This is a genomic window from Pseudomaricurvus alkylphenolicus, from assembly GCF_011683955.1.
In the GTDB taxonomy this organism is placed as follows: Bacteria; Pseudomonadota; Gammaproteobacteria; order Pseudomonadales; family Cellvibrionaceae; genus Pseudomaricurvus; species Pseudomaricurvus alkylphenolicus.
On sequence record NZ_JAAQPI010000015.1, the window covers coordinates 1 to 115343 of the forward strand.

Here is a 115343-nt window from a genome sequence, read left to right on the forward strand (position 1 = left end):
TTTAGTGGGAAGCTGGGTTTTTTGAAACGCCAAAATTACGCTGAAACCCGCGTGAAATGGGGCTTTGCGAGAAGTAGAGATTTAGCCGAAAAGGGTGATGGTACCGGAGGCCGGACTTGAACCGGCACGCTATCGCTAGCATCGGATTTTGAATCCGACGTGTCTACCAATTTCACCACTCCGGCACAGAGGGAATATTCCTTTTTGCGGTAGCCTCTCACTCCATCGAAAGGGTAAACCGTATACTTTCGTATACTTTGATTATCCGTAATCTTTAAAAAATTAAGTTACTGAAAACCAACAATTTTTTGCCTTCACTTCGGAAAAACACAGTTTGTTTTGAATCCGACGTGTCTACCAATTTCACCACTCCGGCACAGAGGGATAATCCTTTTTGCGGTAGCCTCTCACTCCATCGAAAGGGTAAATCAGCACGGGCCTGAGCCCGAAACAGGACGCGAATTATAACAGCGGCAGCCGACCCGTCAACCACCATTTTAGAAGAATCCTTTATAGATCCGTCACTTACCGATGCTTTTTTGATCAGCCTCTAGGAAGAGTCGATCCGAGTCCCCACACACCAGGCAGGATACTGAGCATTTTCCCGGCACTTGGAGGCATAAAGGCGGTCAAAAAATAAACAGCACCATTCCTGAGATAATCATTATGAAGCTCTCATCCCGCTGGTTTATTTACCCGGTCGTCCTGCTTGCCATTGTGTTTTTGGTTCAGCAAGGCAGCCTGTCCCAGCAACCGCTGAATGGCTTTGAACTCTCCCAGCCCCTGATTCCGGCCGACCAGATCTTCCATGGCGGCCCCCCGAAAGACGGTATACCCGCGCTGGACTCTCCAAGCTTTGATGCTGCGAATAAGGCCGCAGAGCTAAGGGACGCAGACAAAGTCCTGGGATTGGTCCATAACGGCCAGGCCCGGGCTTACCCTATTCGCATCCTTAACTACCACGAGCTGGTCAACGACCGGGTCGGTGATGAAGCGGTATTGATCAGCTACTGCCCCCTGTGTGGAACCGGTATGGCGTTTCGGCGTGAAATTGACTCTCGGGTATACAACTTCGGTGTCTCGGGATTGCTCTATAACAGCGATGTATTGATGTATGATCGGCAGACTCAATCCCTCTGGTCTCAGATTCTGGGTAAGGCGGTGAATGGCCCGCTCAAGGGTTCGGCTTTAGAGCAATTGCCACTGGAACACACGCGTTGGGGCGAGTGGCGACGTCGTTATCCGGATTCTTTGGTACTGTCTTTCCAGACCGGCCACAGCCGCGACTACAGTCGCACACCTTATGAGGGTTACAGCCAATCTTCCAGCCTCTATTTTCCAGTGGCCAATCGCGACGGGCGCTATCACCCAAAAGAAAAAGTGATCGGTGTGAGCTTTGGTGGAGAGCAGCGTGTTTATCCCTTCTCTGAACTGGAGAAGCATTTTGCCGGGGTTGCGCTGGGGAATCGCCAACAAGCCTTAAAGTCACAGGTCGGCGGGCAGGTGTTTGTGCTGCATTTTAACAAGAGCGCACAAAGCGCCCGCATTACCGACGGCGAGGGGCGGGCCCTGCCCTCCCTGACCGCGTACTGGTTCGCCTGGATAGCGTTTTACCCGGATTCGGAGGTATTCCAGGCGCAGGCCCGGTAAATCAGACCATCACATTTTCCGGGCCCCAAAAGGCTCTCATGGAAATGATCTTGTCCTCATCATTGAATTTAAAGACGTCAATGACCTGGATGGTGGAGGTAGTGCCGTCCATGGTTGTGGTAACTGCAAATGGGAAAGCCACTTCAGAGCCCGCACAGCGAGCGTCCCCCAAACGTTCCGCCTGCAGCTTCATACTGGTAGCGCCAGTGTAGAATTCACGTATCGCCGCTTTGCCAACTTTAATATCACTGCCCACTGGGTCTTCCAGCGTAGCGTCCTCGGCGTAGAGGTTCATCACGGCCTCCAGGTCTCCGGCATTTAGGGCGGCCAGATAGGCATCTACGGCGGCAACTTTAGCTTCTGTGGTCATGCTGTGTCCTTCTCAGTATCAACTTGGTACGGTCGGGGATTCACCGTTCCGGCCCAGCGCCCTCACCCGCCCGGTACTGCATTTGGGAGGAGAGGCAGGTACTACTGAAGGTCGCTGAACCAGACCGGCAAGTCTCGGGGAGACCCCGTTGGATACTGTAACCCTGGCAGCAGCTGTAACGGATGGTCCAAATGGGTTAGACCGAATGGAAGTCCAGACTCCACCTTACCGGATCGGCTTAAACATGACGTCGTAGTTCTCTTTGACCATCTTGACGCTGCCGATAATCATGGACACCGTCAAATCCTCAATCATTTGGCGATCGGCCTTTTTGCGGTCCAGGAAATGACCGGCGGCATCGGGCAGCCCGAATGAGATGTCAGTCGCCGCAATGGCGATATGCATGGGCAGGTCAAACACCTTGTGCACAATCTCCGCCAGGTAGTGCACGGCGGCCTCGCGTCCATAATGTGTTGGGCCGGCCCCCTCGGCAACGCTGGGCTCTGACAGCAGGCGGTAGATGATCAGGCCGCGCTCTTCGATGTGCAACAGGTAGACTCTCGTGACGGCCCGCACCAGCTGCTCGAAGGTATCCGCATTTTCCGCCGCCTCAGTCTGTTTAGCGCGCAGCTCTTTTAACTCCCGATGCAGCAGCTTTTTCAGCAGATCCGTAATGCTGGGAAAATAGGAATACACCAGCGATTTACTGATGCCCGCGGCCTTGCCGATTTTTTCCATACTCACTGCGGCCACCCCTTCCGAGGAGACGATTACCGCCGTGTGGTCGAGGATTTCCGATATACGCGCTTCCGGTGAGAGCCGCGTACGGGTTTTCTTTACGCTTTCCATAAGCTGTCGATCACTTAGTACCAATCATCAAATGCATGGTATCACACTGCTCTAGCAGTCGGTTCCGCACAGGAATCCAAGAATGCGACGGTTGACCACCTGTGGATGTGAGAGCGCCGGCCAGTGACCGGCCTGGGGGATGACTTCGATATTCAGGTCCGGCACATAATCGCCGAGACGCTCGATAAACTCAGGCACAAAGGTCTTGTCCTGCTGCCCCCAAATCAGCAGACTGGGGCTGGAAACCTTGGCGTACCGGGAAGGCCAAAAGTCATCCTCGGTCACCTCTTGCGGCGAGGGTGCATTGGCCCGATACCAGTTAATACCGCCTTTTAACGCACCCGGTTGAGCCAGGGCCTCTCGGAACAATTCTCCTTCCGCCTCGGTAAGATAACCTTGATCCACCAATTTTCCGTAGGCCAGTTTCCACATCAGATAGGCATCAGCCGCGGAGAGTACCTTTTCTCCCAGCGAGCTTTTTAGACGCTCCATGTAGGTGGAGGCACGCTGCTGGTGTGGATTGCTCTGAAGCAGATCAAGAAACAGGTTGTAGGGCGGCGCACTCAACACAACCAGTTTGCTGACTCTGGCCGGGTAGCGTTGCGCAAACGCCCAGGACAGCGCCCCGCCCCAATCGTGCCCAATCAAGATAAACGGATCATCGCCGGAGAAGTGCCGGGCCACGGTGTCCAGGTCGCTCGCCAACCTCGCAATATCATAGGCATTGGCATTATCGGGTCGGTCAGAGAGGTTGGTCCCAAGCCCGTCGAGCGCCACCACTTGATAATGCACCGACAACGCCCGAATTTGATGCTTCCACGCATACCAGAAAGAAGGAAAGCCGTGGTACATAATCACAAGCGGTCCCTTACCGGCGGAGACGTAATGGAGCCTGGCACTACCGACCTCGACAAAGCCCTCGGTCATTTTGGTTTTGCCGAAGTCGTTGTAGTGCCGCACGGCAGTGGATTCCATGGTCGCCGCCTGTACAGATACCTGCATTGAAACCGCCGAGATCCAACTGATCCACAGCCAACCAACTTTCCTGATAACGTTCATTTTCCGCCTTATAGTGGGTGAACCGTGTGACCGCCATCCATCACCAGGGCATGTCCGGTCATAAAGTCACTGTGGCGCGACGCCAGGAACACAGCCACGCCTTCCATATCCTCCGCCTGGGCACGACGCGGCAGGCAAGAACGGCGGCGTGCAGCATCTTTAAACGCCTGAGACGTTTCCAGCACGAATTCGGTTTCCACATAACCGGGCAACAGCGCGTTGGCCTGAATACCGTGACCACCCAGTTCTACCGCCAGTGAACGGGCCAAGCCGACCACGGCAGCCTTGGTTGTTGCATAGCCCGCAGAAAAGCCGGTACCCATCAGCGCCGCCGCCGAGGAGGTTACGATCAGTTTGCCAGGGGATTGGGTCTCCACCAAGCGGGCGATTACAGGTTTGAAGGTATTCACTACGGCATTGATGTTAAGGTCGATGGCACTCTGCCAGTCCTGTTCGGATGTCTGATGCAGATAACCCCGAAAGCCCGGCCCTCCGGCATTGGCGAAGCAGACGTCGACCTTGCCAAAGCGCTCGATCGTCGCTTCAAAGGCGGTATTGATCTGCGTCGAGTCTGTCACATCCACCTGAAAGGCCTCAACATCACCGCCGAGGTCTCGCAATTCGGAAATCGCACCCCCATTCTTTTCGGGATTGCGCCCCCAAACAGCGACGCTGGCGCCACTCTTCACCAAACCTCGGGCAAACGCCAGACCCAATCCGCCATTGCCTCCGGTAATCAATGCCACATGACCGGTTAAATCAAACATTCAAGGATCTCCTCATCTACGAAATTGAACTCATGTCCATTAAAGGCGTTAAAAATCGGCAGAATCCGCCAAAATATCTCGCTGTCGGGACAATTACCTCTATTCAAATTGGCTATAAGGAACGTTTCTCATAGTCTTAAACGAACCTTTATTGAATATTTTTACAATAGCGTAGCGGGCATTTTCGAGAGCGTCAACCAAACACGGCAAAAAACCGCAAGCTCTTTGTATTTACCCATTATTCACAGGCTTAATAACACATTATAAACGGCACAACAGTCGCCATGCCCCTCCCGGCCCATCAGTCACAGAAAGCTGGATGTTGGATTTTTGTATAGAAATAAGGAACTTCCGGCAGAACGGGCAGGCCACTATTAAAAATATTTACAATAAAGTGTTGACCACGCTCAATTAAGGATCTAACTTAATAAAAAACAACGCCCCCCCCTTGCCAGAGAACGAGGAGACACCAATGCCCTACTATAAAAATAACCTTGCACTCACCCTTTTGGCCGCCGCGTTACCCGCAACCGCGCAGGCCCAAAACAGCGCTTCTGACTTTATGCTCGAGGAAATTGTGGTTACCGCTGAAAAGCGTGAAGCCAGCCTGCAGGATACCGCCATTGCAGTGACCGCCATGGACGCGGGAATGCTGGAACGCTCCAATGTGGAAGACACCCTGGACCTGCAATTTGCCGTACCCAATCTGATGGTGGGCAGCAACCGCAATCTGACCCTCCGTGGTGTCGGCACCAGCGTGCTGGGAGGCGGGGCGGATCCCGCCGTAAGCACTTCCTTTAACAGTATGCCCATTGCCCCGAGCGGCGAGATTTACGATCTGGAACGGGTGGAAGTTCTGCGCGGCCCCCAGGGTACTCTGTTCGGGCGCAATACCACGGGTGGGGTAATTAACTATATTTCCGCCAAACCCAGTGAAGAATTCAGTCTCGACCTGACAGCTCAGGTGGCCAATTTTGGATCCGTTCGTACCAAAGGTGCATTGAATCTGCCGATTACCGATTCGATTTTCCAGCGTTTCGCCTTCAATACGGTAAACCGCGACGGTTACACCCATAACGAATTTACCGGCAATGATGTCGACGGCCGCGACGAATTTTCCATTCGCAGCACCACCCGTTTTGAATTTGGCGATGGTGCCGACGCCACTCTGACCCTGCAGTACTACAACGAAGAGAGCAGCCGTCTCGACACTATGAAGATCGCCTGTAAACCCGATAACACTTACGGGTGTGCGGCAGATACGACGGATGAAATTGGTTACCCGGCCGACTTTAGCGCCGGCGTCAGCAATGTGGTGCTTTTTCCACTGGGCATTCTTAAACCCAATCGCTATGGAGCTCATCCGAACCCGAATGATTACCGCAAGGTCAGCATGGATACCGACCCCACGCTGGACCGGGAGGAATCCTTTGCCGCGCTGGAAATCAACATCGACCTGACCGATGATCTGAGCCTGACCTCTGCCACCTCTTTTGTGAAGGTCAAGAACGATCAATTGAGGGACTTTGACCTGGCTGCGGCGCCAAACGCCTATAATGACACTTTCTTTTCTCCCGGTGGGCAGCTGACGTATCTGTACGATGGCGAGCTGCAAACACGCGATGATTACGCACCGACGCAACGCAATATTCGTAACAGCGATGATTTCTCTCAGGAGTTTCGTATCGCCTCCAGTTACGATGGCGACTTTAATTTTCTGGCGGGCATCGCCTACACCAAGAGCGATTACCACTTCTGGGGGGGCACCTGGTCTCCCGATTTAACCAACTCTGTTCTGGGGTTCGGCGGTTTTACCAATGAAGTGGATTTCAAAAGTGAGTCGCTGGCGGTTTTTGGGGAAACCTATTACAACATCACCGATTCCCTGACCTTGACCACCGGCCTGCGCCACACCAAGGACAAGAAACGTTCAGAGGCGGGCGTAAACTCCATTGGTGAAGTCACCAACTTCAATGAGGCCGACGCCACCTGGGAAGAAGTGACCGGAAAAATCAACCTCAATTGGCAGGCCGAATTGCCCTTTACCGACGAGACGATTCTCTACGGTACGCTCTCCCGTGGTTATAAAGGTGGAGGCCTGAACCCGGGCAACCCCTCTATTCCTGACTTTGATCCCGAATACGTTGACTCTATTGAGTTTGGCACCAAGAACCAGCTGCTGGACCACAGGGTGCAGATTAATGCCGCCGCGTTCTTCTACGACTACACCAACTTCCAGGTGGGCGGCCTGATCGAAGGTACCGGTGTTAACTTCAATATTGACGAGGTGGAAGTCAAAGGTCTGGAGCTGGAAACGGTATTCCTGATCACCGAAAACCTGATGCTGAATGCCAACGCCAGCTTCCTGGATACCGAGATTATCTCCTCTGAGGCGCTGCCCAACACCTCCCGCGGTTATGTGGTGGATCCGGCCACCGGCGCGCCGATTCGCGGTGAGTTCGGCGAGATCCAGTTTGCCCGTGAAGACGTTGCCGGCAACGATCTGCCCTACGCTCCGTCGTCTCAATTCAGTCTCGGCCTGCAATACACCCACCAGTTGGGCGACCAGATGGATGTCCGCTACCGCGTGGACTACTATTGGCAGAGTGACTACAAGAGCCGCGAGTTCGATAACTTCGAATATGAGTCCTGGGACCGTGTGGATCTCTATGTCTCCCTGCACGACCAGAGTGGCAAATGGGATGTGGAAGCCTTTGTTAAGAATGCCGCCGATGACGACAGCATTACCGGTGCCAACGCCGATAACTATTTGGTGGGACTACCCAGAACCCTCAAACTGCTCGACCCCCGCACCTATGGTGTCGAGTTCACTTACCACTGGGATTAAATTAACAACTCTGAATCCATTTTCGCTCTCTCTATCGATGTGTTGACCGGCTTAGGCCGGTCCTTTTTTGCACGGTACTTTATGACTATCTGGGCCCGCACTTCGCTTCTTGCTGCCATCGCACTTTTCGGCCAGTCCGTTTCCGGCTCGGCCGATACACAGGCCATTGCCAATGGGCAAGCACAGTTCAACATCTATTGCGCGGCATGTCATAGGGGAGCATCGCCGGAAGCCCCCAGAGTTGAGGCACTGAAATTGTACCCGCCGGGCCGAATTGTCGCAGCCCTGGAAGACGGCGTGATGAGCACCCAGGGGATTCCGCTAAGCCGCAAAGACAAGCTTGACGTTGCCCTGTTTCTGACGGGAAAAACGGTCAGCGAAAAAAAGACCGATCTCAGTCAATCCATGTGTTCGGCCAAGGGTGTTGCGACGCCGAAGCACCCAAGCGACATCCTGTGGAATGGCTGGGGCGGCGATTCAAGAAATCTTCGCCATGCCAGCGACCATCAAGGTATTGCCACAACCAATGTTGCCAATCTGAAGCTGAAATGGGCCTTTGGATTTCCCAATGCTACCCGCGCTCGGGCACAACCGGTTGTCACACCGGAGATGACGTATGTGGGCAGCCAGGATGGTACTGTTTACGCGCTGGATACTCAGACCGGCTGTATTCACTGGGCCTTCCGTGCTGAATCCGAGGTTCGTGGCGCCATTCAGATCACTCGCGATGAAACGGGCAAACCCGCCACATTGATTTTCGGTGACTTTAAGGCCAATGCCTACGCGGTGGATATCGCCAGCGGTTCGCTCCTGTGGAAAGTCAAAGCCCACGCTCACCCGATGGCCAGCATTACCGGTTCGCTGGCTGTCTATAACAACACAGCCTATGTACCTGTTTCCTCCTCGGAGGTAATTGCTGCGGCCAGACCTGATTACAGCTGCTGCTCGTTCCGGGGAGCACTGGTCGCTATCGATCGCAACACCGGCGCCATTATCTGGCAGACGAACACCACCGACAAACCCCGTCCCACCAAAAAGAGTTCGGCGGGTGTACAACTCTATGGACCTTCCGGTGCGCCCATTTGGTCCAGCCCCACAGTGGACGCAAAGCGTAACCTCATCTACGTGACTACCGGACAGAATTATTCCTCACCGGCCACCAACACCAGCGATGCCGTGATCGCCTTGGACGCCAATACCGGTGCCATTCGCTGGAGCACACAAGTTACCACCAACGACGCCTGGAACGGTGCCTGTGTGCGCAAAACCGCCAATTGCCCGGATGAGGACGGACCGGACTTTGATATTGGCACCTCCGCCATGCTGGTAACCTCGAACAAACATGAAGGACGCAGCAAAGACGTGATCGTGATCGGACAGAAATCCGGCATGGTCTACGCGCTGGATGCCGATGCCAATGGCCGCATTCTTTGGAAGCGGCGCGTCGGTCGCGGTGGCACCATGGGTGGTGTGCACTGGGGTCTGAGCAGCAACGGTAGCGATGTCTTTGTGGGGGTTTCGGATTTAAAAACCAACAATAGCTATACCGTTGGCCCTGCACGTCCCGGTATAAACAGCCTGAACCTGCTGACCGGTGCTTTCAATTGGCGACGTATGCTTCCTGATGTTTGCAAAAAAGACATTGCCTTTGTTTGCTATTCCGGTGTGTCCGCGGCCGTCAGCAGCAGTGCGGGCGTGGTCTACGCGGGCGGGCTGGACGGCATGCTGAGGGCTTTTGATGCCCACAGCGGAAATATTCTTTGGGAAAGTGACACCAACCGATACTTTGCCACCGCAAATGGCATCAGCGCCAAAGGTGGCGCCATAGAATCTGACGGCCCCGTTATCGCGGGTAACCAACTTTTCATCACCTCAGGATACGACAAGTGGGGAGAGATCCCCGGCAACGTTCTGTTGGTGTATTCTATTGACGGTCAATAAAACACACAGGAGACCCATGTTGAAAAACCTGTATAAAAAAATGATTGCTGCAGCGGCATTGGTTCTGGCAGCCAACAGTGCCACAGCCATTGAAGTCGATGAAAAGGCATCTATTAAGGATGCCACCACCAGTGTTCAGGGCATTCACCATATTGGCCTGTCGGTGCAACATCTGGATAAAACCCTGGCTTTCTATCTGGAGGCAACCGGATTTGAATTGCTCAAGCGCGAAAAGGTATCGGCAAACCGCAGCGCCGATACGTTGTTCGGGGGCAATAATCTGGCATACGAACGCGCAGTGATCAAAGCCCCCAATATGATGTTCGAACTGATCGAGTTTGAGCACAATCAGAATCTCCCGGCACGCAAGATGCCGGTCCAGGGACCGGGCATGACACACACTTGCTTTCAGTCACCCGCTGAGGACCCCGGTTTTGATAAATTTGTCAGTGCTGGTCTCGAAGTGCTTTCCAGAGGATCCTCTCCGGTAGATCTGGGCGGCTACGGCGTGACCTATGCCTATGGATACGACCCCGAAGGCAATATGATCGAAATGGAACAACTGAATGACCAGCTGCTGAAACAGTCAGGCTATGATATTTCCTGGCGCAATACCGGGCTCGATATGTGGATGTCTCAGGTTGCACTGGTGACCCACGACATTGAACGTCTGATGTCGTTTTACCAGATGGTTATGGGATTCCAACCCTATCGCAGGGGTGAATACAAAGACAAACCCAAATTCGACGAAGTGGCTGACGTCGATAACATGCATGTTAAAGCCGGTTGGTTTCGCATGGAGGCCGGCCCCAAGGTCATGGAGTTCTGGCAATACCTAAACCCCAAAACGCCGGAGTTTACCAGTGAGCGTACCGCCACTTCTTTGGGATATTCCTTCTCGCTGGAGGTCAGTGACATCCAACAGGAATACAAGCGACTTAAGGCCGAAGGGGTTGCGTTCTTCAGTCAGCCGGTACTGTTGGATGGCGTCTGGCAGGTCTATGCCAAAGATCCGGACAACAATATATTTGCCCTGCGTCAGCTGACCCAAAATGTCGCTGCACAACCCTAAGGAAACCCAATATGCACAATTTGTCCATTGTCATTTTGTCCCTGACGCTTTTAGGGGGCTGCACCCAGAACGAGCTGTCGGGACGACCGGACGATGCCGTGGTCAGGGGGGTTAATTTCGTCGGCAAATCAGTGAGCAATCTGGAGCAGTCAACTGACCTGTATCACAACTCCGTGGATCTGCAATGGGTCCAAGAGGCGGAATTTCGGCAGTCGGCAGTGATCGACGCGCTCAGCGGCCATGAAGGCACCCGCGCCTCCACCCGCCTGATGAAAAGCGTCAATGCACAATTGCAATTTATGCAGTTTGACAACCCTCCTGCGCAAGCGTTAAGTACCAAGCCGGTCGGCGTTAACGGACCAGGTATTGCTCACGTATGCTATCAGGTGGCGCAGGCAACCAAAGCTTATGATCGCTTTCTTGAGGGCGGTGCAACGCCCATCGGCGATCGGGATATGGTGCAGCTGAATAAACGCAATCCGGTGTACTATGCCTACGCGCACGATCACGATAATGCCGTTGTCGAGATTGAGCATGTGGACATTGACGCACTTAATCTGCCGACGCCACCCAAGAACCAATACCGTATTCGTCACGTTTCCCTGGCTACGCCGGATATCGACCGGGCTGTGGATTTTTATTCGGTACTTTTACAAGAGGAAGTACCCCGTCGCGCAGGCGAACTCTTGAAGCTGTCCGGAGACAAACTCGACAAGATTTCCGGTTTGCCGAGTTCGAAAATTGAAATGGCCTGGTTCCAGGTGCGCAATCTGGAACTGGAAATTATTCAATACCACAGTCACCCGGTGGAGACACCTGTGTCGCCGCGGCCGCTGGAAGCCCTGGGTTACAACATGATTGTCTTTGACGTCGCTGACCTGAGTGCGGCCCGTGAACGTTTACTAAAGGCCGGCGGAAAACTGGTACTGGAAACCCAACCTATGGACGGTGGTGAAATTCTGTTTGGTCGCGATCCGGACGGCAATTTGCTGGGCTTCCAGAAAATTTCGGATGACGCCCCCTTCTCCTCTCAGAACTTTCTTGACAACGGTACCTAAGACGTAATGGCCGCACCAATCGCCCACTGGATCTTTCTTTCACTGCTCGCTTTTATTGGACTTTACCTGACGCTGCTGGGCGGATATCTGGTCTATATCGGTGGCAGCTTCTACTATGTGACCGCCGGTATTGCCGTGCTGGCCACAGCGCGGATGGTCAAAGGTCGCGACCCGCGCGCGCTGCCGATGTATGGCTCGCTGCTGGGCGTTACCCTGGTATGGTCTCTATACGAAGCGGACGGCTATGTATTAACGCTACTGCCTCGGTTAGGTACTTGGATGGGATTGGGGCTGTGGTTTTTCACACCCTGGTATCGTCAATCCCTAAGAGTCGGTGCGCCCTCGCCTCGGTTGCGCGCTTTGCCCTGGATCGGCGCGCCATTATTGGCATGCGCTTTAGTCTTGCTTACAGCCGGCCACGCCTACGAGAAAAACAGTTCGGGCACTCAGCGCGCTTTACCGGAGCGCATGCCAATTACCGACTGGCGCCAGTACGGCAATACGGACGGCGGAACCCGTTTTGCTGAAATTGAACAGATTAACACCCAAACTGTAGGTCAGCTGAAGGAAGTCTGGCGCTACCGCACCGGTGTTTCCGACGATTTTAAAATGACGCCCCTGCAGGTAAACGGGCTGTTGTACCTGTGCGCTTCCGGCAATGTGATGATGGCCGTCGACAGCGAATCCGGCAAAGAGGTCTGGCGCCATGATCCGCAAGTAGTCCACCCCGCCAAACATCAATACGCCAAAACCTGCCGCGGTCTCAGCTACTATGAAGCCCCTGCAGGTTACAGTGGTCAATGCCCGAAACGCATCGTGACCGCAACGGTGGATGCACGGCTGATTGCCGTGGACGCGATGACTGGTGAACGTTGCACGCAGTTTGGCCTTGAGGGCTCGGTGGATCTGCGCAAGGGACTGAGCAAACATTATCCCGATCAATACTATGTAACCTCACCACCACTGGTAGCCGATGATGTTCTGGTGGTGGGCGGACTGGTTTTGGATTCCCAGGATCTGGGGTTGCCTTCCGGTGTGGTGCGCGCGTTCGACGCCTTGACCGGTACATTCGCCTGGGCCTGGGACTTGGGCAACCCTGGATACTATGGCGAACCGAAACCGGGCGAAACCTACACGCCGGGCACACCCAATGTCTGGTCGATCATGAGTTACGACGCCGAGTTGGATTTGATTTTCGCGCCCACCGGTAACGCATCACCGGATTACTACGGTGGTGAACGTCGGCCCTACGACGACGAGTGGTCCTCGGCGGTGGTAGCGCTGGACGCGGGAAGCGGTGAACCGCGCTGGAAATATCAAACCGTCCATCACGATATTTGGGACTATGATTTACCTGCACAACCGGTCCTGGTCGATGTAGATCGTGAAGGCGAGCGCATCCCCGCCGTTGCAGTGCCAACCAAGATGGGTGATATCTTTCTGCTCGACCGGCGCGACGGTACTCAAGTCTTCCCCATGCAAGAACGCGCCGCTCCCCAGGCACCGGAGTACGGCGAATACCTCTCGCCCACACAACCGGTGTCCGCATTGCCGAACTTTCACCCCTATCTGCACGAAAAAGACATGTGGGGATTAACACCGCTGGATCAGTTGGCCTGCCGCATTGAATACCGGTTGCTGCGCTATGAGGGTATGTACACACCACCCACCGCGGGCGGAACCCTGATAGCACCGGGCAATTTTGGTGGCTTTAACTGGGGCAGTGTGTCGGTGGATGCAGACAACGGACTGTTAGTCGCGGCCCCGATGTTGCTGGCCCATCGACTGATTCTGTTCACTCCCGAGCAGGTAGCCAAGGCCGGGCCTATAGCCGGCTATTTGTTGGGCAAAAACCATCCCGCGGTAAGAATGGATCCTGATGCGCCCATACCGGAGGCCCGCGAACCGAATGCCGATGATCCCTACGATCATGCGCGCATCCGTTACTATGGTATGCCGCAGCCGTTTATGGCCCGCTTGCCCACCGGAGTTCCCTGCTTTGAGCCACCCTGGTCCCGAATTGCGGTCATCGATCTGAACACCAGAGAATTGCTTTGGAGCCGCCCCTTGGGCAGCATGAAGGATTCCGGTCCTTTCGGGTTGAGATCCGGCTTGCCGTTTGATGTGGGAGTGGCTGTGCGTGCAGGTACCTTGACAACACGGGGTGGGTTGACGTTCGTCAGTTCGACCATGGACCGCACCGTGCGCGCTTTTGATCTGCGCACCGGGGAAATTAAATGGTCTCAGGAACTGCCGGGCAGCAGTCAATCCACACCCATGACCTATCTGTCGGAACAGTCCGGCAAGCAGTTTTTGATTGTGACCATACCCAATCCCAGCTGGCGTTATCCGCGCGATCCCAAAACAGGGACCTACACGGACTCAGCCAGTATTCGTGATGGCAAAGGCGGTTACGTGATTGCCTATGCCATTCCCGAGCGTTAAAGAAAGGGCGTTAAGCCCTGGAGGAGTCTCGGGCTACCTCGGACTCGTTGGATTTTCTTTTATCTGAAAGCAGGTAGTAAGCCGCCAGTCCCACCAGAATTCCCCAGAAGGCACTTCCAATACCCACCAGGGAAATTCCGGAGGCAGTGATTAAGAAAGTGAGTAATGAAGCCTCGCGGCTGTGCTCATCCGCGAGCGCACCCGCCAGACTATTGCCAATGGTACCCAGTAACGCCAAGCCCGCAATCGCCATCACCAATGCTTCCGGAAACGCCGCAAACAGACCCGCCACCGTCGCACCGAACACTCCGGCCAGTAGATAAAAACAACCGGCAGACACACTGGCCCAATAGCGTTTATCGGGATCAGGCCCTGCATCCTTGCCCATGCAAATGGCAGCGGTAATGGCCGCCAGGTTGTAGGCAAAACCTCCGAACGGAGCCAACAGCAAACCGGTAATACCTGTAGTACTGATCAAGGGTGAGGCCGGCACCTTGTAACCGTTGGCACGCAGCACGGCAATACCCGGAAGGTTTTGCGACGCCATGGTGACAATAAATAAGGGAATACCCACCCCGATCAGACTTTGCAGAGTAAACTCCGGAGTCACCCAAACCGGAGAGGACCATTGCACTTCGAAATTTTCGAATCGTAGCTGCCCCTGCAGACCCGCAACCACAAATCCCACCAACAGCGCCAAAGGAATCACGTAGCGGGGCAACAAACGCCTCGCCCCCAGGTAGGTCATTAACATCAGCAATACCAACGTTAAGTGGGTACCGGCAACGTTAAAAAGATTGAGCCCAAACTGAAACAGCACGCCCGCCAACATCGCCGCCGCCAGAGGCGCAGGTACATAGCGCATGATTTTATCGAAGCCGCCGCTGAACCCCACCAATGTAATCAGCAAAGAGCTGAACAGAAATACGCCCACCGCCTCGGCCAAGGTGATACCGGACAGCCCCGTCACCAACAGCGCCGCACCCGGTGTGGACCAGGCCGTCAGCACCGGCATGCGGTAATAGAGCGATAGACCTATGGTACTGAGCCCCATACCCATACCGATGGCCCACAGCCAGGAGCTGATCTCAGCCGCTGTCGCCCCGGCAGCCGTTGCCGCCTGAAACACAATCGCGGCGGAGCTGGTGTAGCCCACCAGTACCGCAATAAAACCCGCCGACACATGGGAAAGGCTGAGAGAGAATTTCATATCGATCTCCGATACCGGTCTCCTGAAAAGCTTTCGTGCGCTATAGCGCACACTATGGACAAGCCTAGCACTCGTGCGCTATAACGTACAAGCCCTTTTCGGACAGGAATCTGCAGCAGATGCAAGACCCCCAGCAATACCTCGCCCAGGTATTAAGGCAATTACGACAACAACAGGGCTGGAGCCTGGATCGGGCCGCCAGGGAAACCGGCGTCAGTAAAGCCATGCTGGGGCAGATCGAGCGGGGCGAGTCCAGCCCCACCATGGCCACCCTGTGGAAGATCGCCGGCGGTTTTCAGCGTTCGATTTCAGTGTTTATCGAACCCACCCCGGTAGAAAACCGAGGCACCATCCTGCGTTCCAGCGATGAGCTGCGTCAGCAACCTGCCGATGACGAAATGCTGGTGGCCACCCTCTTCCCTTTCGATAAACGCTTTGGCTTTGAGATGTTTGAGCTGACCCTGCCGCCGGGTTATGAGCGCCTGTCGGCCGCCCACGAACCCGGCACCACGGAACATCTGGTAGTACTGACCGGCGCGATGGAAGTGCTTGAAAACGGTGAGTGGTTAGCGCTGAAAAAAGGCGATGCATTGAGGTTCGCTGCCGATCGGGATCACGGTTATCGCAATCAGTCCGCCGAGGACGTGGTGTTTCACAATCTGATCAGTTACTCCGCCCGATAATGGGGCTTGCTGATGCGTCGGATATTGGACAAAAATACTGCAATCCGCACCCGTAGTGGACGAAATCACAGGCTATACTCGATTAACTGACAATTCGATGGCCCCGTCAATGACGGCAAAAGGTTCTTATGAAACCCCTTGCAAGTCCCCTGCTGGCGGCCGCGCTGATGATACCGCCAGCGGCTTCCCAGGAGAACAACAACCCGGATATATACCAATGGCCTCTTGAGGACCTATTGAAGGTCATCGTGATTTCCGCCTCCGGGGTTGAGGAATCCAAAGCCGATGCGCCTGCCTCCATCATCACTATTTCCGCCAATGAAATCAGAAGACGGGGTTATCACTCACTCAATGAGGTGTTTGCCGACTTGCCGGGATTTGACAGTTATGCATTAAATGGAAGCCGGTATCTGTTCGCCTATCAGCGAGGCTATCGAACGCCATTTATGTCTCGAACCCTATTGATGGTAAACGGCAGAATTCAGAATCACCTGTGGGACCATATCGCCTACGCAGAACGGCAATGGCCACTGACAAACATTGAACGGATAGAAGTCCTGTACGGGCCCAACAGTGTGATCTACGGGCCTAATGCGTTTCTGGGCAGTATTAACATTGTCACCCGGGATGGCTCCCAACTGGACGATGGTGTGCACGAGCAGGAAATGCGTGCATCCTATGGGAGTTGGGATACCCGCATTCTGGACATCAATGCACGGGGCCACTCGGGCCGCTGGTACTACTCGGTTGCCGGCAAGGTGTACAAGAGTGACGAACCCGGCTTGGATGACTTTGGCAGATCCTACGGTTGGATCAGTGATGACATCTACGGCAACCGTGATATATGGGGCGCTATCAATGATCTCTCCGAGCACGGAAATCAACTCAATCAGTACGCCAATCCGGCAGATAATCAGGGCCTGGTGTTCGAAGTCGGTTTCGACAATTTCAAATTCAGTCACATCAACTGGAAAATTGCTGAAGGTTATGGCCCTACCAATGCCGCCGATAAGGCCCAGGCCGCCAATCTCTGGAGAAAGTACGGTACCGAATATGTGATCGAACACCGGGGCTCGGCACCCACCTCGGAGAATGGCACTCTAGAGATCGACACCATAGCCTCGTACCGCACCTCCCGCCTCAATGGCAGATGGGCCGAGGCAGTGCCCACTGGCGATGACAATCGATTCTCGTATATTAGTTATTCCGACTGGGATACCAGAAATACCGCCAAGCTCTTCAAGCAGGATTATCGCTTTCGCCTGAACCAATACTGGCATTTCAATGGCGGCATCAAATATGAGCACAAAGACCTGACCAAAGCCTTTGACGTCTGTGGCTATTGGATCAACTCCTTCTGTTCTTCGGCGGAGGAAGCGCCCGGCCCTTTGGGTTTTGGCGCCGGCGTTTTCGATTCCCGCTCTGGAGACCTGGAGGTACAAGAGGGAACCTCCGGCCATATCCCAGGAGTCAACCGCAATACCACCATAGACAGGGGGGTATTTGTTCAAGCCATCTGGGATAAAGGCAACTGGCGACTCAGCGGTGGCGTTCGCTACGACAACAACAGTGATTTCGGTTCCACGGTTAACCCGAGAGCATCGGGTGTGTATCGGCTCGACGCCAAGAACCGGCTTAAATTCCTCTACGGAGAAGCCTTTCAGGAGCCGCCCAACCTTCAACTTTACGGAGGCTGGAACGGGCGCCGGGCCAACCCCGATCTGGAGCCGGAAACCTTAAAGAACTATGAGCTGGTGTATATCCGGGAAGAACGTCACTGGCTGCATGAGCTCTCTCTTTATTTCACCGAATTCCGCAACGTTGTCAAAGAGGAAGCGGAAAATGCCGGGGAGCGGGAAGTCATCGGGTTTGAATACCACGGCACCTTCTCAATGGAAAACGTACTCTTCGAGACCGCACCCATCGAGGGTTACATTTATTACACCTATACCGACAATACCAGCAGCATTCGCTATCAATACGATCGGGTTGACCCCGGCACTGGCGAAATCAGCAGCGGCTGGTTTGAGGGCGATACCGATATCGGTGATATCGCTCCCCATAAACTCAATCTCGGATTGAATATTCCATTACCTGGGGATTTGAACCTGAATGTGAGAGCACAGTGGCACAGTGAAACTGAACTTTACTCCAGAAACCGTCTGCGCTCGCAGGGGCAGGACCTGGACAGTTATACCATTGTCCATATGGCATTAAGGTACCAGTTGCCGCGAATGGCATTAACAGTGCGCGTGGATAACCTTCTTAACGAAGAGTACTTCCTCCCTGGAGAAAGAGCCGCCAATGCCGGTAATGATTATGAGGCTACGCGTTCTTCCGGATTCCAATCATCGTTAATTCCGACTCCGCAACGCAGTTACTCGCTGTCAGTGGATTTCCAGTTTTAGCAAGCGGCGCCAGCGGGTTGAGTGATTCCACTCAACCCCTCAATAGCTGCCTGGCTTTGATTGCCCGGTCATTTAGGAGTTCGGTATCGTCCAGCGCCAACAATTGCTGCTTCATCCCAGCCGCCCAGAACCGTCGGATATGGTCCGCCACTTTTTCGGCGATATCATCTTCCGTCCCAACGGCCGGCATATTGGCGGCAATCTGGTTCGCCATCTTGATCAAGTGCTGCAAACCTTCGTCAATGTCTGTTGCCATGGTGTTCTGCTCTCAACCTTAATCTTTTTAGTCTTTTAAACGTTGGGCATGGCTGTAAACCAAATGCCGCCCCGGCCGACCAAAACCCACCAGAGTGATGCCGGTCTGTTCGGCGACGTCCACCGCCAAACGGGTGGCCGCTGAAACTGCCACCAACATCGAAATGCCGGCCCTGGCCGTCTTGTTCACCATCTCATAGCTGGCGCGACTGGACACCAGGGCAAAACCCGGTGACAGATCACCCTGCGCAAGACGCGCTCCAATCAACTTGTCCAGGGCATTGTGCCGACCCACGTCTTCTCGCAACAACTGAATGTTACCATCCAGATTACACCAGGCCGCGCCATGCACCGCACCGGTCAACTCCTGCAGCGGCTGGCGAGACCCCAATTGATCCAACGCCCGTTGCACCGCCTCGTGGCTGACCTCAGCCTGAGCAGGCACCGTTAAATCCGCAGCCACACCCGACATTGCCATCTCCAGCGACTCGGCACCGCAAAGCCCGCAACCGGTGCGCCCGGTTAACTGCCGACGCCTTTGTTTCAGGCCCATCATGCATTCGCTGGCCAGCTCGATTTGCACTTCCATACCGAGCGGTTGGCGCACGATCTGGACATCATACATCTGATCAGGTCGATCAATGATGCCTTCGGTCAGACTGAAACCCAGAGCAAAGTCCTCCAGATCCGCGGGCGTTACCATCATCACGGCATGGGAGATACCGTTGTAAACCAGCGCCACCGCCACCTCTTCCGCGAGACAATCCGGCGAGGCAAACTCCTGACCGCCTCGCCAATGTCTAACCTCTCGTTCGGCTTTTACCGGCGCGTCGGAATCACTCATTACGAGTTCGCCTGCTCCACAAACGCCAACTGTTGCTCGGTAAACTGCTTGTGTTGCTGCTGCCACTGGGAATCCCCCTGCTCGGTATCGCGATTAACCTGCACCGCCGTCACCTTGTACTCCGGGCAGTTGGTGGCCCAGTCGGAATTGTCGGTGGTGATCACGTTGGCGCCGCTGGTGGGATGATGAAAGGTGGTGTAAACCACACCCGCCTGCATGCGTTCGCTGATTTTTGCCTTCAGTCGTGTGTCCCCTGCACGGCTGGCGATGGTGACCCAGTCGCCATCGCTGATACCGCGATCCTCTGCATCATGGGCGTGGATCTCCAGTACATCCTCCGCATGCCATTCCACATTGGCGGTTCGACGAGTCTGGGCACCGACATTGTACTGGCTGAGGATTCGACCCGTTGTTAACAACAGCGGGAAGCGACGCGTGACTTTTTCATCGGTGGCCACATACTCCGTCGGTGCGAAGAAGCCCTTACCGCGCACAAACTCTTCTGTGTGCATAATCGGAGTACCCAGTGGCGCCTCATCGTTGCAGGGCCACTGCAGCGAACCTTCGTGGTCCAGCCGCTCGAAACTGACACCGGCAAAGGTGGGCGTCAGGCGCGCGATCTCGTCCATGATCTCTGACGGATGGCTGTAGTCCATCTCATAACCCAAGGCCTTGGAGAGAGCAACGGTCACTTCCCAGTCGGCCTTGCCACCCAGTGGCGCCATTACTTTACGCACCGGCGAAATACGTCGTTCGGCATTGGTAAAGGTGCCGTCTTTCTCCAGGAAGGACGAACCGGGCAGAAACACATGAGCGAACTTGGCGGTTTCGTTCAGGAAGATGTCCTGAACAATCAGGCATTCCAGATTGCGAAGCGCGGCTTCCACGTGTTTGGTGTTGGGGTCGGATTGGGCGATATCCTCACCCTGGCAGTACAGGCCTTTGTAGGTGCCGGCAACCGATTCATCCAGCATATTGGTAATGCGGTACCCCGGTTCACTGTCGATGGTCACGCCCCAGGCTTGTTCAAACTGACTGCGCACGCTCACATCGGAAACATGACGATAACCCGGCAGTTCGTGCGGGAAGGAGCCCATATCACAGGACCCCTGTACATTGTTCTGCCCGCGCAGAGGATTAACCCCCACACCCTCACGACCGATATTGCCGGTTAACATCGCCAGGTTAGCAATACCCATCACCATGGTGGAACCCTGGCTATGTTCGGTCACACCCAGTCCGTAGTAGATGGCGCCGTTGCCGCCCGTGGCAAACAGGCGGGCTGCCTGACGCAGTTCGGCGGCCTCAATGCCGGTGATGTCGGCGGTGCTTTCCGGCGAGTGGCGCTCGTCGCTGATAAATTCACGCCATTGATCATAGGCCGGTTGCTCGCAGCGCTCGGCGATAAACCCTTTGTCTTCGAGCCCCTCACTCACAATGACATGTGCCATAGCATTAACAAAAGCAACGTTGGTGCCGGGACGCAATGGCAAGTGATGAGACGCCTCGATATGCGGGCTCTTCACCAGATCAATGCGGCGCGGGTCCACCACAATCAGTTGCGCGCCTTCACGCAAACGCTTGCGCAGACGGGAACCAAAGACGGGATGACCATCAGTGGGGTTGGCACCAATCACCATCACCACGTCGGACTTCTCCACCGAGTCAAAGGTCTGGGTACCAGCGGATTCGCCCAATGTGGTCTTTAACCCATAACCGGTGGGTGAATGGCAAACCCGTGCGCAGGTGTCCACGTTGTTATTGCCAAACGCGGCCCGCACCAGTTTTTGCACCAGATAGGTTTCTTCGTTGGTACAACGTGAAGAGGTAATACCACCGACACTGTTACGGCCGTGTTGATCCTGAATGGCTCGAATCTTTTGTGCGGCAAAGTTTAGCGCATCGTCCCAACTGACTTCACGCCAGGGTTGATCAATGCTGTCGCGGATCATCGGGGTGGTAATGCGATCTTTATGTGTGGCATATCCAAAAGCGAAACGGCCCTTTACACAGGAATGACCGCGGTTGGCGGGGCCACTTTTGTAGGGCGTCATATTGACCACGGTTTCGCCTTTCAGCTCTGCCTTAAACGCACACCCCACTCCGCAGTAGGCACAGGTGGTCACCACACTGCGGTCCGGTTGTCCCTGTTCAACAATACTGTTTTCCATCAACGTGGCTGTGGGGCAGGATTGCACGCAGGCACCGCAGGACACACAGTCGGAATCCATAAATGCCTGATCCTGACCGGCTGCCACCTTGGACTCAAAACCCCGCCCATCAATGGTCAGTGCAAAGGTCCCCTGAACTTCTTCACAGGCACGCACACAACGGGAGCAGACAATGCACTTGCTGGGATCAAAGGTAAAGTAAGGGTTTGAGGTATCCTTCTCGGCGTCGAGGTGATTGTCGCCTTCGAAGCCGTAGCGCACCTCGCGCAAACCGACGCTGCCCGCCATATCCTGCAATTCGCAGTTGCCATTGCTGGGGCAGGTCAGACAATCCAACGGGTGATCGGAAATGTACAGCTCCATCACATTACGACGCAGGTCACCCAGCTTATTGCTCTGGGTTCTCACCTCCATGCCCTCTTCCACCGGTGTGGTGCAAGAGGCGGGATAACCGCGACGGCCTTCGATTTCCACCAGACAGATACGACAGGAGCCAAAGGCCTCCAGATTGTCGCTGGCGCAAAGTTTGGGGATATTGATATCGGCCAGCGCCGCCGCGCGCATAACCGAAGTGCCCTCGGGAACCGTTACGGATTGGCCGTCGATGCTTAGGGTCACCGGCTTGGCATCAATGTATTCGGTGCTGTATTCGGCGACCGGGGAAGGGGTACCGTAATCACGATTGGGATCAATATCCTTGCTGGGATCAAAATACTGCAACATGTCAGCTGGCCTCCCCTGGGTTCGATTCAAAGTCTTCACTGAAATGGTTAAGCGCACTCAGTACCGGGAAGGGGGTCATCCCCCCCATGGCACAGAGTGAGCCATGCACCATGGTGTCGCAGAGATCTCGCAACAGTGCCTTGTTGTCTTCGGCGTTTTCGCCCTGGCGAATACGATCAATCACCTCCACGCCGCGAGTCGATCCGATGCGACAAGGCGTGCACTTACCACAGGATTCTTCCACACAGAACTCCATGGAGAAACGCGCCTGTTCGCTCATGTCCACCGAGTCATCAAACGCAACCACACCACCGTGGCCCAACACCGCATCAAGTTCGATAAACGCTTCGTAATCCAACGGCGTGTCCCATTGGGATTCCGGCAGGTAGGCGCCGAGCGGGCCACCCACCTGTACCGCTCGCATGGGTTTGCCGGTGCGGGTGCCGTCGCCAAAATTGAACAGCAGTTGTCGCAACGTGGTGCCAAAGGCCAGCTCCACCAGACCCGCCTGTTTGATATTGCCGGCGAGCTGGAACGGCAAGGTACCGCGGGATCGGCCCATGCCGTAGTCGCGGTAGAATTCCGGCCCTTTGGAGATGATGGTGGGAACCGTGGCCAGGGAAATCACATTGTTGACCACCGTGGGCTGACCAAACAAACCGACGATAGCGGGCAAAGGGGGCTTGGCCCGAACCATGCCGCGCTTGCCTTCTAAACTTTCCAGCAGGGAGGTTTCCTCGCCACAGATATAGGCTTTGGCGCCGAGTCGTACTTCCAAATAAAACGCCTTGCCGGAATCCTGGATATTGTCGCCCAGGTAATTGGCCTTCTCGGCGGCGGCAATGGCTGCATTGAGTATTTTGTGGGCCTGGGGGTATTCCTCACGCAGATAGATATAACCCTGTGTGGCGCCCACGGCCAGTCCCGCGATGGCCATCCCCTCCACCAGACTCAGCGGATCACCCTCCATTAACATGCGATCGGCGTAGGTACCCGAATCGCCTTCATCAGCATTACAGACAATATACTTTTGCGCCTTGTCGCCGGGGTCGGCATCCAGGACCGTCTGCCATTTGATACCGGTGGGAAAAGCCGCACCGCCTCGTCCGCGCAAACCGGATTCCTTGACCTCATCCACCAGCTGTTGTGCCGTTTTGCCCAGAGCCGATTGCAGGCCGACGAAACCGCCGTTGGCCTTGTAGTCCTCTACTGATACCGGATCGATGACACCAACCCTGGCAAAGGTTAAACGCTGCTGCTGTTTCAGATAGGGAATCTCTTCCGTCAGACCCAACTGCAAGGGATGTTCACCACCTTGCAGCAATCCGGCTTCGAGCAAGCCATCGAGATCTTCCACCTTAACCGGTCCGTACGCAATACGCCCCTGGGTAGTTTCCACTTCGACCATGGGTTCCAGCCAGAACAATCCGCGTGAACCATTGCGCACCAGTTCGATATCGTCGCCACAGCGGGTTTGCAATGCCAGCGCCAGTTCTTCGGCACCTCGAGCGCAAGCGCTGGTGTCCAAGGGGACAAACACTCGTACCGTCATCTCAGCGCACCTCCACAGCTTGGGTGGTCAGCTCATCCATCAGCTGATCCAGTTTATCGGAATCCATATCGCCATAGACCTTGTCCCCGATTCGAACCGATGGCGAACAGGCACAATTGCCCAGGCAGTAGACAGGCTCAAGAGAGATTTCACCATCTGGGCTGGTCTGGTGATACCCAACACCCAGGCGCTGTCGGGCATGGTTTTCAAGGCGTCGGCTACCCATGGCCTGACAGGATTCCGCGCGGCAGATTTCCAGCGTATGGCGGCCCGGTGGAGTATCGCGAAAATGGTGGTAGAAGCTCACCACACCATGGACCTCAGCGCGGGACAGGTTCAATGCCTCCGCAATCAACGGCAAGCTGTCCGGCGGCACATAGCCCAGATCGTTCTGAATGGCGTGCAGAACAGGCAACAAGGCACCGGGCTGGTGCCGCTCGCCCTCGATTAAGGTCTGCACCCGCTGGGGGTTCCAGTGCGACTGGCTCATGAAGGTTCTCTCTTTGCTTGGTAATCCCGCCTTTTGATCATCCAAATAGGCACTGGATTGCATATTTAAAAATTATAGGGCTTAATCACTGCTGTCCAAGTTATCAGAACCCCCCTGCGAGCAAAATATGAATTTTAGTGCATATAAAGTTCTGGAGAGCTGGCGTGGCTGATCGACGCATCCATATTTCGCCCAGTTGGTCGTTTCGCGACGACAGCGGCCAGCAGCTGGATCGGCAGCTATTTGTGCTCCTGGGAGCCATACATGAGCAGGGCAAGCTCACCGCCGCCGCCAAACAGGCGGGTATTTCCTATCGCCATGGCTGGAATCTGCTGAACAAATGGGCGGCCTTTTTTGGTACCGAGCTGGTCACTCTGGAAAAAGGCCGTGGCGCCCGCCTGACGCCCCTGGGCGAGAAGCTGTTGTGGGCAGAGCAGCGGGTGGTGGCGCGGCTGCAGCCGCAGATGGAAAATCTGGCCTCCGAGCTGAACGTTGAGATCCACCGGGCACTGGAAGACATTACGCCGCTGCTGCGCATGCACGCCAGCCATGGTTACGCGGTTGCGCTGCTGCCGCAGTTTACCGACAACTTTCAACTGGATCTGCAATACAAGAGTCCATTGGACGCCCTGGCTTCTTTGAACCGAGGTAGCTGCGACATTGCCGGCTTTCATCTACCGGTGGATGTGCCCATACGCTCGCAACGGCAAGTCTATGACCGTTTGCTGAAACCCCGGGCTCACCGGATTATTCGCTTTATCACCCGTCGCATGGGTTTGATGGTGGCACGGGGTAACCCCCGACGTGTTGGTGGCATTGCCGATCTGCGAAGAGACGACATACGCTTCGTCAATCGCCAAAAGGATTCCGGCACGAGATCGCTGCTTGACCAGCTACTGCACAATGCCCGCATTGCCCACAAAGAAGTGCAAGGTTTTGATGACGAAGAATTTACCCATTCCGCAGTGGCGGCCTATGTGGGCGCCGGCATGGCCGATGTGGGTTTCGGAGTGGAGGCGGCCGCGCGTCAGTTTGATCTGGACTTTGTGGCGGTGACCGAGGAACACTATCTGCTGCTATGCCATCAACGCAGCCTTAATCAGGCAGCCATGCAAGCCTTTATTGGCACCATTCAGAGCCCGGATTTTCTCCAGGCCGTTGATAACCTGCCCGGGTACAGTGCCGATCTTTGTGGAGAAATTCAGGCCGTGGAGGATGTGTTTCCGGGTATTTAGATATTTTAGTTAGAACGACCGTACCTATTTGTGAGTAGATGGGACGTTTTGGTTATATCAACTCTCATTTTAATGATGGAATTTCCCATCGCCGGCTGAATCTCTGGTCTAATCTCAAATTATACCTACGGAATCTCACAAGTGAGTAACACAGAGGGAAGCCAGCCGCATGCCGGATAAGATCATGGACGATCCCATTGTTGTCTTATTACTGGAATTTATCTTCGTCGAAGCGATCGTTCTGGTCGCGTTGATCGTGATCGTGTACCGGCTTCGCAACGCGCTTTCTCGCCTTAAACTCAAACATGAAACTCTGCGCGAACATCTGGCCGACAAGGAAGCGCCCGCAGATCAGCCTCCCCTGGAACCTCCCCCGCCAACCCGGCCCGCCACAGACGAAAAGGACAATCTGATTCAATTGCTGAGAGAGCGGGTGCGTGCGCTCAAAGCCTCGGAAAAGGATCAACACCAACTTGAAATGGAGCTGCAACGGGCGAATGATCGTATAGAAATTCTGGAAAATCGCCATCAACGAACTCTGGAGAGTCTGAATCGGATTCGGCAAATCAATCGCTCCTTAAACATGATTTCCTCCTCGAGCAGCTCACAGCCCTGGGTCAAGATCGAGGACATTCCTTCCGAAGAGCGCTTCAATTTCGCTATGGAGAACGTTGATAACGCGCGTAACTCACTCGACGCCATCGGCACATTGAATCAGCACAAGCAGGCGCTGTCGACCGAACTTCTGGAGACTGTGACGACGGAAAAGGCATCTCCTGAAATCAATCAATTTCTGAAGGACCGAATCCAAACACTGCAGACAAGTCTGGTCCAATCGGATTCAGAAATTCTGGCGCTGAATAAACAGATCCATTGCATGCAAAAGCAGCTGCGGGAACAGCACCAGCCCGGCCGCTCGGCGACCATTGAGATAGAAACCGCTCGCTCATCCGTCGAGTCTAACGTGGCCTTTGCCTCGGACAATGATGGCTACGATTTACAAGCAGGCCGGCGCATGACCCTGGACCAGATTCGATCGTTACAGAATAATAACAGCGAGCAACGCAATATCATTGTGGACCTGAAGCGGGAAATCCAAACGCTGCAGAAAGAGCTGCAGAGTCATTCCGATTTGACCCAGGAAGAGGTCAAAGCCAAGATTGACCGCATCGCAGATCTTGAAGCGATGATAAAAGAATGCGACCACTGCATCTCTATACTGGAGAGTGAAGTGGAAATGCTTTACAGCCAGGTGGCCAATATTGAGGACCAGGAACAGCTTGACAACGGTCAATCGAAGGACAATCAGGAAATCGAACGGTTGACCCAAGAATTGACGCAAATGACCGATATGATGAACAACACCATGACCTTGTATGGCGACCAGAGCATCGTGACCAAATTCGCCATGGAAAGTTCTGCCGTCTCAAGCATCAAGGAGTTGATGGTCCTGCTGGACAGCACTGTTCGCGTCATGGGCCCAACACCCGCAATCGATATTCGCACCAAAATTGTTAATGCCTCCATCACCCCGGAGTCCGAATTCCATGCCGCTGACATCAAACGGCTGAAGACTGCCAAAGCCTCCGACCAGGCGGAAAAACCTCTTCTATACAGTCCACGGATTGCCATCATGGCGACCAACCTGCCCAAGGACCCGGAAAGAAAAATACAAATGAGCGACAATTTGTCGTTGCTGAAAAACATCAGCGCAGCTGGTGTCGACCGGTTGGAGTCCAGTGAAATCAGTCGGCGTCAGCAAAAAACCCTGGAAAAACTGTTGACGGCAACCCAGCGGGAGATTCAGAACATAGAAGTGCAACAGAATTACCAGAGTCAGGAGTTGCATTCCGTTTTGAACAAGCTGATGAAGGAGGTTTACAATATCACCAACTCCATTGATCTGGCCCCTGCGCTGAAAAATATCCTGAAGAATGCGATCGAAGAAACCCAGGAACGCTCAGCGTTGTTACTGGCTTCTGGCAGCCTGGTCACCGACGGATTTAGCAGGTTGATCAATAACTTAAATGACAAGCTGGAAAAGGACGGATAACAGGACCTGCCATGACACATATTTTGACCGTTGATGATTCACAATCGATACAAACCATGATCAACTTTGTTTTGCTGAACCAGGGCTATGAGGTCAGCACCGCCAACTCTGGCGAGGAAGCGCTGCAATTAGCCAGGGATTCGAAGTTTGATATGGTCATTACGGATATCAATATGCCGGATATGGACGGTTATGAGCTTACCGAAAAACTCAGGGCCCTGGAGAATCTGCAACACGTGCCGGTGATCGCGTTGACCACCGAAAACGACAATACCAGCAAGCTCAAGGGCAAGCGCGCCGGCCTGACCGGTTGGTTGGTCAAGCCGTTGCAACCTGAAAAACTGTGCCAGATTGTGAAGCACTTTACCCGTTAGGCGGATTTTTTGGTCAACGCTGCAGCCAGCTCAAAATACTCGTCCGTGGATGCCTGCATGCACTCAATGTAGAACGACATATCTTCGAGAACCGCACGATCAGCTAATACACCCAGGCAAAGTTCACTGCCAACGCCGCTGATGCCATGGCTGACGGCGACACTGTCGACAACCGGTACTAACGGGAAGCTGGACTTCACCGGCGCTCCCGCAAAATAGTATTGGCTGGCTCCGGTGGGACCCGGCACATTGGTGATGATGGTATTAAACAAACGCAACTTGGTATTAATGCGCACACTGTTAAGCAGGCGGTTCGACAGCGAGCGTAAGTAAGCGGGCATCATCTCACCACCCGATTCGACCAGATCAGCCACAACGTCCCGCGCCAGCGGAATACCCTTGGCGGTACGCTGATTAATCTTACCCAGGCGTTCGACCGGGTCTGCAATATCCGTTCCGATGCCGATCAACATACCACTGACTTTATTGCCGGCGTCCTGCTCCTGGCCACTCTCGCGAACCGAAACCGGACACAAGGAAACCAGCGATGATTCCGGTAACTGGTCATGTCGCTCCAGGTAACGTCTCATACCCCCCGCAATAATGGCAATAATGATGTTATTGACGCTGGTATCCGGTAGAAGTTTGCGCGCCTTCTTCAGGTCTGACAGCTGCCAACGCAAAGCACCATAGGTTCGGTGCGGCGTAACATTAACGTTAAAACGACAGTCCGGCGCCCGGCTCTGGTCGGGCTTGGCATCCCCTCGCAAACGGCTGACCAGCTGTACGGTTTTGCGCCCCACGGTTGCCCCGTGTTTAATACTGCGAACCGCCTGACCAAACAGACGTGGGGTGGTACGTGCCCACATTTCCCGTTTGCTGGGCGCCCTTTCCAACAGTGGGACGTGACGCTGGCCACCGGCCTCATAGGTGGGCTGGTCTTCCATCAATGCCGTGGTGAGCACTACACCGGTTTTGCCGTCTGCATAGGCATGATGCATGCGCAGCAGAACCGCAAAGCTGTTCTCGGGGTAGCCTTCAACATTATTGAGGCCTTCGATAATGTAGATTTCCCAGGGAGCCCGATCCAGATCCAGAGTGCGCGACATGATTCGAGCGGTAAAGATGCACAGCTGACGCCAGTCCCCCGGCTGTGGCAGACCCACATGACGGACGTGGTACTCAAGGTCGAAGTTGTCATCATCCATCCAGTAGGGGTCATCGAGTCCCATTGGAGCCTTTTGCAGGCGGCGTCGGAACATGGGATTGGATAGCAGCTTGTCCTCAAGATACTCCAGTACCTGTTTGTGCCGAACCAGGCCGCCAGGGGCCGAGGATTGGTCGCAAATCCAAAGCCCGGCAATGGTCATCGGCTGGTAAGGAGTTTCGGCGTACCAGAAGCCGGCATCAAGTGCAGTCAGTTGTTTCATGGCGAATGTGCCCTTTCAGTTTGAGAAACCTGCCGTCACCGAGAACTGTAGGGCTACCGCCGCGCGAGCCGGTCCCTGGCCTGATTGGTGACAAATACTGCAAAGAGTATTGAATGGCGGCTATTTTAGGGATTAACCCTTACCAAACAATGACGGAAACGGGCAGCACAGTGGCGATTTAGTCCATTTTCAACAAATCGGTGTCGGTTTTGACCGAACACGCCAAGCTATAGTATCGTTATGGAACCAACTCAAGCCTCAACAAACAGGAGAGACCGTGCGCTGGGCGGATATAGGTGAAGACGTTTGTTCGGTGTCCCGGGCGCTTTCCGTTGTCGGCGACCGCTGGACGTTATTGATTATCCGCAGTGCTTTTTTGGGCGCCCGCCGCTTTTCAGAATTCCAGAAGGATATAGGCCTGACTCGACATCGCTTGTCGGACCGGTTGAACAAACTGGTGGAAGACCAGGTATTTGAGAAGGTGCAATATCAAAGCAATCCGGTGCGCTACGAATATCGGCTCACAGATCGCGGCAAAGAGTTGTATCCGGTGATTATGACTTTGGTCAAATGGGGTGATAAATGGATGGCGGGCGATGGCGGCAAGCCCATGGAATATGAGCACAAATCCTGCGGCAACAATATCATGCCAGTGCTCACCTGCCCGGAGTGTCATGAGGAAATTGATCCGCACGACATGAAAGCAATGCCCGGCCCGGCCCTGCAGGCGCTGATGAACGGCTGACTATAAAGTTCGGTTACTCTGGCAACCAACCGCCGGTCGCCTGCAAAGGTGCCGGATCGTTGCCATGACTGACCCAGAAGGCCACGGCTTTTTTGCCCGGCAGTGGCGAGGCGGGTAACGAACCCTTCCACATGGGTTTATCCGCAGTCTCGGTGTGGTGAACCAGCACGACAAAATCCTGGGGTAAACGCCGACCGCGGTTTTCACCCGAACCAATGTCGGTGACCTGATCAAACCCCAGCAGGGCGATATTAAATACCAAACCCCGGTTATCGGCATTGCGAATAAAACGCGCACTGTATTGGCCGTTTTCAACCTCTATTTTCAGCCGCCCCACATCGGACGTGGACGTACTCGCCGTGGAGAATCCGAAGGCAGCTTTGGGCACCTGATTACTCAAGTGGCCCGGCAGATCCGTCGGCAACTCCCGGCGATTGAACCAATCACGCCACTCGCTTCCGGCCAGCATAAACCCCGGTGTGTACACGGCCTTGCAGCGCTGGTGCAAATGGTAGCGACGCTGACGCTGAGAGTGTTTCATCGAAGCAAAAGGGTCACGCCAGCCCAGGTAATCCCAGTAGTCCACATGAAAAACCACCGGTACCAACTGACGCCACAGGCGCGGGTCCTGCTTGAGTGTGGACATCCACCGCTCTGCCGCCGGGCAGCTGCTGCAACCCTGGGAGCTGAACATTTCCAGCAGCGCCACCGGTCTGGGGCCGCTGTCGAACTGCAGCGCAGCAGAAGCCGCCCAAACCGGCTGCAACAGCAGGCTCAGGAGTAGGTAGCTAATGGCTGCGTGTAATTTAATGTGCATGTTTCTTAGTGCGTATGGGGCTTCTATAGTTCCCAAAAGTGATCCGGTGGACACTGGGCGCCGTAGGTTATCAGACCAGCCCAATCGAAAAGGCACCGGATAATGAGCAAAAGTACCTTGATCGCAACCAGCAGCATTCAGGAACCCGCCTTACCCGCTATCAAAGTAGGCCTCAGCGCGTGCCTGGCCGGTCACAGCGTAAGATACAACGGCGGTCACAGCCAGTCCAAACTCTGTGTCAAGCAGCTCTCCAACCACTTTCAATTTGATACCTTCTGCCCAGAGGTGGCCGCGGGCTTTGGTACCCCTCGCCCCAGCCTTCGCCTGAACGGCGACCCTGAGAACCCAACGCTCTCCTACACTAAAGACCCCAACTCAGATGTGACTGAGCAACTGAAGCAGGGATTCGCCGGAAAAATTCAAGATTGTGGCCATCTCGACGGATATATTTTGATGAAAAACTCTCCCAGTTGTGGCCTGGAAAGGATCAAGGTATACCGGGATAACGGTTACCCGATGGATACCCGTACCTCCGGTTTGTTTGCAAGCGCCCTGCGTAAACGCTGGCCCCTGCTACCCCTGGAGGAAGAAGGCCGTCTGCATGACCCGGTACTGCGAGAGAACTTTATTTTGCGGGTCTACGCACACCATCATTTTCGTACCGAGGTCTTGAGCAACCCGGGGTACCACCGGTTGTTGCAGTTTCACAGCACCTATAAATATGTGCTGATGGCTCATTGCCAGTCCACTTACCGTCGTTTGGGGCGTCGCCTTTCCGGGGCCAGTAAAGAACCCCTGGAGCTGCTGTTATCGGAGTATCAGGCTCAGCTGATGCAAGCGCTCGCCAAACCCGCCAAACGAGGCAGCCACTGCAATGTGTTGCTGCATTTGCTGGGCTATTTAAAGCAGAGTGTTCCCGCCCCGGCCCGACAACACATTGCAGAGATCATCCACCGCTACCGCGAGGGCAAACTGCCTTTGGTGACACCCATGACTCTGCTGCGGCACTATATCGACCGTGAAGGCAGCGAATATGTGCGCGCTCAACGCTATTGGCAGCCCTACCCCGAGGAGCTCGGCCTGACCAACAGCCTCTGATCTTTGAACGAGTCTACCCCTTGAAACACGCCGTGTGGCTGCGCAATGACCTGCGCCTGGACGACAACCCCGCTCTCTACCAAGCCTGTCGGCATAACTGTCCCGTGGTGGCTATATACACCATCACGCCCGAGCAGTGGCAGATTCACGGCGAAGCTCGTGCCAAGATCGGCTTCCGGCAGGACCTGCTTAACAATCTTGTCGAGCCGCTGGCGGCGTTGGGTATTCCTCTGGAAGTCATCTCCAGCCCCGGTTTTGGAACACTGCCCACCGATCTGGCCACCCTCTGCAGCCAGCTTAATGTGACGCAGCTGTGGTACAACCAGGAAGTTCCACTGGACGAGATCAACCGAGATTACGCGGTTTCGCAGACGCTGTGGCAGCAGGGCATAAAGTGCACGCCGACACTGAATGACTTTCTGGTACCGCCAGACCAGCTTCGAACCGGTCAGGGCGGATATTACAAAGTGTTTACCCCCTGGTATCGGGCCTGGCTCAAGCATTTGGGTCAACACTCCCCAATGCCGCTGCCGATCCCGGAACCCTTGGAAAGTGGGGTTGTCAATTTGCAATCGAATAACAGTATGGGAACGGTTGCGTGCGAATTTCCCGGCACAGAACCCTATCGAGATGATCTCTGGCCCGCCTCGGAGAACATCGCCCGGCAACGGTTGCGGGATTTTGTTGAGCAACGTGCGATCGACTACAGCGAGCGTCGGGATTACCCGGCCGTTAACGGCACCAGTACGCTGTCCCCGTATCTGGCCAGTGGTGTTCTGGGGGTCAGACGCTGTCTGCAGCTTATCCAACAGGAAGCGGCATTTAACGGCCAGACCTGGCAGGACAGTGTCTGGCTGCGAGAGCTTGCATGGCGGGAATTTTATCGCTACCTGATGCTGTATTTTCCCCAGCTGTCGCGCCTGCAGCCTTTTAGACCCGAAACACAGTTTATCCAGTGGGAGCATGATGCCGGTCAGATTCAAGCCTGGCAGCACGGCAACACCGGCTACCCCATCGTCGACGCCGCCATGCGCCAACTCAATCGCACCGGTTGGATGCACAATCGCCTGCGTATGATCAGCGCCAGCTTTTACACCAAACTGATGCTGCACCACTGGCACGGCGGTGAAGCCTATTTTATGTCCCGCCTGCTGGACGGTGACTTTGCCTCCAACAATGGCGGTTGGCAGTGGAGTGCCTCTACCGGATGCGATGCCAGCCCCTGGTTTCGGGTCTTTAACCCCACCAGACAATCCGAGAAGTTTGACCCTGACGGGACATTTATACGCCGGTTTATACCGGAATTGGCCAAACTGGATCGGCGCAGCATTCACAATCCCAGTAGCAGCCAGCGGCAGGTCTGCGGCTATCCGGAGCCTGTTATCGACTACAGAGAGGCCCGAGAGCGGGTTTTGAGGCGCTTCAAGGCACTCGCCGAACTGAACAAGGCCTGATCAGTTGACAGGGCAACCAAATGAAAGGATAATGTCGTTCGAATAAAATTACCCGGAATATCCTTATGTGCCCTGCGCCAAAATGCTGCCCTGTGGAACAGGAGCAGAAGATCCTGCAAGCCGCGGCCGAATGTGTAGAGCAGACCTCACTGCTGGACTTCACCATGTCAGCCATCGCCAAGAAGGCCGGTGTGTCGATGGGCTCCATCTACAAGCATGTTCATACCAAGGAAGATGTTCTCATCGCACTTGGAATGCACACATTTGAAAATCTGCAAAGCGTTTTCAGACGCATTCTTGCATTGGATGACCTCACTCCCGCCCAGCGGTTATTGGCGATCTCTCTGTTCGACTACAACAAGGTTGATCCCTATCCCTTCTCCCGTCACCTGGAAATGTTAATCAGTAGCGACGCCGTGCAGCGTCGCGGCTCAGCGCACTGGCTGGAAAAGTTGACGCAATCCAACGCTGGCTGCATGCAGATCTTTCGTGAGTTTTTGGAGAAAACCGTAGAGCAGGACAATTTGGGGACGGAAGGGGAGCCGCTGGAGTACCTGGAGCGGCTTAACCTTGCCATTTGGACCATGGGCGTTGGTCATATTCAGGTGGTGTTGCAACAGTATAGCCTGAAGAGCCGCTTGGCCGAGAACGCCGCAGACCACGGTCTACCGTTCCCGCTGCCGGTAAACGACCCCCACGTGGTTAATATGCAACAGCTGATCAACAGTTTTCTCTGGCGCGAACCTCTGCAGCCGGAACACATATTACAGGTCGCAGAGCGCCTGGAAGAACTCGGCCTGCGCTAGCAGATTGCCTGAAGTTATTTAAAGGAATTGATTATGAATACCCGTCGCTGGCTTATTACCCTGGTTGGCTGCGTCGCACTGCTGGCCGCATTAGGTGGCTACAAGGCCATGCAGATCCGCGCCGCCATTGCCTTTGCCGAATCGTTTCCGGAGCCCTCGGAAACCGTTGAAACCGCGATTACCGATCGCCACGAAGTGCAGGCCCAGGTGACCACCATTGGCTATGTGGTAGCGCCTCAAACCCAAACCCTGCGCAATGAACTCGAAGGCCGAGTCACACAGGTGAATTTCCGCTCCGGCGACCTGGTACAACAAAACCAGGTCCTGATTCAGCTGGACATCACCGAGGAGCAGGCGCGATTGAAAGCCGCCCAGGCCCGCGCCCGTTTGGCGCAGTTGGACCTGAAGCGGGTCGACAAACTGCGCAAGAATCGCAACGTCAGCGAAGAGCGTCTGGACCAGGCTCAGGCCGAATTTGATATTGCCCGAGCCGACATTCAAGCGCTGCTGGCGGTGATTGACAAGAAAACACTGCGCGCACCTTTCACCGCCCGCACCGGCATTCATCAGCTCGAACCCGGCGATTATCTGCAAGGCAATACCGCCATTACCACCCTGGTGGGCGTAACCCCGGAAAAGTGGGTGGACTTTACCCTGCCCCAAAAGCATGCCGGGCTGGCCATAGGTACCGAGGCCATCGTTATGCCGGCCAATGGCACTGCCCTGGTTGGGCGCATCATCGCTCGAGACTCGGCTGTCTCCGAACAGTCACGTAACCTGCGCTTCCGCTTGCGGTTGGAACAAGCTGAACACCTGGCTCCCAACAGCACAGTCAATGTCAGCGTACAGACTGGCGAACAGGAACAATGGGTGCGCGTGCCTGCAACGGCCGTCACTCATGATGCCCTCGGCAGTTACGTTTACCAACTTGAGGTTGAGGGCGACGCCTACCGTGCCCGTCGCCTGCCCGTTGTGACCAAAGCGGAAAACGACGAATGGGTGAGCATTCAGTCCGGTATCGACGCCGGTACTCTGATTGCAGCCAATGGTGCCTTTAAGCTGAGAGACGGCTTAAAGGTGTATACCCGCGAACGGCCCACGCTGGCCAACAGCCAGACACGTTGAGGTAAGCCATGAGCAGACAATATGGTGCCCCCACCATCATGGATGTGTTTGTCACCCGACCGGTGCTGGCCGTGGTGTTGTCACTGGGCATTATTCTGGTGGGTGTCAGAGCGGCGCTTAATCTCCCCGTACTGCAGTATCCCCGTGTGGAAAGCACCTCTCTGGTCATTACCACCAGCTATATTGGCGCCTCCGCCGAAACGGTGCAGGGTTTTATCACAGAACCCATTGAACGCGTTGCCGCGACTGTGCCCGGTGTGGATTTTGTGGACTCAAACACCCTCGCCGGATTGAGCACCGTCACCGTGTGGATGAAGCTCAACGAAGACAGTGCCGACGCATTGGCTGAGCTTTCTACCCGCTTGGACCAGATTCGGTTTGAGTTACCTGCTGGCGCCGAAGATCCTTTTGTCAGGGTGACTCGGGCGGATCGTCCCCACGCGATCTTTTATTTACCGGTGAACCTGGGCAACTTTTCCCGTGGCGAAGTCACCGACTACTTGACTCGCAACGTCAACCCCATTCTCTCTTCCATTCCCGGTGTTCAGCGCATTGGACTGGAGGGTGGCCGCAATCCGGCGATGCGGGTCTGGATCGACCCTCTGCAGATGGCGGCCTTTAATGTCAGCGCTGAGGATGTTCAGAACGCGCTGCGCGGCAACAATGTGATTGCCACCATCGGCAGCAGCGAAAATGCGCTGCAACGTGTTAACCTGTTAGCCAATACCACGCTGCAAACCCTCGACGACTTCAAGCAATTGGTGGTTCGCGAAAGTGACGACGCCCTGATTCGACTGGGCGATATCGCTCGCATCGAACTCGGCGAAGAAGAAGGCGAAGTCAACGCCCGTTCCATCCAGGAGGCCAGCGTCTATATATCCGTGTGGCCATTACCCGGCGCCAATGAAATCGAGATTGGCGACGAACTTTATAAACAATTGGATGCCATTAACCCCACCCTTCCCGATGGGTTAGAGATCAGCATAGGATACGATGGCACCCTCTACATGCGCGACGCTATCCAGGAGATTTTCACTACCCTGGTAGAGACGATCCTGTTGGTCGGCCTGGTGGTACTGACATTGATGGGCTCATTTCGAACTGCGGTTGTCCCCCTGGTAACGATTCCCATTTCTTTGTTGGGCGCCGCAGCCGCCATGACGCTGATGGGTTTCTCACTTAACCTGCTTACCATTCTGGCCATCGTGCTGTCTGTTGGCCTGGTCGTGGACGACGCCATTGTGGTGGTGGAAAATGTGTCTCGTTATATGCGCGAGGGCATGAGCCGCACCCAGGCGGCGCTGGCCAGTTCACGGCAGCTGCTGGCGCCGATTATCGGCATGACCATCACCCTGGCGGCTGTCTATGCTCCTATTGGTTTCCTCTCAGGTTTGACCGGGCTGCTGTTTAAAGAGTTTGCCTTTACGCTTTCCGTGGCCGTATTGATCTCGGGCCTGGTGGCATTGACCCTGTCACCCATCATGAGTGCCTATGCCAGCCCCGAGGGTGGTAAAGAAGGCACCACCACTCGCTGGGTCAACAAGAACTTTGACCGTTTGCACTTTGCCTATGGTCGGCTATTGGACAAAGTGTTCGCCTGGCGCAACCAGGTACTTTTTGCAGGCCTGTTTATCTCATTGCTGGCGGTGCCGTTTTTCCTGCTTTCGCAACAGGAGCTGGCACCTATCGAGGACGAGGGTTCTATCAATGTCATCGTCCAGGCGGCTCCGGATTCTTCATTGGAATACACCACTGATTATATGCACGACATTGTGGACTCCATGCTGCAGTTGCCCGGAGCCCATCATATGTGGCAAATCGTGCGTTCCAGCGGTGCCGTGGGCGGCGTCAGTTTCGAGGACTTTGATCAACGCGAGCGCAGTGTGCAGGAATTGCTGCCCGAGGCCTTCCAGATTCTTTCGGGAATGACGGGGTTAAAAGCATTGCCCGTGCTGGGCGCCCCCCTGCCCACCGCCGGAAATTTTGATGTGGAAATGGTGGTGCAGTCGCCCGATTCCGCCATCGACATGAACCAATATGCCCAGAAGCTGATGGCAGCCGGATACCAGAGCGGCCGCTTTATGTTTCTGGATACCGACTTAAAGGCCGACCTGCCTCAGATCCAGTTTATTCTGGACCGCGAGCGCATTGCCGACCTGGGCATGGATCTATCCGGTGTCAGTCGCCAGCTGAGTGTGCTGTTGTCCGGAAACTATGTGAATCGATTCGATTTCAAGGGTAAGGCATACCGGGTGATTCCCATGGTGGAGGGGTACTCCCGGCTCACTCCCGAAGCGCTGTTAGAGCTGCAGTTGCGCACTCCCAATGGCGATCTGGTACCTGTGTCTGCCATCGCACGGCTGGAGCAAATTGTTGCGCCGCGAGTGCTGGGTAAATTCCAGCAGAAAAACGCTTTCCGCATCTACGGTGGCCTGATCCCCGGAACGACAAAAGAACAAGGGCTTTCCACCCTGGAACAGGCGGCGACTGAATTGCTACCGGACGGTTACACCATCGACTATGCCGGTGAATCCCGTCAGCTGCGCAAGGAGGGCAATACCCTGGTGGGTGTGTTGGGCATTGCCCTGGTGTTTGTATACCTGGTACTGGCGGTGCAGTTCAATAGCTTCCGCGACCCTTTGGTGGTACTGGTGGGCTCTGTTCCCCTGGCGATGGCCGGTGCGCTGATGTTCCCCTTCCTGGGTTGGACAACCATTAATATCTATTCTCAAATTGGATTTATTACCCTTGTCGGATTAATTGCCAAAAACGGAATCCTGATCGTTGAATTTGCCAATCACTTGCAAGCCACCGGTCTCAGCAAGCTGGAGGCGATCAAAAATGCGGCCGAGACCCGGCTGCGACCGGTACTGATGACGACAGCCGCCACCGCTCTGGGTCACTTCCCTCTGGTGTTGGTGACCGGAGCCGGCGCCGAAGCACGCAACAGTATCGGTATCATACTGGTTGCGGGCATGGTTATCGGTACGGTGTTTACACTTATCGTGCTACCTTGTGTGTACATGGTACTGGCACAGACCCACACCGAGGATGAAGTGGACCCCGAGCATTGCGCCGATGAAGTTCTCGACGTTAACTATGTCAGCTGCCAATCGCAGCGAGAAACCACGTAAGAACAGATTGCGCCCGATAGCCATCCCGATGGCATCGGAGCGCCGGAGCAAAGCGTAAGCGGGCTTAATCGAAACTGATCTCCAATCCCTTTTCTTTGTAGGTCTTCAGATACACACCGTAGCTTCCTTCGGTAAGCACCTTGCGGATCAGAAACGATTTATCCAGCTTATCACGCTCTATATCAGCCAGATTCAGAATTTTTTCTTTCACGCGTTTTTTCACTGCATTCATCACCACCAGAACCTTGGGCAAGTGGCGGTAGCGGTGATTGGTATTCATCACAATAGCGACGCAACCGTTGGTCAATTCGACAATGCTTCCCGGGGGATAGAGTCCCACCATCTCCAGAAATCGTTCGGCGTAGTATTCGTCAAACTGAGTGCCGCGATTGTCGTAGATAATCTTCAGGGCTTCGGTGGTAGGGCGGGCATCATCGTAACAGCGCTTGGCTGTCATGGCGTCGTAGGCATCCACGATACAAATAATGCGGGAAAACTGGGATATGCCGGCTGACTTCAGCCCACGGGGATAACCGGCGCCATCGATACGCTCGTGATGGCTGTATGCAACATCCACAACCCCATGGTATGAGCCGGGCGCCGATATCAACAGGTTTCGCCCGTGAATCGTGTGCAATTTGATCAGCTTGAATTCTTTTTCGGTCAACCGCCCCGGCTTGTTGAGAACCTTGGGGTCTATCTTCATTTTCCCGACATCATGCAATAGGCCACAGAGCCCGAGTTTGTGCAAATCTTCCTCGATCACGCCCAAATGGCGCCCGAAGGAAATGGCCAGAATGCAAACATTGAGACAGTGCTCAGAGGTGTACTCGTCTTCATTACGCATTTTCGACATCCACATCAGGGCGTCGGGGTTGCGCAGAATCGAGTGCACACAGTCACTGACGGTTTCTTTGGCCTGCTCTGCATTGACGGAATTGCCCAGTCGCGCTTCGTCCAGCAAGCTCTTGGTGATTCTTCGGGCCTCGCGGAACACCCCCAGTGCCTGGCGGTGCTCATCACTGGCAGAGACTTTATTGATATAGCGCTGTTTCCTCTCCTGGGCCTCCAACACGGCCCTCTCCGTAGCAGGAACGTACGTCTCCTGCACCGCATCAATCCACACATGCTCACAATATTCGGCGACTGTGTCGACATCTTGCCGGCTTTCGATCACAAAGCCCTGCATCAGAAAAGGAGTACCCAACCAATCCCGGTCCAGTTTGGAGACATACATGCCGACCTGGAGTTCAGAAACGTGGATCTTTTTGGAACGCTGCCGCTTATCCATGCGTCCCGGACGGACATAGGTGGTTTTCACTAACGGTTAATCTCTGATATCGAACACCTGGCGACAGCTTACCTTAATCGATTTAGCTTTCCCAAGGCGTAAATTAGGCTCGGCCAGTCCAGTCGCTGCCTGATATTCCCGACTATACTCTATGGTGAACTCTAGCCGACTGAATACAGGCAGGAACCCAACGGAATGGCCCCCCCTTCAAAGCAAAGCATGAATGAACTGGATTCGCCAGTAGCCCCCCTGGCAACAACATCTACTAAAGGCTCCCCGTTATCCGCAGGCTCACGCCCGCCTGGGGGGATTCCACTCAAACTGGCCCTCTCCGTAACCTTACTGCTGGGCCTGCTCTTCACGCTGTTGCTGTTGGTATACAAACACCTGCAAACACAGGAACTGCACAGGACGCTGCTGGAAGAGCACCATGCCTTGGCACTCAACCTGGTCGACGCTAATCTGCAATATAAAAGCCGATCAGCGGACCTGGCACGCAATTGGCTTAATCGGATTGAAGTCATTGACAGTGCCGATCGGTCGACCTCTGGTCCCAATGAACTGAGGGTCTTGCAACAGGAGCTGATGAAGCTCTGGCGGGACCACCACAGCGCCGAGGGAGTGGGCGGCTTGCAGCTCATCAATGAACAGGGCCTCGCCCTGGTGGAATTGGGGCAGTTCCCTCCCCGGTACCCAGTGCCAGCCCTCAGTCAAACCGCCTCCGGAACAATTTCGCCGCTTAGCGAGATGCTGCACAGCCAGTTTTGTTATGAGACTCGTTGCACAACTGCCACGCTGCTGCCCATGCAGGAAAACCGTGACCTGCAGGGGGTGTTGGCTCTGTACCGGGATCTGTCTCCCCTGGCGCAACGGCTAAGGCGCAATACTGATTTACGTACCGGATTAGTCAGCGTCAGTGAGGACGCCTCCGAGCCCTGGCTCGCTCGGATAGTGGCCAGCAATATCGACCAGAACGATCTCAATAAACTGACTGCACTGATGCCCTATCAGAGCCTGCTGCACAAGGTGGTGGTGACAGGTTCAGGCGCTGATCTCAATGCCTGGACCCTGTTGCCACTCAACACCCAGTCGGGGTTGTATATGCTGGTACAGATACCTGATCCGGCAATGCCCGGGCCGCCTCTGAACCTGATCGCCATCAGCTGCCTGATGATCGTGATTATTGCAGCTTCCGTTGTTTTCATGAACGCTCGTGGCCTATCCTCCCGCATCAAACGCCATGGGGCATTACTGCCACTGCTGGGGCACAAACACTACCTTCAGGTCAGGCAGGAATTGCAGAATATGGGGCACTCCCTATGGCCGGATGAATCCGACTTACTGGGTGACGCGGTTGAGGATCTGTCGTTCCAGCTTGAATCCCGAGAGCAGGTCTCCGAGGTGTTGGACCAGGAAATGGAACGCTTGTCCCTGTTTGATGGCCTGACAGGACTGGCCAACCGGCACCTGCTGCAATATGAAACCCAGAATGACATCCGTGCCTTGCATGGCGACGACCACGACGACCGGATGGTTGCCATTGTGTTGATGGATCTGGATAAATTTAAACGCATTATCGACTCCCTCGGCCATCAGCAGGGGGATCTCATCCTTGAACAGATTGCCGAACGATTAATTAACTCACTGGGCAACGTCGGGTTGGTGGCCCGTCCCGGCGGTGATGAATTTGCCATTCTGGTGCGTTCGGCAAAACGCCAGCAGCAACTGCAGACACTGAGCCAGAAGGTACTGGAACTGGTGCGCCAGCCCCTGCGCCTGTCGGGCACTACGCTGGTGATCAGTGGCAGTATCGGCGTGTCGATTGCCGGCGAAAAAGACTCCGCTTCCGATCTGCTCAAACACGCTGAAATCGCCATGTACAAAGCCAAGGAGATGGGCGGCAACCAGTACTGTCTGTTCAACGCCGACATGGCCACCGAAGTGCAGGACAATCTGTCGCTGGAAAGTGAGATTCGACGGGGCTTCGGCAACAACGAATTTACGCTGTATCTGCAACCCAAAGTGAATATGGATGGCAAAATCCAGGGCTTCGAGTCCCTGGTGCGCTGGGATCACCCGGACCGTGGCGTACTGTCCCCGTTCACCTTTATCCCAGCCATGGAAAATATGGGGTTTATCAGCCAGTTGGACAATTGGATCCTGGAGACCAGCTGCCGACAACTCAAGGTTCTCGAAGCCCTGTACCCGGATATCTCTATTGCCGTCAATATTTCATCGGCGCACTTCACCCAACGCAGCTTTCTGGCCTTCCTTAAGTCGTGCCTGAAAAAGTACCCCATCAATCCCAACAACCTGGAGCTCGAAATTACCGAGACCATGTTGATGGAGAACATGAACGCCGGTCTGGCGGTGATTCAGGACATTAAAAAACTCGGCGTTCGTATCGCCATTGACGACTTTGGCACCGGCTATTCATCTCTGGGTTACCTGAAAAAACTACCGGTGGATACCCTCAAGATCGACCGCGAATTTATCAAGGACATCCCCGACAGCGAGCAGGACATGCAAATTTCGTCGGTGATCATCTTCCTGGCCAAACAGCTGCACTTCAAGGTGGTGGCCGAGGGGGTGGAGACCTCAGAGCAACTCGTGTTCCTGAAGGCCAGCCAGTGCGACCTGGCCCAGGGTTTTTACTTCAGTCGCCCCATCCCCGCTCACAAAGCGGTATTGATGCTCGAAAGCGAGCGCCTGGAGGGCCAGGCGTCGCAGGATGCCGGCTAGCTTCGGCTATGGATAGAGCTAGAGTACCGCCGCGATTGAATGTGCCAGATAGTCCAAATTGAGACGATTGATTCCGGCAATGTTGATGCGGCTTGACCCCACCATATACACGCTGAACTCCTTCTGCAGACGCTCCACCTGAGCCTCATCCAGCCCCAGAAAGCTGAACATACCGCGCTGGCGGGAAATAAAGCTGAAATCCCCCGACGCCTGCAGAGCTCCAGCCAGGTCATTGCGCAGCTGCTGAATGCGGTTGCGCATCTCGTCCACCTCGTTAATCCACATCTGGCGCAGACTGTCTGTGGTCAGAATCAACTCCACCAGGCCGGCGCCGTGGGCTGGCGGCATGGAGTAGATGCCACGGGCGGCGTTATGCAATTGGCTGATAGCGGTATCAGCGACACTGGGGGAGGCCGCCATTACCGACAATGCCCCTGTGCGCTCGCGGTACAGCCCGAAATTCTTGGAGCAAGAGCTCACCACCAGCATTTCAGGGACTTTGGCCGCCATAGCGCGCAGACCGGCGACATCTTCCATGATACCCGCCCCAAAGCCCTGGTAGGCGAGGTCCACGAAGGGGACAAACCCGCGCTCAACCGCGAGATTGGCTACCTGCCCCCACTGCTCATCGCTAAGATCCGCGCCAGTAGGGTTATGGCAACACCCGTGCAGGAGCACCAGATCTCCGGCGGACACCTGACTCAGGCATTCACGCATGGCCTCAAAATCAACCGTACTGGTGGCGGCGTCAAAATAGGGATACTCCTTGATCTCCACCCCGGCATTGCCCAACAGCGGAATATGGTTGGCCCAGGTGGGGGTACTCACCCAGATGGCCGCCCCCGGATTGCTCCGGACCACCAGCTCCGCCGCCAGTCGCAGGGCGCCGCAACCGCCAGGGGCCTGCAGGGTGCGAATGCGATCATCCTCAACACCGCCAAAAATCAGTGACTGCAGCGCCTGGTTAAAGCCGACATTGCCGCTCATACCCTGGTAGGCCTTGGTCATTTCCTGCTGGTGCAGTACCTCCAGGGCCTTGCGCACGCTCTGCAGCACCGGAGTATTGCCCTGTTCGTCCTTATAGACCCCCACGCCCAGATCGACCTTGCTGGGGTTGGGATCCTCTTGATAGGCCCGGGTAAGACCCAAAATCGGGTCTGTGGGCAGGGGCTGGAGCTGCTCAAACATGGTAAAACCTCTGTAAATACATCCTGGTGATATCAATTGTTCTTTAAATTGCGGGGAAGTATAAAGAAAATCAGCAACTTGATTGAAGCTCTGAGATTGAAACCTATAATGATTTTATAACCTGCTGGGATTCATTGCCTGCAAAACCTCAATGGGCCAGATCTTATAGGACAGTACCATCAAAACACACATCCCGTTGGGATAACGGGAACCAGCGACAACAACAAGAATCAAGAAGAGCCGAGCCTATGCCAGACGTCAACCAGCTAGATGACTTCGACATCAAAATACTAAAAGCCCTGCAGGAAAACGCCGACTATTCGATGAACGAGCTGGGGGATTTGGTGGGACTCTCCCACACCCCCTGCTGGCGGCGTATCAAACGGCTTGAGGCGGACGGTTTTATCCGCGGCAAGGTCACCCTGCTGGACCCTCAAAAGCTGACCCTCAGCGTCACCGTCCACGCCTATGTCACCATCAAGAGCCATGACGAAGACTCACTGAACGCCTTTGAATCCTCGGTGCAGGAAGTCAAGGAAATCGTGGAGTGCTACTCCACCACGGGGGACAAGGACTACCTGCTGCGGGTGGTAGTGGACAGCGTGGAACACTACGAGCAGTTGCTGAAGAAGACCTTGGTTCACTTGCCCAACGTGGTTTCCGTCAACTCCACCTTTGCTCTCAAACAGGTCAAATATACCACCTCGCTGCCGCTGGACAGCGTCCGCCGCTGACCACACCTTTTAACCGGCCCTCAGGGCCGCCAGAAGCTGCTCCAGAGACTCCTCCTGGGTAACCCCGTTGCAGTTCACCACAATATCCGCATAGCGCTGATAGAGCGCCCTGCGTTCCTCAAACAGTGACTCAAAGCTCTGATCGGGGCGCTTGGCGATACCCCGGGTTTCGTAATCGTGGATACGGCGGCGCAATTCATCCAGCTCCACATCCAGGTACACCACCGGCCCATACTGCTTCAGGTGCCGCATGCCGGCATCGCTGTACACCACACTGCCACCCGTCGCAATCACGTGGCGCCTAAAGTCGCACCCCAACAGCGTTTCTTCCTCCAGCCGGCGCAGAGCCTGGTAACCCTTCTCATCCAGAATCTCCTGCAGCGTCGCGCCCGCCCTGAGCTGAATCAGCAAGTCCGTATCGACAAAATCCCGGGCCAGCGCCTTGGCCAACATGACGCCTAATGTGCTTTTGCCGGCGCCCGGCATTCCTACAAGAATGACACTCTCTTTATTCATGATATTTCTACAACTTTGAAGGCTTAAACCGATGGCTCCAGCTATGATCCGGGCCCCTCTCCGGGGCAGTGGTGCGGCATTATAAATAAATTCCTTGCAACCTGAAAAACTGCTGCTAGGATCGGTGTTGGGAAGTTCTGGTTAAGCGCTCTGCGCAGACTTTTCATGCAACGGTCATATAACTCTTTTAGTCTCAATGGCATAGAAGAATCGCCTGTTGGTAAAGAAGACCTATTGGTTAAAAAAACAGTGGGTTTAAGAGAAAAGCAGCACAGTTTTATGATAGACCTGTACAACGGCCTCCTGGCAAAACCTCGCCTCGGCACGACCTCGCCTTGCTCTTCATACGCAGCACCACGATTTCTTAGCACCATCCCCGCAGCGGGGCCTTTTACTTTCAGTTTGAGAAAATAGTTATGTCTACAACACACACCGGACAAGTGAAGTGGTTTAACGAATCCAAGGGATTTGGCTTTATCGAGCAAGAATCTGGGCCAGACGTCTTCGTTCACTTTAGCGCGATTCAGGGCAGCGGCTTTAAAACTTTGACAGAAGGCCAGAAAGTCTCGTTCAACGTGACTGACGGCAAGAAAGGCCCTCAAGCTGAAAACGTAATTCCCGAGTAATCGGCGAAGCTCGGCAGGGTCATCCGTGCCCCTGCCGGTCAGCACACCCTTACACCGAATCTACGATTTGGATCCGCCCATTGCCGCCAGCATGGCTTCGACGGCTTTGAGGTGGTCGGGATTGTTGTGGCAGATACCCTGAAAAGCGGCACACACGTCCAAAAAGTCAGGTAACTGCTGGCGCTGCGCCATCTTCATCAGACGCTTGCTCAATCGCACAGCGTGGGGTGGCTTTGACGCGATTTCCCGAGCCAACTGCTGCGCTCTCGGCAGCAATTCTTCTGCCGGCAATACCTCCAGTACCACACCGTACTGCAACGCCTCCTCTGCCGAAATCACGCGACCGGTAAACGTCAACTCAGCTGCCCTCTGATAACCGATCAACCGCTGCATAAACCAGGCACCGCCATCGCCCGGGATAATCCCCAGATTCACAAACGTCTCACCAAACTTGGCGCGCTCCGATGCCAGCCGAATATCGCACATATTGGCGAGATCAAAACCCGCTCCAATCGCCGCCCCATTGACCGCAGCGATCACTGGCACCTCAATCTTCTCCATCGCCAGCGGCATACGCTGGATACCCTGGCGGTAGCGATCCGCCACCTCCTCCACGTCGCCGGCAAAATCGCCACCACGATTCGCCATATCCTTGACATTGCCACCGGCCGAAAAGCCTTTGCCCGCGCCGGTAATCACCAACACGGAAATCGACTTCTCGACATTCACCCACTCGGCAACCGCCAGCAAATCCTCCACCAGCGCGGTTCCCGTAATGGCGTTGCGAACATCATCGCGCTCAAACGTTAAAGTCGCCACCGCCCCTTCAACCTTCAAGCTGGCATCCGTCAATCGGGGTGCCGCTTGCTCAACAGACTCACTCATTGTCTTTACTCCTGAAATTCGTCCCGCACTCTACAGGCTTTTAGCTAATCGCCACCATCCTCACTCCGACGGCGCCGGAAACAAAAAAGCCACTCCGAAGAGTGGCTTTTTCAGCTCAAGTTAACTGAAACCCAAGCAGCAACTTACTCGCAACGCTCGAACAGCGCGGCGATGCCCTGACCGCCACCAATACACATGGTGACCACGGCGTACTTACCGCCGGTGCGCTGCAGCTCGTACAACGCCTTAACCGTAATCACAGAACCAGTGGCACCGATCGGGTGACCCAGAGAAATACCGGAACCATTCGGATTCACCTTCTCCATCGGCAGATCCAGATCCTTGGCTACTGCCAACGCCTGAGCGGCAAAGGCCTCATTCACTTCCCAGACATCGATATCAGAAACACTCAGACCCGCCTTCTCCAACAGAGTGCGAACCGCAGGAACAGGGCCAATACCCATATACTTGGGCTCAACACCTGCAAAAGAATAACCCTTCAGCTTCGCCAAAGGCTTCAGACCCTTAGCGGCAGCCGCCTCGGCATCCATCATCACCATCGCCGCAGCGGCATCATTCAGACCGGAAGCGTTACCCGCAGTCACACTACCATCCTTCTTGAACACAGGACGCAGCTTAGTCATATCCTCAGGCTTGGCATCAAAACGAACATGCTCATCCTTATCGAACACGACCGTGCCCTTACGAGTCTTAATCTCAACGGGCAAAATCTGATCACCAAAGTGATCGTTCTCGATCGCCACCTGAGCGCGGTTATGACTCTGAGCCGCCAGTGCATCCTGCTCCTCGCGGGAAATACCCCACTTCTCAGCAACATTCTCCGCCGTAATACCCATATGAGTATCACCCATCGGGCACGTCAGAGCGCCGGTCATCGCATCCACCATCTGGGCATCACCCATACGGGCACCCCAACGGGCATTCGGCAACCAATAAGGAACACGACTCATTGACTCGGCACCACCGGCCACAACCGCCTCGGCATCACCCAACAATACCAACTGAGCCGCGGAGATCACCGCCTGCAGACCGGAACCACACAAACGGTTCACTGTTACCGCCGGCGTACTCTCAGGCAAACCGCCCTTCAGAGCTGCCACACGGCTCATATACATATCCCGGCGGTCGGAATGGGTCACATTACCGATGCTGACGTGACCAATATCCTCCGGCTGCAAACCGGAACGCTTAACTGCCTCGGCCACCACCTGGCCAGCCAAATCCGTAGGGGGAACATCCTTCAGGCTGCCGCCAAAAGTACCAATTGCGGTACGAACACCGCTGAGAACCACAACTTCACGTTGACTCATATATCCACCTCTTTTCGATCTCTTGTCTGAACGTTTCTTGTGTTGGGCACCGTAGGGGCAGTCTCGGACCCTTTTTTATATGGCGGCTGAGTATACACCAAAGGTCAAACAGGTGTTTAAGTATTATGACGGAGAGAAGTCACACTTTAGGGGGAGGACAGGAAGATTAGGGCACCAGCCCAGACACACCGCGGTGTCAGCGGCGACCAGGGGTTCCGTTTTGAAGCATCAATAAACGCCAAAGTTAGACCCATAGGACCCGGTCAAGGGAAACCAAATGGGTCTATAGAAAATTAAGGCACCACCCCAGACACACCGCGGTGTCAGCGGCGACCGGGGGTTCCGTTTTCGAAGCATCAAAGAGGGCGCCGAAGGAGCAAAAAAGACAAGCGCTTTTTGCTTGGCTTTTTTGTGAGAGAGGGCAGCCGGGACGGCCGCCCGACAGCTTCGAAAACGGAACCCCCGGTCGACGCTTGAGGCACCAAACCTGCCGCCTCCTGTACCACTGAAATCAGGCAACAACCCCATCAGCCCGCAACCGCGACAGCTCCTCGGAGGAGAGACCGAGCACGCGCTCAAACACATCCGCATTATGACTACCCACATCCCCACCCGGCCAGCGGGTTTTCCCGGGAGTTCCCGTCAACTTAGGCAAAATTGCCGGAATATCAAGCGGCTTCCCATCTATTTCCACCCGCTCAAACATCCCCCTTGCCTGGAAATGCGGATCACTGAACATATCCTCAACACTATAAATCGGCCCGGCAGGCACCCGATGCTCCTCCATGATTGCCAACACCTCTGCCAAATCGTGCTGCATACACCACTGAGCCAGCACCTCATCAATCTCCTGCTCATGCGCCACCCGCCCGGCGTTATTCGCCAGACGCGGATCCGTGCTCAAATCCGCACGCCCCACCGCCACCATCAAACGCTGGAAAATCGAATCACCGTTACCGCCAATCACCGCATACTTACCCCCCTTACAGCGGTAAGTATTGGTTGGCACAATCCCCGTCACCGTCGTGCCGGACGCCTCGCGAACCACACCGGCCCCCGAAAACTCCGGCACCACCGCCTCCATCAAATTGAACATCGCCTCATACAGCGCCACATCCACCACCTGACCGCGTGTCTGCCCCTTCTCCCGGGCAAACAGCGCCATCACAATGCCCAACACCGCATGGATACCCGCAATCGTGTCTCCGATACTCAGATTGGGCCGCACCGGGGCCTCACCGGGAAAACCGTTCACATATCGAAAACCGCTCATCCCCTCACAGACTGACGCAAACCCCGGCTTCTTCGCATAAGGCCCATCCTGCCCGTAACCCGAAATACGGGCAAACACCAAATCAGGGTTAGTCGCCTTCAAAGCCTCCGGCCCCAACCCCCATTTTTCCATCACACCGGGACGAAAATTCTCCACCACCACATCAGCGCCATCAATCAACTGACGCACCAATGCCTGGCCCCGCTCCTGCTTCAGATCAATCGTCACCGATTTCTTATTGCGCCCAAGGCTCCGGTACCAAAGCGACGTGCCATTCTCCACCACCCGCCAGCCACGAATAGGGTCTCCCCCCTGGGGCGGCTCAACCTTGATCACCTCCGCGCCGAAGTACGCCAACATTGCACCGGCGAAAGGGCCGGCCAACAACTGGCCAACCTCAATAACCCGCACACCTTCCAGCGGCAAACTCATGATTCCTGCTCCTGCCCCTGAATATTCAGCACAATCTTGCCAATCAAATCATGACTCTCCATCAAACGGTGGGCAGACTCCGCATCCGCCATGGGGAACTCCGCCGCCATCTTGGGCCGAATGGTGCCGTCACTGATCAACGGCCAAACCTTCTCCTGCAGACTGCTGGCAATCGCCGCCTTCTGTTCCTTGCTTTGAGGGCGCAGAGTCGAGCCCGTCAACGTCAGCCTTTTGAGCATAATTGGCATAAAATTGAGCTTCGCCTCGGCTCCGCGCAAAAAAGCAATATTTACAATCCGCCCCTCAATGGCCGCCGCTTTAATATTGCGCTCAATATAATCACCGCCCACCATATCGAGGATGACATTGGCGCCCTGCCCATCGGTCAGCTCCGCCACCTTCTCAACGAAATCATCCTGCGAATAATTAATCGCCGCGCTGGCTCCCAGCGCCAGACAAGCCGCGCACTTGTCCTCAGAGCTGGCCGTCACAATCACCCGGGAGCCTAAAGCAGTGGCCAACTGAATCGCCGTGGTACCAATGCCACTGGCCCCACCATGAATCAGCAGAGTCTCTCCTGGCTTGAGCCCCGCTCTGTCGAACACATTGGTCCAAACCGTAAAAAACGTCTCCGGTAACGCCGCCGCCTGATCCAGACCGAGCCCCTCGGGTACCGGCAAACACTGACTGACCGGCGTGCAAACCTGTTGAGCATATCCGCCCCCATTAGTCAGCGCACACACCCGATCACCCACGGCAAAACCACTGACACCGGCACCCACGGCTCTGACCGTACCCGACACCTCAAGTCCCAGAATCGGAGAGGCGCCCGGAGGCGGAGGATAAAAGCCCTGCCGCTGAACCACATCCGGTCGATTCACGCCGGCAAAAGCCACGTCGATCAAGACCTCATCAGAAGCTGGCTGCGGAGCATCCATATTATCCAGCATCAATACCGAGGCATCCCCCGGCTCACGCATCGCGATGTAGCGCATATCCTGTTCCTTTTCGTTGTTGTCGTGGTGGGGAACTGTGGCCCGTGTCTTTGTGCCCCGAAGTTGTGGTGACCAGCGTCTCTAAGGAGCCAGACGCTCGATACGCCAATCGTCACCATCGCGGGTGTATTGAAAACGGTCATGAAGCCGGTTGGCGCCGCCCTGCCAGAACTCGACACTGCTGGGCACCACTCGAAAACCGCCCCAGAAATCCGGCAGCGGAATCTGGCCCTGCTTGAATTTCTCCTTCATCGCCTGGAATTGCTGCATTAGCAGCTGGCGCGAAGACACGGGCCGGCTTTGAGCAGATGCCCAAGCCGCCAGCTGACTTTCCGCCGGGCGGGAGCTGAAATACTTAAGAGACTCCGCCGCACTGACCTTCTCGGCTCGGCCACAGATTTTGACCTGACGCTCAATGGGGTGCCAGGGAAAGTGCAGACTCACCAGTGGATTACCTTCGATATCCCGGGCCTTTTTACTTTCGTAGTTGGTGTAGAAAACGAACCCGCGCTGGTCCACTTGCTTTAGAAGAACGATGCGCTGGCTGGGCTGGCCGCCGGCATCCACCGTGGCCACTGTCACCGCCGTGGGATCGGGGATCTCTGCTTCGATCGCTTGTTTCAACCAGGCTTCAAATTGATCAATGGGATTTTCCAGCAACTCTTCGCGCTTCAACCCACCAATCAGGTATTCTCGCCGGAAGGTGTCCAGTTTCATGTTCAACCCTTACGTCAGCATTGTAATAATCTGGCGGCCATTGTATCCCTTGTGCCCCTCTCCGCATAATAGCCTTTATATGAGCAAACAACAGGAATCCTAAATGCCCTCAAACACCGCTGACCGCCCCCTCGTATCCGGCGTTATTTTGGCCGGAGGACAGGCCACCCGTATGAACGGTGAAGCCAAAGGGGATCTGGAAATACAGGGTCAACGCCTGTTGGATCGGGTAGTTGATCGAGCCGGCAGGCAAGTGGATGGCCTGGTGTTAAGCTGCAATGACCCCCTTGCTTACCCTCAATGCGAACTGCCCCGACTACCGGACAGCCTGCCTGGCTACCTGGGCCCTCTGGCAGGAATACTGGCGGCCATGGAGTGGCTGCAACAATACCACCCTCGCTGCGAGTGGCTGGCAAGCTTTGCGGTGGACACTCCGTTTTTTCCGGAAGATTTGGTGATGCGCCTGATGGCAGGAGCGGTGGAGAGCGGAAAAGACAGAGAAATCATCTGCCCGTTGAGCGCTGACGGCTGGCGTCAACCCACCTTTTGCCTTTGGCACCGGCGACAGGCCGCTGAACTCAGGCACGCCCTGTTGGAAGAAAACTGCTATAAAGTCGGTGCCTGGCTGAAACGGCGCCAAACGGCGGAACATTCATTTGATCGAAAAACCGACAATCCTAACGCCTTCTTCAACATCAATCGCCCAGAAGACTTACAAATTGCACAAAATCTAGCCTTCCAGTTGTAATATCCGGCGGTTGGTTATAATTATTCGAATCAAAGCAGGAGTTTTTTTATTATTCCTTCTGCACAAATATCATCAAACTCTTGGCTTGCCAGCCGATAAAGATTCAGCATCAACGTAAACTTGTTATAAACTCAACCACAAGCTTTAAACGTTTAGAATAAACCCGAACCAAAGACGTGCCTACAGTGCCAGCGGATAGTAGTGTGAGTTTGGAAAATGGAGTGGATCGGCCAGAGACGGTCGAGGCATCGCCACAGGCGGCCCCCGCCTGCCCTGTGGGAGAGAATCGCTGCCAGGTCATTGACGAGGTCGTGGCGCTGCGCCGGGAAGTCGCCGACCTGACCGAACAGGTACACACCGATACTCTCACCGGCCTCAACAACTACCGTCATTTCTCCAAGGCTCTGGACTATGAAATGGAGCGCACCCAGCGCACCGGCCAGACTACCGCACTCATCATGGTTGACCTGGACTATTTTAAAAAGGTCAACGATACCTGGGGGCACGAAATCGGCAATCAGGCGTTAATTCAAACAGCCGGGCTCCTAAAGCAAGCCGTACGCAAATTGGATATCCCCTGCCGTTATGGCGGTGAGGAATTTGTGGTAATCCTTCCGTCTACCGATCTGCTCACCAGTTCGCAGGTCGCCGAACGCCTGCGCCACCTGATCGAAAGCACCCCGCTGGCGGTTAAAGAGGGAGTCTGGATCGACCTGACTGCGAGCATGGGGGTTGATGTCTACGCTGCGACCCACGACGAAAACCAGGAAGAATTTATCCAACGGGTAGACACCCTGCTTTACCAGGCCAAGAACAACGGCCGCAATCAGGTCTGTACCGGCGAACGCCGGGATATGCAACCCACCACTACCGTCAGCAATGACGAAAAAGACGCGCTGTTTGGGTTGTTTGGTGATTATGGGGATGACGAAGAAGCCTACAGCGAAGACTGAGGCAACGTCGTCATGCCATCACCATCCCCTAAAACCAGTATGGTATGTACCCTGTAGCAGCCCGCTGAGGGCGACTGGTCGCGCTCGGAGCGCGCTGCTACGGTGAGTGCCATTCCACTCAACATCAGCGCTCAAACACAGTCCGACCATCCACCACGGTTTTTAATACCCGGGTCTTGTGAATCGCCTGCACATCAATCTCAAACAGATTCTGATCCAGTACGATAAAATCCGCTAATTTACCAGCTTCCAATGAACCAATCAGATGCTCCCGCCCCTGGGCATAAGCGCCACCCATGGTAAGCGCGTGGATCGCCGTCTGCAGAGAAACCCGCTGCGCCGCGCCGGGCCCCGTTACCTCGCTGCCGCCCGGCAGCTGTCGCGAGATCATGGTCTCAATAGCGGGAAAGGGATTGGGCGAATCCACCACCGGCCAGTCGGACCCCACCGACACCTTCACCCCCATATCGGTAAAGGTTTTAAACGGAAATACCCACTCCAATCGGCGCTCACCGAGCTCGTGCCGCAACATGTCCCAACTGGGGGTCGGATACCAGAAGTAGGGAGAAAACTCCGCAATCACATCCAGCGTCTTAAACCGTTCGCGATCATCCGGATGTACAAACACGGTATGAGCCACACTGTGCCGCTGCTTGGAGCCACGGGCTCGCACTGCTTCCATGGCATCCAATACTGTGCGAATGGTCTGTGAACCCACGGCATGAGCCTTTACCGTTAACCCCCTGGCATCGTATTCGAGCAGCTTTTTGGCAAATTCCTCCGGATCATTGCGCCAAGGGCCACCGTGTTGGTCCGTCGTGCCTTCATAAGGCTCCACCATAATCAACGTTTGACCACCGGCGGAACCATCGAGCACAAACTTTACGCCATCGGCTCTGAGCCAGTTACCCACCCGATAATCTTCGTGATTATCGATGATGCTTTGAGCCCCCTTGCGCCATTGCTCATCCACCCATTCCAGCGGATCAGACACATACACTTTGATCCTGACGGGCAGCTCATTAGCCAAGGCCATTTCCCGATAGGCCTTAACCATATAGTCCCGACCCCAGGAATCACTGATGGAGGTAATTCCAAATTCACTCAGTCTTTTCAGAACCGGCTTCAATCCCGACTCAATCAACTCCCGCCCCCGCGGCTGCCCATCCAAGGCCCGCTCATAAGCCATATTCGCCGCCGTCTCGCGCAGTACGCCTGTTGGCTGACCGTCACTGTCTTTAACGATAACGCCGCCAGCGGGATTGGGCGTAGACGCCGTAATACCCAGCTGCGTTAAACCCGCTTTGTTTAGCAGTACCGCATGGCCTCCAACGTCCCACATCATCAGCGGGCGATCCGGCACCAACGCATCCAGCGTCGAGAAATGGGAGGGTGAATCGGTACCGTCGATATTGTTTCCATTATCATTCAACCAATTGATCATGCCACCCATCAACCAGTCTTCACCGGGGTGTGACTTGGCATAATCAACGATCCCCTGCTGCTGTTCCTGCCAGGACATCTCCGAAGGCTGCAGATTAATGTTCACCAGATTTTCACTGGCCATATCCGGATGAACGTGCTCCTCGACAAGCCCTGGTAAAACCAGTTTGTCCGTCAAGTCCTCGATTCGCGTTTGTTTGCCACGATAGGCTTTGACCATACTGGCATCGCCAACGGCGACAATTCGATTGCCCTTAATCGCCATGGCATTGGCCCAAGGCTGAGCCCTATTAACGGTGTAGATACGAGCGTTGGTGTAGATGACATCCGCCGATTTGTTTTCCACAGCGAGAGCAGCACTGCAGCTTACAGCGAAGGTGAGTGTAAGCAATATTCGTTTGAGCATTATACAGCCTCCAAATAATGTTCAACCTGTGCCATCACTGATTCAGTTAACATCGGCGTCAGTGCCTGAGCCGTTTCCGTCTCCCGCCGGGTGTGCGCCCAGCCAAGATAAACAAGTCCGCGCAATAACAAGAACAGCGGCAACTTCATCTCATGCTCAGCAGGCAATGGTCGAAAACTCCGGTAACCCGTCAAAAAGCTGTCCAAAACCGCTTCAAAGCTTTGCTCTCCCTGTAGAAAAAACAAAGACGTCGCAATATCAAAAAGATGCCAGCCAGAACCGGCATCATCGAAGTCAATCAGCTGTATACCATCTTGGGTGCGCAACAGATTCTCGGGTAAGAAATCACAATGGATCAAACCGTAACGATCCTCCTGCTGCCCAAACTCCAGTAATTCTGCACGGGCTTTTTCCCTCGCGCGATGCACCAGCGCCCGCTGATCCTCGCTTAACGCCTGCAACTCCCAATAACGCCCCCAGAGCGGATCGTCACCGACAATGCCATCAATATCCCAGGCGTGACGAACAAAACCCTCCGGCCGCAGCCAGCGTTGTGCATGATTATGGAGCTTCGCCATCAATTCACCGGCAACCCGATAATTGGCCACAACGGCTGCCGGGTCACCATTAGCCCCCTCCTCCACCGACCCCAACGGCTCCCCGTTAATCCACTCAAGCACATCCACCTGGCGGGGCTCAGGCACCGACGAGCCGCTCACCACCTTAAACATCTCACCGTCAACGGCAGGCACAACGGCCGGGGTTTGAATACCGTCACGATTCAACGCCTCCATCCACTGCAACTCCGAACGCAGCGCTTTGTCACTGTGGTAACCCGCGCGATGAACACGCAGCGCAAAACGCTGCGCTCCATCGGTCACGGCAAACACCGCATTCTCCCGATACTTAACCAGACGCACAACGGCGTCGGCACCAAAACCCCAAAGGTGAAGATTTTCTTCCACCAAACGCTGAATACACGCAACCTGCGCCTGTGGCGACAACTCGTAAAAACCACTCATCGACTTACTCGCCCCAGTTGTACTTAAAGGAAATTCCGAATGTCCGCTCACGTCCCAGCAAATGCACCACGCTGTCGTTAGTGGCCGAAGCACCGCTGTAGTACTCCTCATCCGTCGCATTCTTGACCCAGCCGGTCAACTGCCAACGGTCGTTCATATCGGCAATACCCGCCCGCAGATTCATTACCGTGTAGGCGTCCACATCAAAGGCAGCAATATCTCCAACCACTGCATTGAACGCATCGCTATAGGCAATATCGCCACCGACGAATACCCTTAACTCATCACTCAATTCCAACTCATGGTGAACCATCAAGTTATGCTGAAACTCCGGCGTATTTTGCAAGCGCTGGCCAGACACATCAATCGGCGTATTATTGGTTGCCTGCAACGACTGCCCAAACAAAATCGTGGCAAACTCATCGTACTCCGTATCCAGATATGCAGACGTCAAACGGATCAACGTACTGTCGGTCGCAAACCAATTCACCTCCAACTCGGCACCACTCACCGTTGACTCCGGCGCATTCACAATCTTGGTGAGAGAACCGAATACCGGATCAATAATCGACGCCGACACCTGCTTATCCTGATAATCGTAAGAATAAACCGCTCCATTTACCTGCACTGCACCGTCGAACAAGGTCGACTTAAAGCCCATCTCGTAAGATGTCACCTCCTCCGGATCATAAGACTCCAGCGACTCCCACAATGCCGCCGCCGGCGCACCAAAACCGCCAGACTTGTAACCGGTACTGATATTGGCGTAAATCAACTGATCCTCGGCGGGACGAAACTCCAGCCCCAACTTGCCAGACACATTCTCGCTATCAATAGTCTTGTTAAACGGGGCGGACGGCTCCGCGATTGACGGCTGAGTCATGCAGTCCCCTTGAACCGCCCCGGAACCCAAACCCGCCACATTAAAAAAGTTGGCCAGCGTGCCGTCGACATCATGGGTACAGGAATCGATAATCTCCCGCTCATCCTCGGTATAACGCAGCCCCAGATTCACCGACAGTGCGTCAGACACCTCATAATCCAGATGCACGAACACACCAACCGTTGTGCTCTCCTGCTCATAAGTGGTGGAAAACAAATCGAAACCCGCACCAATCACCTGCACATCCCGCTCATCCACCACGCCATCGCCATTCAGATCCGCCGTCGGTAAACCAAACACCGGTGCCAGCGCCGGAAAATCATCCGGAGAAATAAACAACTGCGGCGTCGACAAACTGCCACTGCCCGTGGAATTTTCATCCACCGTATCCCCTGCGAAATACACACCCGCAATCCACTGCAAGGCACCATCACCCATCGACGTCAAGCGCAACTCCTGACTCCAGGCCTCGATCTCCGTATCGTTAAAACTGTCCCAATTGTTCACCGCCACACCATCCCAGGCGTTTGCCTCAGTACGACGATACTCATTCCAGGAGGTCAGAGACGTTAGGGTCACAGCATCCAAATCCCAATCAACCCGGACACTCAACAACAACCCATCGTTATCGCGATCGAACTCACCATCGGAATTAAAACCACCGAAGCGATTCCCGGCAGCATCCCAACTGGCCGCATTCGGATCATCAGAATCAGGCAAACCCGCACCCTCAAACCGGTGCTGCAAATAATCCACCACACTCACATCAGCATCCGCACTGATCGTCATAAAACTCGCATGCTGTGGAACAATATTGTCACTCTGGTCGCGATGATAATCCGCCTTAAACTGCACACCGAGACTGGGCGTCGGCTCCCAACTCGCCTGCAGACGCAACGCCACTTTATCCTGCTCCCCATGCTCCTGACCCTCACCACCTACCGCGGCATTCTCCTGCCAGTCGCCACCCTTCTCAGTGAAAAACGACACCCGCGCCGCCAACTCATTGCTCAACACACGATTCACATGCCCCTGCGTCGACCACTTTTGATCACTGTCCAACCCCACCTTCACGCTGGCATTGTTCTCATCCAATGACGCCTTATTGTGAATAAAATTCACCGTACCGCCCGTCGTATTCTGCCCATACAACGTCCCCTGCGGCCCCTTCAACACCTCCACACGCTCCACATCATACTGCGGCACCCGAGTCATAATCGGATAAGGCAAGGCCACCTCATCAATATTAATCCCCACCGTAGAACTACTGTTCGAGTTATAGTCATCAAACCCGATGCCCCGAATCGTATAAATCGGCACCCCCTGCCCCGAAGACGTCAAAGTCGCGCCCGGCGTAAACGCCATCATCTCCGTTGCCTCCTGCACCCCAAGCGCCTCCAACTGCTCATCCGAAAACGCACTAATCGACACACCGATATCATTCGCACTCTCCGCCCTCTTTTGCGCGGTAACGATCACCTCCTCAAGCTCAAACAACTGCGCACTCGCCCACTGAGGCGCCGCCCCCAACGACACCCCAAACGCCGCAACCGCACTGGGCAACAACCCTCTACGAAACCAACCACACCGACTCTCAAACATAACCACTCTCCTCTCTCACTTATCAGTATCGCCCAGAATTCGGAGCACCATTAACTCGACTTGAGTCGATTAATAAAACCAGACTATAGCCGAGTTTAAGGATCGTCAAGCAAAATCCGACCAAACCCGAGAAAAGATCAGTTTTTAGTCAAAAAAGAAATATCAAGGCACTCAGACAGAACCACTCCGAAGAACGATCCGAGAAACACAGGCCCAGAAAAGACCTACAGAAGAGAACACAGGGAGAGGCCCCGGACAACCAACCCCCACCATAAAGTGGAGCAGCAAGACCATGCATACCACAGAGTAAAAGGCGGCTGGGGGGTTCGTTTTGGCGCATTAAAGAGCAGCGCTGACCGAGTAAATGAGACCGGCGTTTTTTGCCGGGCTCATTTGGGAGGGAAGGCACCCCGGAGGGGCGCGCGACAGCGCCAAAACGGACCCTCCAGCTGCCAATTGAGGCACCCACCCCCCAGCCTGCCCCCCGAAAACCCCAGAGCGCGCCCAAACAACTAAAAACAACCATTATTCGACTTTATTTTGGTTATAACCGCCAAAACCACTAAGAGAAGAACCCAAACCCCGAGTCAACTCCCGCCTCAACCTAACCCCAGAACCGCCACCATCAACCAACCGAACCCGACCACCAACCACGGAAACCCCAAGCCGCCCCAACAAAGGCCCCATATCCGGCTGCGCAAACAACTCCCGATAGCGCAAATACAAAGGCACAAACACCGCCTCCCCCACCACCCCATCAAACGCCGACATCAACCCCAACCCATCTCGAATATAACGACGCTCCAAACAACACCCAACAAACCCCTGCACCACCCGATCCAACGACCAGCCGCCACCAACACGCTCCCGCAACAACACGTCCGCCTCAAGAAAAAACGCCGTCCCGCTCCAATACACCCGCATAAAACTCCCCGTCTCCCGCATACGGGGCGACAACGCCTGCAGACTCAAATGCCCATAACCATCGTCCCGCTCACCACGCCCAAACCCCTCATACAACTTCTGCCAGGCCCGCCGCTCAGAAATCACCCCCGCCCGCGCCTGCAACACATTCTGGTAATAGGTCGCCAACCCCTCCGACAGCCAGATATCCTCCTCACCGGGGTACGGGATAAACAAGTGCACCAACTCATGCACCGCTGTCCAGTCTGCTGTGAAACTCTCCAACGGATACTGTGGGTTAACATAAAAGCGGACGCCCTGGAGATCTCGGCGGATCACTTGACCAAATGGCACCGGCCCACCGCTGCCTGTAGAGCGCTGGACTACAATGCGAATAGGGTTTCGCGGAAGCTCTCCGTATAGGCCGGCTGCAGTTTCACCTGCGTGTTGCAGCCAGAGCTTTAACTTATCCTGCTCAGAAATAGAAAAGCTCCCGCGCCAGCTTAAGTTGAATTCGCTGCCTGCAACCAGAATTGAACCGGACGCCACTGCCAGACTCGCATGCAGCAGCCAAATAAGAGAACATTGAAAAACGAAAAATCGAGACATACCCGCAGACTAGCAGAAGAACGGCGGGTAGAGCGTTTAAAGATGTAAAGATCAACGAACTTGTAAAGGTACAGCCGCCAGCAAAATCGGGGGCACAGATTGCCGAAATTGCCGCTGTCACCCCTCAAACCGCACAATGTGCCTCTGCCCAAAGCCCAACTGAACCCCTAATATCCTCCCAAACAGTCAGGGGTGCGGGGCGCCAGTGTATATTTATAGTCAATTGGACCACCAATTGGTCCGGGAGCGGGTAGCGCAGTTCAATAACCAGACCCAGCGCTATCTGGAAGGTAAACTAACCGAGGATCAGTTCCTGCCACTGCGGTTGCAAAACGGCCTGTACGTACAACGGCTGGCGCCGATGCTGCGTATCGCTGTGCCCTACGGCATGTTATCGTCCGCCCAGCTGCGCAAGTTGGCAAAGATTACCCGTGAGTTCGATAAAGGTTATTGCCACATCACCACTCGACAGAACATTCAGCTGAACTGGCCACAAATTGAAGACGTACCCGAGATACTGCGTGAATTATCCGAAGTGGAAATGCACTCCATACAAACCAGCGGTAATTGTATCCGCAACGTCACCTCGGACCAGTTTGCGGGTATCGCTCAAGACGAAATTGAAGACCCACGCCCCTATTGTGAGCTGGTGCGCCAATGGTCAACCCTACACCCCGAGTTTGCCTTCCTGCCGAGAAAGTTCAAGATAGCGATTAACGGTGCTCACCATGATCGGGCCGCAACGCGTTTTCACGATATAGGTTTGCAGATCAAACAAGACCCGGTAACCGGCACCACCGGGTTTGAAGTATTCGTCGGTGGTGGACTGGGGCGAACCCCTGTCATCAGCCAGTCAATCCGGAATTTTTTGCCGGCAACCCGCTTGCTGTCTTACCTGTGTTCGATTTTGCGCGTGTACAACCGCTTCGGGCGCCGGGACAATAAATACAAAGCTCGTATCAAGATCCTGGTCAAAGAAACCGGCTTGGACGCCTTTCGTCAAATGGTCGAAGACGAATGGCTGACGATTCGCGACAACTACGAAGACCTGACCACCGAAGAAATCAATCGGGTAAAGACCTACTTCAGTAAGCCCGCATACGCCAGGCTTGACCCGCTTGTGGCACAAAGCCAACTGCAGCAAGAACGACAGGCATCGCCTGAATTCAGCCGCTGGCTGGATGCCAATGTGAGTGCCCACAAGATCAGTGGCTACGCTGCTGTCACCTTGTCATTGAAGCCCACTGGGGTTGCACCCGGAGATATGACCGACAAACAACTGGAGGCGGTGGCCGATTTGGCAGAGCAGTTTTCCTTCGGTGAAGTCCGTACCACGCACCAACAGAATCTGGTGCTGGCTGATGTTCGCAAGAGCGATTTGGCAGCACTCTGGCGCGCATTGGTGACTTATGGTTTTGCCACACCAAACGTAAATACTCTGACCGATATTACCTGCTGTCCCGGCGGGGATTTTTGCGCCTTGGCCAACGCGAAGTCCATTCCCGTGGCAGAGTCTATTCAACGTGAGTTTGATGCGATGGACTACGTCTATGATCTGGGTGAGCTGAAATTGAATATTTCCGGCTGCATGAACGCCTGCGCTCATCACCATATCGGTCATATTGGTATTTTGGGTGTCGACAAAAAGGGTGAAGAATTCTACCAGGTAACACTTGGCGGTCATGGAGGCAACCATGGTCGGGCACCCGCCATTGGTAAGGTGTTGGGGCCAGCCTTTTCGGCGCGGGAAATTCCCGGTGTAATTCGCCAGCTGTTGGATTGCTTTGTGGAGTGGCGACATGAGGATGAATTGTTTGTCGATGTTGTGGATCGATTGGGTATTCAGGCGTTCAAAGGCATGGTCTACGATAAGTCCGCCAAGTCTCTGCAAAAGGAGACGGCGTGATGCAAAGGGTTATCAAAGACGGGAACGTCCAGTTGGATGACTGGATTCTGGTGGGCCAAGCCGGCAGTTCCATGAACCCTGCACAATTACCGGAAAAAACGATTCTGCCATTTGGATACATCCAAAAGAAAAGCGATCAGCTCCCGCGTCAACAGAATGTCCATGGTGTATTGCTTGATGGTTCCGACGACATTGAAGGCTGGGGAGAAATGCTCGTCCGATTTCCTTTATTGGCTGTTTCATTTTCACACTTTACCGACGGTCGGGGATTCAGCCTCGCTGCGCAGTTGCGTGAAAAGTATGGGTTTAGTGGAGACCTCCGGGCAATGGGTAACTTTCTGCCTGATCAGATGAACTATCTGAGCCGATGTGGTTTTTCGTCGTTTCACATTCAAGACTCAGAACAGTTGGAAGATGCATTGAGTGGTCTTCGAGACTTTAATGTCGCGTACCAGGGCCTTTGAAGTTATGGATTATCAGAAAGTTTTGTTCGCGGTTTGAGTCCAGGTTTTGGGGGCAATGTGTCATAACCGGTAATTCATAGATGCGCTCTTCGAGCGCAATCGCCCTCAGAGCGGGCTCCTACAAGATACCCCAACTACCTCTGGCCACGACGAGATTCTCTGACCAACCGTAGCAGCGCGTTCCGAGCGCGACCGGTGTTCTCCAGAGTAACGGTTTAAAGCTGCGAAGTTCAGAACGATAAAGATCGTGTACCTCGGTCTAAAGGGTGGCTGGGTGTTCGTTGGAGGGGCATTTCAAGCGAACGCCGAAGGAGTCAATGAGACAAGCGTTTTTTGCTTGGCTCATTGGGGACTGAGGGAAGCCTGGAGGGCCGGTAGCGTGCCCCTCCAACGGACACCCAGCCGCCCGTTGTGGCACAAAATTACCAGCCCCTTTTCTTCCTCGCCGCAGAGACCAACGCCGATCAAAGTGCCCAACTCTGGTGAAAAAACAGGCTCCCGAAAGACCTCGAAGACTCGACAGTAAAGCTTGTGAGTGCTTGCTCCGACTCAGTCAGAAAAACACAGCTTGTTTTGATCCAGATCTCTCACATACGCAGAAAAACGAGGCCCGCGTTGATTGGGTTGACCCTCGCAAGTACCACCCAATTCAATCGCCTTTTGGTGAAGCCTTTCTACTTCTTCGGATGACCCAACGCAAAAACCCACCATTGTACCGTTGCCATGAGTTGCGGGCCTCTCATCAAAGGGTATCGCTACTGCAAATGCAAAGTCCTCTTCTTTAGTCTGCCAGTAGGTCATTCTTTCGCCAGAAAAAACCTGATTGAGTTCCGTTTGCTCAAAAAGTGAATCATAAAATTCCGTCGACGCTTCCTTATTGTTTGTGCCAATAACGAAGTAGTTCATTTTCATAGTTTAATATCCCCTGTTGTTATCGGTTTATTGGACTGGATTCCGTCCAGGCTACAAATTTCAGCCGTACATTCCGAATCAGCTCGTAGGACAGATTTTGCCTCAGGCAACTGTCAATGGGTGTCAGTAGGCTTCCGAGTTTTTCCACTCCAACACCTGTGATGCTTTCATTATTCATTCGTTCTAATCACATCAACCCGATAGCTCAGGCACTATTGTCGAGCGGCAAATCCACTATTCCCAACTATACTGTCTAAAACGGCCGATATTCCGGCACGTCTGGGCTAAGAATGGACTTGACCATGAAACAACCAACCACCAGCGTTCATCAACCGACGTTTATCGCTGGCAGCGATCTCCCCATCCCCACCCTTAAGATCCTGGACTCAGAGGGCAAACTTTACCCGGGCGCCAAGGCGCCCGATCTGGACCAGGCGCTGGCCCTTAAGATCTACCGCGCCATGCTGTTTACGCGCATTCTGGACGAGCGTATGGTCTCCGCCCAACGTCAGGGGCGGTTGAGCTTTTACCTGACCTGTGCCGGCGAGGAGGCCGCCGTGGTGGGCACAGCCGCTGCGTTTAACAACAGCGATATGATCATGGGGCAGTATCGCGAGCAGGCCTCACTGCGGTTTCGCGGTTTCACCGCCAGGCAGTTTATGAGCCAATTGTTGAGCAACGAGAAGGACCTGGGCAAGGGGCGGCAGATGCCTGTGCACTACGGCAGCAACGAGCTTAACTTTATGACCATCAGCTCGCCCCTGGCGACACAAATTCCCCAAGCCGCCGGTTATGCCTATGGTCAAAAACTGGAGGCACAACGGCAGGGGCGAGATCTGGATTGTTGTACCCTGTGTTACTATGGCGAGGGCGCCGCCTCCGAGGGCGACTTTCACGCCGGAATGAATATGGCGGCGGTGTTAAAATGCCCAGTGGTGTTTGTCTGCCGTAACAATGGCTACGCCATCTCCACGCCCACAGCGGAACAGTTCGCCGGTGATGGCATTGCCTCCCGCGGCGTCGGTTACGGCATCAAAACCATTCGAGTGGACGGCAATGATCTGTTGGCCGTTTACACTGCCGCAGCGGAGGCTCGCAAAATTGCACTGCAAGACTGCGCGCCGGTATTGATCGAAGCAATGAGCTACCGCTTGGGCGCTCACTCCACCTCCGACGATCCCAGTGGCTACCGCAGCCGAGAGGAGGAGGACAAGTGGCGTGAACTGGACCCGATCGAGCGCGCCAAACGATGGTTGCTCGACCAAGGGTGGTGGAGCGAGAAGGAAGAAAAGGCCGCCCAGGAGGAATATCGGTCGGAGGTGCTGCGTGAACTCAAGGCGGAAGAAAAGTTGCCACCTCCCGCATTGGAGGAATTGATCACCGATGTGTACGATAAGCCACCCACGCATTTACAGACGCAGTTCGATGAACTGGTGGCTCACCTAAACCGCTACCCCGAACAGTACCCCACCCACCGGGGAGGGCAGCACTGATGACTACCATGAATCTGCTGCAGGCAGTAAACAGCGCTCTGGATAACGCCATGGCCGCGGATGATCGTGTTCTGTGCCTGGGTGAAGACGTGGGCACCTTTGGTGGCGTGTTCCGAGCCACCAGCCACCTGCAGGAAAAGTACGGCCGCGCGCGCTGCTTTAATACCCCGCTCACCGAGCAAGGCGTGGCGGGTTTTGCCATAGGCCTGGCGGCGCAGGGTTCAGTACCGGTTGCGGAAATTCAGTTTGCCGATTATATCTTTCCTGCCTTTGACCAGATCGTTAACGAAGCCGCCAAGTTTCGATATCGCTCAGGCAATGAGTTTAATGTTGCCGGCCTGACCTTTCGCAGCCCCTATGGCGGCGGCATCGCCGGTGGTTTGTATCACTCCCAATCCCCCGAGGCGTATTTTTGCCACACGCCGGGCTTAAAAGTCGTGATTCCAAGTAACCCCTACCAGGCCAAAGGGCTGTTGATGTCCGCCATTGCCGACCCCAACCCGGTGGTGTTTTTCGAACCCAAACGCCTCTACCGCGCCGCAGTGGGTGAGGTACCGGAAGAGGCCTACACCCTGCCCCTGAGCGAAGCGCAGATTGTCAGTCAGGGCAGCGATATCACGCTGTTGGCCTGGGGCGCCCAGATGGAAATACTGCAAAGGGCAGCGGACCTGGCAGAAGCCGAGGACATCTCTTGTGAATTGATCGACCTATGTACCTTGTTACCCTGGGATGTGGACACCGTGGCAGCCTCGGTCACCAAAACGGGCAGGCTGTTGATCAGCCACGAGGCGCCACGCACGGGCGGTTTTGCCGGTGAGATTGCGGCCACGATTCAAGAGCACTGTTTTCTCTCTCTCGAATCCCCCATCGCCCGCGTGACCGGCTTGGACACGCCCTTCCCGTTGGCTCACGAAAAAGAATACATGCCCGACCACCTGAAGGTGTTTGAAGCCATCAAACAAACCATCCACTACTGAGCCCATAAAACCGGCAGGAGATCTGCAATGAATGTTGATTTTATTTTGCCCGACATTGGTGAAGGTATTGTCGAATGTGAAATCGTGGAGTGGCGTGTAAAAGAAGGCGACCGGATCGAGGAAGACCAGCCGGTAGCGGATGTCAGTACTGATAAGGCAGTGGTGGAGATTCCCTCAGTTCATTCCGGACAGGTGGTTAAGCTATATTATCAGGAAGGTGATATCGCAAAGGTGCATACACCGCTGTTTGCGATTTCGATTGATGCTCAGGCTGGTGGGGAGCCCTCAGCTAATAAAGGGCCCTCAGCTAATGAAGTGCCTTCAGCCAATAAGAAACCTTCAGCCGATAAAGAACCCCTAACGCCAGCTTCACTCCCACCCAGCGATACCGATACCTCCCCCAAAGCCGTCACCAGTATTGGCAAAGTCCTGACCACCCCCGCCGTGCGCCGCATTGCCCGCGAACAGAATCTGGATTTAACGCTGGTGCCCGCAACCGGTAAAAACGGCCGCGTACTGAAAGAAGATGTGCTGCGTTATCTGGAAGCTCCGGTGGCAGAAACTGGTACGACCGTACCAACACAGGGCGCCGCGCAGCCTGTTAAGGCCACGGACCGGGTGGAGCCCATCAAAGGCGTTCGTGCGGTCATGGCAAAATCGATGATGGAATCGGTCTCCACCATTCCCCATTTTACCTATGTGGATGAGGTGGACATTACCCGCCTGATCGACTTGCGGCTGCAACTCAAGGAACAATACGCCGAGCAAGGCATTCGCATAACGATGATGCCGCTGTTTATGAAAACATTGTCACTGGCACTGTTGGAATTTCCGATCATGAACAGCAGTCCTAACAATGACTTTACCGAGCTGCGTTACATCGCCGGCCACAATATCGGTATGGCGGTGGATTCAAAAATTGGTTTGCTGGTACCCAATGCCAAAAATGTTCAAGACCTCTCGATAATGGAGCTGGCCCAGGAGCTTAACCGCCTTACAGAGTCCGCCCGTTCGGGCAAGGTGGCGCCGGCCGATCTCAAGGGCGGTACCATTACCATCTCCAACGTGGGTGCCATCGGTGGTACGGCGGCCACTCCCATTATCAATAAACCGGAGGTTGCTATTGTGGCGCTGGGCAAGGTGCAGGAGCTGCCCCGGTTCGATGCGGATGGTAATGTGGTTGCACGAAAAATAATGTCGATCAGTTGGTCGGGGGACCATCGCGTGATTGATGGTGGTACCATAGCCCGCTTTAGTAACCGCTGGAAGGAATTCCTGGAAGATCCGACAGCCATGCTGATGGCCATGCGATAGCCACAAGGCTACCGGGTAATGGAAAGCAGAAACCTCCAACATTTTTACATCAACGAAGAGCAGTCTTTTTATCTGCTCAGTCACCGGGATGCCCAAAAGCTTAAAGACTGGCTGGACCTCTGCCAAAGCCAATTAAGTCGCTTGGGCTATACCGATATCGAGCTGATCGGCAAGGGCGCCTACGGATTTGTGTTTGGCGGCAACGGTGCCAACGGCAAGGAATACGTTTTTAAATTTGCCCGCATTACCCTGGCGCATCATGTGCAGGAGCGTCTGGAAGAAGAAGGCTATATGCTGTCGCAGTTATCTCTGCCGCATATCCCCGCCTTTGTTGAGTTCCAGCGAGTTCGTGGCCAGTCCATTCTGATGATGGAGCGGGCACGGGGCATCAATCTGGAACAGCTGATTTGGAAAAAGGGCCGTGTGCCCCCAAGGCTGGTGTTAAAAATAGCCGGGCAACTCGCGGAAATTCTGCTTGCCCTGCGTGAAGATGCGACACGGCAGCAGCGCGCGCCCATGATTCATGGTGACATCAAACCCTCCAACGTGGTGTTTGATGAAGACACGGAATCCATCGGGCTGATCGATTGGGGAGCTGCGGTTTACGCGCAACAGGATGCCCATCGACAGTACACAGGCGCCGGGGGATTAAGTGCCCTTTCCACCAACCTCGGCGAGACCAACGCCAAACTGGGCGATATCTATTTTATCGGCGAGGAACAACTGCGTGGAGCCTTGTCGTCGCCCCGTTTTGACGAGCAGGGTGTGGCGGGCACACTCTATGCGCTGGCCTCTGGCCAGTCGAGCCGCTTTGGGCGCGAGGTGATCACCCCAAAATCCCTGGGCCTGCCGGTCGAGTTCGCGCGCACGCTGGACGGTATGCTGTCCGACGACCCGGCCATGCGTGACCGCGCCGGTGATTATTTCCTGAAGAACATGCGCTATATGAAACGCATCGTTACCCATAGTCGCAAAGGCCCGGTGCCCAACCATATCGCCCATCAGATCCCATTGCTTCCGGTCAGACCAGCCGACATTGCCCAGGATCTCGACACTGTGGTGTACAGTTCGCGTAAGTCCTTCTTGCGCCGCGAGATGCCGCAAAAACTGGTTGCCGATGTGGACCCTACCGAGCTGGACCGCTACTACAAGAATTATTTGGAGGGTATGGGTGATACCGAAAAGGCGTTTATTATCGCGGTCAGCCACCTGGGTAACTATCCAGTGGTGGGCGGCCTGGCCATTCACTGGGACGATGGCGGCATGTACATCGATTCCAGCCTTAATCTCTACGACAAATCCCTGCTGCCGGCGTTTGTGTGCGCAGTCAATAATCTGGTGCATCTGGGCCGGGCCATCAGCAAGACGGGGGTGTTTAAAAGCTGCATGTTCGATGCTCGAAAAACCCTGCACGTGGAACGCAACCATGCGGGCGAACCTTTTCGGGCGGAGGCGGGATTGGAGATTCCTTATGAAATCGGTGACCCTAACGAGGGCAATCGGGAAAGCCGCCTGCATTCGTATTTTGAAGATGGCGACGACCCGGACGAGATGCTCACCTTGCCAACTCCGTTATTGGAGAAACTGGCGATTATGAACACCATCCATCACACCGGCTGTATTATTTTTGAAAGTCTGGAACAGGATTTAAAGATTCACAATTATTTGAAGTTGCTGGATTTGGAGCGTGAAGCCGAGTTTCGCGATTGCCTCGGCTTTATTTTAGAGCATCTGCATTTGATTGACGGGCTGGGTGTCTCCGGATTTATGAAGTTGCCCTATGTGGACACCCAGTTTTTTCCATATCAGGAGCGGCTGCCGGATCAGTTTAGTCCACGCAACCCGCTGGAGACTTAGCCGCTTACTTAACGGATGCCGCCAAGCCGGCCGCATTGTACTCGATATACATTTCACCCAGCTTATCGAGGCTGCAGCTGACATCCCCCATATAAGAGTTTTTGAGGCTCTTATAGTCCGCCATGCCCTTAATGATACTGGTGATGCAGAAGTTGAGGCGTTGCTTAAGCAATTTGCGGGGAACATCAGGCAATGCGGTGCTAAAAAGCTTGGTAAAACGCTTCATGGCTTTGCTGGCAAAGCGATTGAGGATGTCGTGAATCTCGGGGCCGCCCTCCATTTCCATACGGGCGATAAAACGCACCGCGTGGTAGCCCCACGCTTCCTCTTTAAGCAGCTTAAGGTAAGGGGTCACCAACGCACGCAAAATATCACGCACCTTGGGTTTCTTTTGCCCTTCAACGCTTTTCAATGCCTCCTCCCGCGCCTCTTCGAACCAGTCTTGCACAAACTCCACCACGGCCTCCACCAGACCAGTTTTGCTGCCGAAGTGATAATGCAGCGCGGAGTTGTTCTTGGCACCTGCCTCGCGATTGATCATGCGCAGGGACACGGCGTCGATCCCCTGCTCGGCGAAGAGCTTGAGGGCGGCCAGGATAAGGCGTTGCTTGCTGAGGTCTGAAGCGCTGAGGGTTTGCATGCTGGGGAGTCCTTTGTGAGCTGATCCTTTATCGGTCAGATTGATGCCCTTATGAACAACACTACTGCCGTTTAATTCCATAAGTTTAACTCGAAACCATAGCTACTCTGCGTACTGGATGCAAGTGTGTCGGCCTGCGAACAGGCCACAGAGATTACCAGGGAGGACTGCAAGCAAACCGCTCTAGCGCTGGTATTTTTGGTAGGGGATTTGTTTTAAGTTGTAGTTAATCGCGCCAGGTGTGTTTACATAGTGTATTTCACCGGCAATCGGCGCGAATGCCGCCTGGAAGTGGTTAGTAGACTTAACGATTAAGGCACGTCTGGAGGAAGGGTCCAGACCAATATGGGCGAAGCCGTCCGGCGCGTACATCTGGGTGCGTACACTGCCCATCACAATATCGACACCGCGGCCACGAACCCAGGCGGTATCGCCCATAGGCATTTCAACTAAATCCAAGACGTTCATCTGACTGTCACAACTGACGCCCAATACCTCTACATCCAGATCCACCGGTGTGCCGGAGAATTGGCTGATCTTGCCACCGATTCGTAGCGTCAGGCGGCCGCCCACACCCACTTGGTGGCAGGCCTTGACGGCTTCCGGGTCGAACACCAGGCCAATGGCCACGTCGCGAATCCCGGCGTCTAAAATCGCGTGTAGTAAAAAGGTGCTGTCAGAGGGCGCACCGCCGCCGGGGTTGTCAGCGATGTCCGCCAAGACACTTGGCTTAACGTTTTGTGGATCAGACCCGTTCGGATGATTGCTATAACTGCACAGTTGCTCAATGGTCCGCTCGACCGTAATCGTTTTCAAGCCGGTCTCAGGCAGGATTCGCGCCAGATCCCTACCCACCTCCTCAGCCACCGCTTGGCCCAGCATCACGTCGTCGTCAGTGTAAACCAGCACCTTGGTACCGGCCTGCGGTGTATCTCCCCAGGGAAAACCGTGCACCAGTGAGATACTCAACACGCCCTGCTGCTGTTCCCTCTCAAACAGGCTGTCCACAAAACCACGCATGGGTTGGTCCTGAGTCGGAAAGAACCCGGTGGTTTGACAGTCAAACACCACAGCGCAGGGACACAGATCGCCCTTGAGCATGGCGAACAGGATATCCAGTACTTCGGCGCTGCGCTCCAGTCCGTCAATGTGCGGATATTCTTTCATAAATGCCATGATGTCGGCGTACTCAACCATTTTGTCCGTCAGGTGCGCGTGTGGGTCCAGCACCGCGCCGATGGGCACCTCCGGTCCGACCAAAGCGCGAACCTCCCGCAGCAGGTCCCCCTCGCAATCGTCACATGCTGTCGACATCATGGCACCGTGCAGGCTCAGGAAAACCGCCTGCACGGGTAACTGCTGCCGCAACGCGCGTAACAATTCCTCTCGCAGACGCAGATAATCACCATGTTGTACAGGCGCACCGGGCGCGGCATCGGCAAATAAGCCGGCCACTAATTCCATACCCTCACCCTGCACCCGTTCCAGCAACGGTTGCATACTGGAACGAACATTGCCCTGCTCGTCGTACACCATTCCGTTACCACGCTGCATACCACCTGCGACAAAACTCTGGTAACTGGTCGGAATATTGGAGAAGCTGTTAGTCTCGGTCATCAGCGCCGAGTAAAACACCTTGCCACTCATGGCTATATTTCCAGCAGCTCATCCAGCGGCCAGATAGGTCGCGGGAGATGCTGGTAATTGGCAGGGTCGATTTCCAGGGATAATCCGCCCGGCGTTTCACAGTAAAAAATCTTTTCCGCCAGCGGTGCAAACTGCTCGTAAAAATGCTGAGTGGATTTAACGATTAAGGCCCTCATGGAATGCGGGTCGATGCCAAAATCCGTAAAGCAGCTGGGACTGAACGCCTGGTTGCGAATGGAATTCACAATCACGACATTACCTTCCACCTCCAACGCTGCCGACAGACCGTGGGGCGCCACAAACCCCAACCCAACCTGTTCCAGACCCTCCTCCACCTTGAGCACCTTGGCCTTTACGTCCAAGGGGGTGCCGGCCTCTGGCCCGGTTTTACCACCCAGCCGCAAACGCAGGCTCGCGCCCTCACCGGCAGCAGCGGCAAATTGTGCGACTATGGGGTCCCATAGCAAAGCCAAACCATAACCGCGCAGCCCCCGTTCAAGAATGGCCCGCAAGATAAACGTGGAATCGCTGCCGGCACCACCCCCGGGATTATCGCAGGTATCGGCAATAACAAACGGTTTGTGGGAGCCAGTCGCCCCACGCTGTTCCACTTCTTCCAGAATCGGTTCAATGGGCTGTCGCAGGGATTTTGTCTCTTCCCTTGCTTCATAGAATAGATTCGCGAGGGTTTCCATTTCAGCGGCAATTTCCGTTCGCTCGCCGTTGGTGATTGCCAACACACCCGCACCAATATCCGGCATATCCGCCCAGCGAAAGCCGTGAATCAGCGACACACTCAACACCCCTGACTGATCCTGCAACGCCTGGGCCGCCGCATTGGCTTTCTCCATCAGCGGTTCGGTGGTGTAAAACATGCCCACCATAGGCATCCTGCGATAGTGGGTCACGGGCTGAATCTGCCCCAACGCCGCCCGCTGCCCCAACCGGAACAGATCCAGCGCCCGCTCGTCAAAATCCACATGGGGGTAATGTTTACAAGCCATCAGACAGGCGGAGCGACACATCAGCTCAGTCACATTGGCATGCAGATCCAACTCCGCTCCGATAAACGTTTTCTCGCCCACAATCTCACGGGCCCGCGACAGTAAATCCCCTTCGCAATCCTCGTAGCCCTCTGCCATCTGCGCACCGTGGAGAAAAAAGAACACCATATCCACATCGGTCTGAGCTCGCAGGTCATCAAGAATCTCATCGCGCAGCATCTCATAATCCCGGCGGTTACAGGGCGCACTGGGCTGCGCCCAGGCGTAGGTTGAGGCATACACCTGGTAACCCGCCTGCAGCCCTTGCTGCACAAACACGCGATAACCATTAAGCGTCGCGCAAACCTCGTCCACCTGCCCATTTAACGGGCGGTGATACTGAAGCTCCTCAAAAGACTGGCGACTGGTGGGAATGGGAGAAAACGAACTGGTTTCGTGGTTCAAAGAGGCCACAAATATTTTCATAGGAAAACCTCGGGAAAAGACGAGCCAAACTGCAATATTCATATTTGATTAAATAAACCATATAAGAATATTTATGAGTTAATGGAAAGTCAATTGATGATATGAGACCTTTACCTTAAAATTCCTGTTTTTGACCTCAGGAGCGGCCACCTTGGAGCCACAAACTGCACAATCCCCCTCCCCTCAGACCCCAAACCTGGGCACCAATCTCAAACGGCTGCGACAGGAAAAGGGCTGGAATGTGCAACAACTGGCCCGGGAGTCCGGCCTGCCACAATCGACCCTGTCGAAGGTGGAAAACAGCCTGATGTCTCTCAACTTCGAAAAACTCCTGCTTGTCGCCCGAACCCTGCAGATCGACGTCGCCCGCCTGTTTGAAACCGAGGACGTCGCCGCCGGCCGCCAGATCATCACCGGCCGCCGCACCCTGGACGACAACGATACCAGCGCAATGTCCGTCAGCGAGCACTATCGCTTTCGCCACCTTTCCACCGGTTTGAAAAACCGCCTTATGATGCCCATGCTGTTCGAAATCGGCTCCGTCGAACCCGGCCAACCCATCCCCATGATGGATGTGGTGGGTGAACGCTTCGCCTATGTGCTGGAAGGCCCAGTGGAATTTCACTGTGAGCACTACGAAACGGTTACGCTACAGACGGGAGAGTCCATTTACGTGGATGCGGCAATGCCCCATGCGTTTGTTGCCCCCAACGGCACCCTGGCGCGGGTGATTACCGTGTTAACCAGTAAGGATGAGGATTATCTGGAGTTGGCGCGGAAGGCTTCGGCGCTGGGCGGGGATGATGCTTCTGAGGCGTTTAAGCGGCAGCGGCGGGGTTGATAGGGGTGGAATCAAAAGCCACCCCGGTTCAGGCTTCTCCGGCGGTGCTAACAGGCGGTTGCTGCCGGACAACAACCTGATTGTTATTGAGCATCAATTCAACCTCTTCAGACTCGATACCTTTAACATAGCGGTCCAGAAAGTGCCGACACAGGTTATTGACCGACATCAGCCCCGATTCGCCATCAATCGGGCCAATCCCCCATAACTTACGCAGCCAGCCTCTCGAAGCGATCATTTTGTCGGTAAAGGCCATATGCCCGGCGCCTTTTAGTACGATACGCCATACATCCGCCCTCTGGCCCCTTTGTTCCGGCGCTTCGTAGCAAAAATCGTTGCACATTAGGTTATTGGCGCAATTGGGGCCCGGTTCTGTCGCCATCGGATCTGCCATAGTCTTGAGTTGTTCGACCAATAAAATCGGATCCCCATACAATTGTAAAAACGCTGTAGGTACGTTTTTATCGCGACGCTCATAGCTCCAGTTCATACCATCGAGATTGATACCGGCTTTGGCATCCGGGTCCCGAAAGCAGCATTCATGGGCAACCGATCCCCCCAGGGACATTCCGGCGTAGGCTCGATTTTCCAGATCAATCGACATCGCCAGGTCATTGAGGTCACCGTTGCCCTGCCCGGGGTTTGCGATGTTCGATTTCAAATGGTTCACCAGCGCCAGAGAATCATCAGCCCAGTGCTGCGTCAGCTCAGAGGTATACTGTCCATTCACTGCTACCAGCTCCTCAAGATACCCGCGTTTTTGCTCGGCGTCCTGACAGAGCTGAAAATTGGCGTAAGGTTTGTTGCTTTGGCCTTGCTGTTTCATTCGCGCAACAAGATCCGCGTCCAATGGGCATATGGATCCGTTTTTCCAGGCTACTCCACCGCTTTCCCCCGGATGAGCCAGTGAGCAGACAATATAGCCATGGCTGGCGAGTTCTTCCATCAGTACCGTATTCTGCAGTGGCCAGAGCGCACCGCCGTGATTAAACACAATCAGTGGGAATTTACCCGGCTGAGCGGCGGTGTTTTGCAGACTGTGTGTGGCAACCAGTTGCCAGTGCTTGTCGAAAAATCCCGGCGCCCCCAGTGCCCTGTAGCTATTGGAAAAAGCCTGAGCTTCTTGCTGAGTGAAGTAGCGGTGCTGTGTACCCTCACGTGAATTCCGAGCCGGATACCAAATATAAGCCTGTAATGGTGAACGTGGTCCGGGAAACTCAATTTGATGTCGGCCAACTCTGTATCGGCCTGTCGGATTCGGCAATTCGGGAATCGGCGAAAGCCACAACAGCCAGCTCGCCAATAGCGCGCTAACGATAAATGTCACGAGTAACCACGAGGCCGGGGGACTGCCCGGTGAGAATAGCATTACAACCAGTAGTAATACCGACAAAACCCCAATCGGAGCACTCTGCCATCGGCCCTGGGCGGCGTAGCGCCAAACCAGGGCAGCATTGACGCCTGCCAGCAGAATGCTGGCTAACCCACTTTCTTGACTACTAAGTGCTATGGCAATAAGCAATAACACCACGACAATTTTGTCCAACAGCAGTTCTCCGTTGCTTCTCCACAAGACGGGATACCCCTTACCCCAGGGCACCCTCTCTTACATCGCAGTTCACTATTCTCACTGACTTGACCCCCGTCTAACAGGTCACCAATTCGCCAGTCCAGCGATGGTACGGGAATAAATATCTTGCGAGTGTTTCAGCACCGCGCTGCGCCAAGAATGTGTTGAAGGATTTAATCGCTCCATCATCATTGTTCTCAAGGTAATCGCCTTGGGCGACTGAGGCTCTTCGCATTCACAGCGCAACCAACGGTCAATCAACAAGGCCGGGATCACACTGCGATTGTCCACGGTTCCGATTTCAATCACCGTATCCACCACTTCAATGCCTTTGGCACGAAGTTCACGGGCCATACCCTCATGCACGTGACCCACAAAGTCCGGCATGACGCCCTCGTCGTAGATACGATCAACCTCTACCGCGTTACCCCACCAGGCGACGCCCTGCGCGTATTCTTTGCTGCCTTTATCCAATTCAAGTAACACTGAAACTTCACCTGGCTCCCCCAACCCGGTGTGCCAGTCAATCAATACCACCTTCTCGGCGTGTAACAAATATTGTTCAACGATGGCCTGGAGATTCAATGTAGACCACTGCACCTCGGTACCGCAATAGATCAAACCATCGGGATGGCTCGTCTGACCGCCACCCATGGCAGTCATGGCTGCGGCTTTGTCGCTGTTTTGCATAAAGTGGTTATAGCGCTCCATGACGTCATCCAGAATATGTTCATCCAAGTCTGGCGTAAACAGGATGTCGTAGAGCTCCGCGTACAAGGGGTTGGGGCGTACAGGTCGACCGGTAGGCAGATAATTGCGATTGAGATCTACATTGTTTTCGTTGGAACGGCTGTAGTAGGCCGCGCCGTAGGGGTTGTTGGCATGGATCAGACAGACGGCAGTGTCTTGCGGTAGATGCTCAGGTCCGCCATCGGCGATCCAGAGTAACTGACCGGCGACACCGCAAAAATATTCCTGGCCGTGAGTGCCGGAGATGGAGACAAAAACACGTTTGGCATCGCGGGGACCAAACCAGCCCACATCGGTTGACAGATCTCCGTCATCAGGGCCTTTGATGGCTGGATTGATTCGAACATCCAACTCACCACCCGCTTGTTCAACAGCCTCAGCGAACCACTGACGGCCTTCGGCGTAGTTTTGGGGAAAGCATTGATATTTTTGAAAAGGGTACTTCTGAAAATGCACGGTATTCTCCTGTTTACTATTTCGGTGGATTTGAGACTCGCAGGGTGCGATTGACTGACGCTGCCGTGAAGGCAGGAGTCCAGATAGCATTGACTGTTTTCAGGTTTCTCGGTTGAATACGCGCATTCCCGTAAACAGCACTTGAGGCAATCCCTCTGCATCTGGCTGCAAGAACCCATAGATAGTTGGGTATTCGCTACCGGGTCTGGACGCCAGAAAACGGTGATCACCGGCATATTCGAGCGACAAAGGTGCTTCTTCCAGTAGCAAGTCATCAATACGATTGCTGGTGGCGACGGTTAACTTGCCCTCTTTAACGAGAACTCTGGATACGCCACCGAGGGAATGGTACTTCCCCTCATAAATGGAAAGATCTTGCGGCTGTTGGTTGGAAATCTCGGGAGCGGGAAACATCTTTACGCCCGTCAACTGATCAAAGCTCCGGGAAAACACATCCATCATCAGGTCGTTAGCCGCACCGCCATTAACCAGAAGCGCACCGATGGTACCGGTCTCGCGATGCACCCGCAAATAGGCACATTGCCCTATGGTGGCACCGTCATGGCCAATCAGTTCGCCGCCTTGCCCTTGGGCCAGAAACCAACCCAGAGCCCAGCGGTTAATATCCCTTGCGGGAACCGGCACATCTACTTGGGGAGTTTGCATTGTCGCTACAGATGGTTCGGATAGAATTCTGTGCCCGCCAGTATCAACTCCGCCATCCAAATGCATACGTGCAAAGGTCACCAGATCCACTGCCGACATCATGGGGGTTGCGCCTGCTGGACCCGTGGTCGTGGGGATGGTGTAAATGGTATCGAGTTTGCGGGAATCACCGGGGCTTTCCGGGTCCGGTACATGTCCAGCTGAAACGGACCGGTCCACTAGATCCGAGGGATCACTGGCGGCGTTTTGCAATCCCAAAGGTTCAAACAAAAACTGCTTTAACGCCTCATCGTAAGTCAGGCCGGTAACCACTTCGATGATTCTACCGGCAATCACGAAGCCTGTATTGCAATAAGAAAACCCTTTATTCAAAGGATGAACTTGAGTCAGCAACGCACAGCGGTCCACATACCGGGCAAGGTTATCGGGGCCACTGCCGCAGTCCGTCATAAAATCTCCGCCAAGACCACTGGTGTGATTGAGCAGATGGCGTACAGTAACATTTTTGGTAACCATCAGATCCGCAACGCGAAAATCCGATAAATAGTGACGCACCGGCAGATCAAGTTCCACCAGTCCTCTGTCAACCAGCTGCATGATCAACGTAGCCGTTAACACTTTGGTTACCGAGCCGATCTGGAACAGCGATTCATCCTTAACCGGCTCGCCCGTTTCCACATTCAGGACACCACTGGTTGCCGACTGTAGTGTTCCATCGTGCCAGAGTGCAAAGGCAGCACCCGGGGTTTTACGTCGAACGATGGCTTCGTCCAACAGAGTTTGCAGTTGTTCCGTTTTTATCGTCATAGCGTCGTCAAGCATCAAATCAATTGAAAATCAGGCGGCCGCCGCCAGACGTTCGTCCAGTTGTGACCGAATCTGCCGATGGCTGCGATCATTCATCGGAAATTTCCAGAGTAAAAGCAGTCCCGGCAGAAACAGCAACGTCGGCAGAATACAGAAGCCAATCTTTAACCCGGTAATGGCCTCCGGAGAATTGGTTACGGCTCCGGGCTGGTAGCCCCAAATACCAATTAACATCAGTGCCAGGGGCCCACCAATGGCAGAAGTGCCTTTGTTGATCAACGCCATAAACGCGTAGTATTGGCCAGATCTGTTTTTGCCGGTTTTGTACTCATCGTAGTCGATAATATCGCCGAGAATCGTAGGCATGGAGACCATCAATAGAGGGAAAAAAATACTGAGTACAGAGTAGTAAATCATCATCGGCCAGAAGGCACCTTCGCCTGGGTCAATAAACCAGGCTACCGGCATCGTCAGAGCAAAAATGCTGAAGGCCCCGGCCGTAGCTTTGTACTTATCGAATCGAGTCAGCCACCAGACCCAGAATGGCAGGCTTAGCGGCGCCAGAATAACGGATGGCATAAACAGTTCCGTGTAGCGATCGCCAATTTGCAAATAGGTATCCACATACATAAACGTCAACACGCCGGTAAAACCGCCTCCCAGACCAATGCAGAGATACAAGGCGATAAAGTACTGGAAAGGTTTGTTGAGTTTGATCGACCCCCACAGCTCGCGAATGCGAGGTTCTTCCTGATCTTCGTCCGTTTCGCCATGGGGTACAAACAGCAGTGCCAATATCGTCGAAACCGGTATCGCCACCGCCATAATGATGGCGATAACACCCAGCACCTGAAAGTTCATACTGCCGCCCGAGCCCGGCACCAGTGACGGCATCAGTGTAAACACAATGCCCCCCAACAAGGTGGCACCACTGCGACTGGCATTGATTTTCGCCCGTTGTGCGGAATCGCGGGATAATTCCAGTGCCCAGGCCACGTAGGGAATTTCCAACACCGTCCATGCCAGATACAGCAACAGTGAAAAACCCAAAAAGTAAGCCATGGAAGCCGACTCGCCGGGGGTATAGAGAAAATACACAGCCACCACTGTCATCGCGGAGCCGACGGCAATCCAGGGTTTGCGTTTGCCGAACGGTGTGCGGGTGCGATCTGACATGTACCCGATCAAGGGATCGGTGATGGCATCGAACAGGCGGGCAATCAGCAGCACGGTGCCAATAATGGTCAGGTCCAGCCCAAACTCTTCAGCGTAGAGCGATGGGACAATTCCTGTGATGGGGCCGTGCATAACCGCTGACACCATGGCCGGCAGCGCAAATAGCAGCAGTTGTTTGCTACCGATTGGTATTGACATAAAACGTCCTAGTGCAAAGTGTACACAGGGAGCTGCCAGCACAGCTCCCGATCAGGCAGACCTGTTTCAGAAATTATAGGTGAGGTTAGCACCAATGGTGCGGGGTCTGAGGGGAACGCCGTAACTGAAATTGGCCGCCAGAGGAAAAACCGTCTGGAAGTCCGACTCGTCAGTTACGTTGGTCATATAGAGGTTAAGTGCAAACTGCTCGATGGTGATACCCGCACGCAGATCCAGTACATCATAGGCGTCGTTCTTGTAGTTTTGCACGACCGGTATCAGATCGACTCCATTGCCCTGATAGGTGCTGGTGAAGGGACCGCGATAACGCCAGGAACCGCCGACAAACGCATCATAACCCATCAGACTGAAGCTGTAGTCTGCACCGACAGAAACGCTGACCATCGCATTATTGGGAAGTCGTTCACCCGCCTTGGCACCCAATGCAGGCTCTTCGCCCTGGAGTTCGGTATCCGCATAGGCAAAGGTGGCACTCAACTCCAGGCCTTCGATAAGCTTCCCATGAATGGCCGCTTCAAAACCGGTCGCTTCAATATCATCAGCAGCGTTAATGGTAGAACCCAATCCGCCAGCAGTGGTCGACAATTGGGTATCGCCCCAGTCAATCCAATAGACACCGGCGTCGTAGGCAATGCGACCGTCCATCAGGGTGCCTTTGATGCCCAGCTCATAGCTCCAGAGTTCGTCGGCGTCATAGGTGGCGTCACCTAAGGGCATCAAGGTATCCGGCAGGCCATCACCGTCGGTATCCACAGGTACCTGGCTCACCAGATTGGGGCCGCCCGGGCGATAACCACTGGCGGCGCGGGCGTATACCTGGGTCTGTTCGGAAAGGCGATAGCGACTATTGAGCAGGTAGTTGGTCACGTCCTCGGAGTTGTCCGCTGCCAGACCGGGCAAACCAAAGGCCGGGTTGTTGTTACTGAGGTCTTCGATATCCGATTCTGCTTCGGAGTAACGCAATCCCAATGTAACATCCCAAGACTGACTCAGGTAAAGAGTCACATTACCGAAAGCCGCAAACTCTTCGAACTCCAGTGGTACGTTTGAGCGCACGAGCACAATATCAGCGGGATCCTCTATGGTGTTTTGAATCGCATCGGTTTCCTGAGAGGTGTAATACAATCCCACCAACCACTCAAGCTTGTCGCTGGATTCCGATGTCAAACGCAATTCTTGCGTAAATCGATCGGTTTCAAAGGTGGATTCAAACAATACGGTATGGGTACCAAAGGGAGCACCGGTAAAGAAGTCCGCCGTTCCGCCGAGACTACTGGTGATATCAGTGCCATTGGCCAGCTCCACGGTTTGATGACTGGTAACAGACGTCAGGGTAGCACCATCAAAATCGTAGTTGATAGTCAGTGCGTGCATGTCATAGTCGTAGGCACGACTGGTGGGCAGCGAAGAATCACCGACGTATTCGCCCAGCGGCCTGTCGCCGTTGTTAACGTCAAACAGCACGTAGCCCGGATCACCGTAATCCGCATCCAGTACAACCGCATTGTAGCGAACCTCCATCGCTTCGCTGGGCTGAAACAAGACCGTTAACTGCGCGCCATCGTAGTCATGATCGTTAGCGTCCTGCTCACCTAAACCGGGCAAATCCACGTAACCTTCCGCGTCCTCGGAAAAACCGCTCAGTGAAATCGCCAGCTTGTCTTCAATAACCGGAATGGAGACACTGGCGCGATAGCGGCTGTTGACGCCGCCGCGGTCCGTGTCCGAAAAATCCGCGGAAACATAACCTTCTATATCGGTCAGCGAAGGCTTTTTGGTGATGTAGCGCACAACGCCGCCCATGGAGCTGGCACCGAACAAAGTACCCTGAGGCCCACGCACCACTTCAAGTTGTTGCAAGTTAAGCAGTGTGGCATCCAAGGCAAGCTGATCACCGGCACCGCCAAAAACAGGTCCGTAGGGCACATCGTCCACGTAAATACCGGTAGTGGAGGCACCGCCAGCGTAAATGCCGCGAATAGTCAGATTGCCCAGGCTGGGCGAACCGCCATCATTTGCGGTCAAGTTGGGGACGAAATCGGCCAGGGAGTTGATATCAGAGATACCCTCACCGGTGGCCTTTTCCAGATCCACCGCCGTCATGGATACCGGAACATCCAGCAGACTCTCTTCCCGCCGGGTCGCGGTCACTATGATTTCTTCTATCAGAAAGTCGTCCAGATTTTCCTGAGTTTCTTCCGCCTGTTGCGCATAAGCCGGCATCGCCAGCAGGCACAGAGTGCTGATGGCCGCGCAAGAGCGCGCCGCTTGGAGTTTTTGGATCATTTCAGTGGCTTGTATCTTCATAATCAACTCTTCCTTCATTATGGCTTATCATCAGATGAGCGTTGTTTTTATTACCTGCCGGTGAATTACTTTGAAGCGACGAACCCATCTACCGGCTAACAGGGTTCCCCGTGGCGAAAGTCCGGTTTAACCCACCTCAGCTCGGGCGGGAACCTGATCGCCCTCGACCAGCTGGTAGATACGCCTGAAGTTACCGCCGAGAATGCCCTGAATCGCCCGCTCGCCGTATCCGTTGGCCTGCATAATCGCGACCAGCTCCACCAACTGCTCCGGAGCAAAGGCCACGCCCTCATAAAGCTGGGTGCCAAAAGGGTCTCGCCAGGCCGTCTCCCGTGCACTTTGAATGCCCTGCCAGGTCCATTCCAGATCCTCGATATAGTCGGTGCCAATTCCCGCGTGCTCAGGGCCCACCAACTGTGCGATGTGGTCTATATGTCGGAACACGGTTTCACTCTTGGCCGCCGGGTCGCCGAGAAAGGCGCCAATACCCACAACACCCACCGCCCCACCGCGTTCCGCACAGGCGCGAATCTGGTCATCATCAATGTTGCGAATGTGGCGACATTGGGCAAATACGCCGGAATGGGAAAAGATCGCGGGTGTCTCGCTAATCTCAATGGCTTCCAGGGAGGAGCGGCGTCCCATATGGGAGACATCCACCACCATACCGACCCGGTTCATCTCCCGTACCAACTCACGCCCAAACAGGCTCAGGCCCGCATCGGCAGGTTCTGCGCAACCATCGGCTGCACGGTTACGCGTCTGGTAGGCCAACAGCATATGGCGCACGCCCAGATCCTTCAGGTTTTGCAACCGCGAAAGATCCTCATGAACCAGCTCAGTGTCTTGCACATTCAGTCCCAGAACCAGTTTTCCCTCGCGATAACCGGCATCCACTTCTGCAAGATTTGCGGCAAAACACAGCCAATCGGCATGAGGTTCACAGAGCACCTGAAATCGACCGACTTCACGTATGACCCCCTCGTAGCTGGCGGGCATGTCCTGAATGGTGAGACTGATAAAGCTGTAGCCGGATTGGTGGTAACGGCGCAGTACTTCGATATCCCAGTACTGCTCTACCCAGGGCAAGGTCATATCCCAAACATCGCGGCTGGACTGGATCAGGCTTCGGGCACGATCCAGCGCTTCGGTAGAAACTGATTGGGTTATGGACATCTGAAAACCTCTATTGAATTATTTATTCGTATTTGAATATATCCTCACATATGGTATTTTTCAACCTCTAATTTTGTTGATTTTCACTTGGTGCCCGTATTCAAGCCGGCGCTATACTCAATTCAGCCCGTTGAGGACCACAAATGACCACAATCAACCCAGATATCTACCACAGGCTCCAATCCCGCTTATCGGAAAGGTTGCAGACTCAGCTGAATAAATTCCGTATACCCGGCGCTGCTATAGCCATTTACCATCAGGACAATCCCCTGGAAGCCGCAGTTGGAAGCGCAAACCTGGAAGCCGGGATCGATGTCGACCCCCACACCGTGTTTCAGATCGGTTCCACCACCAAGGTGTACACGGCAACCTTGATGATCATGCTGGTGGATGAAGGACTGATTGAGTTGGATGCGCCGGTGAGTCGTTACCTGCCCGATCTTCAAATCGACAATCACCCCACACCGGATGCGCTTACGGTGCGTTCGCTGTTGGATTATTCCGCCGGCATGGAAGGGGATTATTTTGCGGACTTTGGGCCCGGCCCCGAAGCGTTGGAGCGCTACGTGAACGCCTGCCATACATTGCAATACATCCACCCGCCCGGTGAAATGCGAGCCTATAACTCCACCGCCTATTGCATTGCCGGGCGTGTGATTGAAGCGGTGACGGGCCGCTACTATGAAGATGTATTACAGGAAAAACTGTTGCAACCCATAGGTACAGAACGGTTCGGCTTCTATACCCACGATGTGATCCGGTATCGTACCGCCATCGGTCACGAAGTGGATCAGAAAACCGGAGAATTACGCGCCGTGGATAATTTACGCCTGCCACATTGTATGAGCGCTGCAGGTGCTTCTTTATCCATGACGGCGAAAGATCTGCTCAGGTTTGGCTGCTTTCATCTGAACAATGGCGTCACCCGCGACGGTAAACCCTTGGTCTGTTCTGATTTGATTCAACAGATGCGAACGCCTTATAAGATCGTGCCGCCTTCCGATTCCGAATTGTTGATGGGCTGGGCCGCTCTGGAATCGGATCGAGGTCGCGTTACCGTTGCCTCCGGTATGACCCACGGGCAAAACTCATTTCTGGCACTGTTGCCCGCTGAAAAATTGGCGATTTCCATCCTTGCCAACACCGCCACCGGTGCCAACCAGATATTTTTGGACTTGGGAGTCGAACTGATTAAGGCGTTGTCGGGAGCGACCGTTTGCATTCCCGAAGGGAGAGACTTACGCGACCTAAAACCTGTTCCATTGGCAGAGGTTGATACTCAGGAACTGTTGGGGGAATACCTGAATGGCACCCAACTGGAAATTTCTGAAAATAGTGAAGGGCTGCAAATGACAGCCACCTATGATATGCCAGACCGGCCCGAGCCTGTTCAGGAAATCGTCAGGTTGGTTCCGATTGGTGACAACAAGTTTCTGACCGAGAAGGAAGACACTCCCTCCCAAGTGGTGGAGTTTCTCTTTGCGGATGGGGAATCGTCGCCGGCGAGCCAGGTATTTTGCCAGAATCGGTTGTTTGCACGGCGGCGTTGACCGCCACCTCTGAGCAGCGCCATCATGTTTAAAGACGAGGCAGTTTTATTTCCCCGATGATGAGTGCTGCCACCACACCGTCGTCACCGGTTTCAAATCGTACGGCCTCTGCGGCAAAAAAGAGGCTGTCTTCCGGGAAGCGGAAGATGCCAGCTTCTTCTTCAACTAAAGGCTGATAGAAACAGTTTGCCACCCGTGCCCAGAGGCGTCCTGAACGTGCATAGATTTGCATTGGACAGGATGCCTCTGATCCGTAGTTGCCAATCAGGGTTTCCTCTGGCAAGCCGGCAGAATCAACGTGTTCGTCACGCAAGTAGTTTTGGTCACCAACGATCAGACCAGACTCATTCAATTGAATATCATCGACAAATACCTGTGCGCAGTCCATCGCCCAGTGTTCCTTGTGTCGACGCAGTTCGCCGATGGTTCCATTGATCTCCGCTGAAAGCTTACCATTATTCACCCTAATCCAGGCGAGCGAGTCCCCATTGCGATAGGTTCCCACTAACCGGGAGTAACATTGAAGGTCGGCATCTTGGGTCTGAATAAACCCCGGCAACGATTGTCCACGGCGAAGTTTAAGTGCCAATTCAAGAATATGAGCCGAAAGCCTGCGGGCGATATTGTTGCCGATATCCTGGGTAACAAATACCAATACCCCCAAATTCTCAGATGGCAACAACTCCAATTCAGTGGCATAGCCATAAATAGTTCCACCGTGTCCGACGGCCTTGTGTCCAAAGAGTTCCCTGACAAAAAATCCGAGGGCAATGGTGTCGTCCTCTTGCTCCAGTTGCCACATGGATTGAAGTAAAGAAGCGCTCAACACCGGTTCTCCGCCACGCAACAGCGTTGACGCCAGTCGAGTAAGATCCCGTGGTGATGAAAAGATGCCACCGGCAGGCACACTGTTCGGTTTGTTGACCGGTGCAGGCTGAGTTTTCTGGTGGTAGGGGCACATTTGTGCTTCTGCCAATGCTGCCCGAACATCTTCATTGAGTTCAAGCCTGGAGTCTTGCATTCCCAAAGGCTTGAAGATTCGCTCTTGAACCAGTTGTTCGTAGGGTTTGCTTTCCAGTCGTTCCAGCATCAGTCCCAGAACACAGACTCCCGCATTAGAGTAACTGGTCTTTGTTCCGGGTTCCCAAAGTAGTCGGGTTTGATTCAGGCTGGAGACAATTTCTTCCAGAGAGGCATTGCTGGAAAGAAAATAGCAACCTCCCGGAGCCTCCCGGACCAGCCCGCTCTTGTGCTGCAGCAGACGCCGTATAGTAATAGGATTGTCAAAGTCGCTATGAGGCTGAAACTCCGGCAGGTGCTTGCCAATGGGATCATCCAGTGCAATGCGCCCACTCTCGACCTGTTGCATAACCAGGAAGCCCGTCACCAGTTTGGTAATGGAACCAATGCGAAATAGCGTGTCCTCCGTGAATCGCCGAACCCCCGCCAGGTCCGCGCTACCTCCAGAGCCCTGCCAGACAATCCCCTCCTGGTCCAGGAGGACAGCGTAGAGACCCGGGATCTGTTTGTTACTGCATTCTCGTTGCAGGAGCTGCGCCAGATGCTTTTCCAGAATGCTTGGTTCTAATTTGGGTTCACAAGTCACAGGCCTCTCCCTAAAAGGACAAAATATTCATATTAGAATATTTTATTCATAGCAATGAATCAAGCTCCTTCACAGAACCATTCAGAACAACCACCTTGGTTTTCGGAATGGAGTTAATTTTGAAATCTACCACCACCTCAGCCGCACCGCAGAAATTGGAGAATTGTTTCGCGCCATCCCTGTAGTACGATCCTGTCACGGTATCTCCGGCAATTCAGATTTGTTGGATTAGTACAAGCCGATTTCATGCAGCGGCTGCACAAAATTTGGGAACACTTGGATGGATTACTAGACAACCAGTCTGCCAACAGCGTCCGAAATGCCCACCGTGCAAATGGCCCCACTGTTAAACTCAATATAATCGTCCACCATGCCATCACTGAAAATCACACCATGGCTCGCCATTTTCGAAGCAACGGTCATTCGCGACTGCCGAGTTACCTGACCGAAGACCAAATCCACTCCCGTGGTTTGACTGGGAAAAGGCTCGCGCACCGCAAACTGCAGATAATCGCAATCCCAAGGCATTGATGCCAGCTCCCTGTCGGTGCCAGCAATACCCTGTGCCCCGGCTAACACACTCTTCATCCAACCGGTGCTACCCAGCCCCGTGGATACAATAATGCCACTGGATGAATGAGCTTCCATTTTACTGCCGACAGTCAGTTCGTATCGGGCGGAAGTGTGACTCCGGGGGCCGATAAAAAAATCGTTTACCGCAATCAGCTCCTGCCCATCATTAATCTCCGCCCTGCCCAAGGTAATGTTCTTCGTTTTGAATATTCCGCGGGCAACATCCCCGACAATCGCACGTGCATCCTTGACTTCAAATGGCAACAGCACACCGTCATATCGGCTGGGTTCCGGATTAATGGCGATGAGAGGTTGGCCTTTTAGGTACTTCAAGGTATTGGCCACCAAACCATCCTGCCCCACCACCACCACGATATCTTTTGGACCAAAGATAAAGTTAGGGAGAAACTCCCGATCCAGTTTTTGCACTCTTGCACTGGGGGTCAGAACCGCCTCTACCGCGGTAACCGCCTGAAGGTAATTGCTGTTTTCCTGGTAGTATTCCTGGAAGCGCTGACCACGACTTTCGATAACAAATCGGGTCTGTTCCTCGGTGTTATACTGTGCAACCAACTCTTGCAGACGAGTCCTTCGAGTCACCAAAATGACTTTGATATCTACATTCATGAATTCTCTGCCCTAAACGACCGCTTTGCCGGATAACTGCTGCAGCAGGTCCGGAGAAATATTCAATTGCCCAATGCGATCGGCCCCGCCCGCCAATTCTCTGAAGGCCTGCGCCAGCAACTGTTCAGGTTGCAGGTTACCCATCGTCATTGCCTCCAGAACCCTGGCATCCACCTTTGACAAAGCCTCCATAGTGGCGGCAATGTCATAGGCCTTGGCGTCTGTCTTCTTGCGATCGTTTTCCGTCGCCAACTCAACCAATTCCTTGCGCTGCTGCTCCTGAGCAATTTCGGCCTCCAGCCGTTCTCTCTCAATCACCATCATCTTTTCCTTTAGGACTCGATCAGCTTCCAGCTTCTTCTCCTCGATCTCCTGTTGTTTTGCCTCAACCGCCAGTTCCGTATTCAATTCGTTCTCCTTAACCGTCCGCTCCTGATCAATGGAAGCGTTGCGCCGTCTATAGATAGCTTCGTCCGCCTCCTCCAATAATTTCTCTCTCACCGCCGCCTCCAGCGCTCTGGCGGTCTCGGGCGTTGGTTTGATTGCAAGAATGGACAAATCCATAATCTCAATCCCCAGGGACGCCAAGACGCTTGAATTAACCAACTCACTTTTGACCGAGCGAACCAGCGCCTGAGAGGATGTAATCGTCTGACGCAGATCCATCTGCTCGATCGCAGTGCGCATCTTTACCTGTACCAGATTGACGATGCGATTACGCAGTTTCTTCGGATCTTCTGATTGATACGTCTGAGCGCCGGATTTTAACGTAAAGTTCATCAGCCCCGATATTTTCTCGGGGTCAGCAATTCGATAAACCACCTGCCCCTGCACGGTAATTTCCTGATAGTCACGAGTAGATTCCTTCAGCATAAACGGTAAGTCGGAGGTACTTACAGGAATCGCGACCAGCGATGTTGTCGGAGAGTAATAAAAAAACGACAGGCCTTTGCCCTGTCGTTTTAGTTTTCCATCTTTAAACTGCATAAGAAAAGTTGTTGGGTCTACCTTAATGTAATTAATACTAAACATGACAACCTCTTTCTTGTCTTTGAACACCATATTAATAGTGGCTTAGAGCCACTTACTGGTTAAGCTTTTCCCTATTGAACTGATTTTGGAAAAATGAAATCAATTAATAGGGAGGTAACAAACGCCTGAATCCATGCACCAACACTATGGCCAGGAACATCAGATTACGTACAAAAATCGGAGGTCCCGGCAACCAACGTGTGGAGCGACGCTCACCGGTTTCCATGCAAAACGCCAGATCCTCAGACAGCGACTGCAGATACTTCGCCGTTATCGGCCAATCAACAATATCCTCAATCCAATCTTGAGGTATACCCTCTTTGCCAACACCCGCGCCCAGAATTCCGCCCAGAATGGCGGAAGTCGTATCCGTATCCCCGCCGAGCCGAATCATCGCCTCCACTGCGGCGGCATAGTCACTTTGATACTTAAGCCAAAGAAACAATACCATCGGTACCGTATGATAACTGTACCCCGTCACACCCTTCTTCAGCCCCATAACCTCGGCCACAGCCTCGGGATTTCCCTCCCAATGACTCTCCAGCCGATCCATCGTATTCTCAAACTCCTTAACCGCACCGCTGTCCTCCGTCGCCAACAGCGACTGCAACTCGCTTCGAAACGCCTCCAGAGACACCGATTCACAACAGCCTGCCATGTACGCCGCCTGAGCAACCGCCAACGCAGCCACCGTCGCCTTCGGGTCCTTATGGGTGATCACCGTAGAAGCCGCTACCACCTGCTTCATCGTTTCGCGATCATGCCCCAGGCAAACACCGATAATCGGCGCACGCATCGCCGGCCCATTACCCGCCGAATACACACCACTGTACTTGGCCGGAAACCCCATCCAGAGCTTGATAATGGCCCGCCCCGTTGCCATCCCTATTCCCGCCGGCAGCCGCATCAACCACCAGCGCAACCTCCAGGCCAGGCTCCCCTGAAAGCGGTCCCAATCCCCCCAGCGGGTGATCATCGACGCCGCTGTCATGGCGGCATGCTCCGTATCATCCGAAATCATACCCTTGCCAAAAACCAGGGCGTGGCGGGGGCGCGCCTTAAGCAATTGCTTGATTCGCCTTGCTGAAATACCCTCAAACGGCAAACCCAAAGCGTCACCCACCATCAGTCCCAGCAAACTACCCTCAACGGCTCGCTTCTGATTGGCGCTTCCTAGCTGTGCATCCACACCGGCAATCTGTTCCATGGCATTGGCTCCCAAAGTACTGTCTCCCAGATGATCAATTTCCGGCACTTGTCATCAAACAAGCCTCCGTTGACTTAGGGGCATTGAGCCACTAACATAATACCCCAATAAACCGCTGTCAACCGGACACTATTAGACTGGCCCAATATGACAAAAAAGCAAACTGAAAAAGCCTTTCTAGAGAGCTACGACATCCACGATTTCGATGTCCCACTGACCTCCGTTGACATGGCCATCTTTACCGTCAGAAGCGAAAAATTGCAGGTATTGCTAGTCAAACGGGCACAGCACCCGGCTCTGGGGCAATGGGCGCTGCCCGGCGGCTTTATCGACCTAAAGCTTGACAAAACACTCATGGACACCGCCAAACGCAAACTCTATGAAAAAACCGGAGTCAGAATCCCCTACCTCGAACAGGTCGAGACCTTTGGCAGCCAAGGCAGAGACCCCAGGGGCTGGTCCGTCACCATCTCCTACCTCGCCCTCATCCCCAGTGACCACATCACCCTCGGCAAAGACGACAGCTCAGAACAGGTCGCCTGGGTACCCGTAGACGAGGCCGAAGACCAATACCCACTGGCCTTTGACCACAATCGCATTCTCGAGGCCTGCCACCAAAGACTCAGAAGCAAAGTCCAATACACATCTCTGCCCGTCAACCTGCTGCCCAATGAATTCACCCTTACCGAACTGCAGCAAACCTTCGAACTCGTACTGGGCAACACCGTAGAAAAGAAATCATTCCGCCGTCGCATCCTCGACGCCGATATCCTCGAAGCAACCGGCAACATGAAAACCGGCAGCAACCGCCCTGCCAAACTTTACCGAGTCAAACCCGAGGGGCAAAGTCACTTTTTTACCAGGAATATTGAGGGGCCGAGATAATCAAATCACCCTCAGCGGGCTGCTGCGAGACTCTCCAACCACCCGTAGCAGCGCGCTCCGAGCGCGACTGGTCTTCTCCATATCAACGGTTTGAAATTGCAAAGTTCAGAACGATAAACTTGATGTACCTCGATCTAAAGGGTGGCTGGGTGTTCGTTGGAGGGGCATTTCAAGCGAACGCCGAAGGAGTCAATGAGACAAGCGTCTTTTGCTTGGCTCATTGGGGACTGAGGGAAGCCCGGAGGGCCGGTAGCGTGCCCCTCCAACGGACACCCGGCCGCCCGTTGTGGCACACAATCACCAGCCCCTTTCGTCCTATCCGCAAAGAAAAAAACACCTAATTCCAATGGCCGGTTATGGTGCAAAGATACGGTGCCAACCCGGTCGCGCTCGGAGCGCGCTGCTACACACGAAGATCAATCGTGCCCCCAGAAGGTCAGCTCCTGGCACTCACCGACCTGCCAGTTCTTGATCAAGCCGCCTTAGTAACTTCACCAGCCACACAATCCAAAGCCTTCACCCCAAGCTCCCACTCAGCCCGAACCTTCTCCAAATTTGCTTCCTTAACATGCCCATACCCACGGACCTGCTCCGGCAACGCCAACAACCGCTCAACCTGATCCACGTTACCCGCCTCAACCCGCAACATCACATCACGAACCAACGCCTCATAATCCTCAATCAACTGCCGCTCACCCCGACGCTCAGCCGTATAGCCAAACACATCCAGCGCCGAACCCCGCAGCCCCTTAGCCTTCGCCAACAATCGGAATACCGGCAACACCCAACCGCCAAACGTCATCTTTTTAGGCTTACCCGTCACCTTATCCCGACGAGCCAACAATGGCGGCGCCAAATGAAACTGCAACTTGAAATCACCATCAAACTGCGCCCGCAACTTCTGCTCGAACTCAGGACTGCTATATAAACGCGCGACTTCATACTCATCCTTGTACGCCATCAACTTATAAAAATAGCGAGCCACCAAGGTCGACAACGCACCCACTGCCCCCAGCCGCGCCTTCTCCTGCTCACGAACCCACTGCACCAATGCCCAATAGCGGTCCGCATAACCCGAATCCTGATACTCGACCAACTCACGGTAAAAACGATCGACCTTCTGCTCCAACGTATCCAGAGCTACCACCTGCGTCTCGCCCTCACCATTACGCTCATCGATCAAACGCTGCACCCGAGGCAAATCCTCAGCGGCCAGACGCCCCCACCGGAACGCCCGCAAGTTAAATTCAACCGCCACACCGTTCAACTCAATCGCTCGTTCAATCGCCGCACGACTCAGTGGCAACAAACCCTTCTGCCAGGCAAAACCCACCATAAACAGATTAGTCGCAATGGAATCGCCAAACATCGCCTCGGCGATACCGGTCGCGTCGATATAATCCACCGCTTCACTGCCGATTGCCGTCGAGAACTCATCCTTGGTTTCCTGCGCAGGGAAGAACAAATCATTATTTCGGGTAAACGCAGCAACCGGAACCTCCGCCGTATTGATAATCGAACGACTGACACCCTGGCGCAGCTTGGGCACAGAAGCCGTTGCCGCCACCATATCGCAGCCCAACAACAGGTTTGCACCCCCATCCAAAATACGGGGCACATGAATATCACCCGGCGTTGGCGCCAGTTTAATGTGCGCAACCACCGCACCGTTTTTCTGAGACAGACCGGTAAAGTCCAGAGTCGTCGAACCCTTGCCCTCCAGGTGCGCCGCCATCGACAACAGTGCACCTATGGTCAATACGCCGGTACCACCGATCCCGGACACCAACACCGCATAATTGCCAGTCAGTTCAGGAGGTGTGGGCTCCGGCAACTCGGCAAACACCTCCGCTTCCAGTGTTTTGACCTGAGCCTGATCCGGCTTGCGCAACTCGCCACCGACCACAGACACAAAACTCGGGCAGAACCCCTTAACACAGGAATAATCCTTGTTGCAGGCGGACTGATTGATCTGGCGCTTGCGACCAAAATCCGTTTCCTTGGGCTCGATAGAAATACAATTGGACTGTACAGAACAATCTCCGCAACCCTCACACACTCGGTCATTAATAAACAGACGACGGTTCGGATCTTCCATCAAACCCTTCTTGCGCCGACGACGCTTTTCCGCTGCGCAGGTTTGCTCATAAATAATTGCGGTAACCCCCTCGATATCACGCATCTGACGCTGTACCGCATCAAGCTCATCACGATCGAAACGGGTTACATTGGCCGGTATGCTCGAATCATTTTCGAACTTGCCGATATCGTCACTGACCAGTGCCACCTTTTTCACACCTTCCGCCAGCAGCTGCTGCGCGATGCTACCCGGAGAGGGTTCACCCTCCGCGGGCTGCCCGCCGGTCATGGCAACGGCATCATTGTAGAGAATTTTGTAGGTAATATTGACGTCGCTGGCTACCGCCTGCCGAATCGCCATCAAACCGGAGTGCTGGTAAGTACCGTCCCCCAGGTTCTGGAACATATGCTTGTTTTTGGAGAAACGGTGCAGCCCGACCCAGTGAATACCTTCGCCCCCCATATGGGTAAAGGTTTTGGTTTTACGATCCATGCTGATGGTCATAATGTGACAACCGATACCGGCACCACCGGTGCTGCCGTCCGGCACTTGAGTCGAAGTATTATGCGGGCACCCGGAACAGAAATACGGCTCTCGAGCGAGCAGGTTTTTACCTTGCACTTTACAGGGTGCAACAAACTCGGAAACCTTCTTACCGATAAACCCTCCGATTTCGGTGCCCTTTAACCAACGGGACAGCGCAGCGGATACAATTTCGGGGGTAAATGCCCACACCTCAGGCAACAGCACCTCGCCCTGCTCATCGCGCTTACCAAAAATAGCCGGACGTTTGGCCGCTGGCCAGTTGTACAACTGCTCCTTGATTTGTTTCTCCAGCTGCGGTCGTTTTTCTTCCACCACCAACAGCGATTCCATGCCCTCGGCGAATTCACGAATACCGCGAGGTTCCAATGGCCAGCTCATACCGACCTTATAAATGCTGATGCCGGCGTCCTGCAGATCTCTTTCGGAAATGCCCAGAATACGGAAGGACTCCAACAGATCGCCGTGTGCCTTACCCACCGTCACAATACCAAAGCGGCGTTGCTCAGACTTGAGAATCACCTTGTCAATTTTATTGGCGTAAACAAACGCATGAGCCGCCGGTGCCCGCTCTTCAATCATACGGCGTTCGTACTCCATGCGCTCGGCGGGCCACTTCAGGTTAACATCGTAGTTAAGACCATGGGGAGGCATGACAAAGTCCTCCGGCATCACGAACTTGGGCAACTCCGGGATCATAATGGAGGCGCCGCTTTCCACGGTTTCAGTAATCGTCTTAAACGCCACCCACAGACCGCAATAGCGAGACAGCGCTATACCCGCCAATCCCATGGTCAAATACTCTTCCACCGAAGTCGGAAACAGAATCGGCATAATCGCCGCTTCAAACACCTGATCAGTCTGATGAGGGAACATGGAGGATTCGGCCGTGTGATCATCACCCGCCAGCGCCAATACTCCACCATGCCTCGCAGTGCCCTGAACATTGGCCTGGCGGAACACATCGGCGGTGCGGTCAACACCATGACCCTTGCCATACCAGATGGAGAACACTCCATCTTTATTGACCTGATCGCGATAATAATCGGTGAGCTGAGTGCCCCAAACAGCGGTTGCTCCGAGATCTTCATTGACCCCCGGCTCAAAATGCACGTCGTGGCTGGCCAAGAACTTTTTGCTGCGCCACAGCTCCTGGTCGTAAGCACCAAGAGGCGAACCGCGGTAACCGGAAATAAAACCCGCGGTGTTGAGACCGTCACGCTGGTCCAGCTGACGCTGCATCAGAGGCAGACGAACCAGGGCCTGGATGCCAGTCATAAAAGCGCGACCCTGGGTCAGGGCGTAGCGGTCAGTGAGCTGGTAGTCCTTGTCGAAAATCACGGTTCTTTCCTCCTCATGTCGGGCGGTTAGTTATTGATTCTGAGAGGAAAAAAGTAGCACGGGCGTCGCTAGGGGGTCATACCAAAGAGATCGATAGTCATGCGCTCACTTAGCACAAATCACCACTAGGAGCGGAAAATTCGGAATTCTTCTCCAATAACGGATACATCTGTGGAATTCGGCGTAATATGGCGTACACTGGAACCTGCCATCCACCTGGACCACCACCATGCATGAACTGGATAAGATTGATCGCAAGATCCTCGAAGCCCTGCAGGCCGATGCCAGCCTGACGAACCTGGAGCTGGCGGAAAAGGTGTGCCTGTCGCCCTCACCCTGCTCCCGCCGGGTGAAGATCCTGCAGGAGAAGGGTTTTTTCCGCGGGCAGGTCACCTTGCTTGATCCGCAGAAAGTCGGCCTGCCCGTGAGTGTCTTTATCCAGGTCACACTGAATCATCAGGTGAAGAAGAATCTGGTGGCTTTCGAGGAGACGGTAAAGGACTGGCCCGAAGTGATGGAGTGCTATCTGATGACGGGCGACTTTGACTACCTGATCCGCGTTGCAGTGCCCGACCTGAACGCTTATCAGGATTTTCTCGACAAGCGACTGACACCTATGGACGGGATTGATAGTATCCGCACCAGCTTTTCCTTAAAGCAGGTACGATATAAAACGGAACTGCCCCTGAATCATCTCGGTACCCGCAGCGGTTGAAGGCGGCTATCTACAGGAGCGCTTGGGGGCAGGATGAAAAACAACAATAAACGACGGACGTTACAACAAGACTATGGACTTTCGGCAATCCGGCGCCGCCCTTCTGAGCGGCCTTTGGGGTATTTTCAGCAATAGCCTCCGTTTTTTGATCAGATCACTTGGGCGAGGAATCAAGGGGCTCTGGCACTGGGCGGGAGGCCTGTTGGCCGGCCTGCGTGGTCTCTGGAAAGCTATTGGCCCACCTTGGTTCCGACGTTTGCTGGCAACGGTCGGTATCCTTGCCGGTGTGTACATCGGCCTGCAACACCTGCTCACCCCCAACCTCACCCACGAGCAGATCAATCAGGTGCACTACTTGACCGACAGCTGGGATTCCCAGGCTCGCGAGGATTTTTACTACACGCCGCAGGGCACCGAACTGCTGGGCATGCATTACGACTGGTTCGTGAACCTGGAGTTGCCTCTTTCCAAGGAGCGTCTTGCCGAAGAAGACAATATGCGCGGCTGGGGCTTTATTGTGGATCCGGGGCAACTGGCCACTGAACGCAACCCCGGCAACCTGCCCGTTGGCATGACCCGTCATATCGACCCGCAAACCGGGCTGGAAAAATTGGACCTGGGCTGTGCCATGTGTCACACCGGAGAGCTGCACTATAAGGGCGTGGCACTGCGGGTGGACGGTGGCCAGGCGGTGCAGAGCGTTCCCACCGCCAAACTCGGCGAATTTATCACCACCCTGGGAGCTTCGGCCGCAGAAACCTACTTTAACCCCCTCAAGTGGAACCGCTTCGCCGACCGGGTAGCCGGCCAGGATCAACCACAACGCGATCAGTTGCGCGAGGAGTTCTGGCAGTTCCTGAAGACGATGAAACAATTTGTCAGCGGACCCGGCGCCTCCAAATACTACCCCACCGAAGAAGGCCGTGGCCGCACCGACGCGGTAGGCCGAATCGCCAATGTAGTGTTCGGCTACGATCTGGATGTGCCGGAGAACTATCATGCCGCCAACGCACCGGTCAGCTATCCCTTTTTGTGGGACATCTGGCGCTTTGACTGGGTGCAGTACACCGGTTTTACCAATCAGGCTATGGCCCGCAATATCGGTGAAAGTCTGGGCGTACTTGCCCCTATCAAGCTGGTGAATGATGAGGGAGAACTGCTGAGCCCCGGCGAATTTGGCGAAACCGTTGTCGACCTGGATGGTATGCATTGTGTGGAATCGACCTTGCGTGATCTCAAGCCGCCGCAGTGGCCGGAACAGATTCTTGGTAAGATCGACATTGCCAGGGCGAAACAGGGCAAGGCGCTGTTCGCCGCCCAATGCGCCTTCTGCCACGGCCCCCACCAATCCAAGCCCTACAACTGGCCGGTGGCTTCCGGCCCCGGTGAGAACCCGGCAGAACAAGCCAGTGTCAACTGGCAATGGGATATGGCGGGGGATATCACCCGTATTGACGGCGTGCCCTATCGCAAAGACTGGCGCGAGACCATCTGGTCCGTGCCCTGGATCGATGTGGATGTGATCGGCACCGACGCCACCGCAGCGGACAACTTTAACAAGGCGATTTACGACGCCCGCAAATTGCTGCCGGATTCCGAGCCCGTCAATGCCGGCAATGGCCTGCAAGTCCTGCTCAACCGCCTGGTACCCATTCTGTACGAAAACTGGAAAATCACCGGCGAGGCCGTGCCCGATTACGACGGCCTCAATGTGCCTTTCCGCATTGCCAATAAACGCGCCTATAAAGCCCGACCCCTGCACGGTGTTTGGGCAACCCCACCGTTCCTGCATAACGGTTCGGTGCCCACTATTCACGATCTGCTGTCGCCGCTGGATGAACGCCCCACGACCTTTGCGGTGGGCAACCGCGAATATGACCCCATCAAACTGGGTTACGCCACTAAAACCTCGCCGGGTAGCTTTGTGCACGACACCGGCATCACCGGCAATGGCAACCATGGCCATCTGTTTACCGATGTGGAGATGCCGGGCCGGATTGGCGAACGGCTCAGCGAAGAAGAGCGCATGGCGATCATCGAATACCTGAAGGTGATGGGTAATCCGGAGTTTAGCGAGGCTCTGGATGGCGACCCCCTGAATTGGGCCGCTTACCCCGACGCCCCGGCGGATCCCTCCGGTGAGGCGGCCTGCCGTCGCCCCAGGATGCCAAAACAACTGAATGCACAGGTTGGGGAGTGACAACCATGAAGACACGATTGTCAAAATCAATCCTGGCCAGCTCACTGACTCTCACTGTTGCGATGAGCATCGGCACTGCCGGCGCTTCTCCTATCGAAAAAAGTATCCAGGCTCTCGGTATGGACATCTCATCCGCGGAGCAGGCTGCAATTGAATCCGCCGTGAATTCCTCTCGCGAAATCTCCCGCCGGGCCGAGCAATACAACGGCCTGCCCTACCGCCGGGATGCACACGCCAAAGCCACCGCCTGTGTGCGGGCAACCTTTAGCATCAACGGGGATATTCCAGAGCGTTTCCAACATAGCGTCTTCTCGGAACCCGGCAAGGAGTACCGGGCCTGGGTGCGTTTCTCCAATGGCGATATGCTGGTGCAACCCGATAGCAAACCCGACGCCCGGGGTATGGCCATCAAGCTGATGGGGGTTGAGGGTGAACCCATTGCCCCGGAACTGGGCAAGGGTGGAACCCAAGACTTTATCATGACCAACACCCCGGCGTTCTTTAATCGTAATATTTACGATTACGCCGACGATGCCAGATTCCTGGCCAAGTTTGAGCGCACCAAGTGGTTTATCAGTCTCTTTCCTCCCCGCCTGCACCCCAAGCAGTTTTACAGGGCGGTTCAGACGGTCTCCTCCAGAATCGACACACCGCTCGCACCTCAGTACTACTCCATGCTGCCCTACCAACTGGGCAATACCCGGTTAAAGTTCTCCACCAAACCCTGCCCCGGCAGTCACTATCCAAAGGCTACTGATAAGAATGATCCGGATTTTCTGACCAGACAGATCGAAGACACCCTGGCAGACGGAGCCGCCTGCTTTGAGTTTATGGTGCAACCCAAAGCACCCGGCGCTTATATGCCCATGGATGATGCCACGGTAATCTGGTCGGAAGAGAAATCACCATTTATCCCCATCGCCCGGGTGCGTATTCCGCCCCAGAAGCTCGGTGGTGAGCCCCAACGACAGTTTTGCGAAAATCTCTCCATGAACCCGTGGCACGGAGTTGGCGAATGGCTGCCAGAAGGCAGTCTGAGCCGGGCTCGGCGAGTGGTTTATAACGCCGTCTCTGAGTTTCGGCATGAGAAAAATGATGTGGAGCGGTACGAGCCGGACAATTGGTGCGTGCCTGGAGCCCAGGAGGCTTGTACCCAGGACCAGGGGATGATTATCAGTAAGTCGCGCTGGCCGTTGCCGCGCTGCTTTGATTCGCTGTTTCAGCCTCTCAACGGGCAGAGTGTCAACAGCGAATGTGGGGGCTCTAACTAAATCAATTTAACACTATTCTCTGTAGCAGCTCGAGGGCGACCGATCGCTTCTACCCTGGAACGGATGACAGGGATTTGCCTTCGGCGTCTGCGGCAACCACAACCCGGTTACGGCCACTCTGCTTGGCCTGATACAACGCAGCATCCGCGCGGCAGATCAGGTCATCAATAGTGGTCTCGCCGCCGTAGTGGGCAACACCCACGCTGGAGGTAAAGGTAATCTCCTGGTCGTCGACCACCAATCGCAGTTGCTCTACCTTTTTACGCAGGCGTTCAGCGGTCTGAACCACCGAATCGTCACTACCCGCCACCAACAGTGCGAACTCCTCACCTCCGATGCGACCAAAAATGTCGGTCTCCCGGATTTCTTCTTTCAGGGTACTGGCAAACAGCTTCAGGGCCTGATCCCCTGCGCCATGGCCATAGGTATCGTTGATGGCCTTAAAGTGGTCCAGATCAAACATCAGTAGACTGAAGGGAGCATCACGGTGAATACTGCGGCGTAACAGGCTGGCCCCCAAACGATAAAAGCTGCGACGATTGTTGGCCCCGGTCAGTGGATCGGTGCGGGCTTCCACCTCGGCGGCGGACTTGGCCTTCTCCAGCTCACGTGTGCGCTCCTTGACCAGCGACTCCAGTTCAGACTTACGATTCTCCAACTGCACCAGGTAGCGATACTCGGCGTCGTCCTTCTGCCGGCGCAGATTGGCCAGATTCATGCCCATAGCAATCATAATGACCATCATCTCAGTAAACGAACCCACTACCGGCCAGTAGTAATTGATCAGATTATGGTCTACAAAACCGAGGTCCCGCAGGGCCTGCGCCAGTAACCCGGCAGCGAGGAACCCCCAGGCAATGGCAAACACACCGGCTTCATTGGCGCCCTGGCGCCAACGCAGGATACCACCGAGGCAGATCAGCGGATACATCAGCAACAGTATGGTGATCAGAATCACCGCCAGGCCTTCCCAATGAACCATCGCCGCCATCACCAGGGCAAAGGCGAGCCACATCATCAGCAGCAGCCCGTAGTCCAACTTGGGGGTGTAGCGCCGGCTCTGCAAGAAGATTCGGGAGAACCAAATACCCGAGGCTATTACCAGAGCGCCATTGATGGACATATAGCTCCAGTGAAAGTCTTTGGTGATCAAGAATTGATGGGTCAACCCCACCATGGTCCACCACATGCCAATTTTGGCGATGGCGTAAATACTGTAGGCGAAGAACAGCCGCTGCCCAGTCGCCACCCCAACCGTCAGGGCGACCAGCACCATCAACAGCAAACCGCCGCCGATAAACATCATCAGCCCGACTTCAGACACCTGTACCTGACGCAGGTTCTCGGGGGACCAGAGTCTGAGCTTGGGAAAGAAAAAGCCTTTATCCGCCGATCCATAGCGGATCAGCAGCTCCAGCTCTTCTCCGGGCGCCAGGGTTACCGGCACCACAAAGCGGTGGTGAGCCACCGGCCGCTCCTCAAAGGGGGCCAGCATGGATATATTGGCAAGAGCGGAAAAGGGCACCGCGAGGCTTCTGTCTTCAAGCTGCCAGGGGCGCTGATAGACATCCAGATAGATCAGCTGATGATCGACATATTCCATGTGCAAAAGTCGCGCTTCATCGCTGGTATTGCGTAAACGAACGTGCCCCCACAGCGCTCCGGCTTTCAGTCCGGTGGAATCAGACTTTGGCATGTCACTGAACTCACCCCTGACAAAAGCGCGATAGGCGTCATTCACACCCCGTTTGCCGGTATCGTCCTGCCAGAGCTGCATTTGGGTCGAGAGGAATTCTCCGTTCTCGTGACCGGAGACATTCCATGGCTCCTTAGCGAATGCCGGCAACGCCAGCAGTATGGACAGTAATCCAAAGAACCAACTAACCCGAAAAATCGAAAGACCAGGTTGAAATTTCACTATTTTATGGCGTCTTTATGGTGTCGGTGTATTGTTTTTGTGCCGAAATCAGTTGTAACTTTCTCCAAACAGCTGTGAGAATAAACGCCCGTTGCGGTAAAGTCCACTGAGCAAATATGGAATCATTGTGACTAGATGTTTGTGACGACAGCGATTTTCAACAAGAACGTTTAACCTCACACCCGGAAAAAATACTAAGGAAGGATACGGTGCTTCGTCTTTTATGGCTGTTGCCCCTCTTGATCATGACCTCTCAATCCCTGCATGCTGACTCGGCCATCGATTTTAAGGAAATTCTCTGGTACGCAGAGCGCGCCAAAGCCGCCTACAGCTCCGAGTCCGATATTCGATCCCGTTACGGGAAGGATGTACTGGTTGAAAACGTTTACGACATCAAAGTCCAATTCTTTGTAGAGACGCTTCCCGAGCGCAGACAGCAGCTAGTAAGCATTCGCGGCACGGACAATCTTTCCAATGTAAAGGATGATAGTGAGTACATACCCAAACTGAGCGAGACACTGGGTATTTATGTGCATCGGGGCTTTGAAGAAGACACGGTTCAAATACTCGAACTGTTGCGGCCACACTTGGAACAAGAGTACCAGATACGCCTGACCGGACACTCGCTGGGCGCCGCGATCAGTACACTATTAATGATGTACCTTGACCAGGAAGGATTCGAGCTGGGTCCGTCGATTAATTTCGGACAACCCAAGGTCACCAACGCTGCAGGTGTGAAAAAGTTCTCCAAGTTGCCCCTCTTGAGAGTGGTGGATCGCGAAGATGTGGTCCCGGAATTACCCACAGCCACACTGCTCGATTCCCTCCATGGGGTGTACGCCCATCTGGGCGAAGAAGTGATCCTGTTAAAAGGCCCCTACTTTATTGCCTTGCCCCAGCACAGGGCGATCCATAAATCCGAAGGCTCCTTCTGGAAAGATCTGGGTCACCAGAGTTTGTCCGACCACTATATAGATAACTACCTCGCCAACATTCAGTCCAAATTGAAACAGGCGAAAGCCGTGGAATTTGATCAACGGGATGACTACCTGTAGAACGGCGTTATTACTGAAAGCCTCAAAAAAATTCGGCCCGCCTGTTGGCGAGCCGGGAAGCATCCGTGAACGGGATGGGAGAGAAGACGAGATGACTGCCTGACCAACAGGATGCTGGAAGCAAGTCGCGTCTACAAGAACATTCGAAACAAGTGACCTCTGAATGAATACGAGATCAATCACTGCTTTAGCCACAACCACCAGCGGGGCAAAGTTTGCGCACAATCCCCGACGGCAATCAAACAGCGAAATGGAATTAAATCATATACCTTAGAATCGCAACAACTCAATTTATGTTAAGTTTGATAGCGTTTTTGGCTCCCGGGAACAATATTTTTTATCAGACCTGAACCTGACGCTCCACCGCCTGAATCCAGCCGTATTTGTCTTCCACTCGGCCTTCCTGAATCGCTAACAGAGACTCATACAAAGCCTGACCCACGGGTCCGGGCACTTTCGGTAGGGGATACTCCTTACCTTGATCGGCAATGATGCTGATGGGGCTGATCACCGCCGCCGTACCGCAGGCAAATGCTTCAGTACAAGTACCGGATTCGATCAGCGCCAACAGACTGTCGATCTGAATATTGCGTTCACGCACCTTGTAACCCAGATCTTTCGCCAGCTCGAGAATCGCGCTGCGGGTAATGCCCGGCAGAATTGAACCATTTAACTCAGGTGTGTGCAGTTCGTCGTCCATCACCACAAACAGGTTCATTCCCGACAGTTCATCGATTTGGCCTGCAACCGCGGAGTTCAGCCACAACACCTGGTTGTACCCCTGTTGCATGCACTCCTTCGAAGACTGCATGGAAGCGGCGTAGTTACCGCCGGTTTTCGCCACCCCCATTCCGCCGGCTGCGGTGCGAGACCGATGTCGCTCTACGATCACTCGCATTTCACCAGCATGATAAATCTCGGCGGGACTGGCTATCACATAAAACTCGTAGCTACTGGAAGCGGTTATAGTCAAGTCCGCCTGGGTACCAAACATAAAGGGGCGCAAATACATAGACGCGCCGCTGTTACGAGGAATCAGGTTGCGGCAGATATCCGTCAGTTGAGTCACACCCGACATAAACAATTCTTCCGGCACCTGGGGCATGCACATAAACTCAGCGGAATTGTTAAATCGTTTGCAGTTTTCCACAGGGCGAAACAGTTGCGGTGTCTCGCTATCCACCCAATAAGCTTTCATACCCTCGAACACTTCCTGAGCATAGTGCAGAACTTTGGCGGCGGGATCGAGACTGATGGGGCCATAGGGCACCAGTTGGCCAGCGCTCCAGATACCATCGCAGTATTCCGCCCTGAACATTACCGGTGCCATTAAACGACCAAAACCGATAGTGTCGGGTAGCTGGAAGTTATCCACTAATGTTTGTAAGTCACCCATAACTTTTGCCCCTTTTTATGTATCAACAATTCCGTAGCAGCCCGCTTGAGGGCGACTGTCTTGCTCAAGCATCGAAAGAAAGTTTGATCCTCTATCCGATGCTAAAACGTTCCTCGGCAATCACGTCCGCAATTTCACTGGTGGAACGCCCTTCTTTACCGGCGCGATCAAAGATTTCCACCAGAGTATCGCCTATGCCTTCCACGTGGGTTTTGAGAGCATCACGACAACCGCCAGTGCGCTGATAGTAGGCATCGATAATGCCGCCGGCGTTAATCACGTAATCCGGTGCATAAAGAATTTCACGCTGACGCAGGATTTCACCATGTTGCGCCTTCGCCAGCTGATTGTTGGCAGCCCCGGCAATTACAGCGGCTTTGATCTGAGCAATACTCTCGTCATTAACAATAGCGCCCAGGGCGCAAGGTGCAAATACATCCACATCCAGACCGTAGATTTCATCACCCGCAACGGCAGTGGCCCCCAGCTCACTTACGGCGCGCTCAACGTTTTGCCCAAAGATATCCGTCACAAACAGTTGGGCACCGGCATCGTGCAGATGTTTGGCCAGGCGGAAGCCGACATTACCCACACCCTGAATAGCCACTTTGACACCGTCCAGCGAGTCGCAACCCAGACGATACTGGGCCGCTGCCTTTAAACCGACAAACACACCGTACGCGGTGGTGGGAGAAGGGTCACCACCGGTTTCCAGATCTTCCACCACACCACTGATATGTGCGGTACGCTCGCCGATTTTGGCGATGTCCGCCACCTTGGTGCCAGAATCTTCCGCGGTAATATAGCGACCGCCCAGGCTTTCGATAAAATCGCCCATGGCCCACAGCAGTTCATCCGTCTTGTGGACGCGGGGATCGCCGATAATCACAGACTTGCCGCCACCCAGTTTAAGGTTGGAAATGGCCGACTTGTAGGTCATACCGCGAGACAGTCGCAGCACATCATTCAGCGCCTCGTCGTCATTTTGGTAGTTCCACATACGGCAACCGCCCAGGGCCGGACCCAGGTTGGTATTGTGGATGGCAATAATCGCTTTAAGGCCACTCTTACGATCGTGGTAGTAAGCAACGTGCTCGTGTTGATCAAATTCCGGATGAGAAAAAACGGCCATGGTTAAACACTCTCAAATCAAGGGCTGGCGAAAACACTATGCTAGCCAAGGTTGGGGGGTGATTGGTTGCCAACTGCGGCGGCAGAACGGCATAAACTGATCACCCTTGCTAAATAATGAGTAATAATTGGTACAGATCACTAACCGGGCAATTGATCGAGGGAAAAATCGACCTGCTGCACGCCAACACCTTCGCGGTGGCCGGTTTCGCCCTGTTCAAAACGCCGTACCATTACCTGCCACCTGCCGCAGACTTCCCGCAGGCTTGCCTGCTTAACGGGGCCGTAGCCACGAATGCCATCGGGCAGGCTGGCGATCTGAGTGGCAAATTCCAGATTGTCAGTTCTCAGCCCCGTCAGGAGTTTCTCGATAGTGGCAAAGTAGCTCTCAATCAGGCGCCGCTCCTGCTTGCGCTCAGGGTGATAGCCGAACACATCAAAGGCGGTGCCGCGCAGACCCTTGAATTTGGTGAGCAGCTTAAAAGCAGCCCCCATCCAGGGGCCAAAACGCAATTTACGCGGCCGGCCGGATTGTTTGTCCTTAGCTGCCAACAATGGCGGCGACAGGTGATACGTCAGCTGATAGTCGCCAGTAAAGGCTTCCTTCAGCTGCTGCTGGAAACGACCATCGCTGTATAATCGAGCCACTTCGTACTCGTCTTTATAGGCCATCAACTTGAAGGCAAAGCGGGCCACGGCACGGCTCAACGTCTCGGAGCCCGGTGCCACTTGCTGCTCTTTGTTATGTACGGTCTGAACCAGTTTTCGATAGCGATTGGAGTAATTCTGATCCTGATAGTCACCCAGAAACTCCACCCGACGCGCCACCATCGCATCGAGAGATATGTCGACGTCGGTTTCTTCGGTGTTGTCCGAGCGCAGAATCTGCTGAAGTTTTGCCGGCTCAGCACAGGCCAATCGTCCGGCATTGAACGCGCGCTTATTGTCGAGAATGGCAACGCCATTCAACTCGATAGCTTGATACAGCGACTCCAATGCCAAAGGAACGGCACCCATTTGCCAGGCGTAACCGAGCATAAAAATATTGGCGGTTGTTGTTGAGCCAAGCGCCTGCTGGGTCAGACCAGTACCGTCCACACGACCCAGTCGCGCACTGCGGGTATCGATCAGGTCCATCATCTGCTGACTTTCATCACCAATATTTTTGCCCAAGACGAAAGCCGATGTCGGCATCACATCAGAATTAATCACCGCCAGGGTTTTGTCTTTATTCAATTTGGACACGCAGGTGGCCTCAACGCTGGCTGCAACCAAATCGCAGGCAATCAACGCATCCGCACTGGCATCGCTGATGCGTACGGCGTGCAATTGGTCATTGTGGTTGGCCAAACGAATATGGGAATACACACTACCGCCCTTTTGTGCCAGACCCGTTTGATCCAGTGTGGTCGCCGCTTTTCCTTCAATATAAGCGGCCATGGACATCAGAGCGCCCACCGTTACCACGCCCGTGCCGCCAATGCCGGTAACCAGAACACTCCAGGGTGTTTCCAGAGACGGCAGGCTGGGTTGCGGCAGCGACTCCCCCAGAGCGATAAAGTCCGCGTCCACGCTTTCGGGCTTGCGCAACTCACCGCCTTCCACCGTTACAAACGATGGACAAAAACCCTTCACGCAGGAAATATCTTTGTTACAGGTAGTCTGATTGATTTGGCGCTTGGTGCCGAACTCGGTTTCCTTTGGCTCCACCGAAATACAATTGGACTGCACGGAGCAATCGCCGCAGCCTTCACACACCAGATCATTGATAAAAGCACGACGTTTAGGGTCCGGCAGCACGCCGCGCTTGCGCTTGCGACGCAATTCCGTGGCGCAGGTCTGATCGTAGAGAATGCAGGTCACGCCCTTAACCTCGCGCAGCTCCCGCTGCACTTCATCCAGCTCATCGCGCTGACGAATCTCGGCATTGGAGGGAAACTGCAACTTGCCGCGATATTTATTCACATCGTCCATCACCACGACCAGCTTTTCGACCCCTTCGGCCAATACTTGGGCGGCGATCATATCCGGCCGCAGTTCGCCATCGTGGGGCTGACCGCCAGTCATAGCCACGGCCTCGTTGTAGAGGATCTTGTAGGTGATGTTCACCTTCGCGGCGATGGACGCACGAATCGCCAACACACCGGAATGGAAGTAGGTACCATCGCCCAGGTTCACAAATACGTGGGGCGTCTCGGTAAAGTGAGACTGGCCAATCCAGCTGACACCCTCACCGCCCATCTGGGTAAAGGTATGAGTATCGCGCTCCATGGTCTGCACCAGGTAGTGACAACCAATACCCGCCAATGCGCGAGAACCTTCAGGCAACTTAGTCGACGTATTGTGGGGGCAGCCGGAACAGAAAAACGGCGAACGCTGAGTTTGCAGTTGGCACTGGTTGGCCAATTCGCGGTTGGTCTTAAGCGTTTCCAACCGGGCCTCAATCACCTCATCGCGATATTCGCCGGGCAGGGCGCGCAACAGCACATCGGCAACAATCGCCGGCGAGAGCTCACCATAAGCAGGTAACAGCGGGTTATCCTGCGAATCCAGTTTGCCGATGATCTTCGGAAAATTAGGATCCACCACCTCGACGTTGTACAGCTCTTCTTTAAGCTGTACCTCCATCAAGCTGCGCTTTTCCTCCACCACAAACAGGTAATCCAACCCCCGGGCAAATTCGCGAATGCCGGCCACATCCAGCGGATAAGTCATGCCGACTTTCAGAATACGAATGCCCAGTGCTTTGGCCTTGGTTTCATCGATGCCCAACTCATCCATCGCCTGCATCAGGTCCAGATGAGCTTTACCGGCGGTGACGATACCCAACTTGGCATCGGGGTTATCGAGTACGACTTTGTTGAGTTTATTCTTACGACAGAACGCCAAGGCGGCGGGCCGTTTGTAACGCCACAGACGCTCCTCCTGAGCCAGAGGTGTATCTCCCAGACGAATGTTCAAACCGCCCTCGGGCATCTCCACATCGTCGGGATGTTCAATCTGTACCCGCTCCGGGTCTACCTCCACTGTCGCGGCGCTGTCCATATTTTCGGTAAGCGTCACCATTGCCACCCAGCAGCCACTAAAACGCGACAACTCAATGCCGTAAAGGCCGTAATCCAACACCTCCTGCACATTGGCCGGATTCAACACCGGCATATGCATATCCACAAACGCAAACTCGCTTTGGCCGGGATAGGAAGAAGACTTACAGCCGTGGTCATCACCGGCGACCACCAACACACCGCCGTTCTCGGAGGAACCGGCGGCATTGCCATGGCGAAACGCATCGGTCGATCTATCCACCCCCGGTGTTTTGCCGTACCAAATGCCACAAACCCCGTCGACTGTCGCGCCCTCGAACAGATTCACCTGCTGGGAACCCCAGACCGCTGTCGCACCCAGCTCTTCGTTAACACCAGGCTGAAACTTGATGTTGTAGTCGTCGAGCAGTGGTTTATTGCGAGTAAGCTGCAAATCGTAACCACCCAGGGGTGAACCTCGGTAGCCGGAAATAAAGACACCGGTGTTCAAGTCCCGGGCGCGGTCACGGCGCATCTGCTCCATGGGCAGGCGCACCAGGGCCTGTATACCGGAGAGCAGAACACGGCCTTTCTCTACGGTGAAGCGGTCGGATAGGGAGATTTTTTTATTTTCCGGGGGGGTGGCAGTCATTAACGGAATATCCTCTGGACCCAATGAATCGGCGATTGGATTGCGCGGTTTGAATTCAGAAAGATTACCGGGGAGAGGGTGTGAATGCTTTGCTTTATCTATTGATAAATATCTGGATATTGTATTTTCATCCTAACATTCATTATCTTTTAGAAATAATTTAGTCGTCAATCAACTAAAACCGAGACTCAGACCACATTCGCAGTGTGCCAATGTTATATGGAATGGCACTCTTCAACTTTATAGGGACTTAGCTATAGCAGGTGTGTGCCATAACCGGTCTTAGAAATTCGCAGGATTGGTACTCTGACGGCGTTGTTTATGCGTAGGGCGGATTAGGCGCTTGCGCCGTAATCCGCCGGTTCTGCCGGTTCTGCCGGTTCTGCCGGTTCTGCCGGAGATGTTCGTTGGCTTCGGCCCGGTTTTTAACACCCTTGAATGTGCCTGTAACAGGTGATTTGTACACGGCCGCCGCCAATTTAAACCTTCGGCGGATCGGTGGATTACGAAGCGCAAAGCGCTTCTAATCCACCCTACGTCGTGCGGTCGTTGCAGACATTATCGAACGCCCATGGTGCCCTGAACCAGGATTATGAACTTCCGGTTATGGCACTCAACAGACTGCCATTCCTTAAATCACCGTTTTTAAAGCCGCAACCAAATAGCCAAGATTATCCGCGTTAATTCCAGACAAATTAATCCGGCTATTACTCGCCATATAAACACTCTTCTCCTGGCGCAGCTTCTCCACCTGCAACTCACTCAGCCCCAAAAACGAGAACATCCCCTGCTGGTGGGCAATATGCCCAAAGCGATCCCGCAGCCCGGCCTCGGTCACCGCCAGATCAAACATGGTCCGCACCGAAGCAATCCGCTCACGAATACGATCCAGCTCAAAGCCCCAGGTTTCCCTAAGCTCAGGCGTGGAGAGAATAATCTTAACCACATTGCCACCATGAGTCGGCGGCACAAAGTAGTAACCACGCACGATATCCAGCGCCTGGCTCTGGCAGATTTCCGCCAGTTTTACGTTGGGCGCAATTACAGAGAAAGTACCTGCCCTCTCACGATAAAGCGCGAAGTTCTTGGAGCAGGACGCGGTAATAATCACCTCCGGCAGTTGATCTGCCAACAGCCGCAGTCCGGCCGCATCCTGATCCAGTCCTTCGCCAAAGCCCTGGTAAGCAATATCCACAAATGGGATAAAACCCTGCTGCTTGGCGAGATCGGCAATGGCTTGCCATTGCTCCAGGGTCAGGTCTGCGCCGCTGGGGTTGTGACAGCAGCCGTGTAGCAATACCACATCACCGGCAGGTACCTTGGCCAGGGTTTCCAGCATGGCGGCAACATTAACTTCGTGACCCGTGTAGTCGTAGTAAGGATATTCTTTTAAAGGCAAGCCGGTACGGGCCAGCAGTGGCTGGTGGTTAACCCAGGTGGGGTCCGGCAGCCATAAGGTGGCATTGGAGTTGCAACGTAAGATAAAGTCCGCCGCGATTCGCAACGCACAACTGCCGCCCGGTGTTTGGATACTGGCGATGCGTTGGTCGGCAAGCACGGGGTGCCGGTCGTCCAGCAACAGTTTTTCAATGGAATCGATAAACACTTCATCACCCCGCGGCGCAATATAGGCCTTGGAATCTTCGGTGTTGACCAGCAGCTGCTCGGCCTGCTTAACCGAGTCCATCACCGGCGCCAGGCCGGCTTCGTCTTTATACACACCAACGCCCAAATCGACTTTGTTGGGATTGGTATCCTGGCGGAACAAAGCACTTAAACCCAGCAAAGGGTCAGCGGGCAACGCCGAGAGTCCACCGGTAAAGCCTCGGGGAATGACGGCATTGGCCGAGGTGTGGACACGCAGAGAATGACTCATGATAACTTCCTCAGGGAGCCCTTACTGGCCCCAGTTTTCAATGGTTTCCACAAACACACTTAAAAATTGATTGGTCTGGAATGCGTCGACGGCACGATGGTCGATGCTCAGGGAGACGTAACACATGGGCTTGATTTGCATTTCGTCCTTGCCGTCCACCTCGGTTACCACCACGCGTTTTTCCAACTTGCCAATTCCCAGAATCGCCACCTGGGGTTGATTGATAATAATCGGCGCGGCAAACAAACTGCCGCTCACACCGTGGTTAGAGATAGTAAAGGTACCGTTCTTCATATCCGCTGGGGTCAGCTTGCCAGCGCGGGCCTTGTCGGTCTGTGCATGCAGCGCCTGGGCGATATCGAACAGTCTTTTCTCCTGTACCCTTTGCACTACAGGCACCACCAAACCATCGTCGCCCAGGGCGGTGCCGACACCGATATTGATGTCGTCAAAAATTTCCAACGCGTGATCGTGGTAGCGGGCATTCATTTGCGGCACCACTTGCATGGCCTTAACGGTGGCCGCCAAAAAGTACGCGGTAAAGGTCAACTTGACACCTTCGTCCGCAAACTCTTTTTTGTGCCAACGGCGGTGTTCAATAATGTTGGACATATCCATTTCGAACACGCTGGTCACGTGAGGCGAGGTGTGCAGCAGGCTCTCCACCATATGCTTGGCGATGGCCTTACGCATCGGCGTATGAGGCACCTCGCGGCTGGGCATGCCACTGGCGGGCAGCGACACTGGCGCGGCGGTTTTCACAGTCTCTACTGTTTCCAAAATACGAGACTGCGGATTTTTCAGGTACGCCAACACATCATCACGTGTCACACGTCCGCGACGACCGGAACCGGTGATCAGATTAATATCCAGATTGTTTTCCCGCAGCAATTTACGCACGGCGGGGCCAACCAGATGGCGAGCACTGTCGGCGTCGGCTTGCGCGTCAGTTGCTGCTGATGGAACAGCGGACTGCGAGGCAGACTGAGTCGCCGCCGTTTGTTGAGCTGCATGAGACGCCACCGGTGCAGCGGCAGCTGAAGCTTGCGGTTGAGCGGCACCCGCACTGCCAATCAGGCCCAACACCGCATCGGGCTGAACCTCATCGCCCGGCGCGTTCGCAACCGAGAGTAAAACGCCACTGGCCGGTGCACATACCTCCATATTGACCTTATCGGTTTCCAACTCAACCAGCGGGTCACCTTCGTTAACGGTTTCACCCACGTCCACCAACCACTGGGCCAGTTTTGCAGCCGTACCCTCCAATTGGTCCGCGGGCAGAACAATCTCAACGGTCTCTGAGGCGGCGTCCGTCGCTGGTTCGATCGCTGCGCTTTCAACATCTGTGGCACCCGCCGTACCACCCTCAATCACACGCAGCTGGCCCAACACAGTCTCAGGCTCCACGTCGTCACCCGCGTGTTTGTTGATCACAGCCAGCTGACCGGTCGCCGGTGCACATACCTCCATGTTGACCTTATCGGTCTCCAACTCAAGAATCGGCTCACCCTCGGTGACCTCAGCGCCGTCTTCAATCAGCCACTGAGAGATTTTGGCGGCGGTGCCTTCCAGCTCGTCTGCAGGCAGTGTGATGTCAATCAATGCTTCCATGATGGTGTCGCCCCTTAAATCTCAATCAGGTCTTGCATGGTGGCAGCAATGCGCTCGATAGACGGTACCGCCGCCTCCAGCAGATGAATATTGTGGGGGCTGGGAATATCCGGGCTACACAGGCGCTGTACCGGCGCGTCCAGATCAAAGAAGGCCTTGTCCGACAGCACCGCAGCAATCTCAGCGCCGAAGCCGGCGGTCATGTTGTCCTCATGTACAATCAGACAGCGGCCGGTTTTCTTAACGGAGGCCAGCACGCAGTCTTCGTCCCAGGGCTGCAACGTGCGCAGGTCGATCACCTCAATGCTCATATCATGGCTTTTGGCCAGGATCTTGGCGGCCTTTTCGCAACGCTCAACCATGGCGCCCCAACAAACCACCGTCAGCTTGTCGCCTTCCATCAAGGTGTTGGCCTTGCCAAAGGGAATTACAAACTCATCGCCAGGGTATGGTCGGCGCGACCAGATATTGTCGAGCAGGTTACGATGCTCAAAGAAAATGGTGGGGTTGTTGTCACGCAACGCGTAGCGCAGCAGACCGGCCGCGTCCTCGGCGTTGGAGGGCATGGCCACCTGCCAGCCCACCTTGTGGGCCCACTCCACTTCGTCGCTCATGGAGTGCCAAGGGTCGCCACGGCGGGCGAAACCGCCGGGCACACGCACCACCATGGGCGCGGCAAACTGATTATTGGTACGCCAGCGCATAATACCGGTATCCGACAGCTGTTCGGCAGCGGGTTCGGCGTACTTGCGGAACTGAATCTCGGGCACAGGCATCAGGCCGGCCAGGGCCATACCCACGGAGCGGCCGATAATACCCTCCTCCGACAGGCTGGTATCAAACACACGCTTATCGCCAAATTTCTCGTTCAGGCCCAGGGTTGCACCGTGAACGCCACCCTTGGGCCCAACGTCCTCACCAAACACCAATACCTTGGGGTTAGTCTCCAGCTCGTGATCCAGCACCTTTCGAATCGCCGTCTGCATATTCAGGCGCGAGCCCTCAGGCTTGGCCTCGGTACTGGAGGCCGGAAAGATATGACCGTCGGCGGCGAGGCCACCGCGCAGCTGAGCTTTGCCCTCCTCGGCAAAAACAAAACGGGTCAGATTCTCGACATTGGGCTCGGGGCGCTGCTTGGCTTTCTCCACCGCCGTTCGCACTTCTTCAAACGCTTGCTCCTCCAGCTCCTGCCACTCATTCACATCCAGAATGCTCTGTTCCAGCAGATAATTGCGCAGCTTGGGCAGCGGGTCGCGGGCCTGCTCCTCAGCGATAAACTCCTCGGACTTATAGGTCTGCGTATCCTGGAAGGTATGGCCACACAAACGGGGCACTCTAAGGCGCAGCAAACAGGGGCCTTCGCCGGAGCGCACATGCTCAACGGCCTCGGCAATCAAACGCGGGGTCAGCTCGGGATCGGTACCGTCGCCATCCACAATCTTCAGGTTTTTGTAAGCGGCCAGATTGGCCACCTGATCACCACCGGGGGTCTGCACCTCTTGAGGTACCGAGATGCCGTAACCGTTATCTTCGATATAAAACAGATGCGGCAGCTTGTTGGTGGTGGAGATATTCAGAGACGCCCAGAAACCACTGGTGGACATGGACGAATCCCCGCCCATGGAGAGACCAATAGCTCCCTGATAGTGACTGTCGTTAAGCTGATCGCGGTGATACGCAATCGACTGGGCCCAACCGGCAATGGGTGAATACTGGGCGCCTACACCGCCGCACATAGGGAACAACATAGCGCCGTTGCGCTCGGGGTTGGGGTAATTGCACACCACGCCAATATCGCGGCCATCACTGTAACTGCCGGACTTGGCCATGGGCGCTGCGACCGCCTCTTCGATATCCAGCCCCAGAGACAACACAAACGGGCGCGAGCGGTAATAGCCGGTGGCGGCGTCGTGGGGATGAGTCAGCATAGAGCCCAACAGAATCTGCGCCAGGTCGTGACCACGGGCGGAGAACTGGTTAAACACCAACTTGGCCGGAACCAACTCCTTTTCCTCAATGGTATCCATCGCACGGGACAACAGCAGCAGGTACGCCACCCGGGGCCAATCCACGACGGTATCGCGACCGCCTTCACGGCTCGCGTAGCCGCTCAGTAAACCACCACCTATCTCTTTGTATTTATTAGGGTTTTTAATATCTGTACGCATGTGATTGCCAAATCCCGCTCATATGGAAAACATTTGAGCAGTTTATCCCTGCAACAGGGAAATTAATTTGCGTATTTCATGAATATCGGGCTATCTTAGAAAGGAAATTTCTTAAACTGACGAATTTTGAAAGGAGATTTCCAATGGCCTTGGACCGATACGATCGTGCCATTTTACAGGCACTACAACGCGACGGCCGCCTCTCCAACCGCGATCTGGCCGAACGGGTGGGTCTCTCCGCCGCGCCCTGCTGGCGGCGGGTAAAACGGTTGGAGGACGAGGGCTACATCCGCAACTACATTGCTCTGCTTAACCCCCAAAAGCTGGACCTGACGGTATTTGCCTTTGCGGAAATCTCCCTGGATAACCACCACGCTGACACCCTGGAGGCGTTTAACGAGGTGGTACAGTCATCGCCGGAGATTCTGGAGTGCCACTCGGTGAGTGGCTCGTTTGATTATTTGCTGAAGATTGTGGAAAAGGATATGCAATCTTATGAGCATTTTCTGAGTGGTACTCTTTTACAGGTACCTGGGATTCGGTCGGTGAGTACGATGTTCTCATTGAAGCAGGGAAAGGTTACGCGGGAGCTACCTATGAATTGAAAGCCGCTCACTTCCCCAGCAACATTCCCTTCAGCTGCTTTGCCGCCACCTCCAGCGGCTTTTTCATCCGTCTTGGTCGAGCCAGCAGCTCCCCGGCGCAATTCGGGCACACATGATCCATCGAGCTGGCGCACCCTGCACAGAAGGTGCATTCGTAGGAGCAGATGTACGCCAGCTCCCGCTCGCCGGTGTCGGCGTTGCACTTTTCACATTGACACTTCATTTTCAGCATGGCCGTTCCCTCTCGCGGAAGTTTTGTTGGTCTCTATTGCGTCTCGGCGCGGCGCTGCAGCGCCAATTGCATGATGTGAGCCGGAGCGGTTTCCGGTGAGCCCGCATTGAATGGCGGCTCTGGCTGGTATTCGATCACCAGCTGCAGTAGCTGGGCAAAGTCTTCGCCCGCCAATTGAGCCAGCAACGTCAGCCCCATATCGATGCCGGCCGAGACTCCGGCTGCAGTGATGTATTTACCACTCTCTACCACGCGGTCGGTGGAGACCTCCGCCCCCAGCTCCGCCAGAGTTTCGCGCATGGCCCAGTGGGTGGTGGCCTGGCGGTTGTGAAGCAGTCCCGCCGCTGCCAGCAGTAGGGAGCCAGTGCAGACGCTGGCGGTGCGCTGGGTGGTGGCGTCGATTTTACGCAACCATGCCAGAGTGGCTTCGCTTTCCATGGCTTTTAGGGTTTCTGAGCCACCGGGTATCAGCAGCAGGTCGGCGCTGTCGATCTGGTCGATGCTGTACTCCGCCACTAGCTCAATGCCGGTGTCGGTTTTGACCGGGCCGACCGTTTCAGCCACCACTTTGACAGTGGTATCGGGAATGCGGGACAGCAGTTCGTGAGGGCCGATCAGGTCCAGTGCTGTCATGCCTGGATAGAGAAAGACAACCATTTGCATTGCTGTGACTCCTTCTTTCAAAGACAAAGTGGGCAAGAGATAAGCACAGCTTAGTCTCTGACCGCACTTGCAGAAATGACAATAAGCGACTAAATTCTGCCAACCACCAATTTACCCGGTTTACTTTCATGCCAGTTAACAACGTTCAGAGGCGCATTATCCTGTTGGTCTACCCCGGTTTTGAATTGCTGGATCTTTCCGGGCCTGTGTCTGTGTTTGGCAATACCAATGACCGAATTGCTCAGCCCCACTATGACATCCGCGTGGTTTCCGCCGAAGGTGGCCTGGTCCGCAGCGATTCCGGGGTGGAGGTGGCCAGCCAGCCTATTCAGGGGATGCGGGTCACCAAGCGGGATACGGTGTTGGTTACCGGCGCCAACCGGGAGTTCCTGCCCGCGGCCATGGAGCATCCGCAGCACCAGGGATTGATGCGCAGTGCGGCCAAACATGCAGAGCGTTGGGGGTCAGTATGTTCCGGTACGTTTGTGCTGGCGGCGACGGGGCTACTGGACCACCGTCCTGCCACCAGCCATTGGGCGGCCTGCCAAATTTTGGAGGAAATGTTTCCGAATATTCAGTTGAATGCCGATGCCCTGTATGTGCGTGATGACCGCCTGTGGACATCGGCCGGAGTAACCACCGGTATTGATATGAGCCTGGCGATGGTACGCCAGGACTTGGGCAATAAGGTGATGGGAGATGTCGCCCGAGGGCTGGTGGTGTATACCCACCGACCGGGGAATCAATCGCAGTTTAGTGGGCTTTTGCAGA

The 115343-nt window shown here is 54.6% G+C and carries 85 protein-coding genes and 1 tRNA gene (1 of these 86 running past the window's edge); 37 read left to right on the forward strand and 49 right to left on the reverse strand.

Translation table 11 applies throughout. From position 1 onward, the window contains the following. Positions 1-98 precede the first annotated feature (98 nt). Positions 99-185 (reverse strand) — tRNA-Leu (locus HBA55_RS28275). Between the two features lie 481 nt (positions 186-666). Between HBA55_RS28275 and HBA55_RS28280 the strand changes: the two genes are divergently transcribed. Further along, positions 667-1650, forward strand: a complete 984-nt coding sequence (locus HBA55_RS28280; protein ID WP_166998432.1) for a DUF3179 domain-containing protein — start codon at positions 667-669, stop codon at positions 1648-1650. Position 1651: 1 nt separating this feature from the next. Here the strand turns inward: HBA55_RS28280 and HBA55_RS28285 are convergent, their stop codons facing one another. The 4 genes from HBA55_RS28285 to HBA55_RS28300 form a co-directional block, all read right to left on the reverse strand. Continuing rightward, positions 1652-2020: a nuclear transport factor 2 family protein gene (locus tag HBA55_RS28285; protein WP_166998434.1), complete on the reverse strand. Its 369-nt coding sequence runs from the start codon at positions 2018-2020 to the stop codon at positions 1652-1654. Positions 2021-2245: 225 nt separating this feature from the next. Next, positions 2246-2869, reverse strand: coding sequence for a TetR/AcrR family transcriptional regulator (locus HBA55_RS28290; RefSeq protein WP_166998436.1), 624 nt, complete (start codon positions 2867-2869; stop codon positions 2246-2248). 51 nt (positions 2870-2920) lie between these two features. Next, positions 2921-3871 carry an alpha/beta fold hydrolase gene (locus HBA55_RS28295; protein WP_166998438.1) on the reverse strand — a complete coding sequence of 317 codons (951 nt, stop codon included), beginning with the start codon at positions 3869-3871 and terminating at the stop codon, positions 2921-2923. A gap of 65 nt (positions 3872-3936) precedes the next feature. Beyond that, a complete protein-coding gene (locus tag HBA55_RS28300; RefSeq protein ID WP_166998440.1) occupies positions 3937-4695 on the reverse strand; it encodes an SDR family NAD(P)-dependent oxidoreductase in 759 nt (252 codons plus the stop codon). A 472-nt stretch (positions 4696-5167) separates the two neighbouring features. Here HBA55_RS28300 and HBA55_RS28305 point away from each other — a divergent pair, with 472 nt between their 5' ends. The 5 genes from HBA55_RS28305 to HBA55_RS28325 all read left to right on the forward strand — a co-directional run bounded on the left by HBA55_RS28305 (position 5168) and on the right by HBA55_RS28325 (position 14059). Then, positions 5168-7543 carry a TonB-dependent receptor gene (locus HBA55_RS28305; RefSeq protein WP_166998443.1) on the forward strand — a complete coding sequence of 792 codons (2376 nt, stop codon included), beginning with the start codon at positions 5168-5170 and terminating at the stop codon, positions 7541-7543. Positions 7544-7624: 81 nt separating this feature from the next. Further along, positions 7625-9484, forward strand: coding sequence for an outer membrane protein assembly factor BamB family protein (locus HBA55_RS28310; RefSeq protein WP_166998445.1), 1860 nt, complete (start codon positions 7625-7627; stop codon positions 9482-9484). Between the two features lie 16 nt (positions 9485-9500). Further along, positions 9501-10556, forward strand: a complete 1056-nt coding sequence (locus HBA55_RS28315; RefSeq protein ID WP_166998447.1) for a VOC family protein — start codon at positions 9501-9503, stop codon at positions 10554-10556. Between the two features lie 11 nt (positions 10557-10567). Then, positions 10568-11614, forward strand: a complete 1047-nt coding sequence (locus HBA55_RS28320; protein ID WP_166998449.1) for a VOC family protein — start codon at positions 10568-10570, stop codon at positions 11612-11614. Between the two features lie 6 nt (positions 11615-11620). Further along, positions 11621-14059, forward strand: a complete 2439-nt coding sequence (locus tag HBA55_RS28325; RefSeq protein ID WP_166998451.1) for an outer membrane protein assembly factor BamB family protein — start codon at positions 11621-11623, stop codon at positions 14057-14059. Positions 14060-14069: 10 nt separating this feature from the next. Here HBA55_RS28325 and HBA55_RS28330 read toward each other — a convergent pair whose 3' ends face one another. After that, a complete protein-coding gene (locus HBA55_RS28330; RefSeq protein WP_166998453.1) occupies positions 14070-15269 on the reverse strand; it encodes a benzoate/H(+) symporter BenE family transporter in 1200 nt (399 codons plus the stop codon). A gap of 119 nt (positions 15270-15388) precedes the next feature. Here HBA55_RS28330 and HBA55_RS28335 point away from each other — a divergent pair, with 119 nt between their 5' ends. Together HBA55_RS28335 and HBA55_RS28340 are read left to right on the forward strand one after the other, a co-directional pair. Then, positions 15389-15952: a helix-turn-helix domain-containing protein gene (locus tag HBA55_RS28335; RefSeq protein ID WP_166998455.1), complete on the forward strand. Its 564-nt coding sequence runs from the start codon at positions 15389-15391 to the stop codon at positions 15950-15952. 128 nt (positions 15953-16080) lie between these two features. Then, positions 16081-18360 (forward strand): TonB-dependent receptor plug domain-containing protein, encoded by a 2280-nt coding sequence (locus HBA55_RS28340; RefSeq protein WP_166998457.1) that lies wholly within the window; start codon positions 16081-16083, stop codon positions 18358-18360. 31 nt (positions 18361-18391) lie between these two features. On the opposite strand, the gene HBA55_RS28345 is transcribed toward HBA55_RS28340, so the two are convergent. The 5 genes from HBA55_RS28345 to HBA55_RS28365 are packed head-to-tail and all read right to left on the reverse strand — an operon-like array spanning position 18392 to position 24395. Next, positions 18392-18616 carry a formate dehydrogenase subunit delta gene (locus tag HBA55_RS28345; protein ID WP_166998459.1) on the reverse strand — a complete coding sequence of 75 codons (225 nt, stop codon included), beginning with the start codon at positions 18614-18616 and terminating at the stop codon, positions 18392-18394. A 27-nt stretch (positions 18617-18643) separates the two neighbouring features. Then, positions 18644-19459: a formate dehydrogenase accessory sulfurtransferase FdhD gene (gene fdhD / locus HBA55_RS28350; RefSeq protein WP_166998461.1), complete on the reverse strand. Its 816-nt coding sequence runs from the start codon at positions 19457-19459 to the stop codon at positions 18644-18646. After that, on the reverse strand, positions 19459-22353 hold the full coding sequence (fdhF, locus tag HBA55_RS28355) for a formate dehydrogenase subunit alpha (protein ID WP_166998463.1): 2895 nt from the start codon (positions 22351-22353) through the stop codon (positions 19459-19461). The genes fdhD and fdhF overlap by 1 nt, the downstream gene beginning before the upstream one ends. A 1-nt stretch (position 22354) precedes the next feature. Further along, on the reverse strand, positions 22355-23905 hold the full coding sequence (locus HBA55_RS28360; RefSeq protein ID WP_166998465.1) for a formate dehydrogenase beta subunit: 1551 nt from the start codon (positions 23903-23905) through the stop codon (positions 22355-22357). Between the two features lies 1 nt (position 23906). Then, positions 23907-24395: a formate dehydrogenase subunit gamma gene (locus tag HBA55_RS28365; protein ID WP_166998467.1), complete on the reverse strand. Its 489-nt coding sequence runs from the start codon at positions 24393-24395 to the stop codon at positions 23907-23909. A 164-nt stretch (positions 24396-24559) separates the two neighbouring features. Between HBA55_RS28365 and HBA55_RS28370 the strand changes: the two genes are divergently transcribed. The 3 genes from HBA55_RS28370 (at position 24560) to HBA55_RS28380 (ending at position 28057) form a co-directional block, all read left to right on the forward strand. Then, positions 24560-25630, forward strand: a complete 1071-nt coding sequence (locus HBA55_RS28370) for a substrate-binding domain-containing protein (RefSeq protein WP_166998469.1) — start codon at positions 24560-24562, stop codon at positions 25628-25630. A 169-nt stretch (positions 25631-25799) separates the two neighbouring features. Next, positions 25800-27683: a coiled-coil domain-containing protein gene (locus HBA55_RS28375; RefSeq protein ID WP_166998474.1), complete on the forward strand. Its 1884-nt coding sequence runs from the start codon at positions 25800-25802 to the stop codon at positions 27681-27683. 11 nt (positions 27684-27694) lie between these two features. Then, positions 27695-28057 (forward strand): response regulator, encoded by a 363-nt coding sequence (locus HBA55_RS28380; protein ID WP_166998476.1) that lies wholly within the window; start codon positions 27695-27697, stop codon positions 28055-28057. Here the strand turns inward: HBA55_RS28380 and HBA55_RS28385 are convergent. After that, positions 28054-29487 (reverse strand): wax ester/triacylglycerol synthase family O-acyltransferase, encoded by a 1434-nt coding sequence (locus HBA55_RS28385; protein WP_166998478.1) that lies wholly within the window; start codon positions 29485-29487, stop codon positions 28054-28056. The two genes, HBA55_RS28380 and HBA55_RS28385, sit on opposite strands and share 4 nt — an antisense overlap. A gap of 277 nt (positions 29488-29764) precedes the next feature. On the opposite strand from HBA55_RS28385, the gene HBA55_RS28390 reads away from it, so the two are divergent. Then, positions 29765-30232, forward strand: coding sequence for a winged helix-turn-helix transcriptional regulator (locus HBA55_RS28390; protein WP_166998480.1), 468 nt, complete (start codon positions 29765-29767; stop codon positions 30230-30232). 13 nt (positions 30233-30245) lie between these two features. On the opposite strand, the gene HBA55_RS28395 is transcribed toward HBA55_RS28390, so the two are convergent. Then, entirely contained in the window at positions 30246-31049 is an 804-nt protein-coding gene (locus HBA55_RS28395; RefSeq protein ID WP_166998482.1) for a DUF1223 domain-containing protein, read from the reverse strand. A 102-nt stretch (positions 31050-31151) separates the two neighbouring features. Between HBA55_RS28395 and HBA55_RS28400 the strand changes: the two genes are divergently transcribed. From HBA55_RS28400 to HBA55_RS28420, 5 genes are all read left to right on the forward strand, one after another. Then, the gene (locus HBA55_RS28400) at positions 31152-32147 is read left to right on the forward strand and encodes a YbgA family protein (protein WP_166998484.1); all 996 of its coding nucleotides are present in this window, start codon (positions 31152-31154) and stop codon (positions 32145-32147) included. A 20-nt stretch (positions 32148-32167) separates the two neighbouring features. Then, the gene (gene phrB, locus HBA55_RS28405; RefSeq protein WP_166998486.1) at positions 32168-33601 is read left to right on the forward strand and encodes a deoxyribodipyrimidine photo-lyase; all 1434 of its coding nucleotides are present in this window, start codon (positions 32168-32170) and stop codon (positions 33599-33601) included. Positions 33602-33666: 65 nt separating this feature from the next. Next, on the forward strand, positions 33667-34407 hold the full coding sequence (locus tag HBA55_RS28410) for a TetR/AcrR family transcriptional regulator (RefSeq protein ID WP_166998488.1): 741 nt from the start codon (positions 33667-33669) through the stop codon (positions 34405-34407). A 33-nt stretch (positions 34408-34440) separates the two neighbouring features. Further along, positions 34441-35532: an efflux RND transporter periplasmic adaptor subunit gene (locus HBA55_RS28415; protein ID WP_166998490.1), complete on the forward strand. Its 1092-nt coding sequence runs from the start codon at positions 34441-34443 to the stop codon at positions 35530-35532. An 8-nt stretch (positions 35533-35540) separates the two neighbouring features. After that, entirely contained in the window at positions 35541-38666 is a 3126-nt protein-coding gene (locus tag HBA55_RS28420; RefSeq protein ID WP_166998492.1) for an efflux RND transporter permease subunit, read from the forward strand. Positions 38667-38730: 64 nt separating this feature from the next. Here the strand turns inward: HBA55_RS28420 and HBA55_RS28425 are convergent, their stop codons facing one another. After that, entirely contained in the window at positions 38731-39987 is a 1257-nt protein-coding gene (locus tag HBA55_RS28425) for an HD-GYP domain-containing protein (RefSeq protein WP_338109477.1), read from the reverse strand. A gap of 165 nt (positions 39988-40152) precedes the next feature. Between HBA55_RS28425 and HBA55_RS28430 the strand changes: the two genes are divergently transcribed. Then, positions 40153-42699: a putative bifunctional diguanylate cyclase/phosphodiesterase gene (locus tag HBA55_RS28430; RefSeq protein ID WP_166998494.1), complete on the forward strand. Its 2547-nt coding sequence runs from the start codon at positions 40153-40155 to the stop codon at positions 42697-42699. An 18-nt stretch (positions 42700-42717) separates the two neighbouring features. Here the strand turns inward: HBA55_RS28430 and HBA55_RS28435 are convergent, their stop codons facing one another. Next, the gene (locus tag HBA55_RS28435; RefSeq protein ID WP_166998496.1) at positions 42718-43887 is read right to left on the reverse strand and encodes an amino acid aminotransferase; all 1170 of its coding nucleotides are present in this window, start codon (positions 43885-43887) and stop codon (positions 42718-42720) included. A 248-nt stretch (positions 43888-44135) separates the two neighbouring features. Between HBA55_RS28435 and HBA55_RS28440 the strand changes: the two genes are divergently transcribed. Then, entirely contained in the window at positions 44136-44621 is a 486-nt protein-coding gene (locus HBA55_RS28440) for an Lrp/AsnC family transcriptional regulator (RefSeq protein WP_166998498.1), read from the forward strand. Between the two features lie 9 nt (positions 44622-44630). On the opposite strand, the gene HBA55_RS28445 is transcribed toward HBA55_RS28440, so the two are convergent. Next, positions 44631-45137 carry a shikimate kinase gene (locus HBA55_RS28445; RefSeq protein ID WP_166998500.1) on the reverse strand — a complete coding sequence of 169 codons (507 nt, stop codon included), beginning with the start codon at positions 45135-45137 and terminating at the stop codon, positions 44631-44633. Between the two features lie 416 nt (positions 45138-45553). Here HBA55_RS28445 and HBA55_RS28450 point away from each other — a divergent pair, with 416 nt between their 5' ends. Continuing rightward, positions 45554-45763 (forward strand): cold-shock protein, encoded by a 210-nt coding sequence (locus HBA55_RS28450; RefSeq protein ID WP_166998502.1) that lies wholly within the window; start codon positions 45554-45556, stop codon positions 45761-45763. Between the two features lie 60 nt (positions 45764-45823). On the opposite strand, the gene HBA55_RS28455 is transcribed toward HBA55_RS28450, so the two are convergent. From HBA55_RS28455 to pdxH, 5 genes are all read right to left on the reverse strand, one after another. Then, positions 45824-46648 (reverse strand): enoyl-CoA hydratase-related protein, encoded by an 825-nt coding sequence (locus HBA55_RS28455; RefSeq protein WP_166998504.1) that lies wholly within the window; start codon positions 46646-46648, stop codon positions 45824-45826. A gap of 143 nt (positions 46649-46791) precedes the next feature. Then, complete coding sequence (gene bktB / locus HBA55_RS28460) at positions 46792-47979, reverse strand: beta-ketothiolase BktB (RefSeq protein WP_166998506.1); 1188 nt, start codon at positions 47977-47979, stop codon at positions 46792-46794. Positions 47980-48490: 511 nt separating this feature from the next. Continuing rightward, complete coding sequence (locus HBA55_RS28465) at positions 48491-49684, reverse strand: CaiB/BaiF CoA transferase family protein (protein ID WP_166998508.1); 1194 nt, start codon at positions 49682-49684, stop codon at positions 48491-48493. Next, complete coding sequence (locus HBA55_RS28470) at positions 49681-50679, reverse strand: NAD(P)H-quinone oxidoreductase (protein ID WP_166998510.1); 999 nt, start codon at positions 50677-50679, stop codon at positions 49681-49683. Before HBA55_RS28470 ends, HBA55_RS28465 begins: the two co-directional genes overlap by 4 nt. 81 nt (positions 50680-50760) lie before the next feature. Continuing rightward, on the reverse strand, positions 50761-51396 hold the full coding sequence (gene pdxH / locus HBA55_RS28475) for a pyridoxamine 5'-phosphate oxidase (RefSeq protein ID WP_166998512.1): 636 nt from the start codon (positions 51394-51396) through the stop codon (positions 50761-50763). A 103-nt stretch (positions 51397-51499) separates the two neighbouring features. Between pdxH and mobA the strand changes: the two genes are divergently transcribed. Together mobA and HBA55_RS28485 are read left to right on the forward strand one after the other, a co-directional pair. Then, complete coding sequence (gene mobA / locus HBA55_RS28480; RefSeq protein WP_166998514.1) at positions 51500-52144, forward strand: molybdenum cofactor guanylyltransferase MobA; 645 nt, start codon at positions 51500-51502, stop codon at positions 52142-52144. Positions 52145-52347: 203 nt separating this feature from the next. Continuing rightward, positions 52348-53097: a GGDEF domain-containing protein gene (locus HBA55_RS28485; RefSeq protein WP_338109478.1), complete on the forward strand. Its 750-nt coding sequence runs from the start codon at positions 52348-52350 to the stop codon at positions 53095-53097. Positions 53098-53221: 124 nt separating this feature from the next. On the opposite strand, the gene HBA55_RS28490 is transcribed toward HBA55_RS28485, so the two are convergent. From HBA55_RS28490 to HBA55_RS28505, 4 genes are all read right to left on the reverse strand, one after another. Further along, positions 53222-54946 carry an amidohydrolase gene (locus tag HBA55_RS28490; protein ID WP_166998516.1) on the reverse strand — a complete coding sequence of 575 codons (1725 nt, stop codon included), beginning with the start codon at positions 54944-54946 and terminating at the stop codon, positions 53222-53224. Further along, on the reverse strand, positions 54946-55968 hold the full coding sequence (locus HBA55_RS28495) for a phosphotransferase enzyme family protein (protein WP_166998518.1): 1023 nt from the start codon (positions 55966-55968) through the stop codon (positions 54946-54948). The genes HBA55_RS28490 and HBA55_RS28495 overlap by 1 nt, the downstream gene beginning before the upstream one ends. 4 nt (positions 55969-55972) lie before the next feature. Beyond that, complete coding sequence (locus HBA55_RS28500; RefSeq protein WP_166998520.1) at positions 55973-58453, reverse strand: TonB-dependent receptor; 2481 nt, start codon at positions 58451-58453, stop codon at positions 55973-55975. Positions 58454-58978: 525 nt separating this feature from the next. Continuing rightward, a complete protein-coding gene (locus HBA55_RS28505; RefSeq protein WP_166998522.1) occupies positions 58979-59905 on the reverse strand; it encodes a M61 family metallopeptidase in 927 nt (308 codons plus the stop codon). A gap of 265 nt (positions 59906-60170) precedes the next feature. Between HBA55_RS28505 and HBA55_RS28510 the strand changes: the two genes are divergently transcribed. Further along, positions 60171-61871, forward strand: coding sequence for a nitrite/sulfite reductase (locus HBA55_RS28510; protein ID WP_166998524.1), 1701 nt, complete (start codon positions 60171-60173; stop codon positions 61869-61871). Further along, a complete protein-coding gene (locus HBA55_RS28515; RefSeq protein ID WP_166998526.1) occupies positions 61871-62335 on the forward strand; it encodes a DUF934 domain-containing protein in 465 nt (154 codons plus the stop codon). The genes HBA55_RS28510 and HBA55_RS28515 overlap by 1 nt, the downstream gene beginning before the upstream one ends. Positions 62336-62884: 549 nt before the next feature. Here the strand turns inward: HBA55_RS28515 and HBA55_RS28520 are convergent. After that, on the reverse strand, positions 62885-63247 hold the full coding sequence (locus HBA55_RS28520; RefSeq protein WP_166998528.1) for a VOC family protein: 363 nt from the start codon (positions 63245-63247) through the stop codon (positions 62885-62887). Positions 63248-63549: 302 nt separating this feature from the next. Here HBA55_RS28520 and HBA55_RS28525 point away from each other — a divergent pair, with 302 nt between their 5' ends. The 4 genes from HBA55_RS28525 to HBA55_RS28540 are packed head-to-tail and all read left to right on the forward strand — an operon-like array spanning position 63550 to position 68888. Then, the gene (locus HBA55_RS28525; protein ID WP_166998529.1) at positions 63550-64740 is read left to right on the forward strand and encodes a thiamine pyrophosphate-dependent dehydrogenase E1 component subunit alpha; all 1191 of its coding nucleotides are present in this window, start codon (positions 63550-63552) and stop codon (positions 64738-64740) included. Further along, complete coding sequence (locus HBA55_RS28530) at positions 64740-65717, forward strand: alpha-ketoacid dehydrogenase subunit beta (protein WP_166998531.1); 978 nt, start codon at positions 64740-64742, stop codon at positions 65715-65717. The genes HBA55_RS28525 and HBA55_RS28530 overlap by 1 nt, the downstream gene beginning before the upstream one ends. A gap of 27 nt (positions 65718-65744) precedes the next feature. Beyond that, positions 65745-67031: a 2-oxo acid dehydrogenase subunit E2 gene (locus HBA55_RS28535; RefSeq protein WP_166998533.1), complete on the forward strand. Its 1287-nt coding sequence runs from the start codon at positions 65745-65747 to the stop codon at positions 67029-67031. Positions 67032-67049: 18 nt separating this feature from the next. Next, positions 67050-68888: a protein kinase domain-containing protein gene (locus HBA55_RS28540; protein ID WP_166998535.1), complete on the forward strand. Its 1839-nt coding sequence runs from the start codon at positions 67050-67052 to the stop codon at positions 68886-68888. A gap of 4 nt (positions 68889-68892) precedes the next feature. On the opposite strand, the gene HBA55_RS28545 is transcribed toward HBA55_RS28540, so the two are convergent. The 3 genes from HBA55_RS28545 to HBA55_RS28555 form a co-directional block, all read right to left on the reverse strand. Continuing rightward, positions 68893-69528, reverse strand: a complete 636-nt coding sequence (locus HBA55_RS28545) for a TetR/AcrR family transcriptional regulator (RefSeq protein ID WP_166998537.1) — start codon at positions 69526-69528, stop codon at positions 68893-68895. 183 nt (positions 69529-69711) lie between these two features. After that, entirely contained in the window at positions 69712-71175 is a 1464-nt protein-coding gene (locus HBA55_RS28550; RefSeq protein ID WP_166998539.1) for a M81 family metallopeptidase, read from the reverse strand. Between the two features lie 2 nt (positions 71176-71177). Next, complete coding sequence (locus HBA55_RS28555; RefSeq protein ID WP_166998541.1) at positions 71178-72644, reverse strand: M81 family metallopeptidase; 1467 nt, start codon at positions 72642-72644, stop codon at positions 71178-71180. A 151-nt stretch (positions 72645-72795) separates the two neighbouring features. Between HBA55_RS28555 and HBA55_RS28560 the strand changes: the two genes are divergently transcribed. Then, a complete protein-coding gene (locus HBA55_RS28560; RefSeq protein ID WP_166998543.1) occupies positions 72796-73485 on the forward strand; it encodes a helix-turn-helix domain-containing protein in 690 nt (229 codons plus the stop codon). 28 nt (positions 73486-73513) lie between these two features. Here the strand turns inward: HBA55_RS28560 and HBA55_RS28565 are convergent, their stop codons facing one another. From HBA55_RS28565 to HBA55_RS28590, 6 genes are all read right to left on the reverse strand, one after another. Continuing rightward, the gene (locus HBA55_RS28565; RefSeq protein WP_166998544.1) at positions 73514-75031 is read right to left on the reverse strand and encodes an alpha/beta hydrolase; all 1518 of its coding nucleotides are present in this window, start codon (positions 75029-75031) and stop codon (positions 73514-73516) included. Positions 75032-75139: 108 nt separating this feature from the next. After that, entirely contained in the window at positions 75140-76261 is a 1122-nt protein-coding gene (locus HBA55_RS28570) for a DUF2817 domain-containing protein (RefSeq protein ID WP_166998546.1), read from the reverse strand. A 99-nt stretch (positions 76262-76360) separates the two neighbouring features. Next, positions 76361-77734 carry a serine hydrolase domain-containing protein gene (locus HBA55_RS28575; RefSeq protein ID WP_166998548.1) on the reverse strand — a complete coding sequence of 458 codons (1374 nt, stop codon included), beginning with the start codon at positions 77732-77734 and terminating at the stop codon, positions 76361-76363. A gap of 30 nt (positions 77735-77764) precedes the next feature. Then, the gene (locus HBA55_RS28580) at positions 77765-79108 is read right to left on the reverse strand and encodes an MFS transporter (protein ID WP_166998551.1); all 1344 of its coding nucleotides are present in this window, start codon (positions 79106-79108) and stop codon (positions 77765-77767) included. Positions 79109-79174: 66 nt separating this feature from the next. Beyond that, the gene (locus HBA55_RS28585) at positions 79175-81436 is read right to left on the reverse strand and encodes a TonB-dependent receptor (protein ID WP_166998552.1); all 2262 of its coding nucleotides are present in this window, start codon (positions 81434-81436) and stop codon (positions 79175-79177) included. Between the two features lie 126 nt (positions 81437-81562). After that, positions 81563-82612 carry a dipeptidase gene (locus tag HBA55_RS28590; RefSeq protein ID WP_166998555.1) on the reverse strand — a complete coding sequence of 350 codons (1050 nt, stop codon included), beginning with the start codon at positions 82610-82612 and terminating at the stop codon, positions 81563-81565. 143 nt (positions 82613-82755) lie between these two features. On the opposite strand from HBA55_RS28590, the gene HBA55_RS28595 reads away from it, so the two are divergent. Then, positions 82756-84162, forward strand: coding sequence for a serine hydrolase domain-containing protein (locus tag HBA55_RS28595; protein WP_166998557.1), 1407 nt, complete (start codon positions 82756-82758; stop codon positions 84160-84162). Positions 84163-84190: 28 nt separating this feature from the next. On the opposite strand, the gene HBA55_RS28600 is transcribed toward HBA55_RS28595, so the two are convergent. The 4 genes from HBA55_RS28600 to HBA55_RS28615 form a co-directional block, all read right to left on the reverse strand. After that, on the reverse strand, positions 84191-85768 hold the full coding sequence (locus tag HBA55_RS28600) for a serine hydrolase (RefSeq protein ID WP_166998559.1): 1578 nt from the start codon (positions 85766-85768) through the stop codon (positions 84191-84193). A 288-nt stretch (positions 85769-86056) separates the two neighbouring features. Continuing rightward, positions 86057-86968: a diacylglycerol kinase catalytic domain-containing protein gene (locus HBA55_RS28605; RefSeq protein ID WP_166998561.1), complete on the reverse strand. Its 912-nt coding sequence runs from the start codon at positions 86966-86968 to the stop codon at positions 86057-86059. 12 nt (positions 86969-86980) lie between these two features. Then, the gene (locus tag HBA55_RS28610; RefSeq protein ID WP_166998563.1) at positions 86981-88000 is read right to left on the reverse strand and encodes an SPFH domain-containing protein; all 1020 of its coding nucleotides are present in this window, start codon (positions 87998-88000) and stop codon (positions 86981-86983) included. 103 nt (positions 88001-88103) lie between these two features. After that, positions 88104-89207, reverse strand: a complete 1104-nt coding sequence (locus HBA55_RS28615; RefSeq protein WP_166998565.1) for an ADP-ribosylglycohydrolase family protein — start codon at positions 89205-89207, stop codon at positions 88104-88106. Positions 89208-89354: 147 nt separating this feature from the next. On the opposite strand from HBA55_RS28615, the gene HBA55_RS28620 reads away from it, so the two are divergent. Next, a complete protein-coding gene (locus tag HBA55_RS28620) occupies positions 89355-90092 on the forward strand; it encodes an NUDIX hydrolase (protein WP_166998567.1) in 738 nt (245 codons plus the stop codon). Between the two features lie 472 nt (positions 90093-90564). Here HBA55_RS28620 and HBA55_RS28625 read toward each other — a convergent pair whose 3' ends face one another. Next, on the reverse strand, positions 90565-94056 hold the full coding sequence (locus HBA55_RS28625) for an indolepyruvate ferredoxin oxidoreductase family protein (RefSeq protein ID WP_338109479.1): 3492 nt from the start codon (positions 94054-94056) through the stop codon (positions 90565-90567). A gap of 229 nt (positions 94057-94285) precedes the next feature. On the opposite strand from HBA55_RS28625, the gene HBA55_RS28630 reads away from it, so the two are divergent. The 3 genes from HBA55_RS28630 (at position 94286) to HBA55_RS28640 (ending at position 98242) form a co-directional block, all read left to right on the forward strand. Further along, positions 94286-94771: an Lrp/AsnC family transcriptional regulator gene (locus HBA55_RS28630; protein ID WP_166998569.1), complete on the forward strand. Its 486-nt coding sequence runs from the start codon at positions 94286-94288 to the stop codon at positions 94769-94771. 145 nt (positions 94772-94916) lie between these two features. Next, entirely contained in the window at positions 94917-96971 is a 2055-nt protein-coding gene (locus HBA55_RS28635; protein WP_166998571.1) for a c-type cytochrome, read from the forward strand. 5 nt (positions 96972-96976) lie between these two features. Further along, entirely contained in the window at positions 96977-98242 is a 1266-nt protein-coding gene (locus tag HBA55_RS28640) for a catalase family protein (protein ID WP_166998573.1), read from the forward strand. A gap of 49 nt (positions 98243-98291) precedes the next feature. Here the strand turns inward: HBA55_RS28640 and HBA55_RS28645 are convergent, their stop codons facing one another. Further along, entirely contained in the window at positions 98292-100160 is a 1869-nt protein-coding gene (locus HBA55_RS28645; RefSeq protein ID WP_166998575.1) for a diguanylate cyclase, read from the reverse strand. Between the two features lie 209 nt (positions 100161-100369). On the opposite strand from HBA55_RS28645, the gene HBA55_RS28650 reads away from it, so the two are divergent. Beyond that, positions 100370-101215, forward strand: coding sequence for a lipase family protein (locus tag HBA55_RS28650; protein ID WP_338109480.1), 846 nt, complete (start codon positions 100370-100372; stop codon positions 101213-101215). A 340-nt stretch (positions 101216-101555) separates the two neighbouring features. Here HBA55_RS28650 and HBA55_RS28655 read toward each other — a convergent pair whose 3' ends face one another. The 6 genes from HBA55_RS28655 to HBA55_RS28680 form a co-directional block, all read right to left on the reverse strand. Then, the gene (locus HBA55_RS28655; protein WP_166998577.1) at positions 101556-102611 is read right to left on the reverse strand and encodes a branched-chain amino acid aminotransferase; all 1056 of its coding nucleotides are present in this window, start codon (positions 102609-102611) and stop codon (positions 101556-101558) included. A gap of 91 nt (positions 102612-102702) precedes the next feature. Continuing rightward, positions 102703-103743 (reverse strand): Leu/Phe/Val dehydrogenase, encoded by a 1041-nt coding sequence (locus tag HBA55_RS28660; protein WP_166998579.1) that lies wholly within the window; start codon positions 103741-103743, stop codon positions 102703-102705. A gap of 140 nt (positions 103744-103883) precedes the next feature. Next, positions 103884-107417 (reverse strand): indolepyruvate ferredoxin oxidoreductase family protein, encoded by a 3534-nt coding sequence (locus HBA55_RS28665; protein ID WP_166998581.1) that lies wholly within the window; start codon positions 107415-107417, stop codon positions 103884-103886. 631 nt (positions 107418-108048) lie between these two features. Continuing rightward, on the reverse strand, positions 108049-109293 hold the full coding sequence (locus HBA55_RS28670) for an amino acid aminotransferase (RefSeq protein WP_166998583.1): 1245 nt from the start codon (positions 109291-109293) through the stop codon (positions 108049-108051). Positions 109294-109314: 21 nt separating this feature from the next. After that, a complete protein-coding gene (locus HBA55_RS28675) occupies positions 109315-110904 on the reverse strand; it encodes a 2-oxo acid dehydrogenase subunit E2 (protein ID WP_206020017.1) in 1590 nt (529 codons plus the stop codon). Positions 110905-110918: 14 nt separating this feature from the next. Then, the gene (locus tag HBA55_RS28680) at positions 110919-113072 is read right to left on the reverse strand and encodes an alpha-ketoacid dehydrogenase subunit alpha/beta (protein WP_166998585.1); all 2154 of its coding nucleotides are present in this window, start codon (positions 113070-113072) and stop codon (positions 110919-110921) included. 143 nt (positions 113073-113215) lie between these two features. Here HBA55_RS28680 and HBA55_RS28685 point away from each other — a divergent pair, with 143 nt between their 5' ends. After that, entirely contained in the window at positions 113216-113677 is a 462-nt protein-coding gene (locus HBA55_RS28685) for an Lrp/AsnC family transcriptional regulator (protein ID WP_166998587.1), read from the forward strand. A gap of 7 nt (positions 113678-113684) precedes the next feature. On the opposite strand, the gene HBA55_RS28690 is transcribed toward HBA55_RS28685, so the two are convergent. Together HBA55_RS28690 and HBA55_RS28695 are read right to left on the reverse strand one after the other, a co-directional pair. Next, entirely contained in the window at positions 113685-113909 is a 225-nt protein-coding gene (locus tag HBA55_RS28690) for a DUF1272 domain-containing protein (RefSeq protein ID WP_166998589.1), read from the reverse strand. A gap of 33 nt (positions 113910-113942) precedes the next feature. Further along, positions 113943-114572 carry a DJ-1/PfpI family protein gene (locus HBA55_RS28695; RefSeq protein WP_166998591.1) on the reverse strand — a complete coding sequence of 210 codons (630 nt, stop codon included), beginning with the start codon at positions 114570-114572 and terminating at the stop codon, positions 113943-113945. A 128-nt stretch (positions 114573-114700) separates the two neighbouring features. Here HBA55_RS28695 and HBA55_RS28700 point away from each other — a divergent pair, with 128 nt between their 5' ends. Further along, on the forward strand, positions 114701-115343 hold the 5' portion of the coding sequence (locus HBA55_RS28700; protein WP_166998596.1) for a GlxA family transcriptional regulator. It continues 335 nt past the right edge of the window; 643 of the gene's 978 nt are visible here — the first part of the coding sequence; the start codon lies at positions 114701-114703; its stop codon lies off the right edge, out of view.

Coding starts and splice junctions, on each gene's coding strand:
- HBA55_RS28280 (WP_166998432.1), top strand. CDS start 667: ATGAAGCTCTCATCCCGCTGGTTTATTTACCCGGTCGTCCTGCTTGCC.
- HBA55_RS28285 (WP_166998434.1), bottom strand. CDS start 2,020: ATGACCACAGAAGCTAAAGTTGCCGCCGTAGATGCCTATCTGGCCGCC.
- HBA55_RS28290 (WP_166998436.1), bottom strand. CDS start 2,869: ATGGAAAGCGTAAAGAAAACCCGTACGCGGCTCTCACCGGAAGCGCGT.
- HBA55_RS28295 (WP_166998438.1), bottom strand. CDS start 3,871: ATGCAGGTATCTGTACAGGCGGCGACCATGGAATCCACTGCCGTGCGG.
- HBA55_RS28300 (WP_166998440.1), bottom strand. CDS start 4,695: ATGTTTGATTTAACCGGTCATGTGGCATTGATTACCGGAGGCAATGGC.
- HBA55_RS28305 (WP_166998443.1), top strand. CDS start 5,168: ATGCCCTACTATAAAAATAACCTTGCACTCACCCTTTTGGCCGCCGCG.
- HBA55_RS28310 (WP_166998445.1), top strand. CDS start 7,625: ATGACTATCTGGGCCCGCACTTCGCTTCTTGCTGCCATCGCACTTTTC.
- HBA55_RS28315 (WP_166998447.1), top strand. CDS start 9,501: ATGTTGAAAAACCTGTATAAAAAAATGATTGCTGCAGCGGCATTGGTT.
- HBA55_RS28320 (WP_166998449.1), top strand. CDS start 10,568: ATGCACAATTTGTCCATTGTCATTTTGTCCCTGACGCTTTTAGGGGGC.
- HBA55_RS28325 (WP_166998451.1), top strand. CDS start 11,621: ATGGCCGCACCAATCGCCCACTGGATCTTTCTTTCACTGCTCGCTTTT.
- HBA55_RS28330 (WP_166998453.1), bottom strand. CDS start 15,269: ATGAAATTCTCTCTCAGCCTTTCCCATGTGTCGGCGGGTTTTATTGCG.
- HBA55_RS28335 (WP_166998455.1), top strand. CDS start 15,389: ATGCAAGACCCCCAGCAATACCTCGCCCAGGTATTAAGGCAATTACGA.
- HBA55_RS28340 (WP_166998457.1), top strand. CDS start 16,081: ATGAAACCCCTTGCAAGTCCCCTGCTGGCGGCCGCGCTGATGATACCG.
- HBA55_RS28345 (WP_166998459.1), bottom strand. CDS start 18,616: ATGGCAACAGACATTGACGAAGGTTTGCAGCACTTGATCAAGATGGCG.
- fdhD (WP_166998461.1), bottom strand. CDS start 19,459: ATGAGTGATTCCGACGCGCCGGTAAAAGCCGAACGAGAGGTTAGACAT.
- fdhF (WP_166998463.1), bottom strand. CDS start 22,353: ATGTTGCAGTATTTTGATCCCAGCAAGGATATTGATCCCAATCGTGAT.
- HBA55_RS28360 (WP_166998465.1), bottom strand. CDS start 23,905: ATGACGGTACGAGTGTTTGTCCCCTTGGACACCAGCGCTTGCGCTCGA.
- HBA55_RS28365 (WP_166998467.1), bottom strand. CDS start 24,395: ATGAGCCAGTCGCACTGGAACCCCCAGCGGGTGCAGACCTTAATCGAG.
- HBA55_RS28375 (WP_166998474.1), top strand. CDS start 25,800: ATGCCGGATAAGATCATGGACGATCCCATTGTTGTCTTATTACTGGAA.
- HBA55_RS28380 (WP_166998476.1), top strand. CDS start 27,695: ATGACACATATTTTGACCGTTGATGATTCACAATCGATACAAACCATG.
- HBA55_RS28385 (WP_166998478.1), bottom strand. CDS start 29,487: ATGAAACAACTGACTGCACTTGATGCCGGCTTCTGGTACGCCGAAACT.
- HBA55_RS28395 (WP_166998482.1), bottom strand. CDS start 31,049: ATGCACATTAAATTACACGCAGCCATTAGCTACCTACTCCTGAGCCTG.
- HBA55_RS28400 (WP_166998484.1), top strand. CDS start 31,152: ATGAGCAAAAGTACCTTGATCGCAACCAGCAGCATTCAGGAACCCGCC.
- HBA55_RS28410 (WP_166998488.1), top strand. CDS start 33,667: ATGTGCCCTGCGCCAAAATGCTGCCCTGTGGAACAGGAGCAGAAGATC.
- HBA55_RS28415 (WP_166998490.1), top strand. CDS start 34,441: ATGAATACCCGTCGCTGGCTTATTACCCTGGTTGGCTGCGTCGCACTG.
- HBA55_RS28420 (WP_166998492.1), top strand. CDS start 35,541: ATGAGCAGACAATATGGTGCCCCCACCATCATGGATGTGTTTGTCACC.
- HBA55_RS28430 (WP_166998494.1), top strand. CDS start 40,153: ATGGCCCCCCCTTCAAAGCAAAGCATGAATGAACTGGATTCGCCAGTA.
- HBA55_RS28435 (WP_166998496.1), bottom strand. CDS start 43,887: ATGTTTGAGCAGCTCCAGCCCCTGCCCACAGACCCGATTTTGGGTCTT.
- HBA55_RS28440 (WP_166998498.1), top strand. CDS start 44,136: ATGCCAGACGTCAACCAGCTAGATGACTTCGACATCAAAATACTAAAA.
- HBA55_RS28445 (WP_166998500.1), bottom strand. CDS start 45,137: ATGAATAAAGAGAGTGTCATTCTTGTAGGAATGCCGGGCGCCGGCAAA.
- HBA55_RS28450 (WP_166998502.1), top strand. CDS start 45,554: ATGTCTACAACACACACCGGACAAGTGAAGTGGTTTAACGAATCCAAG.
- HBA55_RS28455 (WP_166998504.1), bottom strand. CDS start 46,648: ATGAGTGAGTCTGTTGAGCAAGCGGCACCCCGATTGACGGATGCCAGC.
- bktB (WP_166998506.1), bottom strand. CDS start 47,979: ATGAGTCAACGTGAAGTTGTGGTTCTCAGCGGTGTTCGTACCGCAATT.
- HBA55_RS28465 (WP_166998508.1), bottom strand. CDS start 49,684: ATGAGTTTGCCGCTGGAAGGTGTGCGGGTTATTGAGGTTGGCCAGTTG.
- HBA55_RS28470 (WP_166998510.1), bottom strand. CDS start 50,679: ATGCGCTACATCGCGATGCGTGAGCCGGGGGATGCCTCGGTATTGATG.
- pdxH (WP_166998512.1), bottom strand. CDS start 51,396: ATGAAACTGGACACCTTCCGGCGAGAATACCTGATTGGTGGGTTGAAG.
- mobA (WP_166998514.1), top strand. CDS start 51,500: ATGCCCTCAAACACCGCTGACCGCCCCCTCGTATCCGGCGTTATTTTG.
- HBA55_RS28490 (WP_166998516.1), bottom strand. CDS start 54,946: ATGCTCAAACGAATATTGCTTACACTCACCTTCGCTGTAAGCTGCAGT.
- HBA55_RS28495 (WP_166998518.1), bottom strand. CDS start 55,968: ATGAGTGGTTTTTACGAGTTGTCGCCACAGGCGCAGGTTGCGTGTATT.
- HBA55_RS28500 (WP_166998520.1), bottom strand. CDS start 58,453: ATGTTTGAGAGTCGGTGTGGTTGGTTTCGTAGAGGGTTGTTGCCCAGT.
- HBA55_RS28515 (WP_166998526.1), top strand. CDS start 61,871: ATGCAAAGGGTTATCAAAGACGGGAACGTCCAGTTGGATGACTGGATT.
- HBA55_RS28520 (WP_166998528.1), bottom strand. CDS start 63,247: ATGAAAATGAACTACTTCGTTATTGGCACAAACAATAAGGAAGCGTCG.
- HBA55_RS28525 (WP_166998529.1), top strand. CDS start 63,550: ATGAAACAACCAACCACCAGCGTTCATCAACCGACGTTTATCGCTGGC.
- HBA55_RS28530 (WP_166998531.1), top strand. CDS start 64,740: ATGACTACCATGAATCTGCTGCAGGCAGTAAACAGCGCTCTGGATAAC.
- HBA55_RS28535 (WP_166998533.1), top strand. CDS start 65,745: ATGAATGTTGATTTTATTTTGCCCGACATTGGTGAAGGTATTGTCGAA.
- HBA55_RS28540 (WP_166998535.1), top strand. CDS start 67,050: ATGGAAAGCAGAAACCTCCAACATTTTTACATCAACGAAGAGCAGTCT.
- HBA55_RS28545 (WP_166998537.1), bottom strand. CDS start 69,528: ATGCAAACCCTCAGCGCTTCAGACCTCAGCAAGCAACGCCTTATCCTG.
- HBA55_RS28550 (WP_166998539.1), bottom strand. CDS start 71,175: ATGAGTGGCAAGGTGTTTTACTCGGCGCTGATGACCGAGACTAACAGC.
- HBA55_RS28555 (WP_166998541.1), bottom strand. CDS start 72,644: ATGAAAATATTTGTGGCCTCTTTGAACCACGAAACCAGTTCGTTTTCT.
- HBA55_RS28575 (WP_166998548.1), bottom strand. CDS start 77,734: ATGACGATAAAAACGGAACAACTGCAAACTCTGTTGGACGAAGCCATC.
- HBA55_RS28580 (WP_166998551.1), bottom strand. CDS start 79,108: ATGTCAATACCAATCGGTAGCAAACAACTGCTGCTATTTGCGCTGCCG.
- HBA55_RS28585 (WP_166998552.1), bottom strand. CDS start 81,436: ATGAAGATACAAGCCACTGAAATGATCCAAAAACTCCAAGCGGCGCGC.
- HBA55_RS28590 (WP_166998555.1), bottom strand. CDS start 82,612: ATGTCCATAACCCAATCAGTTTCTACCGAAGCGCTGGATCGTGCCCGA.
- HBA55_RS28595 (WP_166998557.1), top strand. CDS start 82,756: ATGACCACAATCAACCCAGATATCTACCACAGGCTCCAATCCCGCTTA.
- HBA55_RS28605 (WP_166998561.1), bottom strand. CDS start 86,968: ATGAATGTAGATATCAAAGTCATTTTGGTGACTCGAAGGACTCGTCTG.
- HBA55_RS28610 (WP_166998563.1), bottom strand. CDS start 88,000: ATGTTTAGTATTAATTACATTAAGGTAGACCCAACAACTTTTCTTATG.
- HBA55_RS28615 (WP_166998565.1), bottom strand. CDS start 89,207: ATGGAACAGATTGCCGGTGTGGATGCACAGCTAGGAAGCGCCAATCAG.
- HBA55_RS28620 (WP_166998567.1), top strand. CDS start 89,355: ATGACAAAAAAGCAAACTGAAAAAGCCTTTCTAGAGAGCTACGACATC.
- HBA55_RS28630 (WP_166998569.1), top strand. CDS start 94,286: ATGCATGAACTGGATAAGATTGATCGCAAGATCCTCGAAGCCCTGCAG.
- HBA55_RS28640 (WP_166998573.1), top strand. CDS start 96,977: ATGAAGACACGATTGTCAAAATCAATCCTGGCCAGCTCACTGACTCTC.
- HBA55_RS28655 (WP_166998577.1), bottom strand. CDS start 102,611: ATGGGTGACTTACAAACATTAGTGGATAACTTCCAGCTACCCGACACT.
- HBA55_RS28660 (WP_166998579.1), bottom strand. CDS start 103,743: ATGGCCGTTTTTTCTCATCCGGAATTTGATCAACACGAGCACGTTGCT.
- HBA55_RS28665 (WP_166998581.1), bottom strand. CDS start 107,417: ATGACTGCCACCCCCCCGGAAAATAAAAAAATCTCCCTATCCGACCGC.
- HBA55_RS28670 (WP_166998583.1), bottom strand. CDS start 109,293: ATGAGTCATTCTCTGCGTGTCCACACCTCGGCCAATGCCGTCATTCCC.
- HBA55_RS28675 (WP_206020017.1), bottom strand. CDS start 110,904: ATGGAAGCATTGATTGACATCACACTGCCTGCAGACGAGCTGGAAGGC.
- HBA55_RS28680 (WP_166998585.1), bottom strand. CDS start 113,072: ATGCGTACAGATATTAAAAACCCTAATAAATACAAAGAGATAGGTGGT.
- HBA55_RS28685 (WP_166998587.1), top strand. CDS start 113,216: ATGGCCTTGGACCGATACGATCGTGCCATTTTACAGGCACTACAACGC.
- HBA55_RS28690 (WP_166998589.1), bottom strand. CDS start 113,909: ATGCTGAAAATGAAGTGTCAATGTGAAAAGTGCAACGCCGACACCGGC.
- HBA55_RS28695 (WP_166998591.1), bottom strand. CDS start 114,572: ATGCAAATGGTTGTCTTTCTCTATCCAGGCATGACAGCACTGGACCTG.